The organism is Arthrobacter sp. YD4 (assembly GCF_030410515.1).
GTDB lineage: Bacteria > Actinomycetota > Actinomycetes > Actinomycetales > Micrococcaceae > Arthrobacter.
Genome location: NZ_JAUHHD010000006.1, coordinates 1 through 112338, shown reverse-complemented (window position 1 = coordinate 112338; position 112338 = coordinate 1). Strand labels below are relative to the sequence as shown.

The window sequence follows — 112338 nt, the reverse complement described above, 5'->3', positions numbered from 1 at the left end:
CAGCGCAGACCGCTAGAACGGAGACCAGGAGGGTGGTGATCACGGGCTGGTTCCTCTTTCGGCGTGTCCGCACCTGCCCCCGCTGTGCACTGTCATTGGTCCGGACCTGACGCCGGCGATTTTGCCGGCGGGCCCGAATCAACTATGCTAGTTGCTCGAACCCGCTGGTCCGTACACCCCCCAAGTCCGGACCAGCGGGTTCTTCTATGCCCGGCCCGCTGCGAGCCGGAACATGCCCCCGCAGCCCCGTCCGGGCGGCCGGTGAGAGGATGGATTCATGACGGCAACCCTCGTTGCAAAAGACCTTTCCGGCGGCCACGACCACCGCACTCTTTTCTCCAAACTCTCCCTCACGGTGGCGCCCGGGGACGTGGTCGGCGTCGTCGGCGCGAACGGTGCGGGCAAGTCCACTCTCCTCCGGCTGCTGGCCGGCGTCGACGAACCCCAGGAGGGGACGGTCAGCCTAGCCCCGGCGGACGCTTTCGTTGGCTGGCTGCCCCAGGAACACGAACGGATCCCCGGCGAAACCGTCGCGGGCTACATTGCCCGGCGGACCGGCTGCGCCCAGGCCACGGTGGAGATGGAGTCCACCGCCGAGGCCCTCGGCTCCGGTGCGCCCGGCTCCGACGACGCCTACGCGGCCGCCTTCGACCGCTGGATGGCCTCCGGCGCCGCCGACCTGGATGACCGCATCCCAGCCGTACTCGCGGACCTGGGCCTGGAGGTAGGCGAGGATGCGGCCATGACCGGGCTCTCCGGCGGCCAGGCGGCGCGGGTGGCGCTCGCGGCCCTGTTGCTCAGCCGCTTCGACATCGTGCTGCTGGACGAGCCCACCAACGACCTCGACCTGAATGGCCTGGCCCGGCTGGAGGCCTTCGTCCAGGGCCTGCGCGGCGGCGTCGTGCTGGTCTCCCACGACCGCGAGTTCCTGGCCCGCTGCGTGACCACCGTGGTGGAACTGGACCTGGCCCAGAACGCCGTCGCGGTCTACGACGGCGGCTACGAGTCCTACCTGGAGGAACGCGCCGTCGCCCGCCGGCACGCCCGCGAACGCTACGAGGAGTTCGCCGCCACCAAGGCGGACCTGGTCTCCCGCGCCCGTACCCAGCGGGAATGGAGCTCCCAGGGCGTCCGGAACGCGATGAAGAAGAGCCCGGACAACGACAAGATCCGCCGCGCCGCGAACACCGAGTCCTCGGAGAAGCAAGGCCAGAAGGTCCGGCAGATGGAGTCACGGATCGCCCGGCTGGAAGAGGTGGAGGAACCGCGCAAGGAGTGGCAGCTGCAGTTCAGCATCGGCGCCGCCCCTCGCTCCAGCTCCGTCGTCGCCACCCTGCGCGACGCCGTCGTCCGCCAGGGGGACTTCACCCTGGGCCCGGTGAACCTGCAGCTCAACGCCGGCGAGCGGATCGGCATCACCGGCCCCAACGGGGCGGGCAAGTCCACCCTGCTGCGCCTGCTGCTGGGCGTCCAGCGGCCCGACTCCGGGGACGCCTCGATGGGCGCCTCCGTGGCCGTCGGGGAGATTGACCAGGCCCGCGGGCTGCTGGCCGGACACCTAAAACTGGGTGACGCCGTCGAGGCTGTCCTGACCGACCAGACGCCGGCCGAGGTCCGGACCCTGCTGGCCAAGTTCGGGCTCAAGGCGGACCACACCTCCCGGACCGTCGACTCCCTCTCGCCCGGGGAACGGACCCGCGCGGCGCTGGCGCTGCTGCAGGCCCGCGGCGTGAACCTGCTGGTCCTGGACGAACCCACCAACCACCTCGACCTGCCAGCGATCGAACAGCTGGAGGAGGCGCTGGAGAGCTACGACGGCGCCCTGCTGCTGGTCACGCACGACCGCCGGCTGCTGGAAAACGTCCGCCTCGACGTCCGCTGGAACGTCGTGGACGGCACCGTCACCGAACTGCTGGGCGCGAGCGCCCCGAAAGGCACCAACACATGAGCATGGACCGGGTCGCCTGGAGCTCCCTCTACAACATCACCCGCGGCGCCGACGGCTCCAGGACTTTCTCCAAGGCCCTGGTCAAGCGCGTCTTCGGTTTCGCCCGGCCGCACCGCAACCGGCTGATCGCCTTCGTGCTGCTCTCCATCGTGATGGCTGTCCTGGCCGTCGCGACGCCGGTGCTCGCCGGCCAGGTCGTCGACGCGATCATCGCCAAGACGGACGCCGGCACGGTCATCTGGCTGGCTGTCCTGATCGCGATCGTGGCCGTGGCCGAGGCCGGCCTGGGGCTGGTGACGCGGTGGCTGTCCTCGACCATTGGCGAGGGCGTGATCCTGGACCTGCGCACCCGGGTCTTCGACCACGTCCAGAAGATGCCTATCGCATTCTTTACCCGCACCCGCACCGGCGCCCTGGTGAGCCGGCTGAACAATGACGTCATCGGCGCCCAGTCCGCGTTTGCCGGCACCCTCTCCGGCGTGGTCAGCAACGTGGTGGCCCTGGTCCTGACGCTGGCCGTGATGCTGAACAAGTCGTGGCTGGTGACGGTGCTGGCCATGATCCTGCTGCCGATCTTCCTGATCCCGGCCCGGCGGATGGGTTCCCGGCTGGCCGAGCTGCGGCGTGAGGCGGCCGAACACAACGCCACCATGGGCACGCAGATGACCGAGCGCTTCTCGGCGCCCGGCGCCACCCTGGTGAAGCTCTTCGGCCGTCCGGACGAGGAATCCCATGAATTCGCCGTACGTGCCGGCCGGGTGCGGGACATCGGCGTCCGCACCGCGATGCTGCAGTTCACGTTCGTCACCGCCCTGACCCTGGTCTCCGCGCTGGCGCTGGCGCTGGTCTACGGCCTGGGCGGCTGGCTGGCGCTCGGCGGCCAGCTCGCCGCGGGCGACGTCGTCGTGCTGGCGCTGCTGCTCACCCGCCTCTACGCCCCGCTCACCGCGCTCTCCAGCGCCCGGGTGGAGATCATGAGCGCCCTGGTCAGCTTCGAGCGGGTCTTCGAGATCCTGGACCTCAAGCCGCTGATCCAGCAGAAGCCGGACGCCGTGGCATCCCCGCGCGGACCGCTGTCCGTGGAATTCGACAACGTCCGGTTCTCCTACCCCTCGGCCGACAAGGTGTCCCTGGCCTCCCTCGAGGACGTTTCCACCCTGGACACCAGGGGCGGCGAGGAAGTGCTGCACGGCATCAGCTTCCGGGTCGAACCCGGCCAGACGGTGGCCCTGGTGGGGTCCTCCGGTGCCGGTAAGTCCACCATCGCCCAGCTGCTGTCCCGCCTGTACGACGTCGATTCCGGCGCGGTCCGCTTCGGCGGCAGCGAACCGGGCACCGGCGTCGACGTCCGCGACCTGACCTTCGATTCGATGCGCGAGACCCTGGGCATGGTGACCCAGGACGGCCACCTGTTCCACGAAAGCATCGCCTCCAACCTGCGCCTGGCGCGCCCGGACGCGACCGAGGAGCTGATGTGGGATGTTCTGCGGCAGGCCCGCCTCGAGGACATGATCCGCTCGCTGCCGGACGGCCTGGACACCATCGTGGGGGAGCGCGGCTACCGGCTCTCCGGCGGCGAACGCCAGCGCCTCACCATCGCCCGGCTGCTCATCGCCCAGCCGCGGGTGGTCATCCTCGATGAGGCCACCGCCGCGCTGGACTCGACCAACGAGGCCGCGGTCCAGGACGCGCTCGGTGCCGCGCTGGAAGGCCGCACCGCCGTCGTGATCGCCCACCGGCTCTCCACCATCCGCGCCGCGGACGCGATCCTGGTGATCGAGGGCGGCGTGGTTGTCGAACGGGGGACGCACAGCGAGCTGCTGGCCGCCGAGGGCCGCTACGCGGAGCTGTACCGGACGCAGTTCGCCGAGGCCACCGCGGTGGCTGCCGACGCGCTGCCGGACGCATAGGGCGGACGCAGGGACCCGGCCCGTAGGGGGCCCGGCCCGACGGGAAGCCGGGGCTGGGTCCCGCCTGCGCCGGCCCCGCCTAGGCCCCGGCGTCGCGTGCCGCCGCGAGCAGCGGCAGGACGTGGTCGGTCAGGAGCGGGGCCAGGTCGCCCGGAAGCTCGCCGGCCAGGTCAAGCCAGCGGATCTCCGCGATCTCGGCCGACGGCGCCGCGGTCCAGATCCCGGGCGCGGTGAAGACCGTCGCGTCGATCCGGGTGGCAAACTCGTTGGCGGCGTCGGCCAGCCACCGGCCCAGCGGCTGCAGGGCCTCGGGCGGCAGCACGATGCCGACCTCCTCGGCCAGTTCGCGGGCCGCTGCCTGCGCCGCTGATTCCCCGGCTTCGGGCTTGCCCCCGGGGTGCATGAACTTGTCCGTCCCGCGCTTGCGGACGGTGAGCAGCCGGCCGTGGGCGTCGTACACACAGACGGCGGAGACCACGATGTCCGGGTTGGTGCCGGGCGGCGGCGCGGAGACGGAAACGGGGCCCCGGCGCAGTTCCGACTCCAGCAGCAGGTCCTTGGCAGGGCCGGTGACATCCCAGGTGTAGCGGAAGGCGTCCGGGCCGAGTCGGGTGTAGCGGACCCGGTACGTGTCCGGATCGCACCAGTGGCTGTCGCTGGCGGTGTCAGGCCCGAAACCCATCCGGTGGAAGGGGCGGCCGTCGGCGAAGTGCATGTCCATGACGCCGGGGGCGGCGGTGGGGCGGAGCAGGTACTCGCGGCTCGCGGGCCCGGTGAAGGGCAGGGCGCCGGCCGGGTTCCAGGTCACCGTGCCCTCTTCGCGGAAGCGGAGGCCGCCGTCGTCCGTCGCGGTGAAGCGCACGACGCCGGCAAAGGAGCCGCGGGTGCCCGTAGCGCGGTCCAGCATGGTGCGGGCCACGGTCCAGGTGCCCGCGAGGTAGGAGTGCATGTCCTCGACCGCCCCGTGATGACCGGTGGCGTGGCTGCCGGCAGAAGTGCCGGGGCTCTGGAAATCCACGTGCCCTCGATTGGAATCGAACCAACGACACCGGCTTTAGGAGAGCCGTGCTCTATCCACTGAGCTACGAGGGCGGGCGTCCGTCGCGGCCGGCCACAGCCGACCCGTCCGAACACGGATACCAGCATACAAGGTGGGGGCGCGTACTACGCTCAAGGCATGACCGCCCCCGCACGCGCAGCAAACCGAGAGCTCCTCTACCTTCCGGATGTGGCGTCCACGCGGTTCTACGCCGGGGCGCTGGCCAAACTGAGTGTCCTCCAATATTTCGTGGCCGAGACCGCGGTGATCGGCGCCTGGGCCGGCAGGGAGGCCTACAGCCGCCGCACGGGCTACATCAGCGACCTCGGGGCCCTGCACTGCGGCACCTACTCGGGCCGCGACGTCTGCTCCCCGGCCCACCTGCTGATGAACGCCTCCTTCATCGTTCAGGGCATCGGCATGATGGTGGGGGCCATGCTGGTCACCTCCGCGGTGATCGGCGTGGCGGCCCGTGCCGGCGAACGGCTGCCCCGCACCAGGGGCCGGCGCCCGGCGTCCGTGCCGGCGTTCATCGCCCGGGCCCTCACCACCATCGCCGGTGCCGGGACCGTGGTGGTGGGGCTGGTGCCCGAGGACGCCGGCTCCCCGTGGCATTACATTGGCGCCGTGGCGTACTTCTCGGCCGGCGGCCTGGCCCTGGGGTTGATCGGCTGGCTCTGGCGGCGCCGGACGCCGCTGGGCTGGTTCATCCTGGCCTGCGGCGCGGTGGGACTCGCCGCCCTGGTCACCGGCGGCATCACAGGGATGGCCGTTCCCGAACCCGGAACCCTCGAACGGCTGATGGGCTACCCGATCACCATCGGCACCGCGGCGGTGGGTCTGGTCGTGGCCCAGCGGGTGCGGAAGGAACGGACGACGCGCAAGGCGCAGACCCTGCGTTCCCGAGGGTAAGCGGCCGGCGGGGCGCTGGCCGGCTGGAGACCGGGCGGCCGGGCCGTCCCGGCGACGGGGTGTCGTACATCTCATTCGGCCGCTGGCGTGCACTATCATGGGGTCATTCGCCGGAACGCCGGGAGTCTTGTGCCGGGTTCCATCCGGCGCATGCGAAATCAACGACTGAGCAGTGCTGGGGACGAATGTCTGAACCAAGGGTTGTGCCGGTCACGGCAGCGACGGCCTTTGGCGACCCCGCCCCCGCCTGCGGGCGCGTATTTGTTGCGCCGGAGGGACGCCCATGACGGCAGCACCCCCGGTGGCCCCGCCGCTGGATATGTCTCCCGAAAGGACGACGTCGGAGATCACCGTCACGCTGGTCACTCCGTCGCTCGTTGAACTGGAAATGCCGCGCGACGTCGAAATCGGCGGCTCCGAGGCGCGGCGGGCTGCCGCCGCCGTCCAGACGATCGCTGGCCGCAACCGCGTCGGCGTCATGCTCAACATCTCCGGTGTCATCGGCGTCAGCCCCGAGGCCCGGCACGCCTACTCCGAGTCGATCGCCGCCCGCGCCGTCGCCATCGTGGGGGAGGGTCCCGTGGACCGGGTGATCGCGCACTACCTGCTGCGCTCCCGCAGCGAGAGCATCCCGGCGCAATTCTTTCTTTCCCGTCCAGCGGCCCTCGAATGGTTAAGGCAGTACACCGAGTGAAAAGTGAACCGGATCCCAGGCTCCATAACCTGGTCGAGGGCATTGTCCGGATCGCCAGCGGCGATCTGAGCACCCGCATTCCCCACTCGGGTGCGCGGGACGACGTCGCCGCCGTCATCGCCGGCATCAACCTGATGGCCGATGACCTGCAGACCATTTACCAGGAGCTTGAGGAGCGGGTCGACAGCCGGACCGCCATGCTCCGCGAAGCCCAAGTGGAACTCGAGCGGATGGCCCTGACGGACCCGCTCACCCAGCTGGCGAACCGCACCGCGTTGAACTCCGTCCTGAGCCACGCCCTGGCCGAGACCTCCCGCGGCGAGGCCCCGCCCGCGTTGCTGATCCTTGACCTGGACTCCTTCAAAGGCATCAACGACACGCTGGGCCACAGCGCCGGCGACGACGTCCTGCGTGTCATCGCCCGACGCCTCCAGGATGCCGTGCGCGTCACGGACACCGTCGCCCGGCTGGGCGGCGACGAGTTCGCCGTCATGCTGCCCAAATCGAACCTGGTCCGCGCCCGCCGGGTCGCGAACCGGATCCTGAAGGCATTGAACGAAAGCCTGGAGATCGGCGACCTGCGGATTACCTGCGGCACCAGCATCGGCGTGCGGGTGGCCGAACCCGGCCAGTCCGTGGACGACCTGGTGATGGAGGCGGACACCGCGATGTACGCGGCCAAGGCCCAGCCGCACAGCGGGATCAAGGTCTTCGAACCGGCCCTGCTCTACGCCCGCCGGCTGCAGAGCCTGATGGTGACCGAGATGCGCGCGGCCATCCTCGAGGACCAGCTGGTGCTGCACTACCAGCCCGTCGTGGAGCTCGCGACCGGCCGAATGGAGGGCGTCGAGGCGCTCGTGCGGTGGAACCACCCCGAGCGCGGACTGCTGATGCCCGACCAGTTCATCCCGCTGGCCGAAGAAACCGGGATGATCGTGGATCTGGGCCACTGGGTGCTGAAGACCGCGGTGCGGCAGCTGCGGACCTGGCAGGAGGAGCTCCCGTTGGATGAGGACTTCTCCATGCGGGTCAACATCTCCACCACCGAGCTGCAGAACCTGGAGCTGATTGAGCACGTCCAGGACATTCTCCGCGAGACCGGCGTGGATGCCGCCAACCTCATCATCGAGCTGACCGAATCCATGGCGGTGACCGGCGGCGACGTGGACAAGTACTCGCTCAGCGGCCTGCGTCAGCTGGGTGTCCAGCTCGAAATCGACGACTTCGGCACCGGCTACTCCTCCATCAGCTACCTGCGGCGGCTGCCGGTGAACGTCGTCAAGATTGATCGGAGCCTCATCGATGGGCTGGGTACCGACGAGGAGCAGGGTCGGTTTGTCGAGGCCGTGCTGCACCTGATCCACGCCTGCGGGCTGCGGGCCGTGGCGGAGGGAATCGAGACCGCGGAGCAGGCCGAGGAACTGGTGCGGCTGGGCTGCTCCAGCGGACAGGGTTACTACTTCAGCAGGCCAGCGCCGGCCGAGACTGTCGCGGGGAGCATTCTTTCCTGGAGTGCGGCCGCGGAGTAATGCGATCTTTTCATCTTCTGAACCGCAGAACAGAAGCGCAAAGCAAAGGGCGGGTGCTGGATCGGAATCCGGCACCCGCCCCCGGCGGCTAACCCCAGTGTTAGTTCTTCGGGGTGGAGTTAGGCCAGTAGTAGACGGCCTCTACAGAGCCCTGGTTGCCATTGGCCGAAACAGCGGATGCAGCGGAGACGCCCGCAGCAGCCAGGGCGCCGGCGACGAGGAGTGTTGCGATGGTTTTCTTCATGGAGGGCTCCTGTTACGTAAGTGGCTGAAGTGACTCAAGTAATGCAGGTTTAGTATATGGGTAGTGGACACGCCGTACAGCAAGAATTCGCGGATCTTTTAAAAAACTGTGCTAATCGTGTGCTGGCGTGGTCACGAGACGGCATAGATTGCGCGCGGCGTTCACTTTTTCTTCAAATGCACTCGATACTTGTCTCATGCACTCCGTATCGCCGCTGTATGCCGCCGCCGAGCTCAAGGCGCACGAGCAGCGGAGCCACCACGCGTTCGCCGAAGCGGCCGGGAGTGCGGAACAAGCCGCCGAAATCGCCCTAGGGGCGGGCGATGCGGCTGCCTGGTGGAACATGAGCTTCCTCCGGGCCGAGAACCTTCTGGACGCTGAAGAGTTCGATGCCTGCGTGGAGCTGGGCACAGCGCTGCTCCGGGAATCCCCAACACCCGTGAGTGAGCGGGATCAGGCCCGAACTCACATCCTCATCGCCAAGGCTCGCCAAGGGGCCGGACTCCTCGACAAGGCGGCCGATTGCGCCCGGCGCGCGGCGGACTTAACCCCCGGCGATTCCGACCAAGAAATTAATGTGCAGGCCAGGCAGGCTCTTATCGCCGCGCTCGCCGATGGCGGCCAGTTCGACGAGGCATGGGCGGAGAGTAAGAAGCTTGCTCAGGCCGTTTCGGATGAGCTTGATGACCAGTTGGCAGGCAAAGCCTTCTGGGTAGTGGGCAATGTCGCATTCCTCTGCGGCAGAATTCAAGACGGATTGCACTACCACGAACTCGCGGCTGCGACTTTTTCCCCGACCAAAAACCTGGACGTCTGGGCCAAATTCAATAAGGCGTCCGCCGCCATGCGCTTAGCGGCAGACGTTGCGGATGCTGACACTCTCCGGTGCATCGAGCGGGCCGAACTGGCAACCGACATCATTGGCGGCACACAAAGTGACATCCTGCTTCTCCGACGCAACCGGGCTCATTGGAATTTCCTGGCCGGCGACGCTGCTGGTGCGGCCGAGATCCTGGAAGACATCTGCACAGAGGCGGTTGCCCCCCAACTCCTTGGCGACGCGTGGTTCCTTCTCGGAAGATCGTATCTGGCCATGGGTAACGAGTCCGCTGCCCGGACAGCCCTGACAGAGGCCGTCATGCACTTCGAAAACGCAGGGGCTCCTCACCGCGCCGAGCAGACTCGGGAGTTCATCGCCGTCGAACTGGGCCCCGTGTCCCTGTGGTCACGGCTTTGGCGAGCGGCCGGCTTCGGCCGGCACTAGTCGGCGGCAGCTCCGCGCGCCGGGGCCGACTTCCGGTTCAGGAACACGGCCGCGCCGCCGGCGAGCAAGTTGAGCAGCAACAGGACCCACCCGGCCACCGTGAGTGCCGAAGCCAGCGCCACCTGGCCGCCGTCGAGGGTGCCGGCCGACATCATGCCGTCGATCGCGGCATTCCCCCAGAGCCGCACCACGGCAAACAGCAGCGGCAGTGCCCAGAACGCCCAACGCAGCGGCTTCCTAGCCACGTTCATCCCGACCAGCAGCAGCCAGGTGAACCCGAAGATCAGAGGGAAGAGCGTCCCGGCGGTCTTATGCACATAGTTCAACTGTCCGCGGGCGTCGTTATCCATGGCCGTGCGAAGTTGGTCAACGAACCCCTGGTCAAAGCCGCCGATCAGGGAATCGGGCATCGGCAGTCCGCCGCTGAGCTGAGTCAGCTGGTTCAGGGTCAGCAGATGCAGGTACCAAAACAGGAAAAGGCTCGCCACCACCCCGGCGATCAGGATCAGGTTGCCGTTGCTCTGCGCCTTCTGCGGCGTCCGGGAGGTGCTGGGGTTGATCACCGGAGGCAGCTGATGCTGGGGGAGGGCAGCGTTGGCGCCATGTTTTTTGAGCCGCTGGGCGGGTGTTTTGGCCATGGACCCATTATCGCCCCTGCACCCCGCCCCTATGCCCGGCGCCGGTAGGCTGAACGAATGAGCGAAACAGGCAGCAACGACTTCGGCCACAGCGACCTCGGCAGGCATCGGCTCGGACGGCACAGCGCCGCGGACCTCAGCCCAGACCTCGACGACGCCGAGTTAGCCGCGGCCCTGGTCCGGGAGGCCGGAAACCTGGCCCTGCTGATGCGCCACGCCGGGCTGGAAGGCCACCAGAAGACCTCCGTGTCCGACGTCGTCACCGCCGCCGACCACGCCGCGGAAGCCTACGTCCTCGAACAGCTCCAGCGGTGCCGGCCCGAGGACGGCATCCTCGGCGAGGAGGGCGCCGCCAAGACCGGCACCAGCGGACGGACCTGGGTGATCGACCCGGTGGACGGCACCTACAACTTCCTGCACGGCTCCAGCTACTGGTGCTCCGCCCTGGCGCTCAAGGACGCAACCGGGCCGATCCTCGGTGCCATCTTCCAGCCCGAGGCGGACAAGCTCTGGCTCGGCGGCACCGACCACCCCGCCACCCTGAACGGGGAACGGCTGACCGGCTTCGCCCCCGAGGGAGTAGCTCCGGCGCGGGACGAGGCGCCCCTCGCGGAGCAGGGCGCAGCCACCTACATCCACCCCACCTGGCTCGCGGACCCGATGTGCGCCATGCCCTGGCACGCGGCCGCCGTCTCCGCGGCATCGCTGCGGATGTTCGGATCCGGCTCCTGCGACCTGGCCCGCGTGGCCGACGGCGAACTCGACTGCTGGTTCCAGCACAGCTGCCCGGAATGGGACTGGCTGCCGGGCCAGGCGATCGTGCGTGCGGCCGGCGGCAGCACCGACGTCGTCCGAGTCAACGGCCTCGAGTGGTTCATCGCCGGGGGAGCGACGGCGGTACGGGAGCTCCGCGCCGCGCTCCAGCGGGGGTCCGTGCAGTAGCCCCGAACCTCACCGTCGGTGGCACCACCTAGACTTGTTAACACCATGGATATGTTGTTTGACCCCTATGCCGACGGACCCTTCCAAGCAGCTGCGACCCCGGGCTCGCCCGCGAAAGCGGCGGCTCACGCAGACGCCGGCACCGGGATGCCCGCCCTGGCGCACGGCCACGGGGGCGACGGCGGACAGGGCCACGCCGACGGCGAACGGCACCGGCTGCCCAGTGCCGAGGACCTCCTCCAGGGCCTGAACCCGCAGCAGGAAGAGGCCGTCAAGCACGCCGGCGGCGCCCTGCTGATCGTGGCCGGAGCGGGGTCCGGAAAGACCCGGGTGCTCAGCCACCGCATCGCCTACCTGATCGCCACCCGGCGTGCGCACCACGGCGAGATCCTGGCCATCACCTTCACCAACAAGGCCGCCGCCGAGATGCGCGAGCGGATCGAGGCACTCGTCGGCGGCCGGGCAAAAACCATGTGGATTTCCACGTTCCACTCCTCCTGCGTCCGCATCCTGCGCCGCGAGGCCGCCAACGTAGGCCTGAACTCCAACTTCTCCATCTACGACTCGGCCGACTCGCTCCGCCTGATCACCCTGGTGGCCAAGAACCTGGACCTGGACCCCAAGAAGTTCGCGCCCAAGGCCATCCAGCACAAGATCTCCGCGCTCAAGAACGAACTGATCGACGCGGACAGCTACTCCTCCAGCGCCAACCACAACGACCCGTTCGAACAGGCCGTGGCGGAGGTTTTCAAGGGCTACACCCAGCGCCTGCGCCAGGCCAACGCCATGGACTTCGACGACCTGATCGCCGAGACCGTCTACATGTTCCGGGCCTTCCCGGCGCTCGCGGATTCCTACCGGCGCCGCTTCCGGCACGTGCTGGTGGACGAGTACCAGGACACCAACCACGCCCAGTACGCCCTGGTCCGCGAGATCGTCGGCGAGGGCGACGGCGCGGCGGAACTGACGGTGGTGGGCGACTCGGACCAGTCCATCTACGCCTTCCGCGGGGCGGACATCCGCAACATTGTGGAGTTCGAAAAGGACTACCCGGACGCGCGCACCATCAAGCTGGAGCAGAACTACCGCTCCACCCAGACCATCCTCAGCGCCGCCAACGCGGTCATCTCCCGCAACCCCAACCGGCCGGAGAAGCGGCTCTGGACGGCCGAGGGCGACGGCGAGAAGATCGTCGGCTACGTGGGTGAGAACGAGCACGATGAGGCCCAGTTCATCGCCAAGGAGATCGACCGGCTGCAGGACGAGGGCAACCTCCGCCCCGGCGACGTCGCGATCTTCTACCGCACCAACGCCCAGTCCCGGTCCATCGAGGACGTCCTGGTCCGCGTCGGCCTGCCCTACAAGGTGGTCGGCGGCACCCGCTTCTACGAGCGCAAGGAAATCAAGGACGCCCTGGCCTACCTGCGCGTCCTGGTGAACCCCGACGACGACGTCAACCTGCGCCGCATCCTCAACGAGCCCAAGCGCGGCATCGGCGACCGGGCCGAGGGTGCCATCGCCTCGCTGGCCCAGCGCGACCGCACCTCCTTCATGGCCGCCGCCCGCCGGGCCGACGAGGCGCCCGGCATGGCCACCCGCTCCGTGAATGCGGTCCTCGGCTTCGTGAAGATGCTCGATGACCTGGCAGAGGTGGCCGCCGGCTCCGGTGCGGCCGCGGCGCTCGAGGCGGTGCTGGAACAGACCGGTTACCTCGCCACCCTGCGCTCCAGCACGGACCCACAGGACGAATCCCGGGTCGAAAACCTCGCCGAACTGGTCGCCGTCGTCCGTGAATACGAACGCGACAACCCGGAAGGTTCGCTCGGTGCGTTCCTGGAGCAGGTCTCTTTGGTGGCGGACGCCGACCAGATCCCGGACGCCCCCGGGGCGGACATTGACGCCGCGGTCGCCGAGGCCAAGCGGCTCGGCGTCGTCACCCTGATGACGCTGCACACCGCCAAGGGCCTGGAATTCCCGGTGGTGTTCCTGACCGGCATGGAGCACGGACTCTTCCCGCACCAGCGTTCGGCCACGGACCCCAAGGAACTGGCGGAGGAACGCCGGCTCGCCTACGTGGGCCTGACCCGGGCCCGGAAGCGGCTCTACCTCACCCGCTCCGAGGTCCGGAACATGTGGGGGCAGAGCCAGTACAACCCCGCCAGCCAGTTCATCGAGGAGATCCCGGCCGAGCTGGTCGAGTGGAAACGCGAGGGCACCAGCCGCCAGGCGGCCAGCTGGGGCGGCGGGTCCATCGGCTCCAGCCGCTACAGCGGATCCTTCTGGGGCGCGGGCACAGCCCGCGGTACCGGGGCCGACTCCGCTGCCGGTTTTAATGCGGATGTCCCGGCGGCGATCGCCCGGAACCGGGTCCAGCCGCAGAAGGAGATCGTGGCCGTCAGCGTGGGGGACCGGGTCAATCACACGAGTTTCGGCGACGGCACCGTGCTGGCCGTCGAGGGCGCCGGGGACAAGACCGTCGCGAAGGTGACCTTCGCGGTGGGGGAGAAGCGCCTCCTGCTCCGCTACGCGCCGCTGACCAAGATCACGGCCTGACCGGCGCCACCGTCCGGCGGGGCTCCGCCCGGCGCCGGCTCCCGTGATTGGCATAACGAAGCCCATGCGTCGAACCAAGCAGGCCGCCCTCGCCGCCCTGGTGCTGCTCGCGGCCAGTGGCTGCAGCGTCACCCGGCAGGACCCGGACTACGTCCCGCCGGCGCCGTTGCCGGTCCTCGAGCAGCTCCGCCAGGCGCCGCTGACGGACCCGGCCACACTCGGGGCGGGCACGGACGCCGTCAGCTTCGTGACCGCGGACCACACGGTCGCCTGCAGCCTCACCTCGGCCCGGGGCACCAGCATCAACCTCCCCTACGAGCCCAACAGCTTCACCGCGCCGGCCAACGCCAAGCTGGCCACCGTCCCCGTCGCGCACTGCGAACTCTCCGCCTACCCCCGCCCCGCCGCCCAGGACATCACCGATGACTGCGCCGGCACCGGGCTGGGCTACCTCGGCGGCACGGCGCTGCTCATCCCGGACAAGGCCGTCTACGGTGAATGCCGCTCCGGCGTCTCCGCCCAGGAAGCCGAATACGGGCCAAAGGGGAGCGCCACCGGGCCGATCTCCCAGCTGGCGGTCCTGCCGGAGGGCGGCAACGTGGAGCGGAACGGCCTGCGCTGCTCCGCCTACGACGGAGGCGTGGCCTGCGGAAACGTCTCCGCGCAGGTCGCTTTCTTCGTCTCCCGCGACCGTTACGAGCTCATTAAGGGACCCGGCGCGACGCCCTCCGCGGCGGCTCCGAAGGCCTCAAAATCCCCGTAATGTAGGGGTTTTTCTACGCTCAATAGAATAGTGTCGTTACTCACATAACCTGTACTGTGGGTCGGGCTGCCCGCTCCAAAGGACTAGAGTTCCACAAGGAGCATTGCGTCGTGCGGCTCGTCTCCGGACCTGTCGCAGGGTGCCTTTAATCCGCAGCCCGGTCACCGCGAATCCGCGGCGAGCGGCTGTACAGAAACTACTTCGACGTAGAAGGACACTAAACCGTGGACCTGTTTGAATATCAGGCGCGCGATATGTTCGAGGCGCACGGTGTACCCGTGCTTGCTGGCATCGTGGCGCACACCCCTGAAGAAGCAAAGGCAGCTGCCGAGAAGATCGGCGGCGTTACTGTCGTCAAGGCACAGGTTAAGGTCGGTGGCCGCGGAAAGGCCGGCGGCGTTAAGGTCGCCAAGACCGCCGACGAGGCTCTGGAACACGCCACCAACATCCTCGGCATGGACATCAAGGGCCACACCGTCAACACGGTGATGATCGCCCAGGGTGCCGACATCGCCGAGGAATTCTACTTCTCCGTCCTGCTGGACCGAGCCAACCGCAACTACCTGGCCATGTGCTCGGTTGAGGGCGGCATGGAAATCGAGCAGCTCGCCGTCGAACGCCCGGAAGCGCTGGCCAAGGTTGCCATCGACCCGGCCGTCGGCATCGACCAGGCCAAGGCCGACGAAATCGTCAACGCCGCCGGCTTCGCCGAGGAACTGCGCGGCAAGGTCGCCGCCGTGATCCTCAAGCTTTGGGACGTCTTCAAGAAGGAAGACGCCACCCTGGTCGAGGTCAACCCGCTGGTCAAGACCGGCGCCGGCGACATCGTCGCCCTGGACGGCAAGGTTTCGCTGGACGAGAACGCCGACTTCCGCCACCCGAAGCACTCCGCCCTGGAGGACAAGGACGCAGCGGACCCGCTGGAAGCCAAGGCCAAGGCGCAGGACCTGAACTACGTCAAGCTCGACGGCGAGGTGGGCATCATCGGTAACGGTGCCGGCCTGGTCATGTCGACCCTCGACGTCGTCGCCTACGCCGGCGAGAAGCACGGCAACGTCAAGCCCGCCAACTTCCTGGACATCGGCGGTGGAGCCTCCGCCGAGGTCATGGCCGCCGGCCTGGACGTCATCCTCGGTGACGAGCAGGTCAAGGCCGTGTTCGTAAACGTCTTCGGCGGCATCACCGCCTGCGACGCCGTCGCCAAGGGCATCGTCGGCGCTCTCGCCGAACTGGGCTCCTCCGCGAACAAGCCGCTGGTCGTCCGCCTCGACGGCAACAACGTCGAGGAAGGCCGCCGCATCCTGGCCGAGGCCAACCACCCGCTGGTTACCCTGGCCGCCACCATGGACGAGGGCGCCGACAAGGCCGCCGAGCTCGCCAACGCAGCGAAGTAAGGGACGCGACATGTCTATCTACCTCAACAAGGACTCCAAGGTCATCGTCCAGGGCATCACCGGCGGCGAAGGCACCAAGCACACCGCCCTGATGCTCAAGGCCGGCACCAACGTCGTCGGCGGCGTCAACGCCCGCAAGGCCGGCACCACCGTCGTCCACGGCGACAAGGAAATCAACGTCTACGGCACCGTCAAGGAAGCCATGGCGGAGACCGGCGCCGACGTTTCCATCGTCTTCGTACCGCCGGCCTTCACCAAGGACGCCGTCGTCGAAGCCATCGAGGCCGGCATCGGCCTGGTTGTCGTCATCACCGAGGGCGTTCCGGTTCAGGACTCCGCCGAATTCTGGGCCCTGGCCCAGTCCAAGGTGGACGCCAACGGCAAGCAGGTCACCCGCATCATCGGACCGAACTGCCCCGGCATCATCACCCCGGGTGAGGCCCTGGTCGGCATCACCCCGGCCAACATCACCGGCAAGGGCCCGATCGGCCTGGTCTCCAAGTCCGGCACCCTGACCTACCAGATGATGTACGAACTGCGTGACCTGGGCTTCTCCACCGCCATCGGCATCGGCGGCGACCCGGTCATCGGCACCACCCACATCGACGCCCTCGAGGCTTTCGAGGCCGACCCCGAGACAAAGGCGATCGTCATGATCGGCGAAATCGGCGGCGACGCCGAGGAGCGTGCGGCCGACTACATCAAGGCCCACGTCACCAAGCCAGTTGTCGGCTACGTGGCCGGCTTCACCGCCCCCGAGGGCAAGACCATGGGCCACGCAGGCGCCATCGTCTCCGGCTCCGCGGGTACGGCGCAGGCCAAGAAGGAAGCCCTCGAGGCTGCCGGCGTGAAGGTCGGCAAGACGCCGTCCGAGACCGCCAAGCTGCTGCGCGAAGTGTTCGCCGCGCTCTAGGCCACAGCACCACAACGCGGGGCCACCACGCCCGTCCGGTTTCGCCGGGCGGGCCGGGGTGGCCTCGCGTTTGTGGTTTAAGCGGCGGGTCCTAAATCCGGGGCGGGTTCGTCCGGCCCGTCAGACCGTGGCGCCGGCCAGCAGTTCCTCGAGCCGCTCGTAGCCCTCGCTGACGCCGCCTTCCATCCCGGACTGGGCCATGCCGTCCCGGGCCTCCATGCTGGGGTACACCGCATGGGCGCTCAGCCGGGTGCGGCCGCCGCCGAGGTCCGTGAAGGTCATGAACTCGATGCTGACCACATCCGGGTAACCGTCGAATTCGAAGGTCTGGATGGCGAAGTCGTTCTCCCGCACCGTGTGGAAGACGCCGCTGAAAACGTGCGGGACGCCGTCGTGCCCGGTGTGGGTGTAGCTGTAGCTGCCGCCGGTGTGGAAGTCGTAGTGGTCCACCTCCATGCTCATCCTGCGCGGGCCAAGCCACTGCACGATCAGGGCGGGGTCTTTGTGGGCGCGGAACACGTCCGCCACGGGGAAGTCGAAGTCCCGTTCGAAGTCGATGAAGGGCAACCCTTCCGGGACGCTGAGTTTCAGGGCGTTGCTCATGATGAGTCCTTTGACTGGGTGCCGCGTGCTGCGGCCTGAGTGTGGAGCGCGGCGTCGAGGCTGCGGAACTGCTCCTCGCGGACCAGCCGGTACTGGTCGATCCATGCGGTGAGTGCCTCCAGCCGCGCGGGGTCCAGGTGGACGGGCCGGCGCTGGGCGTCGCGTGTGCGCGTGACGAGCCCCGCCTGTTCGAGGACCTGGATGTGCTTCGAGACCGCCTGCTTGGTGATCGCGAAGGGTTCCGCCAGTTCGTTCACCGTGGCCGGCCCCCGGCTGAGCCGGGCGATGATCCTGCGGCGGACGGGATCGGCCAGCGCCAGGAAGGCGGAGTCGAGCTGGTCGTCGTCGTGGACCATGAAGTGCCCCCTCAAAGACGGAGGTGCAGCCGCGGTGCGTGGCATGCCATCGAGTGGTCACCGAGGAGTAATCAACTCAACGCTTGATCAAAAAGATGGTTGTTTAACGGTACCGCTGCAAGGGCGCATGCGCCAGACTCGTAGTGGCGGATGCCTTGCGCGGGACCGGCTCTCCGAGCCGTATAAATCCCCGGCCTCAGGCGACGGCATGCAGCCGGGGGAGGGCGTCCACCAGCGGGGCGAGTTCCGGGATGTCCTGCGCCGCCGCCAGGGCGCGCTCCAGTGTGCCGTCGTGGACGGGCCGGGCCTGCTCCAGGAGCGCGATGCCGCTGGCTGTGAGTTCGGTGTAGATGCCTCGGCGGTCGTCGTCGCAGAGGATCCGGGTCAGCAGGGCCCGGTCCTCGAGCCGGTTTACCAGCCGGGTGGTGGCGCTCGCGCTCAGTGCGGTCGCGCGGGCGAGCTGCTGCATCCGCATGTGCCAGCCGTCCTGGCGGCTGAGTGCGTCCAGAACTGTGTACTCGACGACCGAGAGTTTTGCCTCGGCCTGCAGGGCCCGTTCCAGCTCCGTCTCGATCAGTCCATGCAGGGCCGCGAGGGTGCGCCAGCCTTGTGCGCGGACCTCCACGGCGTCGTCCTTGATGCCCATTCGTGTGCTTCCTTTCCCAATCGGGCCGCCCGCGGCGCCATCCCGTGCCCGGCCGACCCAAAGTAGTTGCTTGCGCGCTATAGTTGCGTGTGCAACAATAAATAACGCGTCTGCAACTAATAGCTTACGCGTCCCCCCACTTTCAGTACAGTTTTCGAAGGAGTCATCCATGCCTATCGGCCTGATAGCACTCGCCCTCGGCGGGTTCGGAATCGGACTCACCGAGTTCGTCATCATGGGCCTGCTGCCGCAAGTCTCAGCGGATTTCCACGTCACCGAGGCGGTCGCCGGCTGGCTCATCTCCGGGTACGCGCTCGCCGTCGTCGTGGGGGCGCTGGCCCTGACCGCCGCCGTGACCCGGTTCGAGCGCAAGCCCGTGCTGGCCGCCCTGATGGTCTTGTTCATCGCCGGCAACCTCATCTCCGCCCTCGCCCCCGGCTACACCGTCATGATGGTGGGCCGGATCATCGCCGCACTCGCGCACGGTGCCTTCTTCGGCATCGGCGCGGTGGTCGCCGCCAGCATGGTCGCGCCTACCAAGAAGGCCGGCGCCATCGCCATCATGTTCACCGGCCTGACCGCCGCGAACGTCCTGGGCGTCCCCTTCGGCACCATGCTGGGCCAGGCGGCGGGGTGGCGCTCCACCTTCTGGGCCATCACCGTCATCGGTGTCCTGGCACTGGCCGGCATCCTGGCCCTGGTCCCGCGGACCGGCGCCGGCGACACCGGCGCTGGTTCTACCGCAGGCGGTTTGCGCGGAGAGCTCCGTGCCTTCCGGTCCGGGCAGGTCTGGCTGTCCATCCTGGTCACCATCCTGGGTTACGGCGGCATGTTCGGCGCCTTCACCTACATCGCCTTCACGCTGACCGAGGTCACCGGCTTCTCCGCCGCGACCGTCCCGTGGCTGCTGATCCTCTTCGGCGTGGGACTGTTCATCGGCAACACCATCGGCGGCAAGGCCGCCGACCGGAACGTGGACCGCACCCTGCTGGTGGTGCTCGCTGCCCTCGTCGTGGTGCTCGTGGTCTTCGCTCTCACTGCCGCCAACCCGCCGATGACCATCGCCTCCATGGTGCTGCTGGGCGGCTTCGGCTTCGCCACTGTCCCCGGCCTGCAGATGCGCGTCATGAAGTACGCGGACAGCGCCCCCACGCTGGCCTCGGGCGCCAACATCGGCGCGTTCAACGTCGGCAACGCCCTGGGCGCCTGGCTGGGCGGCTTCACCATCACCGCCGGCCTGGGTTACACCTCCCCGATCTGGGCGGGCGCGGCCACCACGCTGGCCGGGCTCGTGGTGATGGCCGTCGCCGCCGCCGGCGCCGCGAAGCGGGCACGGAACGCCACCGCGGGGACCGCGGGTACTAACGCCGGGGACACTAACGACGGGGCCATGAACGACGACGCCGGCGCCGCCGCCCCCGCGGAAACCGCCGAAGCCGTGGCCGCGGGCCGGGCCTAGGCTCCCGCCCGGTCTGCCGGCACCCGCTGCCGGCACACCGCCACGAACGCCGCGAACGGCGCCAGCCGCTCGCCCTCGGGAAGTTCTGCGGCTTCGGGGTGCCACTGCACCGAGGCCACCCAGCGCGCCGGATCCTCCAGCGCCTCCACAGTCCCGTCATCGGCGAGAGCCGTGACCACCAGGCCGTTGCCCACCCGGGCGACGGCCTGATGGTGTCCGGAGGCGATCCTGACCCGCTCCGGATTCCAACCGGCGTACAGGGCGGCGACCTTCGATCCGGCCACGATGTCCACGTCGTGCCAGGCCCACGGTCCGGCGTCGTGAACCGGATCGTCGGACGGGACGGCCTCCCGATGCGGCACCGCGCCCGGGTCCATGTCCTGGACCAGGGTGCCGCCGTAGAGCACGTTCAGCAGCTGGTGCCCCCGGCAGATGCCCAGCACCGGAACGCCGCCGTCCATCGCCTCCCGCGCCACCGCGAGGTCCAGCTCGTCCTGGGCCGCGTTCACGTCGTAGCAGGTGCCGCCGTCGGTCTCCCCGTAGAGCGCCGGGTCCAGGTCTCCGCCGCCGGGCAGGATGACGCCGTCGAGCCCGCGAACGCCCGTCGCATCCGTTAGGAGCACCGGCTCTCCGCCGGCCCCGCGCAGGAGCGCCACGATGTAGTCGAAGAGGTCGTTCGCCTCGCCCACCCTGGGGTCCGGGTCGGAGGAACTGCTGAGCCGGACGGGCACCCCGATGCGGGGTCCTCCGGCGGATGAGGTCGGAATCTGCATGCCTCATTCTGCACCACGTTCCCGGCCCCGCCGCGGCGCCCCTCCCGCCGCGCGCCGGAGGCTACGATGGCCGGATGAACAACCGCTACATGGTCTCCCGCAGCCGTTTCATCGCAGCCTCCCCGGACGAGATCTTCGAGGTGCTGGCCACTCCCGCCCTGCACAGCGAGATCGACGGCTCCGGCACCGTGAAGGGCGCCCAGCCGCGTGGACCGGAACGGCTGGGACCCGGCGCCCGGTTCGGCATGGAGATGAAGATCGGGGTGGACTACAAGATCCTCAATACCGTCTGTGAGTTTGAGGAGGGCCGGCGCATCGCCTGGCGGCACTTCTACGGCCACATCTGGCGGTACCTGCTGGAACCGGCCACCGAGTCCGGGGTCGCGGGCACCCTGGTCACCGAACAGTGGGACGCCCGCGCGGTCCGGGGACGGTTCCTGCTGCGCCTGGCCGGCTACCTGCGCCGACACCCCGCCAACCTGGAGCAGACCCTGGCCCGGCTGGACCGGTACCTGTCCGAGCGGCGCGCCCAGGACGTACCCGCCCCGGACGCCCGGGCGTAGTGCCGGATGAGCGCCGCCCGCAGCCTGCACCCCAGCCCCCGCACCCTCGAGGTCGAGAGCCTGGAGAGCTTTGACCGGCTGGTGTCCGGCGGCGCCCGATCCCTCCACGGCTGGCACCTGCAGTCCCTGGACCTCCGCGGCCGGCGCGCGGCGCTGGAAGCCGCCGACGTCCAGGGCGCCGTCTTCCTGGGCTGCACCTTCGACGACGGGGTCGAGGCCATGCTCCGGGCCGGCGGCGCGCTGATCTTCCCCAGGCTGGAAAAGGTGCCGTTCAACCCTTACCGCGGAACGCTGTACACCCCGGAGGAGCTCTACGCCGGCATCGCGGAGACCCGCTACGAGGACACCCCGGACGCCCGGATCTACCACTGGAGCATCCACTCCGGGCAGCGCCGCCGGCTCGATGCCACCCTCGCCGCCGCCCTCCACGACCACGCGATCGGGGACGCCCTGGAGGAATTCACCCGCTCGGACGCGGCCCGGGGCAAGACCCTGGTTGGGGTGATGGGCGGCCACGCCGCCACCCGGGGATCGGCCGGCTTCACGGAGGCCGCGCTGCTCGGGCGGCTTCTCGCCGGGGCGGGGCGGCTGGTGGCCACCGGCGGCGGCCCGGGCGCCATGGAGGCCGCCAACCTGGGCGCCTACCTCAGCGGGGCGGCCGAACCCGACTTCCGGCAGGCGCTGGCGGACCTGGCCGCGGTGCCGGGTTTCCGGCCCTCCGTGTCGGCCTGGGCCCGGGCGGCCGCCGCCGTCGTCGAACGCCACCCGGACGGGACGCCGTCGCTGGGCATTCCCACCTGGTTCTACGGGCACGAACCGCCCAACTACTTCGCCACCCACATCGCCAAGTACTTCGCGAACTCCATCCGCGAGGCGGTCCTGCTGGAGCTGTGCAACGGCGGGATCGTGTTCCTGCCCGGTTCCGGCGGCACCATCCAGGAGATCTTCCAGGACGCCTGCGAAAACTACTACGGGGCGCCGGAAACCATCACGCCCATGGTCTTGGTGGGGCGGGAGCACTGGCTGCGCCGCTACCCGGCATGGCCGTTGCTGCAGAGCATCGCCTCGGGCCGGCAGATGGAACGGCGGATTTTCCTGGTGGACTCGGTCGAAGAGGCGCTGGCCGTCCTGGCCTCCTGAGCCCTAGAGGTCCTTGCGGCAGGGGACGCGGCCGAGTTCGTACAGGCCGTTCAGGTCGCCGGCGGCGAGCCCGTCCGGGGCGCCGATCTCCGGATACATCAGCTGGTCCGGGTCGGTCACGTGCTCCAGGCCCATGACGTGGCCCAGTTCGTGCAGGATGACGGCGGTGGCGTAGGAGGACCCGTCGCCGCGCTGCAGTTCCTCGGTGATCTGCGGGGCGTCCAGTTCCAGGCTGCCGGTGACGTAGGTCTTGGGGCCGCCCCCAAAACTGAAGTGCGTGCTGCCGCCGGTGCCGATCACGGGGCCCTCCAGCTGGGGCGCCTGCTCCGGCGTCGTCCAGGTGATCAGCAGGGGCGCCCAGCGGTCGCCGTAAGCGTCGTTCTGGTAGGGGGCTCGGGTCTGGGACGGCAGTTCGGTGGTGGAGCCGTCGCTGACGAACCTGATCCCGGTCGCGGCGGCGACGGCGGCGATGGCATCCTCCACCAAACGTTCCGCCCCGGCCGGGGCCAGGGCGGCGTTGACCACGTAATGCAGGGGACGGCAGGGCGAGTAGCCCACCGGTCCGCCGTCCGGGTTGGTGGCCAGGAACTTGAAGGAGCTGCTGGCCGCCGCGGGTTTGCGGGCCTGCCCGAGGGGCTGGTCCTGTTCCTCGTAGCCGGGCGGCGGAACCGCCATGGCGGTGCCGTCGGCCGGGATCCCGGCCTGCCGGGCGGCGCCGCTGGCCGTGGCGTGTCCGACGGCGCCGGGCCCGGTGCCCAGCCCGGTCCCCGGCACGCGGCGGGCGGTGGAGTCGTGGGGGAGCCCCAGCAGCTCGGTCAGCCGGGGATCGTTGTAGACCAGCCCGGCGGTAGCGAAAGCGGCCACCGCGATGAACGCGACGGCCGCCAGGTTCCGGGCCGCCCGGAAGCCGCCGGCGGCACGGCTGTGCCGCGGCGGCCGGTTCCGGGGGCCCGGGTCTTCCACTAGCCGACCACCGCGCCGAAGACCAGGCCCAGCAGGTAGGTGACGGCGGCGGCGCCCAGGCCGATCGCCAGCTGGCGCAGGCCGCGGGTGACCGGGGAGGTGCCGGAGAGCAGGCCCACGACGCCGCCGGTCAGCAGCAGCGCGATGCCGACCAGGCCGGCGGAGACCACCAGGGCGCCGATGCCGGTCATGCCCAGGACGAACGGGATGATCGGGATGATCGCGCCGGAGGCGAAGAAGCAGAAGCTCGAGGCCGCCGCGCCCCAGGCCGTGCCGACGGCCTCGTGCTGGTCCTCGGCCTCGGGCAGTTCCGGCTGGAGCGAGAGGCTCGGATCGCAGTCGCAGTCCAGCAGGCCCATCCGCTCGGCGACGCGGTGCTCGGCGGCCTCCCGGGACATGCCGCGGGCCAGGTAGACGAGGACGAGTTCGTTGTGCTCGATGTCCAGGGATGGCGCAGCGGCGAGGGTGATCTGGGTGGGCCGGGTGGCGGCCAGCAGCTCACGCTGGGAGCGGACGGAAATGAACTCGCCGGCGCCCATGGACAGCGCACCGGCCAGGAGGCCCGCGACGCCGCTGAGCAGCACCACGGAGCTGCCGACGCCGGACGCCGCCATGCCCATGACCAGGGAGAGATTGCTAACCAGTCCGTCGTTGGCGCCGAACACGGCGGCGCGGAAGCTGCCGGCGAGCCGGTTGCGGCCGCGGGTTGCCAGGCCCCGGACCACCTCCTCGTGGATCTGTTCGTCCGCGACCATGGCCGGGGTGGCGGACGGGTCGTTGGCGTAGGGGGAGCGGCTCTCGGCCCGCTGTGCCAGGGCCAGGACGAACACCGAGCCGAAGTGCCGGGCCAGGAAGCCCAGCAGCTGGCTGCGCAGCGACGCCGGACGCGGCCGGCCGGCGTGCTCGCCGAGCAGCTGCAGCCAGTGCGCCTCGTGCCGGCCCTCGGCCTCGGCCAGGGCCAGCAGGATGGCGCGTTCCTCGCCGCTGCGGTTCTGGGCCAGTTCCCGGTAGACGCGGGCCTCGGCGCGTTCGTCGGCCAAGTACTGGCGCCAGCGCCGTATATCGGCGGGCTTGTGCTCCGTCATCGACGCTGCCGGGGTGTGGCCGGAGCCGGCCGGCCGGGCGTCGCCGTGGGCGTGGTTTTGGTTGGATGGTGCGTGCTGGGACACGGAAAAACTCCTGGCTGGATGTGGCCTCGCCGGGCCCGGATCAGCTCCCAGCGTACCCCGGTATTCCGCGGATTTTCGGCCGGTATTCCTCACCGAAAAGTTTAGGGCCGCCGTAAAATTTGCGGGCTCCGGCGGCCCCTCCGGCGGCCTCAGTAGCTGGCCGTCCCGCCGCCCGCCGCGGCGCCGTCGTCCGCCACCGTGTGTTCTCCAGAAGGGCCGTCCACGCAGAACCGGGCGGCGAGCGCCTCGGAACCCCGGGCCAGGAGCGCGACGTCGGCGCCCACCAGGATGAAGGCAGCTCCGGCCGCCCGGTAGCGGTCCGCCGTCGCCGGGTTGAAGGCGTTGACGCCCGCGGGTTTCCCGGCCTCCCGCGCCGCGGCGAGGCAGCGTTCGACGGCGGCGACGACGTCGGGGTGCTCCTGCTGTCCCAGCAGCCCCATCGAGGCGGCGAGGTCCGAGGGGCCCAGGAAGATGGCGTCCACGCCGTCGACGGCGAGGATGTCCGCCACCGCATCCACGGCGGCCGTGGACTCGATCTGGACCGTGACGCTGATGGTCTCCCCGGCCCGGGCGAGGTAGTCCGGGACCCGGTTCCAGCGCGCGGCGCGGGCAAGGGCGGAGCCCACCCCGCGGACTCCCTGCGGCGGGTAGCGCGTGGCGGCCACCGCGGCTTCGGCCTCCGCCGCGGAGTTGACCATGGGAATCAGCAGGTTCTGCACGCCCAGGTCCAGGTACTGCTTGATCAGGACGGTGTCGTTGACCGGCGGCCGGACCATGGTGTGGACCGGGTAGCCGTGGACGGCCTGGAGCTGGGCCAGGATGGATTCCAGCCCGTTGGGGCTGTGCTCGGCGTCCACCAGCAGCCAGTCCAGGCCGGAGCCGGCGCAGAGTTCGGCGATCAGCGGGCTGCCGGAGCAGACCCACATGCCCGCCAGGGGCCGGACCCCTTCGGCCCGGCGGTGGAGGGCGTCGCGGAAGGTTTCTTCTAGTCGAAACGGCATGTCACGGCTCCCAGCGGTCCGTAGTCGGCGTGGACGGTGTCGCCCCGGTAGACCCAGAGCGGGCGAGTGAAGGATCCGGCCAGGATGATGTCCCCGGCTTCCAGGGCGTCCCCGTGGGCGGCGATCTTGTTCGCCAGCCAGTGCACCCCGTTGGCCGGGTGGTCCAGGACGCCGGCGGCGACGCCGGTTTCCTCGACGGTCTGGTTCTTGTAGAGGATGGCGGAGACCCAACGGAGGTCGACGTCGCCCGGCTTTACCGGGTTGCCGCCCACCACCATGGCGCCCATCGCGGCGTTGTCCGCGATGGTGTCCACGATGGTCCGTCCCTCCATCTCGATCCGTGAGTCCAGGATCTCCAGTGCCGGCACCACGTATTCGGTGGCCCGCAGCACGTCGAAGAGCGTCACGCCGGGGCCCTTGAGCCCGTCCTTGAGCACGAACGCGAGCTCCACCTCCACCCGCGGGTGGGTGTACCGGTCCCACGGCACGGAGCAGCCGGTCTCCAGCACCATGTCATCGAAGATCGCACCGTAGTCCGGTTCGGTGATGCCTGTGGCCGCCTGCATCGCCTTGGAGGTCAGGCCGATCTTCCGGCCCACCAGGGTCCTGCCGGCGTCCTCGTTGCGGCGCCGCCAGAGCCGCTGCACGGCGTAGGAGTCCTCCACCGTCATCTCCGGGTACCGCGCCGTCAGCCGGGGCACCGGGGTGCGGGTCCGGCCCGCGTCGACCAGTTCGTCTGCGATCGCCTCGATCGCCGCCTGCTCCATCATGGTCAGAGCTGCGCGCCGAGCTTGAACCCGGTCCGGTCGCCCTCGGGGGAGCCGTCCTTGCGGGTGTAGGAGAAGCCATCGGCGCCGACCGTGACGGCCATTTCCGAGGCGTCGGTGCGCTCGATGACCGGCTGCGGGTTGCCGTCCAGGTCCAGGACCAGGGACGCCTCGGTGTACCAGGACGGGACCACCGGGTTGCCCCACCAGTCGCGGCGCTGGTTGTCGTGCACATCCCAGGTGATGGTGGGGTTGTCCGGGTCGCCGGTGTAGTAGTCCTGGGTGTAGATCTCGATCCGGTGCCCGTCCGGGTCCAGGATGTAGAGGTAGAAGGCGTTGGAGACGCCGTGCCGGCCCGGGCCGCGCTCGATCCGGTCGCTGATCCGCAGGGCGCCCATCTTGTCGCAGATCTGGATGATGTTGTGCTTCTCGTGCGTGGCGAACGCGACGTGGTGCATGCGCGGGCCGTTGCCGCCGGTCAGGGCGGTGTCGTGCACGGTCTGCTTGCGGTGCATCCAGGCGGCGTAGGTGACGCCGTCGGAGTCCTTGATGTCCTCGGAGACCCGGAAGCCCAGGTCCTCCAGGTACTTGCGGCCGCGGGGGACGTCCGGGGTGACCTGGTTGAAGTGGTCCAGGCGCACCAGTTCGCCGGCGGAGTACAGGTCGTAGCGCTGGGTGAGGCGCTCGACGTGCTCCACCTCGTAGAAGAACTCGTAGGGGAAGCCCAGCGGGTCCTCGACCCGGACGGCGTCGCCGATGCCCTTGGTGAAGCCCTCCTTGCGGCGCTCCACCCTGCAGCCGAGCTCTCGGTAGTAGGCCTCGGCGGCGTCCACCTCGGCGGGGGACTTCACCCGGTAGGCGAAGGCGGCGACGGCGGCCACCGGTCCCTTGCGCAGCACCAGGTTGTGGTGGATGAACTCCTCGAGGGAGCGCAGGTAGATGGCGTTCTCGTCCTCCTCGGTCACGTGCAGGCCGAGCAGATCCACGTAGAACGCGCGGGATGCCGCGAGGTCGGTGACGACGATTTCCATGTAGGCGCAGCGGACGATGTCCGGCGCCGGGACGGTGGGGGTGGGGATGAAATCGGTCATGGGGGTCTCTCTTCGTTGAAAGGGGGGCAGGTGAGCGCTGGCTGGAAGACTCAGGCGCCGAACTTGGGCGTGTGGACCTTGCCGAGGGTGATGTGGACGGCCTGCTGGTCGGTGTAGAAGTCGATCGAGCGGTAGCCGCCCTCGTGGCCCAGACCGGAGGCCTTGACGCCGCCGAACGGGGTGCGCAGGTCGCGGACGTTGTGGCTGTTGAGCCACACCATGCCGGCCTCGACGTTCTGTGAGAAGGTGTGCGCGCGGGTCAGGTTCTGGGTCCAGATGTAGGCGGCGAGCCCGTACTTGGTGTTGTTGGCCAGAGCGAGGGCCTCCTCGTCCGTGTCGAACGGGGTGATGGCGACGACGGGGCCGAAGATCTCCTCCTGGAAGATCCGCGCGTTGGGGGCGACGTCGGCGAAGACGGTCGGGGCGATGTAGTTGCTGTTGTCCAGGCCCTCGGGAAGGTTCTCCGGGCGGCCGCCGCCGGCCAGCAGCCGGCCCTCGGTCTTGCCGATCTCGACATAGGAGGCCACCTTCGCGTAGTGCTCGGGGTGGACCAGCGCGCCGACCTCGGTCCGGGGGTCCTGCGGGTCGCCGACGACGATGTTCTTCGCCCGGGCGGCGTACTTCTCGCAGAACTCCTCGTAGATGGGGCGTTCGACCAGGATCCGGGACCCGGCGGTGCAGCGCTCGCCGTTGAGCGAGAAGACACCGAACAGGGCCGAGTCGATGGCGGCGTCCAGGTCGGCGTCGGCGAAGACGACGCAGGGGGACTTGCCGCCGAGCTCCATCGAGAGGCCCTTGAGGTTCTCCGCCGCGTTCCGGAAGATCGTCTGGCCGGTGGTGGTCTCTCCGGTGAAGGAGATCAGCGGGACGTCCGGGTGCTTGACCAGCGCGTCGCCGGCCTCCTCGCCCAGGCCGTTGACCAGGTTGAAGACGCCGTCCGGGAGGCCTGCGTCCTTGAAGATCGTTGCCCACAGGGAGGCCGAGAGCGGGGTGAACTCGGCCGGCTTGAGCACCACCGTGTTGCCGGTGGCCAGGGCCGGGGCGAGCTTCCAGGACTCGAGCATGAACGGGGTGTTCCACGGGGTGATCAGGCCCGCGACGCCGATCGGCTTGCGGTTGACGTAGTTGATCTGGGCGCCGGGGACCTTCATGGCGTCGTCGAACTGGGCCACGATCAGGTCCGCGAAGAAGCGGAAGTTCTCGGCGGCGCGGAGGGCCTGGCCCTTGGCCTGGGTGATCGGCAGGCCGGTGTCGAAGGTTTCCAGCTCGGCGAGCCGGGCCTCCTGGGCCTCGACCGCGTCGGCGATCCTGTTCAGTACCCGGGCGCGCTCGCGGGGCTTCATCGTCGGCCAGGGGCCGTTGGTGAAGGCCTCGCGGGCGGCGGCGACGGCGAGGTCGATGTCCTCCTTCTGGCCGGCGGCCGCGGTGGCGTAGGTCTGGTTGGAGGCCGGGTCCAGGACGTCGAACGTCTTCCCGGAGACGGAGTCCACGAACCGGCCGTTGATGTAGTGCTGGATGGTGGTGGGAAGGTCTGCCGGCACGTGCCGGGTGACGGTGGTTTCTGCAGGAGTCGTCATCGTTGAAGTCCTATCTGGTGATCGGTGGTCAGTCAGTCAGTGGTTGGTCTGGGCGAGGTAGGCGTCCAGGGTGGCGCTGCGGTGCCGTCGGGCAGCCTGCTCGATCTCGTCGGCGTCGGCACCGTCCTCGATCAGCCGCAGCAGCGCCTCGTGCTCCTCGACCGATTCGCTGGCCCGGCCCGGGACGAAGCGGAACGTGGAGGACCGCAGGGCGGCGAGCCGGTTCCAGCCCCGGTGCACCAGGTCCAGGATGTGCGGGTTGGGGCAGTGTTCGAACAGGACGCTGTGGAAGTCCTGGTTCAGCCGGGTGAACCGGACGGGGTCGAAGTGCTCCAGGCACTCGCGCATCTCAGCGTTGACCGCCCGGGCCCGGGCCACGTCCGCGGCGCCGATCAGGGGAGCGGACAGTGCGGTCGCGGCACCCTCGACGATGCTGAGGGTCTGCATCGTGTAGAGGTACTCGGTGGGGTCGATCCCGGCGACGGTGGCGCCAATGTTCCGCTCGAACGTCACCAGTCCCTCGGCCTCGAGGCGGCGGATCGCCTCCCTGACCGGGACCACGCTGACGCCCAGGTCCTTGGCAATGGCGCCGAGCACCAGCCGGTAGCCGGGGGAGTAGCTGCCGTCCACGATCCTGGCCTTGACCGCCTCGTAGGCAAGCTGGGACTTGCTGGCGGCGCCGGTTGATGCGGTGCCTGGCGTGGCGGTCTCAGTCACGGGGCTGCTCCGCGTCCCAGGCTTCGTACTTCCCGCGCCAGGCGGCGTCGAGCGGGTAGAGGCCGTCCACGCTGTGCCCCTGGGCCACCATCTCGGCGATGAAGGCCTCCTCGCGTTCCTGGGCGATGGAATCCTCCGCCAGTTCCGCGGCGAGGGCCGGCGGGATCACCAGGATGCCGTCGGCGTCGGCGACGATGATGTCCCCGGGCTGGACGGTGGTGCCGCCGCACGCGATGGTGATGTCCGTGTCCCAGGGGACGTGCCGGCGGCCCAGGACGGCCGGGTGCGGGTTGGCGAAGTAGGTTGGCATCTCCAGGGCGGCGACGGCGGACAGGTCGCGGACGCCGCCGTCGGTGATGATGGCGGCCGCGCCGCGGACCTGGGCGCGGAGGGCCAGAATATCCCCGACCGTGCCGGTGCCCTTCTCGCCCCGGGCCTCCATGACCAGGATTTCGCCGTCGTTGACCGTGTCGATGGCGCGCTTCTGGGCGTTGAAGCCGCCGCCGTGGGTCTTGAAGAGGTCCTCCCGGTTGGGCACGTAGCGCAGGGTCCGGGCCAGGCCCACGATCCGCTTTCCGGGGCGGGTGGACTGGAGCCCGTCGATGCTGACGTTGTTCAGGCCGCGCTTGCGCAGCTGCGAGGACAGGGTGGCGGTGCAGACGCTCTCGAGTTTCGCCTTAAGCTCCGGCGGCAGGGCAGGTGCGGTGTTTTCGGCGGTACCGGACTCGGGGAGGCCGGCCGCCGCGCGGGAGCCGTACGCCTCCTCGCGCTGGGTGTCGTCGGCCTTGGGCCCGGCGCCGAAGTCGGCGAACGGCGTCGTTCCCTCGGTCACTGTGGTGCGCAGCCGGCCGGTGCTGTGCGCGCCGCCGCTGACTTCGACCTCGACGACGTCGCCGGGCCGGGCCACGGAGGCTCCGGCCGGGGTGCCGGTGAGGATGATGTCACCCTCCTGCAGCGTGAGCAGCTGGGAGAGGTCCGCGACCAGCCGGGCGAAGGGGAAGAGCAGGTCCGCGGTGGTGTCGTCCTGGACCAGCTCGCCGTTGTGCCAGGTGCGGATCCGCAGCCCGGCGGGGTCGATGGCGTCGGCCGGGATCAGGGCCGGGCCCACCGGGGTGAACCCGTCGCCGCCCTTGGAACGGACGTTGGAGCCCTTGTCCGCGTAGCGCAGGTCGTAGACGCCGAGGTCGTTGCTGGCGGTCACCGCGGCGACGTAGCTCCAGGCGTCCCCGACGCCCACGCGGCGGGCGTCCTTGCCGATGACCAGGGCCACCTCGCCCTCGAAGCCGAGCAGTTCGCAGCCGGCCGGACGTTCGACGCTTGAGCCGGAGAGGGCCAGGGAGGACGATGGCTTCAGGAAATACGAGGGCTGCTCCGGCGTGCGGCCGCGCTGGGCGGCCCGGCTGGGGTAATTGAGGTGGACCGCAATGACCTTCCGTGCCGCGGCCAGGGTGTGGTCGGTGACCTGTTCCAAGAGCTACTCCTCATCGAGTACGAAATCGTATACGATCACTGTCCCCCTGGGGGCGGGGCCCTGTCAACCCCGTCACCGCGGGATATTTCGAGCCACTTGTAAGCTGTGTCATACCTGCCGTACAGTCAATGAGCAGACAGAAGCGTTCTATTATCGAACGCAAAATTCTATTATCGAACACCCTGGGTGTGGAGCCGTAGCCGGCGCCCGAAGCCCAACGCCACACAACGAAGTGAGGACAGCCCGTGCATTTCCACCACCACGGATACGTTTCCGGTGACCCGCGGGTCCAGCCCGCCGCCGGCGTCGGCCTCGACCGCCCCGACGAGCTGCCCGACCGGATGGACGTGCTGATCGTCGGTACCGGCCCCGCCGGCATGCTGGCCGCCGCGCAGCTTGCCCAGTTCCCCGGCGTCAGTACCCGCATCATCGAACGCCGTCCGGGCCGCCTCGCCATCGGCCAGGCCGACGGCATCCAGGCCCGCAGCGTCGAGACGTTCCAGGCCTTCGGCTTCGCCGAGCGGATCATCGCCGAGGCGTACCGGATCACCGAGATGGCGTTCTGGAAGCCGGACCCGGCCGACGCCACCCGGATCGTCCGCTCCGCCCGCGCCCTGGACGACCCCGCCGGCATCAGCGAATTCCCGCACCTGATCGTCAACCAGGCCCGCGTCCTGGACTACTTCGCCGAGTTCATGGCTAACTCCCCGGCCCGGATGCGGCCCGACTACGGCTGGGATTTCGTCCGCCTCGAGGTGGGGGAGGGCGACTACCCCGTCACCGTCACCCTCACCCGCACCGCCGGGCCCGACGCCGGCACCGAGCGCACCGTCCGGGCCAAATACGTCGTCGGTGCCGACGGCGCCCGCAGCCGCGTCCGCGACTCGATCGGCTGCACCATGGCCGGGGACAAGGCCAACCACGCCTGGGGCGTCATGGACGTGCTGGCCAACACCGACTTTCCGGACATCCGCACCAAGTGCGCCATCACCTCCGGCTCCGGCGGCAGCATCCTGTTGATTCCGCGCGAGGGAGGACACCTGTTCCGCATGTATGTGGACCTGGGTGTGGTCCCCGAGGGCGACGCCGGCGCCGTCCGGCAGACCAGCATCGAGCAGATCATCGCCCAGGCCAACGCCATCATCCACCCCTACACGCTGGACGTCCGCAACGTCGCCTGGCACAGCGTCTACGAGGTGGGCCACCGGCTCACCGACCGGTTCGACGACGTCGTCCCCGCGGACCGCGGGACCCGCACCCCGCGGGTGTTCATCACCGGCGACGCCTGCCACACCCACAGCGCCAAGGCCGGCCAGGGCATGAATGTCTCCATGCAGGACGGCTTCAACATCGGCTGGAAGCTGGGCCACGTGCTCGAGGGACGCAGCCCGGAGGAGCTGCTGGCGACCTACTCGGCCGAGCGCCAGGTGGTGGCCAAGAACCTCATCGACTTCGATAAGGAATGGTCCACCCTGATGGCCAAGAAGCCGGAGGAGTTCAACAGCCCCTCCGAGCTGGAGGACTTCTACGTCAGCACCGCCGAATTCCCGGCCGGCTTCATGACCCAGTACGCCCCCTCCATCCTGATCGGTGAGCCGGCGCATCAGGACCTCGCCGCCGGGTTCCCGATCGGCAAGCGCTTCAAGTCCGCGCCCGTGGTCCGGGTCTGCGACACCAACCCCCTGCACCTGGGCCACCAGGCCACGGCGGACGGCCGCTGGCGGATCTACGTCTTCGCAGATCCCGCTGTGGCCGGCGCACCCTCGCCCACCACCGACCTGGCGGCCTGGCTGGCGGAGGCCCCGGATTCGCCGCTCGCCGCGACGCCCGAAGGCCTGGACCGGGATGCCTGGTTCGACGTCAAGGTCATCTACCAGCAGCCCCACACGGAGGTGGACATCACCGCCGTCCCGGACGTATTCAAGCCACAGGTGGGCCCCTTCGCGCTGACCTATTTGGAGAAGGTCTACGGCACGGACCCGTCCGCGGACATCTTCGACCTGCGCGGCATCAGCCGGGACGGCGCCGTCGTCGTGGTCCGGCCGGACCAATACGTCGCCACGGTGCTGCCGCTCACGGCGACGGCGGAACTCGCTGCCTTCTTCGCCCCGCTCCTTCCCCGGCAGTCGGCCGTCCCGGTCTCCTGAGGGCGGCGCCAGCCGCGCAGTCCCGCGAACCGCCGTCGGCGCCCCTACGGCACCGGCGGCGTTTCCTTGACCGGAAGCGCGGCCGGTGTTCGAATGAAAACGCCAGGCGGGATTCCCGGCAGGCCCGCCAGCCGCTCCCGGAAACGTGAGCGGAGCAACCGCACACCGCTGCCAGCCCGAGCGCACGGAGGTCGCACCATGGACAACACCGGATCACAGGCCGCCCGGCCGTCGAGGGACTCCGTTGAGTCCGACCCCGACTACGACTTCGCCGACGACGAACCGGTCGAGGACTCGGAGACCGTCGAGGAGGAGCTGCTGGAGGAGGCCGACCAGCGCCTCCCGCTGGACACGGAGGACTTCCTGGGTGAGGACCAGCCCGTCGGGTCGCCGGACGCGGACGAGTTCCGCGGCCCCGAGGATGGCGGGTAGCCCCGGCCCCACACAGCGCGACGGCGGCGCCCCCCCCCACGGGAGGCGCCGCCGTCGTTCTTCATCCGTCGTTTTAATGCACGCGGATCCTTAGTGCGTGAGAACCGGGACCTCGTCCGACTCCTCCGCCGAACCGCCGGCGACCCGCTGCTGCCACGAGCGCATCACGGCGGCGTCGGTCGGCTTGGTCAGCAGCGAGACCGCCACGTAGACCAGCGCCGAGGCGATCAGGCCGTAGTAGATCGGTTCGTTGGCGTAGATGCCGTCCAGCGGGACCTCTGCGTTGATCTCGAGGATGATCATGGTGCCAAGGGTGATGACCGATCCCACGGCCATGGACGCGGCGGCGGCGATCCCGGTGCCACGCTTCCAGACCAGGCCGCCCAGGATTGCCACCAGCAGGCCGCCGACCAGGATGTCGTAGGCGATGGTGAGGGCGGCGACGACGTCCTTGGTGATGATCGCGATGACGATCGCCACGACGCCCAGGCCCAGGACCCAGACGCGGTTGGCCTTGACGTCGTGCTCCGGGTTGTCCGTGTCGTCGGTGTTGACGGTCTTGCCGAACCAGCCGGCGACGAAGGGCACGACGTCGGCGCGGGCCACCGTGGCCGCGGCGATCAGGGCGCCGGAAGCGGTGGACATCATGGCGGCGACGGCGGCGGCGAGCACCAGGCCGCCGATGCCGATCGGCAGCAGGTTGGTGGCGACCTCCGCGTAGACCACGTCCTTGCCGAGGGCCTTCACGTCGATGGCGGGGAGGGCCACGCGGGCGCCCAGGCCAATCAGGGCGCCGGCGGCACCGTAGAGGATGCAGTAGAGGCCCGCCGTCGAACCGCCCCAGCGGGCGACGGAGGGGGTCTTGGCGGTGAACACGCGCTGCCAGATGTCCTGGCCGATCAGCAGTCCCAGGGTGTAGACGACGAAGTAGGTGATGATCGTCTGGGCGCCGATGCCGTCGATCTGGAAGAAGCTGGCATCCACGCGGCTACGGATGCCGTCCAGGCCGCCCGCGGCGTTCAGGGTGAACGGGAGCATGAGCAGGAAGATGCCGACCGTCTTGATCACGAACTGGACCTGGTCCGCCAGGGTGATGGACCACATGCCGCCGATCGTGGAGTAGACCAGCACGATCGCGCCGCCGACGGCGATCGCGAGCGCCCGGTCCCAGCCGAAGAGCACCACGAAGATGGTGGCGTAGGCGCCGGTGGAGGTGGCGCAGAGCATCAGCGTGTAGGCCAGCATGACGATGCCGGAGGCCTGAGTGGCGCGGCTGCCGTAGCGCAGGGTCAGCATCTGGGAGACGGTGTAGATCTTCAGCTTCTGGATGGTCCCGGCGAAGAGGAGGCTCAGCAGCAGGACGCCGGCGCCGATCGCCACCACCAGCCACATGCCGGAGATGCCGAACTTGTAGCCCAGGCCGACGCCGCCGACGGTGGAGGCGCCGCCCAGGACGACGGCGGCCATGGTGCCGGTGTAGAGGAAGGGTCCGAGCCGGCGGCCGGCCACGAGGAAGTCGCTGTTGTTCTTGGTGCGGGACTTGCCCCACCAGCCGAACGCCAGCATGGCGATCAGGTACACCACCACGATGGCGATGTTGAGGAATTGTGCATCCATAAAGGCTCCTTGGAGCGGTTGTGGCAGCCCGCGGGCCGGCCGCGGCACTGCGAAGCGGCCGCCGGATCTGCTGGACGGGAGAACATGCGGAGGGTGCGAGGTGTAACGTTCATTGCCAAATAGGCAACACCTGTTGCCAAACGCTAGATTGTGATGGTGCTTACAGTCAACCTGTGAACGCCGTGTGTCCCAGCGGGGAACGGCCTCGGGGCAACGGCTAGGATTGGCACCAATGCTGGGGCCGCGCGGCCGGCCGTGAAAGGTTCCCATATGAAGGCTCTCCCTGTTGAACCGAGCAACGTTCCGGTTGCCATCGGCTCCAGAATCCGCGCCGCGCGGCAGTCCCAGCGGCTCACGATCGAACAGGTTGCCGATGCCACCGGCCTGACCAAGGGCTTCCTAAGCCGGGTGGAGCGGGACCTGACCTCCCCGTCGGTGAGCTCCCTCGTGACCCTTTGCCAGGTCCTCTCCATCTCCATCGGTGACCTCTTCGCGGCCCCGGAGACGCACCTGACCCGCCGCGGCGACGGTCCGCGGATCTCCCTCGGCGGCGAGGGAATCGTTGAGCGGCTGCTCACCGCCCGCTCCGAGCGGCGGCTGCAGATCATCCAGGCCGTGATCGAACCGCGCGGCCGCGGAGAGTCCGAGTTGTACGCCGTGGACTGCGACGTCGACGTCCTGCACGTGGTCAAGGGCAGTATCCGGCTGGTCCTGACCAATGAGTCCTTCGACCTGGCGGCCGGCGACACCGTCACCTTCCCGGGCCGTGAACCGCACACCTGGATCAACCCCACCGACGAGCCCGTCGAGGTGCTCTGGGTGCTGGTCCCTGCCGCCAGCCAATAGTTCCTTTCCGCGTACGTTCCTGCCCGGTTACCTCCGCCCGGCCGAGTTCGGGGTTGGGCGGCGGTCACGGCTGGGGCCGCGGGTCCGCGGGTGGTCTCTGGCGCGGGAGCGGGTAACCGGGCGGGAGCGTACGCCGCCCTAACGTCCGCCCCGACGGTTCACTGCCAGGGCGGCGCGCATCTCGGCCACGACCCGCTCCGGCTCGAACCACAGGTGTTCGGGCATGTAGCGCAGCACGGCGAACCCGTTCAGCGTCGAGGCGTTGTTCCGGCCCAGGTCGCGCCGCATCGCCTCCCGCCCCGAGTGGAACGCGAAGCCGTCCACCTCGACAATCAGGAATCCCGCCAGAAGGAAGTCCACCCGGCCGATCCCCGCCAGGAAGACCTGCGCCTCGTAGGAGATGCCGTTAGTGCGGAACAGATGGATGGCGTCCACCTCCACGATCGACTCGGCCCGCAGGTCCAGTTCCCGCAGCACCGTCCGCGCCGTGCCGGAGCGGTCGGCCCGTAGCTGGTCTGCCAGCAACTCCCGCGGCACGCCGAGCAGCCGCATGGCGGAGGTGGCAATCGCGGTGGAGGCCGGCCGGGCGAGGCATCTTAGGGCGTGCAGGACCACATCCTCGACGGCGGCCACCGGCGGTCCCGCAGGTGCCCCGAAGCGGATGGTCCGGTGCCGGATAAAGCCCCCGCCGTGGCCGTGGTTGCAGGCCAGATGGTGGCTGTCCGGGGCGCCGCGGAGCCAGAGCCCGTAGTGGGTGGCGGCGCTCGCGCAGGTCACCCGGGCGTCGTTGAGGACCGCGGCGAGGAACTCGGGGCGGCAGTCGGGGAGGGTAAAGATGTCCCGCCGCGGCTGCCGGACGAGTGCGGCCAGCCGCGCGATATCCCGCCGGGAGTAGCCCGCGGCCAGCAGTTGACCGGTCCGGGCTACGCCGCCGAGCTGTGAGAGGTGCATGAGTGGATCCATGGGACCCAGTCCAGGCCCGGACGGGGCCGCCCGGAACGGGGGAGCGGGCGTATCTGGACAACTCCGGACGGATTCCGCCCGGTCCGGCGTGCAATCCTCCCCGGTTACCTCCGCGGCCACCCGACCCCGTCCGGTCCGAACCGCGCAATGACGGGCATTCGACCGGCCGAACCGGCGTGCGGGCCGGAGTAACTGGGGAGGAACGCACGGGCCGCCCGGACCAGCCGCTAGAAGTAAACAACAGGTGCGCAGCAGGCAACTTCGAGTGTATGATGACAGTCACATCCACCCCCGTATCCAGAAGGAGACGCCCGCTTGGAAGAGTTGCGCATCGAGGCCAACGGAAACCTTGGCCCCATCGATTCCGCCCGCATCCCCCGGTACGCCGGCGCGGCCACCTTTGCCCGCCTGCCCCGCCTCGACCAGGTGGCCAAGGCGGACGTCACGGTGGTGGGCGTGCCCTTCGACTCCGGGGTGTCCTACCGGCCCGGCGCCCGCTTCGGCGCCAACCACGTCCGCGAGGCCAGCCGCCTGCTGCGGCCCTACAACCCGGCCTGGGACGTCAGCCCGTTCGAGAACCTCCAGGTGGCCGATGCCGGCGACATGGCCGTCAACCCGTTCAACATCAACGAGGCCATCGAGTCCATCCAGCAGAACGCGCTGGACCTGACCGCCGCCGGCAGCAAGCTGTTGACCCTCGGCGGGGACCACACCATCGCCCTGCCGCTGCTGCGCGCCGCCGCCGAACGCGCCGGCCAGCCCGTGGCCATGCTGCACTTCGACGCCCATCTGGACACCTGGGACACCTACTTCGGCGCCGAGTACACCCACGGCACCCCCTTCCGCCGCGCCGTCGAAGAGGGCATCCTCGACACCGAGGCGATCAGCCACATCGGCACCCGCGGCCCGCTCTACGGCAAGAAGGACCTTGACGACGACCACCGCTTCGGCTTCGGCATCGTCACCTCCGCCGACGTCTACTACCAGGGCGTGCTGGAAACCGTCGCCAAGGTCCGCGACCGGATCGGCAACCGCCCGCTCTACATCTCCGTCGACATCGATGTCCTCGATCCGGCCCACGCCCCCGGCACCGGCACCCCGGAGGCCGGCGGCCTCACCAGCCGCGAACTGATCGAGATCATCCGCGGCTTCCGCGGCATGAACCTCGTGGGCGCCGACGTCGTCGAGGTCGCCCCGGCCTACGACCACGCGGACATCACCGGCGTCGCCGGCAGCCACGTCGCCTACGAACTGGTGACCCTGATGGCGGACAACGCGGCCGACGGCGGTCCGACGTCGGGCAACGGCTACGCGGCGCAGGCGCTGGGCCGCGAAAACCGCCGCCCGGCCGGCTTTGCTGCCGCTCCCGCCCAGGCCCCGGCCGCATCGGCGGAGGCGGCCCGATGAGCGGCGTCCGCAACGGCGGCGACCTCGTCGTCGAAACCCTGGAAGCGCTCGGCGCCAAGACCGTCTTCGGCATCCCCGGCCAGCACGCCCTGGGCCTGTTCGACGCCATGGGCCGCGGCAACCTCCAGTTCGTCTCCTCCCGGGTGGAAAACAACTCCGCCTTCGCCGCGGACGGCTACTCCCGCGCCACCGGTGAGGTCGGCGTGCTCTTCCTCTCCACCGGTCCCGGCGCTCTGACCTCCCTGGCCGGCCTGCAGGAGGCCTACGCCACCGGTGTGCCGATGGTCGTGGTGGCCAGCCAGATCCCGCTCGAGGGACTCGGTGCCCGGCGCAAGGGCATGCTGCACCAGCTCGATGACCAGAAGGCCTCCGCCGCCAACGTCACCAAGAGCCAGCGGCTGATCCAGCACGCCTCCGGCATTCCTTCCGCCATCCAGGACGCCTGGACCGAGGCCATCTCCTCCCCGCAGGGCCCGGTTTGGATCGAAATCCCGCAGAACGTGCTGCTGGACCCGATCATGGTGCCCCCGGTGGAGGACGCCCTCGCCGAGGCCGCCGATAACCCGCCCCGGGTGGAGTTGGTCCGCGAGGCCGTGAAGTGGCTCGAGGACGCCAAGCGCCCGGCCATCATCGCCGGCGGCGGCACCCGCCGCGGCCACGCGGAGAAGTCCCTGCTGTCGCTGGCCGAGAAGCTCCGCGCGCCGGTGATCTGCACCCCCGGCGGCAACGGCGCTTTCCCCTGGACCCATGAACTCTCGCTGCAGTCCTGGATCGAAGACCAGCACATGACCGAGCTGCTCGAGGACGCCGACGTGCTGATCGTCATCGGCTCCTCGCTGGGCGAGGTCACCTCCAACTACTTCACCTTCGAGCCGCGTGGCCGGATCATCCAGATCGACGCCGAACCCCGCGTGCTCGAGTCGAACCGGCCGGGCCTGGGCATCCGGGCCGACGCCGGGCAGGCCCTCGCCGCCCTGGACGAGGCGCTGACCGAACCGCACGGGGAACGCGCCGACTGGCACGGAACCCCGCCGGAAACCCTGGTCAAGGACACCCTCGCCAAGGTCCGTGCCCGGCTGGAGTCCCAGGACCTCGGCAAGGAACTGAAATTCATGGCGGAAATCCGCGAGGCGGTCCCCGCCACGATGCAGACCTTCTGGGACATGACCATCTCCGCCTACTGGGCCTGGAGCTGCTGGGACGCCCGCGAGGGCCAGTTCCACTCCGCGCAGGGCGCCGGCGGCCTGGGCTTCGGCTTCCCCGCCGCGATCGGCGGGGCGGTGGGCCTCGAGACGACAGGGCGGTCCGGCGCCTCGGCAAGGGTCCTGGCGGTCTCCGGCGACGGCTCGGCAATGTACTCCATCTCCGAGCTCGCCACGGCCAAGCAGCACAACGTCCCGGTCACCTGGCTGATCGTCGACGACGGCGGGTATGGCATCCTGCGCGAGTACATGGTGGGCGCCTTCGGCAAGGCCACCGCCACCGAACTCGCGCGGCCGGACTTCGTCAAGCTCGCCGAGGCGTTCGGCGTTCCCGCGGTGCGGGTGGCCCCCGAGAACGTGGGGGAGGCGCTCAAGGCCGGCTTCGCCGCGGACGGCCCCAACGTCGTCGTCGTCGAGACCCTGCTCAAGATGTTCGCCCCTACCCACTTGGACGTCTAAAACCAGCAGAACGAAAGGCCCCGATCCACCCGGATCGGGGCCTTTCGCCGTCTCCGGAGGACCCTCATGGCAGCCCCATGGCAGGTCCGCGAAGCCCATCACGAACGCCCTTAGTTTCCCAAAGCAATCATTTTCATGTATTGTTGCTTCGGGCAAGCAAATAAGGGGGCATCCTCATATGTCAGTCGCATCGACCACTGCAGCCAAGTTGGTCCACCACATTTTTGATCTTCAGCGCGCCGTCCGGTGCGTTGCCGCCGCGAGCCTGCGCGGCGACGATACCGGCGTCGCGCTTCAGGGCGTCCTCCGCTTCGTGGGGGAGGGCGAGACCCGCGCCACCCACCTGGCGGAACGGCTCGGCGTCAGCGCCCCGGTCCTCAGCCGGCACCTCTCGGAGCTGGTCGACCACGGCTACGTCGTGCGCCGGCCCGATCCCGAGGACGGCCGCGCCCAGCTCGTGGCGCTGTCCCCGGCGGGCGTGGAGAAGCTCCGTGTCATCGAGGAACACCGGGCGGCCAGCCTGCAGTCCCTGTTGCAGGACTGGAGCGAGGACGACGTCGAGGAGACCGCCCGCTCACTGAAAAAACTTGCCGAGTCCCTTCGGAACTCGGCCCGGGCAAAGACGGCCGGATCCACCGATACCACCACCTTTGTTGAGGAGTAAAGATATGGCCAGTCACGCAGCGGCCGCCGGGCCATCCCCGACAGCCACGCAGAATCCCCAGCCCGCACCCCAGGTGGTGATGTCGCACCGCCAGATCATGGAGGCCCTCACCGGCCTGCTGGCCGCGTTCTTCACCGCGATCATCAGCAGCACCATCGTCGCTAACGCCCTGCCGACCATCATGTCGGAGCTCAAGGGCACCCAGACCGACTTCGCCTGGGTGATCACGGCCGCGCTGTTGGCCAACGCGGCCACCACCCCCATCTGGGGCAAGCTCGCGGACCTCTTCGACAAGAAGTTCCTGGTCCAGCTGAGCATCGTTGTCTTCGTCGCCGGCTCCGTGATGGCGGGTTTCTCCCAGACCATCCCGTTCCTGCTCACGGCCCGCGTCATCCAGGGCATCGCCATGGGTGGCCTGACCGCGCTCGCCCAGGCCATCATCGGCTCGATGATCCCGCCGCGTGACCGCGGCAAATACTCCGGCTACATGGGCGCCGTCATGGCCGTCGGCACCGCGGGCGGCCCGCTCCTGGGCGGCTTCATCGTGGACAGCCCGCTGGGCTGGCGCTGGACCTTCTTCGTCTGCGTCCCGCTCGCCATCATCGCCCTGATCCTGCTGCAGATCACGCTGAAGCTCCCGCACGTCAAGCGTCCCGCCAAGATCGACTGGCTGGGCTCGATCCTGCTCACCTCCGGCGTCAGCCTGCTGCTGATCTGGGTCTCCTTCGCCGGCAACCCGGACTACTACGACTGGTGGTCCTGGCAGACGGTCGCCATGGTCGGCGGCGGCATCGCCCTCCTGGCCCTGCTGGTCTTCGTCGAAGGCCGCGTCGCGCAGCCGGTCATCCCGCTCAAGATCATCTCCGAGCGCACCACGGCCCTGGCCATCCTGGCCTCCGTCGCCGTCGGCGTCGCGATGTTCGGTTCCTCCGCGTTCCTGGGCCAGTACTACCAGGTGGCCCGCGGCGCCAGCCCCACCGAGGCCGGCCTGCTGACCCTGCCGATGATCGCCGGCAACCTGATCGGCTCGGTCCTCTCCGGCCAGCTGATCAGCCGCACCGGCAAGTGGAAGCGCTACCTGATCGCCGGTTCCATCCTGCTGATCGGCGGCCTGGGCCTCGCCGGCACCATCGACCACACCACCGAACTCTGGATCACCGGCCTCTACACCGCGGTCCTCGGCCTGGGCCTCGGCCTGCTGATGCAGAACCTTGTCCTCGCCGTCCAGAACACCGTCCGGGCCACGGACATCGGCACCGCCAGCGCCTCGGTCGCGTTCTTCCGCTCCGTCGGCGGCGCGATCGGCGTCTCCGTCCTCGGCGCCGTCCTGGGCAACCGGGTCAAGGAACTCGCCACCCAGGGCCTGGCCGCGGCCGGCATCCCCGTTCAGGGCGGCTCCTCCGGTGGCAGCCTGGACCTCAAGGACCTGCCCCCGCAGATCCGCGACATCATGCGCGCCGCCTACGGTGACGCCACGGCGGAAATCTTCATGATCTCGGCGATCGTGGGCATCCTGGCGCTGGTTTCGGTCCTGTTCATCAAGGAGAAGCCGCTGCGCCGCACCGTGGACGTACAGCCCGAGCCCGCCGCCCAGACCGCGGCGTCCGGAGCCATCACCGGATCCGGTGCGGACATCGACGCCGGGGCTGCCGCTCACGCCGTCGCCGCGCACGGTCCTGCCGGCGAGGGTTCCGCCCAGGGTCCCGGCGAGCCGTCCACGGACACCACCCCCACCGGAATCGTGGACCTGGACCGCGAGTTCATCGAGGTCCTGAGCCGGCAGCGGAACGGCGGAACCCGGTTCCCCGCCGCGGCCCGCGAGCAGGGCCCGGCCGACGACGCCGACGCCCGCGCCGAGCGTGAGGGTGCCCGTCTCCGGTCCCGGACCATGGTGGCGGACGCCAAGGCCGACGACGCCGACGTGCTCCAGCTGCTCATGCAGACCCAGCGGCTGTTGGCCGAGCAGCAGGTCCAGCTCGCGGATGCCCTCCGCGCGGTGCATGACCAGGCTGCCGAGCAGCGCGCCATCGCCGCGGAACAGGCCCGCGTCGCCGAGCAGCTCACCACGCTCCGCCGCCAGCTGGCCAAGGAACGGAAGCTGCAGCGCGCCGCCGCGGACTACATCGCCACGCACGGCCGGCACCGCGGCGAATAGCCCCGCGCACCCCAGGCGTCGCAGCCAGGATCCGGCGGCCCCGTACCTTCCCGCGAGGGGAGGTGCGGGGCCGTTGGTTTCCCTTTCCGGACGCTGTTCCGCCGGCGCCCAAGACCTCGTAGAGTTGGACGGCTAAGGCTGTCGGCCCCTGCTGCTTTACTTTCGTAATGTATTTGGATTAACCGCTTCTTCCAGAAGGACCAGTGGGCATGCTTCTCACCCTCATCCGGCGCTACTCGAGGCCGTACCTGCCGTTCATCGCGGCCGTCGTCGTCTTCCAGTTGGCCTCCACCATCGCCGCGCTGTACCTGCCCAGCCTCAACGCCCAGATCATCGACGAGGGCGTCTCCCGTGGGGACACCGACTACATCTGGCGCACCGGCGCCCTGATGCTCGGCGTAGCCCTGGTCCAGGTGGTCACGGCTATCGCCGGCGTTTACTTCGGTTCCCGTGCCGCGATGGCCTTCGGCCGCGACCTGCGCCGCGGGGTCTTCCGCAAGGTCAGCAGCTTCTCCGCCCGCGACGTCAACGTCTTCGGGGCGCCGTCGCTGATCACCCGCGGCACCAATGACGTGCAGCAGGTGCAGATGCTGATGCTGATGGCGCTCAACTTCATGGTGGCCACGCCCATCATGTGTATCGGCGGCATCGTGATGGCCCTCCGCGAGGACCTGAACCTCTCCTGGCTGGTGTGGGTTTCCGTGCCGCTGCTGGTGGTGGTGGTCGGCTACCTGGTGGTCCGGCTGATGCCCCTGTTCCGCTCCATGCAGGCCAAGATCGACCGGCTCAACGCCGTCCTGCGCGAGCAGATCATCGGCATCCGCGTGGTCCGCGCCTTCGTCCGTGAACCGCACGAGGAGCAGCGCTTCGGCGCGGCCAACCAGGACCTGACCAACGTCTCGCTCAAGATCGGCTCGCTCTTCGTCCTGATGTTCCCGGCGATCGGCATGATCCTGCACATCTCCACCGCGGCCGTGCTCTGGTTCGGCGGCCAGCGGGTGGATGCGGGGGAGATGCAGGTCGGGTCGCTGACCGCGTTCCTGCAGTACCTGCTCCAGATCCTGATGGCGGTCATGATGGGCACCTTCATGGCCATGATGATCCCGCGCGCCTCCGTCTGCGCGGACCGCATCGGGGAGGTGCTCGACGTCGAACCCTCCATCCACGAACCCGGAACCCCCGTGGCTCCCGCCGCCCGGGCCGGCCGGGTGGAATTCCGGAACGTCTCCTTCGCCTACCCCGGTGCCGAGGCCCCCGTGCTCAGCGACATCAGCTTCACCGCCGAACCCGGCCAGACCGTTGCGATCATTGGGTCCACCGGCGCGGGCAAGAGCACGCTGCTGGCCCTGCTGCCGCGCCTCTTCGACGCCGCCTCCGGCGAGATCCTGCTGGACGGCGTCCCCGTCACCAACCTCGACCGGGCCGAGATCACTAGCCGCGTCGCCATGGTCCCGCAGCGGCCCTACCTGTTCTCCGGAACTATCGGGCACAACCTGCGGTTCGGCAAGTCCGAGGCGACCGACGCCGAGCTCTGGGACGCCCTCACCGTTGCGCAGGCAGCCGACTTCGTCCGCGAGAAGAAGAACGGCCTCGACGCCCGGATCGCCCAGGGCGGCACCAACGTCTCCGGCGGCCAGCGCCAGCGGCTCTGCATCGCCCGGGCCCTGGTCACCGAACCCAAGGTCTTCCTCTTCGACGACTCGTTCTCCGCGCTCGACGTCGCCACCGACGCCCGGCTGCGCAAGGCCCTCAAGGCCAAGACCGCTGACGCCACAGTCATCATCGTCGGTCAGCGGGTCTCTACCATCGCCGACGCGGATCAGATCCTGGTGCTGGACAAGGGCCGGATCGTGGACCGCGGCACCCACGAGGAGCTCCTCCAGAGCTCCAGCACCTACCAGGAAATTGTCGAATCCCAGCTGACCGCGGAGGCCATCGCGTGAGCACCAACGAAAAGCTCGGCCGCAACGCGCCGGACGAAACGGCCGGCGCCGTGACCGGCCCGCAGGACGCACCGGACACCGCCGACGAGGACTTTGTCGAGGAGGAGTTCACTCCCGGCGAGGCCGACGGCGGCATGTTCGGCGCGGTCCCGGCAAAGAAGGCCCAGCACTTCTGGCCCTCGGCGAAGCGTCTGATGGGCCTGCTGAAACCCGAACGCGCCGGCATCATCGCCGTCCTGGCGATGGTGACCGTGGCCGTCGTCCTCAACGTCGTCGCGCCCCGCATCCTCGGCCAGGCCATGGACGTGATCTTCGGCGGGGTCGTCGGCAAGCAGCTCCCTGCCGGGGCCACCAAGGACCAGTTCATCGCCGGGCTCCGCGCCCAGGGCCAGGACAACTTCGCGGACATGCTCTCCCGCATGGACGTGATCCCCGGCGTCGGCATCGACTTCCAGAAGCTTGCGTTCCTCATCAGCGTGGTGCTGGTGATGTACTTCGTCGCCAACATCTTCCTCTGGCTGCAGGGCTACGTCCTCAACGTCCTGGTCATGCGGGTGGTGCGCCGGCTGCGGGATGACACCGAGAAGAAACTCAACGCGCTGCCGCTGAACTACTTCGACACCCGCCAGCGCGGCGACGTCCTCTCCCGCGTCACCAACGACGTCGACAACATCCAGCAGGCCCTGCAGCAGGCGTTCGCGCAGCTGGTGAACTCGGCGCTGACCGTGATCGGCATCGTCATCATGATGTTCATCGTGTCCTGGCAGCTGGCCCTGATCGCCCTCATCGCGCTGCCGCTCTCCGGGGTGGCCGCCGGCGTCATCGGCGCGCGCAGCCAGAAGCTCTTTGCCGCGCAGTGGAAGAACACCGGCGAACTCAACGGCCAGATCGAGGAGTCCTTCTCCGGGCACGACCTGGTCCGGGTCTTCGGCCGCGACGCGGACATGCTGGCCCGCTTCGACGAACGGAACGAGGAACTCTACAAGGCCAGCTTCGGCGCCCAGTTCGTCTCCGGCATGATCATGCCGGTCATGCAGTTCGTCTCCTACCTCAGCTACGTGGGCATCGCCGTCGTCGGCGGCCTGCGCGTGGCCTCCGGCGGGATGAGCCTGGGCGACGCCACCGCGTTCATCCAGTACTCCCGCGAGTTCACCCAGCCGCTGGGACAGATGGCCGGCATGGCCAACATGCTGCAGTCCGGCGTCGCCTCCGCCGAGCGCGTGTTCGAGTTCCTCGACGCCGACGAGCAGGATCCGGAGACCGCCACGGACCAGCTGCCGGCCAGGACCGACGGTCACGTGGAGTTCAACCACGTCACCTTCAGCTACACGCCGGACAAGCCGTTGATTGAGGACCTGTCCTTCACCGCCGAACCCGGCCACACCGTCGCGATCGTCGGACCCACCGGCGCCGGCAAGACCACGCTGGTGAACCTGGTGATGCGCTTCTACGAGCTCAACGCCGGCACCATCACCCTGGACGGCGTGGACATCACCCGGCTCAGCCGCGCCGAGCTCCGCTCCAAGGTGGGCATGGTGCTGCAGGACGCCTGGCTGTTCGGCGGCACCATCTACGACAACATCCGCTACGGCAAGCTGGACGCCACCGAGGACCAGATCATGGCCGCCGCGAAGGCCACCTTCGTGGACCGCTTCGTCCGGGCCCTGCCGGACGGGTACGACACGGTCATCGACGAGGAAGGCAACAACGTCAGCGCCGGCGAGAAGCAGCTGATCACCATCGCCCGCGCCTTCGTGGCCGATCCGTCGCTGCTGATCCTGGACGAGGCCACCAGCTCGGTGGACACCCGAACCGAGGCCCTGGTCCAGAAGGCCATGGCCGCGCTGCGGACCGAACGGACCAGCTTCGTGATCGCGCACCGGCTCTCCACCATCCGGGACGCGGACACCATCCTGGTGATGGAGGCAGGCCGGATCGTGGAGCAGGGCCGGCACGCCGAGCTGCTCGAGAGCCAGGGCGCCTACTACCGGCTGTACATGTCCCAGTTCGCCGGTGAGGACGCGGAGGCGGCCCTTGCCGACGCCGCGGGCGGCCCGACGCCGGTGCGCAGCTGAGCGCCGCGACGGCCGGGGGAGCGGAGCCGCGCCGGCTGGAGGTGCGGGTGCCGATGCGCTGGGGCGACATGGACGCTTACGGCCATATCAACAACGTCCAGCTGGTCCGGATCCTGGAGGAGGCGCGCATCGCCGCCTTCGGGCCGCCCGGCGGCACCGGGCTGCCCGGCCTGGAGCCGGTGGTCCCGCTCTTCAGCGAGGTCCCCGCCGGCATCCTGGCGCTGGTGGTCGAACACCGCATCCGCTACGTCCGGACCCTGGAGTACCGCAACATCCCCGCCCTCGTGCAGCTCTGGATCGGCGCGGTCAAGGGTGCCAGCTTCGACATCCATTACCTGGTCCAGGACCCCGTCACCGGCGAGGACTGCGTTAAGGCCAGCAGTCACCTGGCCTTCGTGGACGAGGCCACCGGACGGGTGGTGCGGCTGACCCCGGAGCAGAAGGCCACGCTGGAGCAGTTCACCGCCCACTGACCGCGCGGACCCCCAACTGACTCGCACATCAGGCCGTTTTGAGACCCCAGAACGGCCCCAGCTGCGAGTCAGTTGACCAAGAGGGATGGGGCGGGAGGCCCTTACCGCGGCCGCCCGCCCCGCCCTAGACTGGACGCGCCCCACGGGCATCGGCACAGAACCGACCAGAGCGAGGAGCAGGACCATGGCCAAGCGCAGCAAGGCGGCGGGCAAAAAGAAGACGTGGAAGGAACTCTCGCCGATGGCGAAGTTCGGCACCGTCACGGCGGCCCTCGTGCAGCTTTCCCTTTTGGTCGCGGCGCAGCGGGACATCTCCCGCCGGCCGGCGGAGGAAATCCGCGGCAGCAAGGCGCTCTGGCGGGTAGCCACGCTGGTGAACTTCGTCGGACCCGGCAGCTATTTCACCTTCGGCGTGAAGCGCAGGGCCGGCGGCAAGTAGCCCGCCCGGGCGCCTGGAGAACGCCCCGGACGGCCCGGCGACGGGCCGGCCCGTGATGCGGGCGTTCAGCTTAAGCCTGTAAATTGGAGGGCATGACCCCCCACAAAAAGCCTGCCATGCACCGCGCCCTCGGCATCTCCAAGGAAATCGAAGACGCGGCGTGGTTTGTGCTCGGCCCGGGTCTGCTCGGCAAGGCCTCCCCGCTGGACGGCCGCACCCGGACCTGGTCCGTGGCCGCCGCCTCGGAGCTGCTGGAGCGGCTGGAACGGGGCATCCCGGACCCCAAGGCACCCATGATGACCAACCTGCGGGAAAACCTTGAGGGGGCCACCCGCGGCGCGAAGCAGCTCGCCGTCGAACTGCTCTTCCTGCAGTCCCTCCCGCTGGCCCACGAGGTGAAGTCCCTCAAGGTCAAGCGTGCCCGCGTGGCCGAGGCCGCGTCCTGGCTCGAGCCTCCGCTGGACCTGCCGGAGGAGCTCTACGCCGGCATGACGGACCACGGCGTGATCCGGGACCGCACCGCCGAGTTCAACTGGACCATCTGGGACCACCTGAAATGGCTCTGCCGCTTCGTCCGCCACGTCGCGCAGCGTCCCGCCGGCGTCGTGCAGGCCGCCATCAAGGACCCGCTGGCGTTCCACGAGCTGACCATGGGCACCCCGGATGACCAGCCGGCGATCCGCCGCAGCATCGAATTCCTGGTCTGGCCGGCCTACTTCGAACCGATCGTGGCCGACGTCGAACGCCAGGAGATCCGCGACGCGTTCGCCTCCCTGGTCGGCGGCGCGAAGGGCGATTCGGATGAGGAGATCTCCGCCGACATCCACCGGATCCGCCTGCACCTGGACGAACAGGCCGGCCAGCGGATCGACTGGTACTCCCGGCAGCTGGTCAGCCAGTGGCGCAAGGTGGGGGACCCCGGCCGCCGCGCCTGGCTGCTGCGCAGCCACCACGACAACGCCGAGCTGCTCGCCGCGTGGCAGGACGAGGAAGCGGTGACGCTCGACGTCGAACACCTCCGCCAGCTCGACCCGGGCGTCACCGCGGGCCTGGTCCAGCACGCCGTCGACGAGGACTACAAGCACCTGAGCTACGTCGAGCGCGAGGACACCAAGACCGCCGTCTTCGCCTTCCTGACCGTCATGAAGCCGGGCGACCTCACCCTCTACCAGAGCGCCGGCGCCGTGCGCGTGGGCGTGGTGCTGGGCGAACCCGAACAGAACGAGGACAACCGAAGGCTGCGCCGCAAGGTCCGCTGGTTCGACGGCGACCACCAGCTCGCCGAGTTGCCCCGGCACGTGCAGCGGCAGCTGGCCAGCTCCGGCGTCGTCGTGGACGTCACCCGCGTGATCCAGGCGCTCGAGGCGCTGCTCCCGGCCGAGGCGGAGGGAGATGCCGCAGACGGCGACGAGCCGGCTGCCGTCGTCGAACCCCCGTGCGAGGGCTTCCGGCCCCTGACCCCGGAGTTCGCCGCGACCCTGCACATGGACCTGGAGCCGCTGCAGGAAATCGCCGAAATGCTGGAGGAGAATCGGCAGCTGGTGCTGTACGGCCCGCCCGGCACCGGCAAGACCTACCTGGCCAAGCACCTCGCCGCCGAACTCGCCGGCGACACCGGGGACGAGCGGGTCAAGCTGGTGCAGTTCCACCCTTCCTACGCCTACGAGGACTTCTTCGAGGGCTACCGGCCGGATAAGACCGACGAGGGCCAGGTGTCCTTCAAGCTGGTGGCCGGGCCGCTGCGCCGGCTGGCCGAGGAAGCCGCGAAGCCGGGCAACGAGAAGAAGCCCTACTTCCTGATCATCGATGAGATGAACCGCGCCAACCTGGCGAAGGTCTTCGGCGAGCTGTACTTCCTGCTGGAGTACCGCGACGACCGGATCTACCTGCAGTACAGCCCCACCGAGCCGTTCTCGCTGCCGGACAACCTCTACATCATCGGCACCATGAACACGGCAGACCGCTCCATCGCCATGATGGACGCCGCGATCCGGCGCCGGTTCTCCTTCATCGAGCTGCACCCCAGCACCGAACCGGTCAAGGGGACGCTGCTGCGGTTCCTGCAGGCCCGCGGCCTCGACACGACGCCGGCGCTGCTGCTCGATGAGCTGAACAACGCGATCGACGAGTGGGACCGGGACCTGATGATCGGACCGTCCTACTTCATGAAGAAGGCTGCCCAGACCCCCGCCGGGCTGCGGCGGATCTGGAAGTACGAACTGATGCCGCTGCTCGAGGAGCACTACCACGGTCAGCTGAACCGCGCCCAGCTGCAGGAGCGGTTCGGGCTCGAGCAGTTGATGGGTCGCCTTGCCCGCGTCTAGCGCCCTCCGGGACGGGTACGCCCAGCCGCCGGGCGCCGGGCAGGCCGCCGGGCAGCCGGCCGTCCGGCAGATCGCCATGGACGAGCTGTCCCAGGGCGTGGTGGAGCGCCTCGATCCCGGCAGCGCCGCGTACATCAACGGCAGCGGCCTGGCCAAGGCGTCGCCGCTGGGCATGGGCCTGTTCCGGATCGAACCGGTCGGGAACGTCGGCTCGGTCCGCACCCCCACCGTCCAGCTGGAGGTCCGGCCCAAGGAGCGCCTCGGCCTGGCCCGGCTGCTGTTCCTGCTCGGCTACACCGAGAACCAGGGCTTCCGCGATGACGCCGTCGCCGCCGTGGAGGACGCCGAACTCTGGAGCGCCCTGGCCGAGTCCCTGGCCCAGCTCGCCGACCGGGCGTTGAGCCGAGGCGTCTTGCAGGGGTACCTGAACGTGGATGAATCGCTGCGGACGGTCAAGGGCAGGATCCGGATCTCGGACCAGATTTCCCGCCGGCCCGGTATGCTGGTGCCCCTGGAGGTCTCCTACGATGAATTCACCGAGGACATCCCGGAAAACCGGATCCTGCGCGCGGCCTTGGAGCGGATGTCGCAGGTGCCGGGGGTCCGGGCGGACGTATTGAGCCGGCTGCGGCGGTTGAAGGGCAAGCTCGACGCGGTCACCCGGCTGCAGTCCGGGGCGCCGCTGCCGCCGTGGCGGGCCAGCCGGATGAATGTCCGTTACCACCCGGCGCTGCGCCTGGCCGAACTGATCCTGCGCAACGCCTCGGCCGAGGCCGGCGACGGCAAGCAGCAGGCGGCGTCGTTCGTCGTCGACATGTCCAAGGTGTTTTCCGACTTCGTGGGCGTCGCCCTGCGCGAGGCGATGGGTGCATTTCCGGGGGAGATGCGGCTGCGGTACAACGCCATGTTGAACGAGGCGGTGGACGACGCGGACCGGATCATGGTCCAGCCGGGCGCCGTGCACCTGCTCGGCGGCCGCCCCGTGATGGTGTACGACGCCAAGTACCAGGCCGCGTCCGACGTCGGCGCGTCCCTCTCGGGGGACCACTACCGGATGCTGGCCTACTGCACGTCCCTGCGGGTGCCCACCGCGTGGCTGATCTACCCCGGGTCGGGGGAGATCAAGCTGCGCCGGATACTGAACACGGACATCGACGTGGTGGAGTTCCCGCTTGACCTGTCCCAGCCGCCCGCGCAGATTCTCGCCTCGGTGGCGGACCTTGCCCAGCAGTCCTGGGGCGAAGTCGTACGTCAGGCAACCATCAACCGCTAGGCCGGTGGCCTGTGGTTAGGCCGTGCCGTCCTGCACGGTGGTGGAAACCGAGAGCAGGTGGTTCAGCAGGGCCTTCTCGGGCTGGCCCGGATTGTCCGCCACGTGCTGGCGGAGACGTTCGCGGACGAGTGCCTCGTCGGGGTTCTCGTCGGAAAGAATGGCGTCGATGATGTCGGTCACCTGCCTGCGGAGGGGATCGAGCTCCGACGCGGCCTCCGGACTGCGAACCGCGTGCAGCGGGCGGGCCTCGGTGGACAACAATAGGTGTGGCATCGTGCTTCTCCTGAGGAGTGAGTAGTACCCCCACGTACTGACCGATAGAGTCCTAGTTCCCCGAATGCCGAGTTTAGCCCAGGTGCGCAAGACTGTCTCTGGGCATAGTCCAGATATTTCCGTCGCGAGCATACCGGCACAGATCAGTTCCCCCGAAATCGTCACAAATCCACGACGGCGGGTTGCAGCAAACCGGCGCTGGGGCAGTGCCGGCGAAGCCGAGATTACCGGCCGGTAGGGCCTAGGACGCGGAGGCGGTCCTCGAAGGGTTCGGCGGCGTGTCGTGCGTCACGTCGGCGCCGGGGGCGCGGTGCTTTGTGGTGCCGGCCGTTTCCGGGCCGAGGAAGGATTCCAGCTCGGCTTCCAGCGCGGGGAGATCTTTGATGCGGCACTCCCAGAGGGTGAGGACCTCCCAGCCCAGGTCTTCGAGCCGCTGGCGCTGTTCGGCGTCGCGGGCCTTCGTGCGGCTGCGTTTGGTGTCCCAGAATTCGGCGTTGCTCTTGGGTGCGTGCTGGCCCACGCGGCAGTCGTGGAAATGCCAGAAGCAGCCGTTGACGAAGACGACCTTGCGCCGGCCGGCGAATACGAGGTCCGGGTTGCCCGGGAGCTTGCCGCCCCGGGCGGTGCCGTGGAGGCGGTAGCGGTAGCCCTTGGCGTGCAGCAGCCTTCGGACCAGGAGCTCTGGTTTGGTGTTCTTGCCCCGGATGCGGGACATGTTCCAGCTGCGCCGCTCCGGGGTCAGACTGTCCGCCATGCGTTAAGTCTAGGCAGGGCTGCCGGCTGCGGCCGGCCCTGCCTCTGGTGGTTGGTTCTTCCTGCGGCTCGGCCTTAGATGTCCCGTTCCGGATGTTCGCCGAACTGGAAGTGGCGTCCACTGACGGCGGTGGGGGCGATCTCGACGTAGAAGTCCTTGAGGGTGGGGACCCAGGGCTTGAGCTTTAAGGCCTCTGCGGCGGCGATCTCGGCGGAGTGTTCCAGGGTGCGGGCCGTGCCGCGCACCACCACCGACCACGCTTCTTCGGAGAGGATGCCGTCTGTTTCGAAGAGGACCTTGGCGTTGATGGTCAGCTCGGCAAGTTTATTGCCGGGGGCGGTGCGGAGATAAAGCTTTCGGTCTGCGACGGCGTAATTCACCGGGAAGATGTCCGGCTCGCCGCCGACGGTGACCACCAGACGCCCGTGCTTGGTGCCCTCGACGAGTTTCCAACATTGATCCTCGGTCAGAGTCAGGATCGGTTGACCTTCAGCGTGTTCGAACATCATGGGCCCATTCTTCTATCCGGCGTAGAGGGACGCCAGAGGCCGAAAGGAACTGTTTGGCCGGGATGTGGGCGGTCCGAATGATCTGTGGATAACTCTTACCGGGGGCCTGCGGTTCAGTTACCCTTAGGCATTGTTTGGATTTCAGGCGTCATGATTTTCTATTGGGGGATCAGCTGAACATGCCATTTCATAGTCCAATGCCCCGCCGGCTCAGCGCCGCAGCCGCCCTCTTTCTTGCCGCCCTGGTCGGTACGACGGCCTGCTCGGGCGGACAGTCCCCGCCGGCGCCGACGACGGCGGCCCCCGTGGAGTCGACCGCGTCCGCATCGCCGGGAACGACGTCGGCCACGCCCACTGCCGCTCCCGCCTACAAACCGGCCGATGCCTCCGGCCGCGCCCAGAATGTCCCCGTCCCGGTCTTACCCGAGGCCGCCAAAGCCGAGACCAAGGAAGGACTCGAGGCCTTCGCGAAGTACTGGTTCGAGGTGCTCAGCTACGGCTACGAGACCGGAGATGTGAGCCGGCTGGATGCGATGACCAGTGTCGATTGTCGATCATGCGAGAAAGCTAAAGCCGTCATCTCCGGTTGGCATGCCGAGGGGCGGTGGCTAGCCGGCGGGCGGACTCAGACTCCGTCCGTTAGTACGACGTTCAGGGTTGCGCCGGACGGAAACTACCAAGTGGCAATCCAGGTTTCGCAGTCGGCAATTTCTTATTACAACGCTGACGGAAGTCTGTTTCGCTCCGATCCCAAGCCCGACGACTCTGGAAACTTGATGCTGGCGGTGTTTCGACAAGGGGCGTGGTTCGTCAACAACATTCAACGCATTGTTGGCTAAGCCGTGGCAAATTTATTGGCCTCTGCACTAAGACTTGTCATATGTGCTGTGGCGCTACATTGGACGCCCTTTAGCCCGATCTCAGAAGCACCAACTCCGCCAATAACTGGTGACTGGGGCGACGACACAGTCGATGTTGGCGGCTGGATGGTCGATCCAGAAACAGGGAACTTCCTTTGGGCTCAGCCCGGTGCATTGGCAAACGACCCCTACCAATACAAATACGAACTCCAATGTCATCTTGGCGGTGGAGAGTTCGATACCGTCTGCCTTGGCGACCTGGTCGACTGCAAATCCGGGCCCGACGGCAAACCGGGAATTCCCGTGGTGTGGCTCAAAGCGCCGGCGGGCGTGCCCAATCCGGTGTGGAGCTTCCACTCCGGGCCAACTTGTCTCTTCGATCCAAAACCGGCGGATCTGCTGCCGCGCATCGCCGCGATGATCCAGACCGAGTTCCAGAAGTTGGCGATCAATCCCGGGCAGGCCACCGCACAACCCAGCCCGCATACGCTCCGCGGAGCCGAAACCAATTTCTTCGCCCAGTCGGCGGCGCAGCAGTTCGACATCACCATTCTGAATCAGGCCGTCCATGTCACCGCGACACCCGTCCAGTACACCTGGACGTACGGCGACGGCACCTCGCTGGGACCCACCCCGGCGGCCGGCGGCCCGCTGCCGCAGGAACGCTGGGGAGAGAAGACCTCCACCAGTCACGCCTACGCCGAGACCGGTGACTTCGGCGTCGTTCTCACCACCCACTTCCAGGGAACGTACTCGGTCAACGGCGGGCCGCCGCTGCCCATCCCCGGGCAGGGGCAGTTCAGCGGTCCCTCGCAGACTGTCAGCGTGTGGCGGTCCATCACCCGGAACTTTGCCGACGACTGCCTCCGCAACCCGCAAGGCCAGGGCTGTCCCGCCGGAGCCCCGCCGTCCCCCTGACAGGCCGCCGTCGCCCTGATCGCCCTCTGACCCCGGCCGGAAAGTGATTCGAGTCTCAGCCGGAATAGTTGCATGCGCCTCCTTGCTGTTCTACGTGGACATCATCCACAGCGAAAGGAACCGCGCATGCTGTTTTCCACTTTGACCGTTGGCCAAATGGAGCTCCCGAACCGACTCGTCATGGCGCCGCTGACTCGCCTGCGCTCCGGCAAGGAAGGCGTCCCGGGCCCGCTGGTGGCTGAGCACTACCGGCAGCGCGCATCGCTCGGCCTGATCGTCAGCGAGGGCACGTACCCCAGCGAAGCCGGCCGTGGATTCCCGGGCCAGCCCGGCCTGGTCACCGAGGAACAGCTCAAGGGCTGGGCCGACGTCACCGCCGCCGTTCACGCTGAGGGCGGCCGCATTTTCGCCCAGGTCATGCACGCCGGCCGTGTCACCCACGAGGCCACCACCGGCGGCCACGAGGTCGTCGCCCCCAGCGCCATCGCGATCGACGGCGTCACTCGCACCTACGAAGGCAAGCAGTCCTTCCCGGTACCGCGCGCCCTCACCACCGACGAACTGCCGTCTATCCGCGACGAATTCGTCCGCGCATCCCGCAACGCCATCGAGGCGGGCTTCGACGGCGTCGAGCTGCACTCGGCAAACGGCTACCTGCTGCACGAATTCCTGACCCCCGCCGCCAACCAGCGCGATGACATCTACGGTGGTTCCCCCGAGAACCGCGCACGCTTCGTCATCGAGGTGGCCCAGGCCGTCGTCGACGCCGTGGGCGCGGACCGCGTGGGCATCCGCATCTCCCCGGAGCACAACGTCCAGGGTGCCACCGAGACCGATGCAGTTGACGTCCGCGAAACGTACGGCATCCTGGTGGACGCCCTTTCGCCGCTGAAGCTGGCTTACCTGAGCGTCCTGCACAAGGACGCCGACAGTGAGCTGGTCAAGGACCTGCGCGCCCGCTTCGACGGCCCGTTCCTGCTGAACACGGGCTTCGGCGTCATCACCACCCGTGACGAGGCCGTCTCGCTGGTCGCCGACGGCCACGCCGACGCCGTCGTCGTGGGCCGCCCGGCCATCGCGAACCCGGACCTGGCCCGCCGCTGGCGTGAAGGGCTGCCGGTCAACGAGCCGGACCAGTCCACGTTCTACGCCGACGGCGCCGAGGGTTACACGGATTACCCGTTCTACCAGAACTAAATCCCGGCGGCCCCGAATGCAACGGGGCGCCAGCAGGCGGCGGAGAGGAAGTGCCTTCCTCCCCGCCGCCTGGCGTTTAACCGCAGGTACCGGTCCCCACCGAGCGCTGACACAGGGCAATGAAGCTTCCCAGTTGCTCCAGCGACGCCGGCTGCGGCGGCAGATAGTGGGTCAGTTCCGGCGACCGGACGATCACGGCGCGCCACTGCCCCCGGGACACGGCCACGTTGATCCGGTTGCGGGAAAGCAGGAATTCCATGCCGCGCGGTGCGTCGGCCACGGCCGAGCAGGCCATCGACACCAGCACCACCGCCGCCTCCTGGCCCTGGAACTTGTCCACCGTGCCCACCCGGACCCCGCCCAGGCCGGCACGGCTCAGCGCCTCGCGGATGAGGTTGACCTGCGCGTTGTAGGCGGCCACCACCAGGATGTCCGCTGTCCCCAACGGCCGGCTCTCTTCCGGGGTGTGCCACATCAGGCCGAGGTGCCGCCGGAACTGGCGGACGACCTCCGCCGCTTCCTCCGCGGACGAGGTGGTGTTGCCGGCGTGCGGGACCATGACCGTCTCGATTCCGGCCGGGACCCCGTCGAGGTGGCGCTGGTCGGCTGCCGGCGCCGACCGCAGGCGGCCGTCGTAGGCGAGCTCCGAGACGGCCCGGCAGAGCGCCGAGTTCATCCGCCAGGAGTCGGCCAGGAAGTAGCCGAGCTCCGGCGGGAGTGTCGCGTGCCCCGCTGAGATCCAGCCGAGCGCCGATTCGTCCACGGGCTCCGGGTGCTGGCCCTGGCTGACCTGCGGCAGTTGCTGCGGGTCGCCGAGCAGCAAGAGTCTGCTGCTGGCCTGGGCCACCGCCAGGGTGTTGGCCAACGAGAACTGCCCGGCCTCGTCGATCACCAGCAGGTCCAGGGCTCCAGCCGGGACAGTGGCGCCGGTTAGGGTCCAGGCGGTGCCGCCGATCAGAGCCCCACCCCGCGAGGCGAGTAGCGCGGACACGTCCTTGGCGCTCCGGGCCTCCCAGGGGAGCGGCTCGGAGTGCTTCACGTCCTTGGCCACGAGGGCGGGGCTCACGCCGGCCGAAATGGCGGTGCCGAGGAGGTGCTCCACCACGGAGTGGGATTGTCCGACGACGCCGATCTTCCAGCCGCGCTCGACCAGCCGGGCGATGACGCGGGCACCCACGTAGGTCTTTCCCGTCCCGGGAGGGCCCTGCACGGCAAGGTAGGAGCGGTCCAGACCCAGCACGGCGCCGGTGATGGCGTCGATAAACCGGTCCGGCCCCTCTCCGGGCTGCGGCAACGGTGAGCCTCCAGCCAGCCGGGGCGGCAGCCTGCGGACGAGATCGAGGGCCGGGTGCCGCGGTAGGGTTCCCGACTCCAGCCCCGCGGCGACGTCGGCGGCCAACGTTTCCAGCGCCTGCTCCAGGCTCTTGGTGGCGATCGGCTGGTCCTCGGTGAGCGCGATCGGCAGGTCAGCGTAAGGCTCGATGTTTCGGTGCAGCCGGTCCCGGATGATGACCGTGTCCTTGCCGTCCTCGTCGCCCAGTTCCAGGACTTCGGTGCCGAACCAGCCGTTGCGGCCGGTCCCGCTCTTGCCGGTGCTTTCAAGTCCGGCGGGCAGCGGGCGGCCGTACATCCGGAACCACTTGCTGCCCTCGCGCAGGTCCGATCCCGGGCTGATGGTGCCGGTCAACTTCACCCGGCGCTCCGGCAGTTTCCGGCCTTCCTGATGCCAGTCGTCCAGGATCTCCGCGGTTTCGACCAGGAAGACGTTCCGGTCTTCACCATGGGTCTCCGGTCCCAGTTCGCACCGGTCGAAATGAGCCCACCAGAACGATTTCCGTTCCCTCCGGTGGTAACTGACGGCGGCGGCCAGCATGGCGACGGCCTTGCGGTCGTCCTCTGCCAGGCCCGAGTCGGGTGCGGCGAAACGGAGGAGTGTAGCTTCGGCCGGGCCCACCGGCTCCGCGGCACCCGTCTCATCTCCGCCGGCGTCGGCAGCTACCGCTCCAGCGGAGCCGGACCCCGCAGCCGAGCCGTCGCCAGCCGTCGCCGGACCGTCCGTACCGTCCGCCGCGGGGGAGATGCCGCGTTCGGCCGCCCGCCGCAGCAGCCAGTCCCGCAGCTCCAAGGTCGAGAGGCAGTCGTACTCGTTGTAGTCCGAGATCCCGGCCAGGATCGCCGCCGCCTCCTCGTCCCGTCCGGCGTCGCGAGCCTCGCAGTACTGGGCGTAGGCCACCACGGAGGCGCCCGCGTCCTTGACGTCCCCGGTGCGGAGGTTGCTGCCCATGTAGAGCGGCTCGAGCCGCTTGATGCTGTAGGAGTTCTCCGAGATCCGAATGCTGTTGCGGACCGTCTGGTACAGGTCCACCAGCAGTCCGTCGCGCAGCCACTGGTCCACGGTGTCCTCGCCGGCGACGTGCTGCACCGAGAGCTTCCGCAGCGCCGTTTTCTCGTACGGCGCGTAGTGGTAGACGTGCATGTCGGGAAACTCGCTGCGGCGCTTCTCGACGTAGTCCAGGAAGTCCAGGAACGCCTGCTTCTCCGCCTCCCGGCTGTGTGCCCAGAACGGACGGAAGACCCCCGGTACGCCGGGCGAGACGGGCGCCTCGATGACGCCGAAGAGGTATTCCAGCCCCCATATCCCGGTGGCCGCGTCCTGCCAGAGCGGGTCGCCCTCGAAGTCGAAGAAGATGTCCCCGGGGCTGGGCGGCGGCAGTTCCGCCAGCGTGTTCTGACCCAGCACGGCGTAGCGCAGCGTGTGCTCCTCGCCGTCCTTGCGGTAAGTGACCTCCCCGTCTACCGGGCCGCGCCCGCTCTGGATCCGGGCCTGTTCCTGCAGCCGCAGCAGCGTGGAGGAGGCGCCGGTCAGGTTGGCCTCCGCGAGCTGCGCCACCGTGAAAATGCCCAGTGCGTGCAGGTTTTTCCGCTGCACCGCGTTCATCCGCGCCACGAGCAGCAGGTCGTCCGTGGCGGCCACCTGCTCCCGGCAGTAGTCGCAGCGTCCGCAGGCGCTGATCCCCTCCGCGCCCCAGGCGACGGGCCCGGGCCGGGCCGCGTGCGCCCCGGTCAGGGTAAGGAACCGTTCGCGCCGTTCCCGGAAAACCGGCAGTATCTCCGCCAGCTTGTGGTGGCTGCGGACGTAGTCGAAGCCGCCGCCGGGCAACGGCACGGTGGCGCCGAGGACCAGGGTGACGTTCGGGGCGACGTCGATCCCGGCCTTGAGCAGCTGGTCACCGTAGGCGGCCAGCTGCAGCAGGGCGGTCACCTTGGCGTGGCGGGCCAGCTTGGTGTCGAACACCGCGTAGGCACCGTCGTCCTGACGGACCAGGAAATCGGAGCGGCCGTGGAACTGCCCGTCGAAGAAGGCGGCCTGGAAGACGACGCCGGCGCCGGCCCGCAGCGCTGCGATCGACTCCTCGTGCTTGGCCACCAGGGTGGCGCGCTCCATGCCCTCGGCGGGAACGACGTCGTACACCCCGGCCCCGCAGGCAGCATCCCAGGGGCCGAACTCCGCGACGAAGGTGTCCAGCACCTTGTGTTCGTGCACGTCGCCCAGCGCAGCCGCGTGCCGGAGCATCTCGTCCGGGCCGAAGTCGGCCTTCGCCGCCCGGCCGAGCTTCTCGTCCAGCTTGCGCAGCAGCTGATACTCGCACTCTGCGGCCACCACCAGGTCGCTCGCGGAGTAGACCAGGTCCGGGGCCGCGCCGGGTACTTCCGGTTCAAGGAAAAACACTGTGTCCCCGCCTCGTCTCTGTCCGCCGTGCCTCTTTTGCCAAGCTACCAAAGCCCACCGACAACAAAGCCGCCGGGCCCCTGGCACGCGGCCAGGTCTGGCCGCGCCGCGAGGACCGGCGTAGGGTCGGATTACCATGACCGAACAGCAGCCCTTTGACCTGGTGCGGAGCTATCCGCACTTCGAACTCCGCCGCTACCCCGCCCATGTTGTCGCCGAGGTGCAGGTCAACGCCCGGTTCGACCGGGCCGGAAACGCGGCCTTCCGCTACCTCTTCAATTACATCAGCGGCGCCAACACCGCCGGGCAGAAGGTGGCCATGACCGCCCCGGTACTGCAGGCTTCCGGATCCGGGCAGAAAATCGCCATGACCGCACCCGTGCTGCAGCAGGGTCCGCTGCCCGGCAGCGACGGCCCGGCGGACTTCGCCGTGGCGTTCGTGCTCCCGGCCGGTATGACGGCGGAGACGGCGCCGGTGCCCACCAGCCCCGAGGTGCACATCCGTTCCGTGCCCGGGTCCCTGGCCGCGGCCGTCCGGTTCTCCGGCGCCGGAACCGAGGACGCGTTCCGGCGCCGCCTCGAGGGCCTGCACGCGGCGCTGGGCCTCGCCGGCCTCACCCCCGTGGGACCGCCGCGGTTCGCCCGGTTCGACCCGCCGTTCAAGCCCTGGTTCCTGCGCCATAACGAGGTGGTCCAGGACGTGCGGGAGCCCGGATAGGGCAAAATGGCTGGGTGAACTCCAGCTCCCAGCACCGTCCAGCCACCGCCATCGACACCCTGATTGCCGAGGAGCTGGGCGTCAAGGCCTGGCAGGTAGCGGCGGCGGTGGCCCTGCTCGACGGCGGCTCCACGGTGCCCTTCATCGCCCGGTACCGCAAGGAAGCCACCGGCACCCTGGATGATACGCAGCTGCGCACCCTGGAGGAGCGCCTCCGCTACCTGCGCGAACTCGAGGACCGCCGCCGGACCATCCTCGAGGCGATCGCCGCCCAGGGCGCGTTGACCTCGGAGCTGGAGGCAGCCGTCGTCGGGGCCGAGACCAAGTCCCGGCTCGAAGACATCTACCTGCCGTTCAAATCCAAGCGCCGCACCAAGGCCCAGGCCGCCCGCGAGGCCGGGTTGGAGCCGCTCGCGGACACGCTGCTCCGGCACCCGGACCGCGACCCGGAGCGGGAGGCGGCCCGCTACCTCAACCCCGAGCACGCCGTTGGGGACGCCGCCGCCGCACTCGCCGGCGCCCGGTCCATCCTGGTCGAACGCGTCGCCCAGGACGCCGACCTGGCCGAGACGCTGCGGGAGCGGCTCTGGACCCAGGGCCGGATGGTTTCCCGCGTGAAGAAGGGCAAGGAGGCGGAGGGCCAGAAGTTCAAGGACTACTTCGAGTTCGCCCAGGCTCCGGCCGGCATGCCCTCCCACCGGGTCCTCGCGCTGCTGCGCGGTGAGAAGGACGGCGTGCTGGAGCTGGACCTGAGCGAGGCGGCTCCGGACGACGACGCCGCCCTGGCCGCCGCCCGCGCCCGCTACGAGGCCGCCATGGCCAGGTTCCTCGGCGTCGCCGACCGCGGCCGCCCCGCCGACGCCTGGCTGCTGCAGACCGCGCAGCAGGCGTGGCGCTCCCGGGTCCTGACCCGGCTGAGCGGTGACCTGCGGAGCCGGATGTTCGCCGCCGCGGAGGACGAGGCCGTGCGGGTCTTCGCCGCGAACCTCCGCGACGTGCTGCTCGCCGCCCCGGCCGGGAACAAGGCCACCCTGGGCCTGGACCCGGGACTGCGGACCGGTGTGAAGGTCGCCGTCGTGGACGGCACCGGCAAGGTCGTCGCCACTGACACGGTCTACCCGCACGCACCGGCCCGGAAATGGGACGAGGCGCTCCGCACCCTCACCGCCCTGGCCCGCAAACACGAGGTAGAGCTGGTCGCGATCGGCAACGGCACCGCCTCACGGGAGACGGACAAGCTCGCGGCCGAATTGATCAAGCAGCTCGGTGCCGGAGGCACCTCCCCGCAGAAGCTCGTCGTCTCCGAGGCCGGTGCGTCCGTCTACTCCGCCTCGGCGCTCGCCGCAGCGGAGCTGCCCGGAATGGACGTTTCCCTGCGCGGCGCCGTCTCGATCGCCCGGCGGCTGCAGGACCCGCTCGCGGAGCTGGTGAAGATCGAACCCAAGTCGATCGGCGTCGGCCAGTACCAGCACGACGTGACGGCGTCGAAGCTGGACCGCAGCCTGGACGCCGTCGTCGAAGACTGCGTGAACGCGGTCGGCGTGGACGTCAACACCGCCTCCCCGGCGCTGCTCAGCCGGGTGGCCGGCGTCGGGCCGCTGCTGAGCGAGAACATCGTGGCGTACCGGAACGAGCATGGGCCCTTCGCCAAGCGCAGCGAGCTGAAGAAGGTCCCCCGGCTGGGTGCCAAGGCCTTCGAACAGTGCGCCGGGTTCCTGCGGATCAGCGGGGGAGCGGAGCCGCTGGATGCCTCCAGCGTCCACCCGGAGTCCTACCCGCTGGCGCGCCGGATCAAGGCCGCCGCCGGTGCAGGCAGCGTCGCGGTGCTGAACCCGCAGGACTTCGTGGACGGCAGCTTTGGCCTGCCCACGGTGCGGGACATCATCGCCGAACTGGACAAGCCCGGCCGTGACCCGCGGCCCGAGTTTGCCGCGGCGAGCTTCCGCGAGGGCGTGGAGAAGATCTCGGACCTGGTGCCGGGCATGGTGCTGGAGGGGACCGTCACCAACGTGGCGGCGTTCGGCGCGTTCGTCGACGTCGGGGTGCACCAGGACGGGCTGGTCCACGTCTCCGCGCTGGCCAACCGGTTCGTCGCCGACCCGCATGAGGTGGTCAAATCCGGCCAGGTGGTCCGGGTCAAGGTGCTCGAGGCCGACCCCGAGCGCAAGCGCATCTCCCTAACGTTGCGGATCGACGACGAACCCGGCGGCGGTGCACCGCGCCAGGGCGGCGGGAGTGAGCGCGGGGGCCAGGCCGGCGGTGCACCGCGCCAGGGCGGCGGCGACCGGCAGGGCGGGGCCGGCGGCGAGCGTCGGGGCCAGCGCGGGCCACGGCCGGCGTCGGCTCCGAAGGCGCCTGCCGCCCCGGCGCCGGGGAACACGGCGATGGCCGAAGCCCTTCGGCGGGCGGGACTAGGGGAGTAGCGCCTACCGTTCGTCGCGAAAATGCTACCGCTCATCGTGAAACCGCCCGTCGTGACTTCGGAACCTCGACGCCGACGTGTGATCTGCACCATGATTGCCGAAGGCAACGGCCCAAGTGAGGCCTTTCGCCTCTGTGCCCCGGGGAGGCGCAGATCAATCTGCGGGGACGGCGTCGTCTCCGACTGAGCAAGGGGAGCACCAATGGGCTGGCTGGACCGTGACCGCACAATCGCCCCTCCGGGGTTCAACCGCTGGCTGGTTCCGCCCGCCGCGCTCGCCGTGCACCTGTGCATCGGCCAGGCTTACGCCACCAGCGTGTACAAGACCGCCCTGGTCAAACACTTTGGCGCCAGCCTGACCGAGATCGGCATCATCTTCTCCATCGCCATCGTGATGCTGGGCCTCTCCGCCGCCATCATGGGCACCTGGGTGGACAAGAACGGCCCGCGCAAGGCCATGTTCACCTCGGCCATGTTCTGGGCCAGCGGCTTCCTGATCGGCTCCCTCGGCATCTTCACCCGCCAGCTGTGGCTGGTCTACCTGGGCTACGGCGTGGTGGGCGGTATAGGCCTGGGCATCGGCTACATCTCGCCGGTGTCCACCCTGATCAAATGGTTCCCGGACCGGCCGGGCCTGGCCACCGGCATGGCAATCATGGGCTTCGGCGGCGGCGCGCTGATCGCCAGCCCCGTCTCCACCGCCCTGCTGAAGGCCTACGACCCCAACTCCGGCGCCCAGGGCTGGGTGGCCAGCGGCGACGCCGTCGGCAAACTCTTCCTGACCCTCGCCGTCGTCTACCTCGCCTATATGCTCTTCGGCGCGTTCACCATCAAGGTCCCCGCGGACGGCTGGAAGCCCGCCGGCTTCGACCCGTCCAAGGTCAAGGCCGCGAAGCTGGTCACCACGGACAATGTCTCGGCCAAGAACGCGGTGAAGACCCCGCAGTTCTGGCTGGTTTGGGTGGCGCTGTTCTGCAACGTCACCGCTGGCATCGGCATCCTGGAGCAGGCCGCTCCGATGATCCAGGACTTCTTCCGCCAGCCCGGCGGCACCTCACTGGTCAGCGCCGCCGTCGCCGCCGGTTTCGTGGGGCTGCTGTCCATCGGCAACATGGCCGGCCGCTTCGCCTGGTCCGCCACCTCCGACGTCACCGGCCGCAAGCGCATCTACATGGTGTACCTGGGCGTCGGCGCCGTGCTGTACGTGCTGCTGGCGCTGGCCGGGTCCTCCACCACCATCCTCTACGTGGCGCTGGCGTTCCTGATCATCTCCTTCTACGGCGGCGGCTTCGCGACCGCCCCGGCCTACCTGCGGGACCTCTTCGGGACCTTCCAGGTGGGCGCGATCCACGGCCGGCTGCTGACCGCCTGGTCCGCCGCCGGCGTCGCCGGGCCGCTGATCGTCAACGCGTTCCTCGACGCCCAGGGCACCCCGGGCAAGCTCAATGCCGCTTCCTACCAGCCGGCGCTGCTGACCATGGTGGCCCTGCTGGTGGTGGGCTTCGTGGCCAACCTGATGGTCAAGCCCGTCGCTGCCCGTTTCCACGAACCCCGTCCCGAGAGCAACCGCTCCACCGAACCCGCTATGGAGGCCTGAGATGAGCACCCAGCACCCGCACGGAGCCGACACCCCCGTTAACGCGTCCCCCGCCCGGCTGACCATCGCGTGGGCCTTGGTGGGCCTGCCGCTGGCTTACGGCGTTTACGAGACGCTGACCAAAGTGACGGCGCTGTTCGGCTGAGCATGACGTTTACCGCTCCGGACCAGTTCACCACCCGGCCCACCCTGCAGGGCACCTTCGGCATGAGTGCCTCAACGCACTGGCTGGCGACGGCGGCCGCGCAGGCGGTGCTGGAACGCGGCGGCAACGCGATCGACGGCGCCGTCGCCGCAGCCTTCGTCCTGCACGTCGTCGAGCCCCACCTCAACGGTCCCGGCGGGGACATGACCGGCGTCTTCGTCACCGCTGCGGACCCGGACACCCCGGTGGTGCTCATGGGCCAGGGCCCGGCGCCCGCCGCCGCCACCGCGGAGCATTACCGCAGCGAGGGCCTGGACCTGGTTCCCGGGTCCGGGGCCCTCGCCGCGGCCGTGCCCGCCGCCGTCGACGCCTGGCTCCTCCTGCTGCGCGACCACGGCACCTGGGAACTGGACGCGGTGCTGGAGTTCGCGATCGGCTACGCTCGCGACGGCCACCCGCTGCTGGGCCGGGTCGGCGCCACGATCGCGACCGTGGCCGAGCTGTTCCGCGAGCACTGGCCTAGCTCCGCCGAGCTGTGGATGCCCGGCGGCACCATCCCCGCCGAGGGGGAACTGTTCCGCAACCCCGCGTACGCCCGCACCCTGGAACGCCTGGTCGCGGCGGGCGTTGCGAAGTCAGGCTTCCGCGAGGACCGGATCGACGCGGCAAGGCGCGAATGGAGCGAGGGATTCGTGGCCAGCGCCATCGTCGCCTCCGTCCAGCTCCCGCACCGGCACTCCTCCGGCACGGACCACGCCGGCGTGCTGGCGGCCGGGGACCTGGGCGGATTCCGCGCCGGGTACGAGCCCGCCGCCACCGTCGAGTTCCGTGGCCACACCATCGCCAAGACCGGACCCTGGGGACAGGGCCCTGCGTTGCTGCAGACACTCGCGATCCTGGACGGGTTTGAGGACCGGTACCTGGACCCGTCCACCGAGCTCGGGGCCCACACCATCCTGGAGGCGCAGAAACTGGCGTTGGCGGACCGCGAGGCCTACTACGGCGACACCGACGTGCCGCTGGACTACCTGCTCTCACCGGAATACTGCGCCGAACGGCGGGCTCTAATCACCGAGCGGGCCTCCCACGAGTTCCGCCCCGGCACGGTACCGGGCCGGGAACCCTACCTGCCGCCGCTGCGGACCGAGTACACACCGCCCGCGTTGGTCCACGACGGCGCCGGGCCGGGCCCCGCGGGGCTGGGCGCCGGGGAACCGACCGTCGCCCGCACCGGGGAAACCCGCGGCGACACCTGCCACGTGGACGTCGTCGACCGCTGGGGCAACATGATCTCCGCCACCCCCTCCGGCGGCTGGCTGCAGTCCTCCCCGGCCATCCCGGAGCTGGGATTCTGCCTGGGCACCCGGCTGCAGATGACCTGGCTCGAGGAGGACACACCCTCCACCCTGACGCCGGGGAAGCGGCCCCGCACCACGCTGACGCCCACCCTGGTGCTCCGCGACGGGCAGGCCGTCACCGCCCTCGGCTCACCCGGCGGCGACCAGCAGGACCAGTGGCAGCTGCCCTACCTGCTGCGCACCATCGTGGGCGGGTACACGCCGCAACAGGCCGTTGACGCGCCCACCTTGCACACGACGTCGATGCCGGGCTCCTTCTGGCCCCGCACCTGGGAACCCGGCGGCGCGGTGGTCGAGGAACGGCTGGGCGACGAGGTCATCGCCGGGCTGAAGCGCCGCGGCCACGTGGTGACGACGGCGCCGGGCTGGAGCCTGGGCCGGATCTCAGCCGTCGCGCGCGACCCGGAAACCGGCGTGCTGCAGGCGGCCGCGAACCCGCGGGGCGCGCAAGGGTACGCCGCGGGACGATAACCCGGACGCGGCGGCGGGACGGTCAAAGACCGGCTTGGCTACCGTGGTCCGCCGTGCTCCAGGCAGACCGTCGTCGTGAACTGCTCGATAGTGTCCGGTGTTCCGGGCGCGTTGGTGAAGAGCGAACCTGCCGCTGAGGCCTCTCCGGAAGCGAAGCGGCCGCCTGTGGCCGGCAACGTGAGCGTGACGGTTTCGGTTTCGCCCGTGCAGGGGCGCTGGCCCGTACCGGCGCCACCGACGACGTCGGGCCCGGACGGTGTTGCCTGGCTGAGGACGAATCCGACGCCGGCGCTCCGGCCCTCATCGCACCGGTAGCTGAGCCTGACCCTCACGTCCGCGCCGTGGCTGCGGAGGGCCGCCGCCTCGATGCTGACCGGAGCGCCGTCGTCGGCCCGGGCGGGATCCGCGGCCGCGAACAATGATCCGCACAGGACGGCTGCTCCCATCAGGGCGACCATGCGGCGTCTACGCGGTGGGGAGATGTGCTCCATGATGTGCCTGCCTTGGCTCCCGGGGGTGGAGACCGGACCCCATCCACTACACGCCTCCCCGGGCGCGACGGACAGGGAAGAAAGACCCTTGAAGCCCGTCAGGACGGATCGGGGGGAGCGCCTCAGCCGCGGCCGGAGCCCGCCCGGCCGGAACCCGTCAGTGCCCGGGGCCGGCCGAACTGGGTCCGGACCCCGGGGGAGTACAGCACCGACTCCGGCGGCCCGTCCACCGCGATCCCGGCCGCGGCCACCAGCCCGTCCTCCAGCCGCGCGATCCGCGCCGGGTACAGCGGCCAGGGGGTGTGCGTGTTGGGGATGTAGAGGGTCCGGCCGCGGAACCGGGAGTGCAGCCCGAACCGCGCCGTCAGGTGCACGGACAGCGGGTCTTCGGCGTCGGCGTCGTAGTCCGGAAACACGGCGAAGTCGCTGGCCGCGCCGCCCCGGAACCGCCGCACCGTGTACCCGGTGGCCGGGTCCTCCGGGGTCGGCGGGCGGTAGCCGTCCCGGGACCAGACGTAGGGGATGCCCGCGGCCCGCGCCGCGACGACCACCGCCAGCCGGGAAGCGTCCAGGGACAGGAACACCACGCCCCGGGTGCCGTCCGGTTCCCGCGAATAGAGCCGGACGTTGATCTCGGTGAAGCTGCCGAAATACGGGATGGCCTGGCCGGTGCCGATGCCAGCGCCCTGCATCCGGAAGCCGATCAGGCCCACCCAGGCGGACCCGTCGAACTCGTCCGGCTCCACCCCCGCGGGCATGAAACGCGCGGCGGTGGCCCGGGGGATGCGCCAGTGCAGGAACACGGCGTCGCTCCAGCGCTGGTCCATGATGACCGGGCGGGGCAGCTCCGGCGCCGCGGGCCAGGGATCCATCAGTTCAGCGGCCGGGTGCCGTCGGGCAGGGCGCCGCCGGCGAGGAGCTGGGCGGCGGTGTCGGCCAGGGCGGTCAGCGCCACCCGCTGGGTCCACGGGCCGTAGGAGATCCGGGCGACGCCGAGTTCCTGCAGCCGGGCCGGGGCCAGGGAGCCGGGGACGTTGATGACGGAGACCTTATTCCAGCCGATCCCGTCCACCAGCGCCGCGACGGTCTCCTCGTCCAGCAGCCCCGGCACGAACACGGTGGTGGCGCCGACGTCCAGGAAGGCGCGGCCGCGTTCGATCGCGTCGGTCAGGACCTCGCGCCGGTCCCGGTCCTTGCCCTTGAGGAACGCGTCCGTGCGGGCGTTGAGGACGAAGTCGATGCCCTCGTCCGCGGCGGCCTCGCTGACCGAGCGCATCTGGGCGACCGCGTCCGCGAGGGGACGCATCTGGTCCTCGACGTTCGCGCCGACGACGCCGACGCCGATCGCCTTCCGCACGGCCTCGCCGGGGGTGCCGTAGCCGGATTCGAGGTCGGCGCTGACCGGCAGCTCAGTGGCCGCCGTGATCCGCCCGATCGCGGCGATCATCTCATCGAGCGGGATGTTCTCGCCGTCCTCGTAGCCCAGCGAGGCGGCGATGGAGTGGCTGGCGGTGGCGAGGGCCCGGGTGCCGGGCACGTCGCCGATGACCTTGGCGCTGATGGCGTCCCAGACGTTGACGACCTGGAGGATCTCAGGGGCCTGGTGCAGGCGGACGAGTTCGGTGGCTTTGGAGGCTGTGGTTTCCGTCATTTCGCGAGCCTAACCGGGTGCGGCTGGCCGGAGAAGGGGTTTTGCTCAGGGAGGAACGGTCAGGCCGCGCCGGTCTCGGCCCGGCTGCCGGCGGACGGCTTCTGCCAGGGCCAGCGGCCGGTGATTTCCAGTTCCAGCGAGAAGCTCAGGAACGTCCGGATCAGCACGATGATGGCGAGGACGGCGACGCTCTCAAAGGTGGGTGTGATGGCCACGGTGCGGATGATGTCCGCCGCGACCAACAGTTCCAGGCCCAGCAGGATCGAGCGGCCCAGCAGCTGCCGGTAGGAACGGTACTTCGAGAGCGGCTCCGAATCCGCGGGCAGGCCACGTGGCTGGACGCCCCGCAGCGCCATCGGCAGCGACACCAGGGCGCCCACCACCATCACCGCCACCCCGGCGAAGTCCATGAAGCCGCCGACGGCCTCGATGATGCTCCTGAAGTCCATGCTGCTCCTTGGGGCTGGTGGGTGGTGTGGTTCTGCTGCTGTCCGAGTTAGGGGTGGCGGACGCCGACGCCGGCCAGCACGGCGCGGTAGCCCTCACGGTAGCTAGGGTAGGTGAACTCCAGGCCGGTGCCGCGCAGCAGGGCGTTGCTGACCTTCTTGTTGCCGCCGCGGGACGGTTCGCCGGAGGAACGGCCCGAGGTGGGGCGGTCGCTGCCGGTGCGGCCGCCGCCGTCGGGATCCTCGGGCTGCGGGGCGGGCAGGCCCAGCTCCGCGGCGAGGAAGGTGAGGACGTCCGCCATCTCGGCCGGTTCGTTGTCGACGCCCAGGTAGAGCGGTGCTGGTTCGGCCTCCATGGTGCAGAGGCGCACGATCGCGGCGGCGGCGTCGTCGCGGTGGATGCGGTTGGTGAGCTTGGAACCGGCCGGCAGTGTGGCCTTGCCGCCGCGGACCATGTCGATCAGGCGGGTCCGGCCGGGGCCGTAGATCCCGCCGAGCCGCAGCACCACCGGGGCGATCCCCGTACCTTTGAGCCGCTCGGCCAGCAGCTGCTCAGCCTCGAGGATGATGCGGCCGGAGAAGCCGCCGGGGTTCGGTGCGGTGGTCTCGTCCACCCAGTCGCCGTCGGCGTCGCCGTAGACCGCCGTGGAGGAGACGAACAACACCCGCCGCACGGGAGCCCCGGAGGCGAGGACGGCGTCGAGCACGCGCGCCAGGCCGTCGACGTAGGCGGCGCGGTAGGCCTCCTCGGTGGGGGAGTCGGCGGCGACGGCCACGACGACGGCGGTGGTGTCCGCCGGGACCGGCGGCAGCACGCCGCGGGTCAGGTCGGCCGCGAAACCCTCGATCCCGGCAGGCAGCTTCTCCGGCGAGCGGCGCCAGCCCACCACGCGGTGTCCGGCGGCGGCGAACCGCAGCCCGGCCTCAGTCCCCAGGTCGCCGCATCCGGCAAGCAGAACAGTCATACCGGCAAGTCTGCCAGCAAATCGGAGCGGCCTTGGTTTCGGGGCGTCGCCGGGCTGGTTAGGTCCGCGCGAGCCGCCCCGCCCGCCTAGCGCGCGGGGATCGGGAAGAAGAGCCGGGGATCCTGGAGCAGGGCCGGGTAGTCGAACTCCTCGCGTGCGATGACCTCGTCCACCTCGAAGTTGCGGGCGAACCGGCCCTCCACCTCGATCGGACGGCCCACGACCTTGCCGACGGCGAAGGTGCGGCCGGCGTCGAACGGGACAGCCACCACGGACTTGCCCGGGAGCGTGGTGAACGCCTCCTCCTGGGCCAGACGCTTGCGGGTGGGCTTCTTCGGCTGCGCCTTCGCGGGCCGCTTCTTGGCGTTCTTCTCCGGCCGGCGGGAGGTGGGCTCGGCGTAGACGAACTGGTACTCGCCGTCGTCCGGGGCCGCGCCCTTGCCGCGCACGGGCGGCAGGCTCACCGTCAACAGGTCCGAGGGATCGGTGCCCTCGACGGGCAGCCGCAGGATCCACATCTTCTCGCCCTCGGGGTCCTCCGGCAGCAGCTCGAGCTTGGGCTCCGGCCAGAGGTACTCTAGGTCCGGGTCCGTGCCGGGGAACACGTCGGCGTAGAACGAGGGCTCCTTGGCCAGCAGGCGGGAGCGGTGGGCGAGGTGGAACCCGGGGTCGCCCAGCCAGTATGGCATCTGGATCCGGTCCGCGTAGTCCGGGTGGCCGGCCTGCGGCGCGAACTCCAGGATCCGGCCGCGGGTGGTGTCTTCCCCGCCGCGGGCCACCCATTCATCCACCATCGCCAGACCGTACATAGTCAGCGCGGGGACGTGGCCCATCCACATCCGGACGGCCGGGTGGGTCTGCCAGCCGTACTGGGGGATGACCAGGGCGCGGAGCACCTGGAGGGCCTCGACGCGCTGCTTGCCCAGCCGGGCACGGTCCAGGGCCGCGGCGCTTTGCCGGAAATCGGAGTAGGGCAGGAAAGTTTGCATCTCTCCAGTTTGAGGCCGCGGCCCCGCATCACCAATTGCGGGCCGCCCGGGGTGAGCGTGTTCACATGCCGGGCGCCTACAGACAGCTCCCAGCCGGGAGTTCTATCATGGATCGGAACCACCCCGCTTCACGGAAGATCCGCCATGACCCCTGAATCGACGGCGCCTTTTGCGCCCAAATACGGACAAATGCTCAGCCCGGAAGCCAACGGCATTCTGGTGCTCGAGGAATTCACTCTGGATCCGGCCGCGGCCCGCAAGGAACAGCACGGCTTCCGCGCGGCCCTGGCGTCGGTGGCGCTGACGATGCGCCGGATCTTGGCGTTCCGGATGCTGATCGCCCTGGTCGCCATCGCCAACCTGCCGCTGTTCCTGCTCTCCAGCGGCTGGGAAATCTACGTGGTGTCCGTGGCCCTGGTGGTGGCCGTTCACGCCGCGGTGACCTGGCTGAACCGGCACGAGCCGCGGCTGAAGCAGCGCCGGATGCTTGAACTGCACCTGCACCGGGAGCGCAGCGACAATTACCGCAAGGTCCGCGACGCCGTGAAGTACGTCATCGACACCCCCGCCCGGATGAACGAGCAGCTCTACCTTGAGCTCCTCGCCGCCAAGCGCGTGGCCCTGAACCTGGCCCACGGCACGGTGGCGCTGCTGGACACCAGCGACGACGCCGCGTGGAAGGTCCGCATTATCCGCGAACTGCCCCGCGCCGCCTGAGCAGCTGCAGAGACAACAAACGACGACGCCGGAGCGGCCCCCCAAGGCCGCCCCGGCGTCGTCGTTGTGTCATGCCTGAAAGTTAGGCCGGAAGCTGCAGGACCTGCCCGGCGAGGACCAGGTTCGGGTCGCTGATGGTGTCCGTGTTGGCGTCGGCCAGGGCCTGCCAGCCGCCCTTGATGTTCAGGTGCTCGGCGATGGTGCTGAGGCTGTCGCCGCTCTGCACGGTGTAGGTCTCGCCGCTGAGGGCCACCGGGGCCGCGTGCCGGGCGGGAACGGGTGCCTGGACCGGCGACTGGACCGGGGCAGACCGCGGCGCGGCCTGAACCGGGGCACTCCGGACAGGGGCGGACTGCACGGGGACGCTCGCCCCGCCGCCTCCGCTGAGGCCCAGCTGTGCGGCGCAGGACGGCCACGCGCCCCAGCCCTGGCTGGCCTGGACGTTCTGGGCGACGGCGATCTGCTGCTCGCGGGTGGCGTTCGCCGGGGAACCCTTGCCGCCGTTGGCCGCCCAGGTGCTCTGGGTGAACTGCAGGCCGCCGGAGAATCCGTTGCCGGTATTGGTGCTCCAGTTGCCGCCGCTCTCGCACTGGGCCAGCGCGTCCCAGGTGGAGGTGGACGTGGCGGCGGGGGTCGCGGCGCTGGCGGCGGTAGCGGAGAGTGCGACGCCGGCGGCGGAGATGGCGGCCAGGGCGGCGCCGCGGCGCGCGGCAGTGGTGAGGGTTGAAGTCTTCATGTGGTTCAGCTGCTCCTGAGGGCCACCTGCGCTCGGCCCGTCCCCGGGCGTTGTCGCGCCACTGCCCGCCCCTGACAATAGAGGTCATCTGCGGTGTCTGCCGGTCGGGCAGTTCTGGTGGAGGCAGCACCGGGCATGCGATCGCCCGATTCCGGGCATCCGCCCACGCTAGGGCAGACCGCCGCAGGTTTCAACCCCGCCGCCGGCCCTAGCGCTTCCCTTAGTGCCGGGCGCGGCTTCCGAGGGCGGACTTCAGGTACGGCGCGGTGCGGCTCTTGGCGGAGCGGGCGACGGCGGCCGGTTCGCCCGCGGCGATGATCCTGCCGCCGGCGTCCCCGCCGGCCGGGCCGAGGTCGATCACCCAGTCGGCGGCGGCCACCACGTCCATCTCGTGCTCGACCACCACCACCGTGTTTCCCGCGTCGACCAGGCGGTGCAACTGGGCCATCAACAGCTCGACGTCGGCCGGGTGCAGCCCGGTGGTGGGCTCGTCCAGCAGGTAGAGCGAGTGCCCGCGCTGGGCGCGCTGAAGTTCGGTGGCGAGCTTGATCCGCTGCGCCTCGCCGCCGGAGAGTTCGGTGGCGGGTTGGCCCAGCCGGAGGTAGCCCAGGCCCACCTCGCGGAGGGTCTGCAGGGCGCGGGCCGCGGCCGGCACGGGGGCAAGAAATTCGGCGGCGGCGTCCACCGTCATGCCCAAAACCTCCGCGATGTTTTTGCTCCGGTAGGTGACCTCCAGAGTTTCCGGGTTGTAGCGGGAACCGTGGCATTCGGGGCACGGGCCGTAGCTGCCGGGCAGGAAGAGCAGTTCGACGGCGACGAAGCCTTCGCCCTGGCAGGTCTCGCAGCGGCCGCCGGCGACGTTGAAGGAGAACCGGCCGGCGCCGTAGCCGCGGGCCTTGGCCTCGTCCGTCGTCGCGAAGACCTTCCGGACCGCGTCGAACAGGCCAGTATAGGTGGCCAGGTTGGAGCGCGGCGTCCGGCCGATCGGCTTCTGGTCCACCTTGACGAGCCGGTCGATCAGTTCCAGGCCGGTCACGGGCCCGACGGTCAGTGGTTCGGCGAGCTCCGCGGCGTCCTCGGCGACTTCCGGGCCGGCGGCGGAACCGACGGGGGTGCCGGCAGCTCCGCCGGACGTGCCGTCGCCGTCAGCGCCGTCGTTGTCCCCGTGTAGCCAGCGGCCGGTCACCTCGGCCAGGACCTGGCTGACCAGTGTGGATTTGCCGGACCCGGAGACGCCGGTCACGGCGGTCAGGACGCCCAGCGGGAAGTCGGCGTCGAGGTGCTGCAGGTTGTGGCGGCTGATGTCGCGCAGCTGGAGCCACCCGGACGGTTCCCGGGTACCGCCGTCGTCGCCGCGCGAACCCGCACCGCCGTCGTTGCGCGCCCGGGAAACCGAAGCGGCCTCGGGGAACAGGTACGGCCGCGTCACCGAGGCGTCCACCCCGGCGAGGCCGTCCACCGGGCCGCTGTAGAGCACCTCGCCGCCACCCTCGCCGGCCCGCGGACCCACGTCCACCAGCCAGTCCGCCCGGCGCACCACGTCCATGTTGTGTTCCACCACGAACACCGAGTTGCCTGCGGATTTCAGCTGGTCCAGCACGGCCAGCAGCGGCTCGGCGTCGGCGGGGTGCAGGCCGGCGGAGGGCTCGTCCAGGACGTAGATGACGCCGAACAACCCGGACCGCAGCTGGGTGGCGATCCGCAGCCGCTGCATCTCGCCCGGGGAGAGGGTGGGGGTGGAGCGGCCCAGCGCCAAGTAGCCCAGGCCCAGGTCCAGCAGCACGGTGACCCGCTGCAGCAGGTCACGGGTGATCGCAACCGCCACCTCGTTGGTTTCCCCGGAGGACTGTTTCCGTGACGCCGTCCCGGCGCCGGTCAGCTCGGTGGTGGGTCGGATGATGTCGGCGAGTTCGCTCATCGGGACCGCGTTCAGCTCGGCGATGGTGCGGCCCGCGAAGGTCACGGCGAGGGCCTCGGGCCGCAGGCCGCTGCCGCCGCAGCGCGGGCACGGCCCGGTTTCCATGAACTTCAGGACCTTCTCGCGCATGGTGGAACTCTTCGAGTCGGCCAGGGTGTGCAGCACGTAGCTGCGGGCGCTCCAGAACCGGCCCTTGTACGGCTTGGCGACGCGGTCCCGCTGCGGCGTCACCTCCACCACGGGCTGCTCCTCGGTGAAGAGGATCCAGTCGCGGTCCTTTTTGCGCAGCTTCTGCCAAGGGGTGTCGATGTCGTAGCCGAGGTGGCTGAGGATGTCGCGGAGGTTCTTGCCCTGCCAAGCGCCCGGCCACGCGGCGATCGCGCCGTCCCGGATACTCAGCGTGGCGTCCGGGACCAGCGAGGACTCCGTCACGGTGTGGGCGATGCCCAGGCCGTGGCATTCCGGGCAGGCGCCGGCGGCGGTATTGGGCGAGAACGCGTCCGAATCCAGCGGGGCGGCGCCGGCCGGGTACGTGCCGGCGCGGGAGAAGAGCATCCGCACCGAGTTGGACAGCGTGGTCACCGTGCCCACGGTGGAGCGGGAGCTGGGCGTGCCGCGGCGCTGCTGGAGCGCGACGGCGGGCGGCAGCCCGGTAATCAGCTCCACCTTGGGGTTGTGGCCCTGCTGGATCAACCGCCGGGCGTAGGGCGCCACCGACTCGAAGTAGCGGCGCTGGGCCTCGGCGTAGATGGTGCCGAAGGCCAGCGAGGACTTGCCGGAGCCGGACACCCCCGTGAACGCGACGATCGCGTCGCGGGGGACGTCGACGTCGACGTTGCGCAGGTTGTTCTCACGCGCGCCGCGGACCCGGACGAACCCGTCCGTGGGCGCCTCGGGCGCGAGGCCGGGGAAATCGGAAGCCTGCTGATCATTCTGCATTGTATTGACTCTATCCGGCCCGGCCCGCGGCGGGCATATCCTTACCGAATGGAAAGTTACGACGGCGGCGCTGGGGCGCCGCAGGCAGTTAATGGGGCGCCGCAGGCAGTTAATGGGGCGCCGCAGGCGGAGGAGCCAACGGCACAGGCAGCGGAGAACCCAGCAGAGGCCCGGCCCGAGGGGGTCCCCGACTTCGCGGAGGTCCCGGAGGAGGTCCACGGCCCGCTGCCGGTGGCAGAACTGCACCTGCACATCGAGGGAACGCTGCAGCCGGAGTTGATCTTCGCGCTCGCGGAGCGGAACAACATCACCCTGCCGTACGCGGACCTGGACGAACTGCGCGCCCGCTACGAGTTCACGGACCTGCAGTCGTTCCTGGACCTCTACTACGCCAACATGGCCGTGCTGCAGACCGAGCAGGACTTCGCGGACATGACCCGGGCCTACCTGTCCCGCGCCGCCACCGCCGGGGTGCGGCACGCGGAGATCATGCTGGACCCGCAGGCGCACCTCTCCCGCGGAGTCGCCCTGGAAACCTGCGTCAACGGCGTCGCCTCCGTGCTGGCCACCTCGCAGGAGGAGTTCGGCATCTCCACGCTGCTGATCGCGGCGTTCCTGCGCGACCTGTCCGAGGAGTCCGCGCTGGAGGTGCTGGAGCAGCTGCTGGCGATGGATGCCCCGATCGCCGGGATCGGCCTGGACTCCGCGGAGGTGGGCAACCCGCCGTCGAAGTTCGAGCGGCTCTTCGCCCGGGCCAAGGACGCCGGGCTGCACCGGATCGCGCACGCCGGCGAGGAGGGGCCGCCGTCGTACATCGTCGAGGCATTGGATGTCCTGGACGTTGAGCGGATCGATCACGGCATCCGCTGCATGGAGGACCCGGACCTGGTGGAGCGCCTGGTTCAGGAGCTGATGCCGTTGACCGTGTGCCCGCTCTCCAACGTCCGGCTTCGCGCGGTGGACACCCTGGCCGAGCACCCGCTGCCGGGCATGCTGGCCGCGGGCCTGAACGTCAGCGTGAACTCGGACGATCCGGCGTACTTCGGCGGGTACGTGGACGACAACTTCACCCAGCTCCGGAGCGTGATCGGCCTCTCTGAGTTCGACTGTGTCCGGCTCGCGGCGAACTCCATCCGGTCCTCGTTCGCCAGCGAGGAGCGCAAGACCGAGCTGCTGGCCGAACTCGCCGCCTCCGGCCGCTAAGCCGGAGGCGGGGCCGGGAGAGCCTAGGCGTCGATGCTGCCCATGTCCGGGTAGCGTCCGCCGGCGGCCACCCCTGCCGGTGCCAGCTCCTCCAGCCGGGCCAGGTCCTCGGCGGTGAGTTCGACGTCGACGGCTCCGAGATTCTCCTGCAGCCGGTCGCGCTTCTTGGTGCCGGGGATCGGGACGATGTGCTCGCCCTGGGCCAGCAACCACGCCAGCGCCAGCTGCGCCGGGGTGCAACCCTTGGCGGTGGCCAGCTCGGTCACCCGGTCCACCAGCTCCAGGTTGCGGGTGAAGTTCTCGCCCTGGAATCGCGGGGAGTGGCGGCGGAAGTCGTCGGGCGCGAAGTCGTCCTCACTGCGCAGCTGCCCGGTGAGGAAGCCGCGGCCCAGCGGGCTGTAGGGGACGAAGCCGATGCCCAGCTCGGCCAGGACCGGGAACACCTTGGTCTCCGGCTCCCGCTCCCACAGCGAGTACTCGGTCTGCAGCGCGGTGATCGGGTGCACGGAGTGGGCCCGGCGGATGGTGTCCGCGCTGGCCTCCGAGAGCCCCAGGTACTTGACCTTGCCGGCCTGGACCAGTTCGGCCATGGCGCCGACGGTCTCCTCGATCGGCACGGTCTTGTCCACCCGGTGCTGGTAGTACAGGTCGATGTGGTCCACGCCGAGGCGCTGCAGGCTCGCGTCACACGCGGCCCGGACGTACTCGGGCTTGCCGTTGATGCCCACCCAGGAGCCGTCCTCGCGGCGTTCGTTGCCGAACTTGGTGGCCAGCACCACGTCGTCGCGGCGCCCCTTGATCGCGCCGCCCACCAGCTTCTCGTTGGTGAAGGGCCCGTACATGTCGGCGGTGTCCAGCAGGGTGCCGCCGGCGTCGAGGAAAGCGTGGATGGTGGCGACGGATTCCTGCTCATCGCCCTTGCCGTAGAACTCGCTCATGCCCATGCAGCCGAGGCCCAGGGCGGAGACGGTAAGCGAACCAAGCGTGCGGTGTTCCATGGGGGTTCTCCTGACACAGTGGGAGGGCCGCGGATCGGCCCCCTGGGGAGCGGGGGTGGCGGCGATCAGGCCACTGTAGCCAGCCTGATTGCCCGGAGCAACGGTCGTTCAGTCCCCGGGAGTCACGGCGCCGGCGCGGTGTCGGTGCAGCCGCAGGATCAGGGCCACCAGCGGGCTGACGGCGGCGCACACGGCGGCGCCCCAGGCGATGTCCGTGACGGCGACGACGGCGGGGAAGTCCTTGAGCACGGCGAACGCCGTGAGCGCCCACGTGGCGTAGGTGAAGAAGCCGAAGAGCGCCCCGGACCCGGCCCGGCTCCGGAGGCTGGCGCGGCTGTCCGTCGGGCGGACGCCGTAGTGGACGATCCCGGCGACAAAGACCAGGTAGAACAGCACGGCGCCGGCGGCGTTGAAGCTGGCCGGGAGCAGGTGGCCGATCTGGCTGCGGTACTGCGGGGTGGCCACGGTGAGGATCCAGATGGCGTCGACGGCGGCGAAAATCACGGCGGTCACCGCGTAAGCCAGCAGCCATTTCCTGAGCGGACGGGTCATGAGGGGCTCCTTCTAGGGGTGATGCGTGTTCAGCGGTGGGGCGTGGCCGGGGGAGCCGGAACTTTCCCCAATACTAGTTCGTAGGCTTAGTAGTCAGTGCCGGCACCGGGACCCGGGCCGCCTAGGGAAGGAACGTCCATGAAAGAGTCCGAACGCAAGGCCCTCGCCGCCATTCCGGTGGTGGTGCTGCTCGGAGCCGGGCTCGCCTGGGCCGGAAGCCAGAACGGGGCGGCGGCCGGCGGCATCCCGGTGTTCACCCTGGCCGTGGCGGCCGCCTTCATCATCCAATGGCTGGCGTTCATTCCGGCCTACCTTCGCCAGACGGAGCGCTTCTACGACCTGACCGGGTCGCTGACCTACATCGCCGTCACCGTGATGCTGATGCTGCTCACCCCCGGAATCGACGCCCGAGGCTTCTTGCTGGCGGCCCTGGTGCTCGTGTGGGCCGCCCGGCTGGGGTCCTTCCTGTTCCGCCGAATCAGCAAGGCCGGCAAGGACGACCGCTTCGATGAGATCAAGCCCTCGTTCGTCCGCTTCCTCAGCACATGGACCATGCAGGGAATCTGGGTGGCCTTCACCGCCGCCGCGGCCTGGGTGGCCATGACCTCGGCCAACCGCGTGGGGCTGGACTGGTTCGCCCTGATCGGCGTGCTGATCTGGGTCGCCGGGTTCGGCATCGAGGCGACGGCGGACCGGCAGAAGGGCAAATTCAGCGCGGACCCGGCCAACAAGGGCAAGTTCATTCACACCGGGCTCTGGGCGAAGTCCCGGCACCCCAACTACTTCGGCGAGATCCTGCTCTGGGTGGGCGTCGCCATCATCGCCCTGCCCGTGCTGCAGGGCTGGCAGTGGGTGGCCCTGATCTCCCCGGTGTTCGTCGCCCTTCTGATCACCAAGGTCAGCGGCGTCCCGCACCTGGAGAAGAAGGCGGACAGGAAGTGGGGCGGCCAGGCCGACTACGAGGAGTACAAAAAGAACACCCCGGTGCTCATTCCCAAGCTCTGACCCACGTCTCTTCCACGTCACTACGCCGCGTCATATCCGGTCACGACACCCGCACAATCGACGCGCCCGGTCGCGGATGCCGGGGAACCTTGGCAAAATGCAGGTGGATCAATTGCTGCTAGAGGAGACCCATGGGCGCGAACGCTGCGGAAAACACTAACCTTCGCCTGAAAGCTGTGCTGGACGTCCTGACCGAGGGGGTGTGGTCCGGGGAGAAGCTGAACGCCGGCGTCGTCCTCGGCGAGGCGATCGCACGGGTCCCGCTGAATGACAAGGAGCGGGAACTGCTCAGCGGCGGCATTCCCCGCGGCCACAAGGCGCTCACCACCGCGTCCGCGAAACTGGTGAAGGCCGGCTGGCTGATCAAGGGCCGCTCCGGCTGGACCATTACCGAGGACGGCCAGCGCGCCACGGTCGCCTTCGCGGACCCGGCCGCCTTCACCGCCGCGCTCGACGCCGGCACCCCCGTCCCGGCCGACACCCCGCTTCCCGCGGCACCGGCCGGCCACAGCGCACCGAAGGCCGCCGCGCACGGCGCGGAGAAGGCCGTGAAGGCGGTCGAAAAGGTCGCCGAGAAGGTGGCGGACACGGCCGCGAAGCTGGTCGAGGAGGCCGTGGCCCCGGTGGCGAAGGCCGTTCGCAAGCGCAAGGCCGCGGACAAGGCGGCCCCGGCTGAGGCGCCCCCCGCTGAACCCGCCGTTGAGCAGCCCGCCGAGGTCGCCGTCGCCGGTGACTTCAACGTCCTGCTCGGCGCCCCGGCCAACTGGGCCCCGCAGTACGACGAGTCCCAGATGCAGCTGGACGAGGTGGACCAGCTGTGGAAGCTCGCCGCGCACCTGCCGGCAGGCGCCTACAGCTTCAAGATCGCCATCAACCGCTCCTGGGACGAAAATTACGGCCGGTTCGGCGCCTTCGACGGCGCCAACCACGAGGTGCACCACCGCGGCGGACCCCTGGTGATCCGCTACGACCACCGCACCCGCGACATAGTCACCGAGTAACGCGCAAGAACCATGAACCGGCCGGGGCCCCGCACAGGGCCCCGGCCTGTTCTTTATGGCCTAGAACCGGGTGGGGTCAGGCCCCGGCGGAATGGGCGACGGCGGCGGGACCGGCCCCGGGTCGGGGATCGGCAGCGGCCCCGGCGGCGTCGGTCCCGGCTCCGGGGCGGGCCCGGGAGCCGGACTCGGCGTCGGCTGGGGGATTGGCGGCGGCGTGGGACCGGGCTCGGGCGGGAACGGGTCCCCGGGTTGAGGTTCCGGCGAGGTGGGGCCGGGTTCCGGCGGGAACGGATCGGGTCCGGGCGGCGGGGGGATGGTCATGCCCCCGATTATCTGCCCGCATCCCCGCGCTGGGAAGAGCCCCTAGTTTTGCGAGGCGGCGGACTTGTCCCGGTCCTCGAACACGTCCTCGCCCGGGCCGGAGAAGGCCTTGGAGCGCTCCACCGCCTCCAGGGATCCGGTGAACAGCTGGGAATCATGGGGGTCGGTCGGGGTCCGGTGATCCGGTGCCACTATCCCGGCAGGGAGCGACTCGACCCGGAAGTGCGGCAGCGCCGTCGGGTGCTTCTCCTGGAGGAAGAGCACCAGCTCCTCCCGGATCAGGCAGCGCAGGTCGAACAGCGCGGCGCTGTCCGCGGCGCTGACCAGGATCCGGACCCGGACGTAGCCGGCGGTCGCGTCGGTGATCTGCAGGATCCCCACCCGCTGGTCCCAGAGTTCCGTGCCCGCCAGGACCCGCTTCAGCTCGGCCCGCATGGCGGAGACGGGCGCGCGCCAGTCCAGGTCGAACTCCACCGTGCCCATCACCTCGGACTGCCGCCGGGTCCAGTTCTCGAACGGGGTGGTGGTGAAGTAGGTCGAGGGCAGGATCAGCCGCCGGTCGTCCCAGATGTGCACCACGATGTAGGTGAGGGTGATCTCCTCGATCCGGCCCCACTCCTTCTGCACCACCACCACGTCATCCACCCGGATGGCGTCGGTGAAGGCCAGCTGGATCCCGGCGAAGACGTTGACCAGGGAGGTCTGCGCCGCCAGGCCGGCCACGATCGAGATCAGGCCCGCGGAGGCCAGCAGCCCGGCGCCCAGGGCCTGGACCGCGGGGAAGGTCAGCAGGATGATGCCCAGCGCCACGATGGCGATCAGGGCGGCGCCTATCCGCCGGGCCAGGATCACCTGGGTGCGCAGCCGCCGGGCCCGCCGGTTGTCCGCCACGTCCACCCGGTAGCGGGTGGTGACCAGGGTTTCGATGATCAGCAGCACGGCGATCGCCAGCCACGCGACGGAGGCGACCAGGGCGATCACGAGGCCGTGGTCCAACGTGCGGCGCCAGTCGGCGTCGTTCGTGGTGGCGGCGAGGGCAATCCGCACCCCGATCAGGCAGAGCGCGAAGCGCAGCGGCAGCCGGGCCACGCGGGAGGTTTCCCGGAGCGCCTCCTGCTTGCGGTTGAGCCGCAGGACGATGCGTCGCACCAGCCAAGAGGCGGCCAGCCCGGCGACGATGGCCAGGGCCACGGCCAGGAAGGGCATTGCGGAGGAGAGGAACTCTTGCATCTTCCAAGGTGTAGCAAGGATTCCCGCCCCGGCTGAAATCGCGGCCCTGTCAACGTGGGTCCGCTCACGGTTTACACGGCGGGCAGGTGCCTCCGGAGGTGGTGGTGCCCGGCCCGGGCGGCCTGGCTGCTCTTGGTCCACGTGGTGCCGCCCCAGGGGGTGGCGTGCGATTCGCGGATCAGGCCGGTCCCGGCGCATTCGCGGACGGCCATGATGCCGTCAGCCGCCGAGCGCTTGTCCTCGAAGGGTTTGGAGACAGCGAGCACTGTGCCGTCCGCCCCCAACAGCCGGAACCGGACGTTCGAATCTGTGTCGGTGAAGATCTCGAATTGTCCTGCCATTGTCTTGTTCCTTTCAGGCGATCCGGCGGGTGCGCGGGACGTCGGATGGTGTCCCCGGGACCCCGCCGGAGGGTCTCCTTCCACCCTCCGCAATGCCGTGCGGGGGCTGAAAGGGGCGAAGGTCCCGGATACCGGACACTCCGGTGCGGGGCTAGATTGGGTCCATGGCGGAGAAAACTGGGGAGCGGTCCGGGCCCGACGGCGGCGCCGGCGTGCGGCTCACGGCCCGGGTCACGGGCATGGTCCAGGCGGTCGGCTTCCGGTACTGGACGGTGCGGAAGGCCGCGAAGCTGGGGCTCACCGGCACGGTCCGAAACGACGACGACGGCTCGGTGCGGCTCGTGGCGGAGGGACCGCAGGCGGTGGTGCTGGAGCTCCGGGCCTGGTTGCGGTCCCCGGACGCGCCCGGCCGGGTCGACCACGTTGAGGAATCCCTCACCCCGGCCACCGGCGAGTTCACCGACTTCGACGTCACGTACTGAGGCCGGTGGTGCACATGCCGTTTTAGGCACGCTTTAGCAGGCCCCGCTCCAGGACGGCTCGATGGGAGAGGGTCTTGTAGCCCTCGGAATCGAAGAGCACGGTGAGGACGTCGCCGTCGCGCTGGATTACCTGGCCCGGGCCCCACTCGGCGTGGACCACAGCGGATCCCACGGGGAAGCCGCCCCCGGAATCCCCGCCGTCGTCCGCGGCCCCACTCGGAGCAGCCTCCCCGGCCAGGCAGGTGTCGCAGTTGCCGCAGGGGCCGGCCAGCTCTTCGCCGAAGTAGCCCAGCAGGAACTGCCGCCGGCAGTGGTGGGTCTCGGCGTAGCCGCGGATCATCTCCACCCGGGACCGGTCCACCCGTCCCCGCGTCTCGGCGAGGTCGACGGCCAGCGCCAGCGCCGCCTCCGGGTCTCCGGTGAGCCGCACGCCGTCGTCGTCACTGTGGAGGAGTCCGGTGTCCTGCAGCTGGTTCAGCAGGGCGGTGATCCGCCGGGACGGGAAGCGGGTCCGGGACGCGAGCTCGTCGCGGGCGAGCGGGGTGTCCTTGGCGGCCAGGACCGCCAGCAGCACCCGCAGGGAGGGCTGGTCCGGCGTGTGCGTGGTGAAGAAGCGGCGCAGGCCCAGGTCCTCGGACCGGTAGTGCAGCACCGCCCGGGCCGGCTGCCCGTCCCGTCCGGCCCGGCCGAACTGCTGGTAGTAACTGTCCAGGGATTCCGGGATGTCCGCGTGCAGCACGAAGCGGACATCCGGCTTGTCGATGCCCATGCCGAACGCGGTGGTCGCCGCCACCACGTCCAGCGTTCCGGCCTGGAAGGCCTCGTGCACCACGGTGCGCTCGGGGGCGGGCATGCCGGCGTGGTACGCGGCGGCCCGGAGCCCGGTCCGGGTCAGCTTCGCCGCGTACTTTTCGGTGTCCTTGCGTTTGGCGGCGTAGATCAGGCCCGGGCCGCGCAGCTCCGCAACGAATGCCGTGGCCTGCGCGATGACGGCCCGGCGCTTCGCCTTGTCCTCGTGGTGCCGGGTCACGGCCAGGTGGATGTTCGGCCGGTCGAAGCCGCGGACCAGCACCAGCGGCCGGTCCAGGTGCAGGCGACGCTGGATCTCCTCGCGGACCGGGGCGGCGGCTGTGGCGGTGAGGGCCGCCGTCGTCGGGTTGCCCAGGCGCTCGCGGACCTCGCCCAGGCGCAGGTAGTCGGGCCGGAAGTCGTGCCCCCAAGAGGTGACGCAGTGCGCTTCGTCCACCACAAGCAGCGGGATTCCGAGGGCGGCGAGCCGATCCACGGTGCTGTCCTTGGCCAGCTGTTCGGGGGCCAGGAAGAGGAAGACCGCGGTGCCGTCTTCGGCGGCGGCCCAGGCCTGGTCCTGTTCCGCGGAGGTGTGGGCGGAGTTGATGGCGACGGCGGTGCCGGGCCCGACGGCGTCGTTGATTCCGTCCACCTGGTCCTCCTGCAGCGAGATCAGCGGCGAGACCACCAGGGTGGGTCCGGTGCGGGTACCGGAGTGGTGGAGAAGCAGGCCAGGGACCTGATAAATCAGGGACTTGCCGTAACTGGTGGGCATCACGGCCAGCAGGTCGCGGCCGGCGGCCAGCGCGGCCATGCCCTCGAGCTGCCCGGCGCGCAGGGTGCCGATGCCGAAGGTCTCCGCCGCGATCCGGCGCAGGGCGGCCTCGCGGGGTCCCGGCGTGCCGGGGCTGGCTTGAGCTGCGGGCGTGCCGGTCACAGCGGGCTCGACGACGTGGGCGCCGGGCACGTCGGCGGGCGGGTCTGCGGTGGCCTGGGTCATGGATGCTCCACGCTGAACGGTTCCGGCGGCCGGCTGCTGCAGCCGCACTCCCAGCCTAACGCCGCCCGCAAGGCCCACCCAGGGACCGAGCCGCCGCAACGGGGACGGCCCGCGGCAAGCCGAACCCGCCCCGTGGACACCGTTTCGAATCACCTTTCCGCATGGGACAGACTGTTGCCGTGAGCAACTCTCCCCGGACCGGTCTGGCTATCGCAGGGCTCAGCCTTGGCACCGCGCTGAACCCGCTAAACTCCTCGATGATCGCCGTCGCCCTGGTGGTGCTGCAGGCCGACTTCCGGCTCGACGTCGCCACCGTCACCTGGGTGGTGACCTCGTTCTACCTGACGTCCGCCGCCGGGCAGCCGCTGATGGGCAAGCTGGCGGACCGGTTCGGCCCGCGCCGGCTGTTCCTGCTGGGCATGGTCCTGGTGGCGGCCACCTGCGCGTTCGCCCCGTTCGCGCCGAACTTCGCGCTGCTCTGCGTGGCCCGGGCCTTCATGGCGCTCGGCACCGCGAGCGCCTATCCCAGCGCCGTCGTCATGGTCGCCGCGCTGGCCAAGCAGGCCAACGTGCCCTCCACCCGGCCGCTGGGCCGGATCCAGATGGCCAACACCTCCGCCGCGGCAGTCGGCCCGGTGGTGGGCGGGTTGCTGGTGAGCCTGGTGGGCTGGGAGGCGCTGTTCCTGATCAACGTGCCGCTGGCCCTGGCCTCCATCCTGATCGTCCGCCGCTTCGCCCCCGCGGACGGCGAGCGGGAACGCGGCAAGGTGGCGGACCTGGTGCGGGACTCGGACCTGCCCGGCATCGGGGCGTTCATCGGCGCCCTGACGCTGGTGATGATGGCGCTGCTGAACGTGCTGCCCGGCTACCGCTGGTGGCTGCTGGGCGCCGGGGTGGTGCTGGCGGTGCTGTTTGCCGTGCGGGAACTGCGGTTCAGTCCGCCGTTCCTGGACCTGCGGCTGCTCGGCCGGAACCGGCCGCTGCTGCTGGTGTACCTGGGCTTCGTGCTGTTCAGCGGCGTTTACTACTTCGCGTTCTTCGGCCTGCCGCAGTTGCTGCAGACCGCCGGCGGGTACGATCCGGGCGTCGTCGGGCTGCTGATGCTGCCGCTGGCGGCCATTTCCGTGGTGGGCACCCCTGCCGCCGTCAAGGGCATCGACCGGTTCGGCGTGCGGCGGGTGCTGATCGCCGGCGTCGTGCTGCTGCTCGTGGCGTCCGGGGCCATGTGGCTGCTGACCGCGTCCCTGGCCGTCCCGCTGGTCCTCGCCATGACCGCGCTGCTGGGCGTGCCGTACTGCGTGGTCAGCATCGCCTCCAGCCAGGGCATGTATTCGTCCACCCGGCTGGAGGAGCGCGGCGTCGCGGCCGGGATCTACCAGACCTGCCGGTACCTGGGTGCGATCACCGCCACCGTGCTGATCGGCATCTTTTACGGCACCGGCGTGAACCAAGCCAACTGGGGGCTGATGGTGTTCGTGATGCTGGGCCTGGGAGCGGTGGTGCTGTTGGTCTCGCTCGCCTGGCGGGAGCCGCGGACGCGCTAAAAAGACGGACGCGCTAAGCCCGCCGTCCGGGAACGGTCAGCGCGCGGCGGGCTCCAGCTCGGCGTCGTGGACGGCGCGTTCCCGGGCGATCTCCCCGGTGAGCGCCACCAGCAGTGTCAGCGCCGCCGTCGCCATCACGCCCAGGCCCGGGTGGATGTGCAGCAGCCCCGCGCCCACGGTGGCGCCGGCCAGGATGAGCACGACGGCGCCCAGCCGGCGGCCGGTGTGCGCGCCGGTGCCGCCACCCAGGCGGGAGTCGGCGGCAAGGCCGGTCAGGGTGGAGGTGACCACCACGGTGGTGACGTCCTTGACCGCCAGGTGACGGGCGGTGGCGGCCTGCATGCCCATTGCCACGGCCAGCGCGCCGGTGATGGTCAGGGTCACCGGGTCCCCGGCGTGCGGGGCATGGACGGTGAGAACGACGGCGATCGCGCTCATGGTGAGCCCGACGGCGGCCAGCAGCACGGTGGTGCGGCGGCTCCAGCCCGCGGCCTCGGGACGAAGCGTCCGGCCCGCGATCATAGCGCCTATCATGAAGCACGCCAGCGCGATCGAGGGGCCCACCACGGGCAGGTTGTCCGCCCCGATTAGCGCCATCCCCAGGATCACCACGTTGCCGGTCATGTTGCCGGTGAACACCCGGTCCAGGCCCAGGTAGCCCACGGCGTCGATGATGCCGGTGGAGAAGGTCAAGACCAGCATCAGGGTCAGGTTCAGCCGATCCGGTTCGGTGGATTTCAGTCGCTTGAGCATGGTGTTGTCTTTCGGTGCGGTGGCCGGTCGGGCGGCGTGCGGGCGGCGGGCTCAGCGGGGGCCGAGCCGGCGGGCCAGGCGCAGCAGGTCCAGGTCACGGTGTACGGGTCCCACAATACTCACGCCGCAGGGCAGCCCGCCGGGTGTGACGAGCGGCAGGGAGAGAGCCGGCAGCCCGGCGATGCCCGCGACGCAGGTCAGCTGCATGGTGGCTTGCCGGACCGCGTCGATGGTGGTCCCGCCCAGCGCAGAGGCCTGCGCCACCTCGGTAAGGAGCGGTGCCACGGACGACGCCGACGGCAGCACCAGCAGGCCGCCGCCCACGAAGTCGCGGATGCGCTGCCGGGCGGACCGCAGCACGTCCCGCGCCGCTTCCGCCTGGCCGGCGGTGATCAGCGACGCCGTCGCGAACCGCCCGGCGACGTCGGCGCCCAGGGAGTCTGGGTGCGCCTGGATCCAGTCACCGTGCTGCTGCCAGGCCTCGAAGCCCTGGACGGTCTGGAACGCGGCGAGCCAGCCGGGCAGCTCCTTCACCGGGAAGGGGGCGGTGTCCGCCGGCGGGAGCTCCGCCGCCGCGGCAAAGGGGCGGATGGCCTCGGCGATCCCCGGCTCGGCCAGTGCCAGCAGTTCCGGCGGCACGGACATGCCGGTGAACGGGGCCGCCGAAGCACCGGGTGTCTCGGGCAGCAGCACCTCACCGACGGCGGCGAGGGTGGCGGCGTCGCGGGTCAGCCACCCGACGGTGTCGAACGACGGCGCAAGCGGCAGCAGCCCCTCGACCGTGACCGCGCCGTGGCTGGTGCGGATCCCGTAGAGGCCCTGGTATGCGGCCGGGACCCGGATGGAGCCGCCGGTGTCCGTGCCGAGCCCCACGTCGGCCTGGCCGAGAGATACGGCGCTCGCCGAGCCGGAGGAGGATCCGCCGCTGATCCGGCCCGGCGCCCGCGGGTTGGGCGGGGTGCCGTAGTGGGCGTTGGTGCCGGCCAGGCTGTAGGCGAACTCGTCGGTCCGGGCGATGCCGGCCACGGACGCGCCGGCGGCCAGCAGCGCCGCGGGGGCGGCCGCCGTCGTCGTCTCCGGATCGGCCCCGGCGAGCCGCGCCGGGTTCCCCGCACCCACGGCGAACCCCTCCAGCGCGAACAGGTCCTTGACCGCCACGCTCAGCCCGTCCAGGGGACCGGTGCCGGTGGGCGGGACCAGCGGGGCGCCGAGGACGCGCCACACGGTGGGATCGGGAACAGCAACGGCAGGACCGGCACCAGGCACAGACGTCACGGGCGGAAGTCCTCCACCCGAATCCGGGCGTGCACGCCCTTCACCAAGTCCACCACCTGCGAGATGTTGAAGTCCGTGGCGGCACTCAGGTACGCGTAGGCCAGGCTGGGGTCCATGCCGTAGCGGGCCTGCAGCAGGGCGACGGCGGCACGGACGCAGTTCTGCACCGCGGTGTCCAGGTCCTCGTCCATTCCGGTCGGGACCAGGAACTCGGGGGTCTGCGCGAGCGGGCCGGTGAGGGTGCCGAAGTTCCGCACGGCCTCGTCCTGGGCGACGACGTCGAAGCGGAGCCGGACCCGGAGGGAGGCCTCCATGGCGGTGAGGGAGACCTCGCCGTCGCCCTGGGCGAAGTGCGGGTCGCCCACGTAGGCGAGGGCGTCGGCCACCTGGACCGGGAGGTAGAGCGAGCTGCCGGCGGTGAGCAGGTTGATGTCGATGTTGCCGCCGTGCGCTCCGGGCGGGACCGAGTGCGGGCGGCGCTCGCCGTCGACGGCCACGCCCATGATGCCGAGGAACGGGTTGAGCGGGAAGTGCACGGTCGGTTCGGCGCCGGGCCGCAGCGGCAGCCAGCCCGACGGCGTCCCCTCCGCGTCGTCCCGGACCGTGGCGAAGGCGCTGTAGTTCCCGGCGCCGAGGGGATATTCGCCGTTCAGGGCGCCGCGGCCGTGCCGGCTGGAGATCACGCCGTAGGGCACTCGCGGGGTGGTTTCCAGCACGGTGATCTTCAGCAGGTCCCCGGGCCTGGCGCCGCGGACCGCGATGGGCCCGGTGACCACGTGCGGGCCCAGATTGGCGGAGAGCCGCTGGATATCCGAGCCGGCCAGGCTGATGGCGTCCTCGAGGATCTGGTGTTCCGGGACCCCGTGCGAGCCAAAGTAGGCCAGCGGGTCCCGGCCCTGGTCCTCCAGGATGCCCTCGTGGCTGATGGTGTCGATGGTGACGTCGGTGCTCGGGTCGATGCTGAGGACGGGCCGGTCCGCGGCGCAGGGGAGCGCGCCCCAGAGGACGTTCTCCCGCGACGAGGGCAGGTAGGTGGTGCCGTCGGCGATGCCGTCCCAGGACTGCAGGATGCGGGCGGCGGTTTCGGTTCGGGCGGCGGTGCCGGGCTGGATCAGTGAGGTGCTCACGGTAAGTCTCCGATGGGTTGAGGTGTCAGGGCTGGTGGTCACGGATGAGGACGGCGACGTCGGCCAGATGGTCGCGCATGGCGATCCCGGCCCCGGTGGCGTCCCGGGCCAGGACGGCGGCCAGGATCCGGCGGTGGCCCTCGATCGAGCAGCGCCGGCCCGCCGCGGTGGCGTGCGAGCGCAGCCGCACCTCGGAGGTCCAGGAGCTGGTGAGGGTCAGGACGGTGGCCATCAGCTGGTTGCGGCCGGCCTGGGCCAGCAGGGTGTGGAACTGGACGTCCAGCCGCAGCGCCTCCACCGGTGAGAGGTGTTCGCTGGCCGCGGCCAGGGCGTCCTGCAGCTGGATCAGGTCCGCGGCACTGGACCGGGCGGCGGCGAGCTCGGCCACCAGGGGTTCCAGCGATCCGCGCAGCTCGGCCACGTCCTCCTGCGCCTGCCCGGCGCCGGCCAGCCGGGCGTACAGCTCGCTCACCGGCGCCGGCGGCTCCGCAACAATGGTTCCCCGGCCGCGGGTCCGTTCCACCAGGTGCTTGGACTCCAGCTCCTGCAGGGCGGTGCGGACCGTGGCGCGGGAGACGGAGAGCTGCTCCGCCAGTTCCCGCTCGGTGGGGAGCTTGTCCCCGGGGGTGAGGCCGCGCGAGGCGATCTCCCGTTCCAGGTAGGCGGCCACCTCCGCGCTCATAGAGGCGGCCCGGCGCAGCGTGGGCCCGGGGGCGGTGCGCTGCGGAAGTGTCTGGTTCACGGCGGGTCCTTTCAGGCGGCGGGCTGGGGGACGGGTTCGACGGCGGCGGCTGGCTGGGCGGCGACTCGTGCCGGCGTCGTGAAGCAGAACGCTACCGCGCCCACCAGCAGCAGCACAGCGGACAGGTAGAACCCGGCCTCCAGCGCTCCGGTGGCATCGGCCAGGGCACCGGTGATGTACGGGGCGAAGATCGAGGAGAGCATGCCCGCGAAGTTGAAGTAGCCGTAAGCGGTGGAGTACATGGAGCGCGGGGTGTTCTCGGCCAGGAAAGCGATCAGGATGGGGTCCAGGGCCAGCTTGCCGACCAGCCCGTAGACCACCAAACCGGCGATCATCAGGGAGTAGTTGCCGGTCATCGGGACCAGGATCTGGCAGAGGCCGCCCAGGACGGAGAGCACCACGATCAGCGGGCGGGTGTTCTTCAGTCGGCGGGCCCACATGCTCAGCAGGATCGCGCCGGGGATGGAGGCCCAGGGAACCAGGGAGGCGATGATGCCGGTCTGGGCGGGGGCCACGCCGCGGGCCTGCTGCAGGTAGGTGGGCAGCCAGGTCAGCATCGAGAAGAAGCCGTACAGGGAGCAGAAGATCAGCACGTAGGTGAGGATGTGGTTGCGGGTGAAGAGGGCCTTGTTGGAGACCTTGGCGGCCGGGGCGCCGCCGTCGTCCGTGGCCTTGGAAGCCAAAGCCTTGTGTTCGGCGTCGATCGGGGAGAGGTAGTAGTTGATCAGGAACGCGACGATCAGGGTGGCGGCGCCGAAGATCAGGAACGAGGCGTGCCACGGCAGGCCCAGGGTGAAGGTGAAGTAGCCGGAGCCGATGAAGCCCAGCGAGATGCCTACGGCCATGCCGCTGTTGATCAGGGCGGCGGAAACCCCGCGCCACTTGTCGGAGATGTAGCTGGAGGAGATGCCGTAGACCGGGCTATAGAAGGTCCCCTCGCCGATTCCGGTGAAGGCGCGCATCAGCAGGAACACCATGAAGCCGGGGGCGAAGCCGCTGAGGATGGTGCCGATGCCGAACACCACGTAGCCGGCCACCACCACCTTGACCCGGCCGATCCGGTCCGCGAGGTAGCCGGTGGGGATCTGCATGAGGGCGTAGGTGATGAAAAAGACCGTGGACATGAGGCCCAGCTGGCCCTTGTTGAGTCCCCACTGGTCCTGGATGACGCTCATGACGGGGGAGAGGATGTTCCGGTCCGCGTACATGAACACCCAGCCCAGGGAGAAGAGCAGGGTGACGGCCACAGGGCCGGGGCGCTTGCCGCTGACGGGCAGCAGACGACGGCGGCCCGTGGTGTTGGTTGTGGGCGCGGTGGTGGACTCTGCGGGGGAGGGGGCGGCGGAATCGGCGGCGGGGCCGGCCGCACCGGCCGTGCCCGGCGGCACGGTGCCGGCGGCCGGCTTCTCGGCGGTGGAAACGTTCACGGGGTGCTCCTCGGGGGCTTGAGACGACTTGGTTCATTGGTCGAACCAAGGTCCAAGCTAGGACCCGAGAAGGGCGGAAAACCCTTGAAATGGCGGGGGTGAGGAGAGCTTTACGGGCCGGAAACCGGGTTTAACCTGCCGGTTACACGGCTGGTTTTTGGCCGACTCATAGGACCAGTTATGCGTCGTTCATGTTGCCGCCGCCGCGAGTGTGACGCGGTGGTTTAGACGATGGCGCTGAGGCGCTCGCCGTTGAAGTATTCGAGCTTCCAGCCGTCTTCCGGGTGATGGTGGGCCAGGTTGAGGGCGGCGTTCTCCACGCTGTCCAGGTGGCGTCCGGCGGCCCGGCTGAGGCTGACCCGCAGCAGGGATCCGTGCGCCACCACCAGGACGTGGCCGCCGCGGTACTCCTCGGCCAGGGCCTCCAGCGCGGCGAGCCCGCGCTCGGCGGCGTCCTCCTCACTTTCGGCGCCGCGGAAGCCGTTGGGGATGCGCAGCGCATCCAGCTCGGGGCCGTCGGTCATGCCCTCGGCGGGGCCGTAGGCGCGTTCGGTGAGCTCCGGGACGCGGCGGGCCACGCTGAGGCCCAGCCCGGCGGCGATCAGGTCCGCGGTCTCGGCGGCGCGGCTCAGGGGCGAGGAGACGATCGCGTCCCACCGGTACGGTGCGAGGGCGGCGACGGCGTCGCGCGCCTGGGCGCGGCCGACGTCGTTGAGCGGGATGTCGGTGGACCCCTGCAGCCTGCGCTCTGCGTTCCAGTCGGTCTGGCCGTGGCGGATGAGTGCGAAGGTTGTGAGGGTCATGGTTCCATTCTGCCGCCCCGCCGCTGGGCCGGGAAAATGGCCGGTAGAACCGTTTAGTGAAAACCGGCCAGCCCCGGTCGGGGCGGGAAGAGGGACCTACCGCAGACCCTCCCGCTGCAGCGCCTTGTCGTGCTCGGCGTGGGCGCGGCGCAGCAGGTCCTTGAACTCGGTCTCGTGGTGGACCAGGGACTTGTACTTCTCGGGCAAGGCCTGGAGCTGCTGTTCCTCGGCCACCATCTTGGCGAAGATTCGTTCGCGCTCGGTGATGTCGGTTTCGTAGGTGAGGTCCAGGTATTCGACGGCGTGCCGCTTGGCACCGGAGACGGCGTTCTTGGCCTTGCCCTTGGGGCTGAAAATGGAGGCCAGGACCGTGATGGTGAGGACGCCCAGGATCACCAGCAGGGACGCGCCGGTGCTGACCTCGATCACGTTGACGTGTTCGCCGTCGTTGATGAACGGCAGGTTGTTCTCGTGCAGGGCGTGCAGCACCAGCTTGACGCCGATGAAGCCCAGCACCGCGGCCAGGCCGTAGGAAAGGTAGATGAGCCGGTCCAGCAGCCCGTCGATCAGGAAGTAAAGCTGCCGCAGGCCCATCAGGGAGAAGGCGGTGGCGGTGAAGACCACGAAGACGTTCTGGGTCAGGCCGAAGATAGCCGGGATGGAGTCGAGGGCGAAGAGGATGTCCGTGCCGCCGATCGCCACCATCACCAGGAGCATGGGGGTGAGGACGCGTTTGCCGTTCTCCACCGTGAAGAGCTTGTCGCCGTCGTAGTTGGACGATGCCGGGAGGAACTTCTTGGTGAGCCGGACGATCAGACCGTCCTTCTCGTCGTCCTCGTGGGAGTCGGGCTTGAGCAGGTTGCCGGCGGTGAGCAGCAGGATCAGGCCGAAGATGTAGAACACCCAGGAGAAGCTGCTGATCAGGGCCGCGCCCAGGAAGATGAACGCGGTGCGGGCTATCAGGGAGAAGACGATGCCGAACAGCAGCGCCTTCTGCTGGTCCGCCCGCGGCACCCGGAAGCTGGACATGATGATGAGGAAGACGAAGAGGTTGTCCACGGAGAGGGCCTTCTCCGTGACGTAGCCGGCGAAGTATTCGGTGCCCATGTCCACGCCGCCGAAGATCAGCACGCCAACGCCGAACAGCAGCGCCAGGCCCACGTAGATGGAAGACCAGATGGTCGCTTCCTTCAGGCTGGGGGTGTGGGCCTTGCGGACGTGGAAGAAGAAATCGAAGGCCAGCAGGCCCACAATTCCGATGATGGTCAGTATCCAGACGGTGATGGGAACCTGCATGTTGCCTCGTTAGGTGTCGGCCGGGGTGGTCGGCGGGGGCGTGGTACCTAGGCCAACGAACGCGGTTCCCAGTCAGTGCCGGGTTTTTCTCCCGTTTTTCATCAGACTTGTTTGCTAAGCGTCTGGCTCCGTGTGCGTGCCGCGGGCGCCGCGTTCGACGGCGTCCAGGTCGCGGAGGGCGTAGCGCAGGTGGTCCCACTCCTCGTTGAGGATGGTGTGTAGGCAGGAGCGGACGGTGACCGAGTGGTCCCGCGCCCACGGGTTGCGGCGCTCCGCGTCCAGGTCTTCGGGGGTGACGGCGGCGAGGAAGTCGCGGACCATGTTTTGCCTGTCTTGTCGTGCGTCCAGGACCTCTTGGTACCGCGGCGGTTCGGTGGCGAAGACGGAGAGGTCGTAGCCGTCGGTTTCGAATTCAACGTTCGGCTGCCCGAGCGGGTGGTACGGCTGCCCGATCTCCAGGATGGCCTTGCGGAGCCAGGTGTCCGTGGCCATCACCAGGTGGCGGAGGGTTTGGGCGAAGGACCATTCCCCGTCCACTTGGACCTCGACGGCTCGGTCCGGGAGCCTTCTTGCGCGCTCTAGTGCCTGCTGCCAGGCTTCCTCGAGCCGGGCCCAGGCGTGCCGGAGCCCGTCCGGGTCCGTGGCCCGGCGCTCGGCCCGGCCGGGGAAGCGGCGGTTCAGTTCGGCCTCCACCAGTGGCACGACGTCCACGCCGTTGACCAGCAGCGTGCTCCCGTCCTCGGCCAGCCACGGCGCGTCAATGTCCGCGCCGGCCAGGTCCACGCCCCGCATCACCGCCCCGGACAGGTCCGCCCGGACGAATCTCGCGCCGCGAAGGTTGGTGGCGGTGAGGGTGGCGCCCTGGAGGTTGTCCGTGTGGCCGAAGGTTTCCATGGCGGTTACTGTGGCACGGCGGGCGTTGGTGGGGAAGGGGCTTCGCTGCACGTCGGTCAACTGACGGACGGGTCTTTGAAGACCGAACCCAGCAGGATTGCCGTGCCGCGCCTTTGGGGCAGCGACACATGCGGGGTGGAGTAGCTGTCTGCCACTCCGCCGCCGAATGCTAATTCTCGCAGGCTGCGCCATCTCCATCGCGGTCCAGTGCCCTGCTGTAGCCAGGCTGGCCGGCATATATATGAGCCCAGCCCCCGCAGCCTTCACTTCCTTGCAGTTCGCGAAGTAGACAGCAACCGGTTCCGGGGCCACGTAGACAGGTGCTGGGGGAACGCTCGGGGCGGGTGCGAGGGCGAATCGGTTTCGGCCCCAGCCGCGCAGCGCCCAGGGCCACTGGACCGGAAGAAGAGGACGGCAACGCACATCCGCCAAGCTCCACGAATCGGGTTGCCTCCCGACCCTGGTCAGACCGACAGGCCCCTTGCCACGGTAGGCCGGTTCGCAATCTTGAGCACATGCGGTGTCATGATTCTGGCAATCTCGCTCATGACCGGTGTTACGACGCTGTTCCCGAACTGCTTGTACGCTTGCGTGTCGCTTACGGGGATTCGGAATGTGTCCTCATATCCCATGAGGCGCGCGCATTCTCGCGGCGTCAGCCGACGTGGCCGGGCACCGTCCTGATCGACGAGGATCTCAGAACCGTCCTTGTAGTACCTTGCCGACAAAGTCCGGGTGGTCCCTGAAGGTCGGACCAGGCCGTACCCGAAGCCATTGCCGGCGGCCTTGTGTTTGGCTGCGTAGGCTTGCAGGTAGGCCCAGAGGTTCGGGGTCAGGGTGAACTTGGACTGCACTTCTGCGTTTTCATGATCGAAATACCGATCGCCGTCCCAGTCAAGAACGGGCTCGGTGCCGTCAGTCCGGTGCAAAATTGTGTTGAGCCTTGGGCCAACCGGAGGAACCTCTAGGTCTTCCCAAGTGAAATCTGTGGGTTCCCTGAAGCCTACGATGATGATTCGCTCACGATGCTGGGGCGTGAAATTGATGGCGTCGAGGACCTTGGCGTGCACCTCGTAGCCGAGTTCATTCTGGAGGGTGTCCATGATGATCGCGAAGGTCCGGCCCTTGTCGTGGGAACGCAGGTTCTTGACGTTTTCAAGCATGAACGCCGCCGGACGTTTTTCATTTATTATCCGGGCAACGTCAAAGAACAGAGTCCCTTGCGTTGCGTCTTCGAAGCCGTGGAGGCGGCCCATTGAGTTCTTTTTGCTCACCCCGGCGATGGAAAACGGCTGGCAGGGGAAACCACCGAGCAAGATGTCATGGTCGGGCACCTCGGTGGCCGGGTAAGTCTGGATGTCCCCCACAAACGTGTGAGACGCCTCGTCGTCATCCGGGAAATTCGCCAGGTACGTCTTTTCGGCATATTTGTTCCACTCGCTGGTAAAAACGCAGCGACCGCCGTGGGCCTCGAATCCTTTCCGGATCCCGCCTATCCCGGCGAACAGGTCAATAAACCTAAAATCTTCAGGGCCGGATGCTGGGCGCAACCCCAGCAGCTCTTTCAAGGCCGGAGCGAGCATTGTGGGACATGTCGTCTCCCCGCTCTCCCAGCGCATGACAGTCCGGTCTGAGACGTTGAGTTGATCAGCGAGTTGACGCTGGGTGTAGCGGGCACGTGCTTGGCTGAGAAGGGTAGTAGCGTTGTCCATCATGTCCTATCTGGGTAGTTCCCACGACATTTTGTCGTATAAATGACCCAGAGGGGCACTGCCACGCCGCTAGACATCCGGGATTTGGACAGCAGGGCAACTCGTCGCTAGACGACCGCGATCCGGGGCGAGACCTCGAATGCCGAACGGAACGCTAGGGCGCGACGCCGTGTCGCCCGTCTTTTCTTCAACGGCATCGAACTTCGTCACGAGTTGGGATGACGGCTTGCCTGAAGTTCCGTCGGTGTGTACGGAGGCCATCGACGGTGAGCCATCCGATGACAATTTGCACACAAGGGGACCAGATCCGTTCGAGGATCCACAACCTTGGGCACGTCCATCGAACTAACCGGTACCAGATGGTGGATCTCCACGTAACCGCCGGCCAGCGTGCCATAGCAATCGTCAAAATTGAATCCACAGACAGCGCACGTTCGTCCGTGGAGTTCTATTGCCAGCGCTCTATTGGCTTGGCTCCTTTCGTACCTTCGGGACCACCCATAGCTGACCTCGCCTTCCACGTCGTACACCTCGGGAGACATCGACCCTGGTACATCTGGGCTTTCAGAATTGTCCAGCAGCTGGACGATCGGAAGGAGAATAGAGAGTGCTGACAGGCGTTCGGCATCCCAAACCGAGGCTTGGGAATCCAATTGCAGCCTGCTCGAGATCTGTATCCCCTCCGGGGGACCAGCGGGACCTCCACTTTTGGGCACGCTCCGATATTCCACGCCGCACGATGTCAGCGTCGCCACGGACGTCTCGAACTGTTGGGCCTGGCGAGAATAGGACTCCATCAAATGGTTTTTCAGGTGGGAAGACAGCCTGTCAAACTGCAGGCTCGCCTCCAACCACGAGAACCGCCGCTGCACATCCACGCTGAATCCATGAGGCCGATCGATGCCCTTTACTCGGAGAGAAAAACGCGTACCGGGCGCAGCCGCTTCGATTTCGATAGCGGTATTCAGCAAATCTGAGAGTGCAGATTCAAGAGGACTGCTCACGCCTGCCTATTCCTCCAGATCGGGTGACGGGAGGTCCTCGACAAGCTTCCGAAGAGTTCTCGAAACGTCGTAACGAATATCCTCGAAGACGGCGAGAGTAGCGTCATCTGAAACCTTAAACTCGGCGGCGGCAAGGGCCCACAGCAGGGAATCTAGCGCTTGGATCGTGGCTCCCGATTGGCGGTTGGGGAGATAAACTTTCTCGTAGAAGGCATGTGTCTTGCTTATCTGAACGCCGGGGTTCTGGCCGATGTACGCTGGTCGGTAGAGCAGCCCTTCGTCAAGGGTGTTCACGGTTTCGAGGAATACCCTGTTGTCCGTGGAAGGAACGTACTCCACCAGGACTCTCCCTTTCGCATTTAGTATCTCGGCTTTCCCTGTCTCCGGATCAGTAGACTGCAGAGTCGCCTTACTCATCGTCCTTGACTTGTCCTCAATGGTTGCGTTGGACGGCGCGTGAATCGACTTGTCATCAACTGCCTGCAGTTTCGTACGTTCACCGTCCCTATATCGAATGCCGGCTTCTCGACGCGGTGCCGCGAGCGCTTTCGCAAGGTAGTCGGTAATCGAAGTGTCGAGTGATATCCGCGATTTTTTCAGGTCAATCTGAAATGCTTCATCCAGTTTATGATCGAAAGAAAGCTCGACCCTCGCCAAGGTGTAGTGTGGCTCTTGGATAAATAACCCCAACCAGTCTGGACCGTGGATCAGGCGATTTTCGCGATACACGTAGATCCCTTGGTACGTATTGAAAAGACGCGCCTCAATATGCGCCTCTTCACCGAGGACCGCTTGCATTTCGGCTTTCCTCGGCAAAACGTAAGCCCGCAGGAGTATTTTTGAGTCGCCTAACTCAGTTTCGACAACGGACTCATCATCGAGAAGGCACTCCGCCCCGAAAGCGAAGGGGTTCCAAGCCTCCAACTTGGCACCGTTAAGTCGTATTTCGACGGATGGAACACGGTCATCGCCGGCGTCCAAGAACCGCTGGAACACCATACTCAAGTGATCTGACAATGACTTGACAGCTTTGTCCAGTGCAGTTCTCGCTCGGCTTCCTCGCGGGTCCTTGTACTCTTTTATTACCCGGTCGACAGACTCCCAGCGAACCACAGTACCGGCTCCGCCGCCGGAAACTTCGTCCAAAGTCTTGCGATCGAAGGGGAGGACGGTCTCAGTGACCTCAACGTTCCAGCCGATTTCGGCCACGCGGTCAAGATCCCAGATCCCGACAACCGGTTCACCAGGACCCGTGCGTGACGTCAGCCGGATACGTCGGGCGAACGCAGTCGACGCGGTCTTAAGGCCAAGGCCGAACTTCCCAAGGCTCGCGGGGTCGTCGCGATGATCCGAGCCATAGCGGAGCGCGTTGACTAAGCCCTCTGTGTCCATCCCCTCTCCGTTGTCTGTAATGCTGAAGCGAACTCTTCCGGTCGGGTCTTGAACAAGCTCCACATCAATGCGCGTGGCGTTGGCCGAGATGGAGTTGTCCACGACGTCGGCCACGGCCGTATTAAGCACATAACCCGTATCACGCAGCGACTCAGTAATGCGGACTGGATCGGGGGTTGCTTCATAAAGGGAGGTAGTCACTCTCGAGTCCTTCGGTAGGTCGACCAGTTGCCGCTCAGCTTAATTCGAACAGGCGAATCATCAGCAGCATCTTGTGTCTCTTGTATTGTTTGTGCAATTACGGCAATTCCGAGCAGCCCGTGTTCAATTTTCGAAAAGCGAATCTCATCACCGACATGGGCGTCGTGCAACTTGAAAAACTGGGTTAGTCCCGTGATCCTATATTCGTTCCGGGTGTTGGTGCCGTGAACTTTGCCGTTGTAGTAGATGTAGTTCAGTGGAATCCGTGACCCAAGGACTTCATCAAAGGCATCCAATGAAAGTCGCGGATTGGCATACTCCGGAGGAAGGTTGGGAAAGAATGAAAGCATGGGTCCAGATTTGGGCACAGTTATCCCAGCCTGATGACTTCCCGTTAATCCGAGATCATTGTTCGAAAGAGTCTTGGAAATTGAGATGATTTCAAAGGGAGGCTGGGGCATGGGTCACTCCGTTGGGTGAAAGTGCAAGAATGCGCGAAACTTCTTGATTCGATGGACCGTCCGAAAGTGGCGAAAGTCCGTCTTCCTGGAGCTTCCGCTTGTACTCAAGCCGATTTATCATTACTTCTTCAATCGTGTCTTCGTAATATAGGTTGTATATGAACACTGTCTGAAGCTGTCCGCGCCTATGCGCACGTGCTGAGGCTTGGTCGACGATCGCCGGATTCCATTCCGGTGTAAAGTGGACGACGTAATTGGCGGCTTGAATATTTAGTCCAACGCCGGCTGCTCGTGGATTGAGGATTAGGACACCCGGACCGTCATGGGCGGAAAAACCGTCAATTATTCCTTGGCGTTCTTGGATCGGCGTTCGGCCGTCAAGTGTACCAATGAAAAGACCCGTGCCGTGCATTTTGAAGGTTTCGGCCAGCGAATCAATGACTGCGCTAAAAGATGCAAATACCAGAACTTTTTTGTTGTTAGAGAAAGCTTCGGACGTCAATTCATGTAGAAACTGATGCTTCGTGCTTTTGGTATCTGTGTCGATCGCAGCGGCACATACTCTAAGAGCGCTTATTTTGGGAAGTGCGGCCTGGGCCGATGAAAGTATCGAATCGTAGGACGAAGCCTGTTCTGCCCCCATCGCAATTGGCACCATCGTGTTTATGCGCTCCGGCAGAGATTCTGCTACGTCCGCGAGGCGCCGTCTGATTACGATTGGGAAGACTTTGCCCGCCAAAGATTTCGCAGCAGCGGAAACGTCAGGATACTTGACCAAAAAATCCTCGAGCTGGGGCAAGTAATTTGGTACGACCAAATCCACAATTGACCACATGTCGCGGAGTGAGTTTTCGATCGGTGTTCCGGTAATGGCGACCTTCGCCTTCGCTCGCAGGAGATGTGCGCTTCTGGTCCTATCAGCGGTTGGATTCTTGATAAATTGGGCTTCGTCGAATGCTACGACCTCCCAGGGGGCGGCCTTAAGGAAATGTACGTCCTGGGCCATGGTCTCGTAAGACGTAAGTACGACGTCAAATGGTCGTAGCTGACTAGTGCCACCGAAACGGCGAGGACCCTGATGGATGTGAACGTCAAGATGCGGGGCGAAGACGGAAAGTTCTCGTTTCCAGTTAGCTAGTGTTGATGCAGGGCACACAACCAAGGACGGTCCGGATCTCACTGCGTGCGCGAGCAACCCGATGATCTGCAGAGTTTTTCCTAGCCCCATTTCGTCGGCAAGGAGACACCCGATGCCGGCTTCGTACAGGTCGAGTAGCCGTTCTATTCCCACAGTCTGGTAGGGGTACAGTTGCCCCTTCACCAGGGACTGCGGGGCGACCCTGTAGTCCGCGGCAAATTGGACAGGCTCGTTCAGCGCGAATCCGTTGGGGACCGACCATGTCCAAGTCAATTCCATAACTTGAGCAGCAGTCAGCGGCACTCCCAAGGGTACTGGGAGTTCGGAAATTCGGTCCCGGAGTTCGCTCACTGCGATGGGATCGAGGCAATACCATGTCCCGTTACAGATAATTTGCCCGGATGTTGGCAAGCTTGTAAGCCCGGGTCCTGGTTGCCCCGAAAGCTGGAGGCACAGTATTGGTTCCCCGGTGGTCGCCGCCACGATTCGCAGACCTAGGTCTCCGGCTTCGGGAGCAAAATTCAATCCGAGTCCACTGGCACTCGGTGGACCTACCGAGAGGCCGTCAACCTCCCCAAGAAGCTCGAATTCGGCGCGCCATATATGAATTGCAGGAACTTCCCGGAGTTCTTCCAAATCGTCTAGGATTCGCAGCGTTTTCGTCGATCCGTCGACAATCCATCGTGCTTGCGCCAAGCTCCCCAACCTCGCCGTCTTCGCCGCATGCTTCCTTGCGAACTACATGGGTGACATCCTAACAAGATGGTTGTCGATGAGTGTGGGATGCGGCAAGCAATTTCTGATCTGTCGCGAGCTGGGGGCCTACTTGATCCCGACAACATTGTCGAAAGTAGCGGCGACCGGATGAGTTACTGCGTGGGGACAAATCTGCGGCCGCAGCTCCTGGTCGAAGCAAACCTAACGCGGCGGCGGCGTAGACGAACCGTTCTTCGACGGCAGCATTGCAGCGAATTAAGGCTCTGGACGCCCTGAGTGCGGACTTGCTGGTGCCGTTCCACCACTTCGGAGTCTCAGGCGATATCGGCGTGAGCCAGTTGGAATGGACGCGAGGTAGCGACGACACATTCTGAAATACCGTCCTCCGTCAGCCAATGTGTGTTGGGCTCGGTGAGGGACGAGTTCCACGGGTCACGGCCAGCAGCCTCTGCGTGAAGAATCGCGACGGCGGTGCTGGCCGCCTTCTCTCAGTCAGGATACAGGTCGTGCGAGCGGTGGTTGAGTAAGGCGAAACGGGACTGTCTCGCGGGTCCTGCGGTCTGGTTTTATTCCGCCCAGTACAGTGCCCGCCCGAGCTCACTGATCGGCGCTACGTTCAGCCGGCCGTTGCGTACGAAACCCGGCAGACCGGCCGTGGAATCCAGCAGCCGCTGCACGCTGGGCGTCACCCCGTCGCCGGGCTTGCTCCTAGGACGAGCCGACGGCGACGCCCCACGCGCCAGGTTGTGCAGGTGCTCGCGTTCGGCTTAGTCCAGCTGGAGTGCCCTGCCGAGCGACTCGAACACGCTCTCAGAGACTTCGCCGAGCGACACGCGTTCGAGCTCGGTGTAGCACTCCACCGAGGCTCCGGCCAGCAGCGCGACTTCTTCCCGGCGGCGCGCGGGGACTTGCCGGGTGCCCCCAAACTTGGCAGCCTCGCCTAGTCCGGGGTGAGCTTCGCCCGCCGGGTGGCGAGGAACTCTCGGACCTCTTGGCGGTTGTCCATGCCAACCTCGCTACTTTGCACATCCGGTCCCCGGGGAGTCTCTTGCTGTGCCATTACCGGCAGAAAATCCCGTGCTCGCGGGAAACGGGCATTGACCTGTGTCAATAGACCTCACCGAAAGTAAATCCATGACCGCCATGGTGCCGGAGGCGCTAAGTGAGCTGGTGGTCAGCAGCGGCCCGGCCATCGGGATGAACGCGGTGAGCAGCGCCGTCGAGGACGCGAAGGCCGAGCCGACGCCGATCACATAGCAGAGCACCACAGCAATAAGCAGCGGCGCTCCCAGTGCCAGGGCCATCTCGGCGAGGGTGTCGATGACGCCCACGTTCTGGAGCAGCGAGACGTAGGTGATCATGCCGGCCACCAGCAGCAGAGTGGACTAGGACACGCCTCGGATGAACGTCTTGTGTTCCTTGATGTTGACGAACGCCAGCAGCAGACCGGCGGGGAGGGCCACGAAGCCGATCGGCATGTGGAAGCCCACGGTGCAGACCAGGACCGCGGCGATCAGCACCAGGGTGAAGAGTTGCTGTCCGCCCGGGCGGCTGATGCGGGGCGTCTCTAGCCCGGCGTATTCGTTGGAGTGCTTGTGGCGCAGTTTGCCAGCGGACGAACAGCGCAAGGGGGCAGGGCCGAAAGAATGGAGTTCAGGGCGAACCTCGCCATGGACAGTGCGCCCTGCGAGATGGGGAAGCCGTTCTTCAGAGCGATGTCATGCACCAGCACCCCAGCGACGGACAGCGGCGAGAAGCCGCTGGCGTCGGCGCCGTTGATCACGAAGGCGGCCATCCGGACCGGGTGGATCCGCGACTCGTACGCCAGGCCCATGGCAGCCTGGGCCAGCAGTGCCACCGCACAATACAGAGAGGCGACCAGGCAAGCGCGCGTAGAACGAATCTTGAATTACTTCTTTCGCGCCTTTTTGATGAGGTCCCCCGCCTGACGGTAGAACTCCATTGCTTTTGGGCTCGTTACTACTTCATAGATTTTCTTACCGTCTTCAGCAGCCTTTTTTGCTTTAGCTTGAACTTCGGGATCCGTGGCGAGAGCATGGAGCTTGCTACCCGCGGCCTTTGCCCTGGCTCCGCCGTTTCTCAATATGGCGGCAGCTCTGTCCGCGTTTCCAGGCATAGTTCCCTCCGTCGGCTGAGTAGTTCGTCAAGTGAGGCTAGCACCGTATCGCAACATCATCGGTGCGCCGCCGCTACAAGCGGCCGGCTGACCCGGATTACCGTATTAGGGCCTCAGAGAAGGCCCGCCGAGCTCGGCTAGGCCGCGACCGCAGGGAAAACTACAAGCGACCCATCCCTGCCACGTTCGATCTCTATCGCAACGTCAGCCTGAGGAGATCCCATAGGCGGCTGATCCGCCAAGGAACGGAGTCGATATGCCGCTGCAAGCAATTGATCGACCTCCCCGGGGGTGAACGCGGGAAGTCTGAAGCCTCCATCCCGCTTCAGTTCACGAGCCGACAATTGAAGTAGTACAGAGGTGATCGCAGCTTCCAGTTCGTCGGTGCCGCGTTCGTCATCGCGCAAAGATCCTATGAAGCTCTTGAATGGATTACCCGCGTCCTGTTGAGCGTGTTCCACGGCTTGGAGTACGAGCACCCGGCGTTTGAGGGCTATGGCGAGTCGAGCGATCTCCAGATGCGCGCGGAATACGCCGCCTTCCTCATTGAAACCAGGGAATGATTTCGCCAGCGCGCCTACTTCGACTGGTCCTAGGGGTAGCGCATCCAGCGCTGCTTGCCACTTCTTGAGCCGCCTCCGAGTGGCTGCGATTGCCGTGCTGATGGCGTGCGATGCGGAATCGAGTCCGAGTGATAACCCGATCCGGCCTTGGTCGAGTAGGACGGAGGTCGCCTTGTCGATCGCTTCAGAACAAGCGTCAAGATCGTTGCGCTCGCGGTCGAGAGCATCGTCGTGCAACTGCTCCAGGAGGTCGGTAATTCTCTCGATCGCTTGCTGGCGCTGGTGATCGGCGTAGGCGCTAGCGCTGACCGCGAGGGCCATGAGTACGAGGGGCGCCGCGACCGTAAGGGCCCCAGCGCTCGCGGCCGCCACACCAGCGGTTGCGGCCGAGCCGGTTGCAGCACCTGCAGCACCTGCAGCAGCGGCACCACCAGCAACAGGAACAAATGAAGCTTGCGCTACCGTGGTCCCGGCAGAGTTGACTAACGCGCCACGAATACCACCGGCCGCCGCTTTGGAAACCATGGGGTTTACAAGCCCCTTACCGACCTGGGCAGCGACCTTTGCAGGAACCACCATTCGGTAGAGTACGTCACCAGTTTCTGCGACGTTTGTCGGCGAGGGTGTGATCTTTGCAGTATTGGTGACGAGCTCTGCTAGCTGCTTAGCGAGCGGGCTGGCTGCATTGAGCGCAATCCCGGCGTTCCGATCTCGCTTCGTGGAGATTGGATGTGCTTCCAGAGTGACGATGGGGGACTCCGAAAGTGCGGCCAGGGCGGTTCTCAGCTCGGCGAGCCGTTGCGGTGTCATGCCGCCATGGTCGAGCACGTTCGACGTGCTCACTGCCTCGGTAGCGAGTGCCCATACCGGCACGAGACATTTCGTCTCTGTGGTCACTTTTTGTCCCCTCCCCAAACTGATGTATGTCATCAGCCGTAATAGCGCCCTTCATAGTATCTGCGCTGCGCGGCCCTAGTTGGGCGCGAACTGCCCGGTGCTTCGACGTGCGATCCTATGTCGCCTCGCAGGTGCGGCGCCGCGAGCTTCATCGACAGGCGCCAGAGAATCTAGATGACGGCGCTGGGGTCTGACTTGCGGGAGGCGCCGTCCCGTAGTCCCGTGGCTACATGTGAGCCAATTCACGTCGTGGGGCGCCGGGGAATGCGAGAGCGTAAGTGAGGATGAGGTCATGAAGAAGCTAATCGCACCCGTAGTTTTTGTTTCCGCCCTAGCCCTGACAGGATGTGGCGCCTCCAGCAGTAGCGCGGAGAACACGACTCCCTCGCCCGCGGCCGCGACCGAGACAAAAACTCCGGCGGAGACGCCGAAAGTCACCGATCTGACCGGCTCTTGGAAGCAGAGCAACCCAAACAGCGAGAAGTCGTACCAGCAAGCCACGATCACCGCAGACGCGATCACCGTCAACTGGGTCACTGACGGAGGCAATACGACTTCCACCTACTGGGTTGGCACCTACAAGGCGCCTGCAGGCTCAAATGGTTCGTACTCGTGGACCTCTCAGAGAGACGTTGAGGCGACGAAGTCGGCGCTTCTGGCATCCTCCGACGCCACTAAGGAGTTCACCTACGACGGTGACGTCATCAGCTATAAGGTCTCCGCGATGGGAACCACCACGACGGTGAAGCTGAAGAAGCAATAGCCAGACGCGAGGCCCCGACCCTGGCCTTCGTCGCATGAGGCGTTGGTCCTGCGCTGAGAGGGAACGGCTACTTTTTCGAATTTCTAGGGGCTTTGGCCGCCTTCGGCGGCAGCCCGGCCACGTGCTCGAACGCCTTCTCCACCCAGCCCTTGGCGCGCGCCTCATCGCCGGCACCCTCGCCGTTCCAGATCTCCGGCAAGCCGGTCCAGCCGCCCATGGGGCGCTCGGCCGGCCCGAACGGAACTGTCCGTTCGGTACTTTCGAGCGCCGCCTTGTCCGCCGCGGAGAGCTTCACGCCGACGGTGGGACCAAACAGCCCGGCGAACATGTTGCCGTTCACGAACGCCCCCAGGTTGCCGAACATCGGCTTGATGACGACCTCCGGAAGGTCCGGCACCAGCGACCGGAAGCGCTTCTTGTCGGCCTCGGATGCTTTCGGCATTTCCATGGGTACCTCCGGGACGCTGCGGGCCACGAGCGGGCTTTCCTGCAGGATATGCCCGCTGCTGTGCGGGGGATAGGCTCCCCGCTGGGCTAGCCCCTCCCAGCCACGGGGGCGTCCATAGAGAAGCGCCGGGACGGCGCCGGACAGGCTCGCAACGACGAACGCGCCCACCGGAAACCGGTGGACGCGTTCGTTGGAGTTCTGATTTCTCGTTAGGCGCGGGCCTTCGCGCGGCCCTTGGTGAGGATGACGGCCAGTACGATCATGCCGGCGCCGAGCACCAGGTGCAGGACGTTGTCCAGGCTGTTCAGCGGCACGAAGTCGCCGGCCGAATCTTCCGGGACCACCAGGCCGTACACGAACAGGACCAGGTAGACGACGCCGCCGTAGAGCAGGAAGGACCGCGCGCCGGTGGCACTGCGGGCCAGCAGCAGGCCGGCGGCGCCGAAGAGCAGGTGGACGATGTTGTGCAGGGCCGAGACCTGGAACAGGCCCAGCAGCATGGCCTCGGAGTGGTGGCCGGCGAACTGCAGCGAGTCGTAGTTGCTGGTGATGCCCGGGACGAAGCCCAGGATGCCGACCAGGAGGAATACGGAGCCGACGGCGAGGCTGGCCTTCTGGACGGTGGTGCGGGCAGTGGTGCGGGAGTGGGTTGCGGTTGCCATGCGGGGCTCCTTGGGTTCGGGCTTGCGGTGACAGGCCGGCCGGTGTGTGGCCGACCCGTTGCTTGTGCCAACTATTCGGAGAACACCTGAGCGTGGATTGCTCGGGGCGCCCTGGCTTTCTGCCGACGGTGTGGTGTTCGGCGGCGGCCGGCGGAGACAATCGCAAGCGTCTGCAAGGATGGAGCCATGACTCAGAACCCCCGCCAGCACCAGGAATCCGTCACGGTCAACGCCTCCGCCGAGGCGCTCTACGACCTCGTCTCCGACGTCACCCGCACCGGTGAATGGAGTCCTGTCTGCAAAACCTGCTGGTGGGACGACGAAGCTAGCGCCGCCCAGGAGGGCATCTGGTTCACCGGCCGCAACGAGGTTCCGGGCCGAACCTGGGAGACCCGCTCGCAGGTGGTGGCCGCCGAACGCGGCCGGGAATTCGCTTGGGTGGTGGGCGGCAAATACGTCCGGTGGGGCTTCACCATGGCGCCGGCCGAATCCGGCACCATCCTGACCGAGCGGTGGGAATTCCTGCCGGAGGGGATCGCCATGTTCAAGGAGAAATTCGGGGACAAGGCAGATGCCCAGATCGCCGACCGCACTCAGCAGGCGCTGGACGGCATCCCGAAAACCCTCGCCGCGATCAAGCAGATCGCCGAAAGCGTCCCCGCCGCCCAAATGTAACGGACTGGTAACATGGATCGATGCCAAATCAGCATGGATCCACCCGAGTCACGCAACTGGACAGCCTCCGCGGGCTGGCCGCCCTGGTGGTGGTCGCCTGCCACGCGCTCTCCACGCTCCCATGGGTCGGCCGGGTCGTCTCGAACGACCGCTCCACCCGGCTCACCAGCCCCGAGATGTGGGCGGTGTTCTCACCACTGCACGTTTTCTGGAACGGCACCCCCGCAGTCCATGTCTTCTTTGTGCTCTCCGGCTTCGTCCTGATCCTGCCGTTTACCAAGTCCCTTCCGGGCAGGAGCTGGGCGCCCTACTACGCCAAGCGGCTCCTGCGGCTCTACCTGCCGGCGTGGGCGGCGCTGGCGCTCGCCGTCGTCCTCATGGTGCTGATCCCGCGCACCCCGTCGCCGCTGCAGAGCCCGTGGGCGGACATGTACGTCACCACCCCGGACCCGGGCCAGGTCTTCCGCGACGCCCTGCTGATGCTCAACGCCAGCACCATCAACACCCCGCTCTGGACCCTCCGCTGGGAGGTCGCGTTCTCGCTGCTGCTGCCGCTCTACGTCTTCCTCGCCCTGCGCTGGCGCCGGTTCTGGCACCTCAAGCTGGTCCTCGCCTTGGGCCTGGCGGTCATCGGCGGGGTCTTCCACATCGAGGCGCTGACCTACATGCCGATCTTCGCCATCGGCTCCGTCCTCGGGGCCGAGCGGGAACGGATCCGCGAGCTCACCAGCGCCTGGCCGCGGGTGATCTGGCTGCTGCTGGCCGCCGTCGGACTCTACCTGGCCAACGCCGAATGGATCAGCCCCGAACCGCCCATCCCCGGCGTCGAGGCCGTCATCACGGTGGGCGCCACCCTGATCGTGCTGGTGTTCCTGCTCTCCGGCTCGGCCAAGAAGCTGGGCGACACCGCCCTCGCCCAGTGGCTGGGCCGTGTCTCCTTCAGCCTCTACCTGGTGCACCTGCCGATCATCCTGGCCGCCGCCACGCTGCTGCGTGGCGTCTCGCTCCCGCTGGGGCTCGTCCTGGGCGTGGCGGCGTCCTTCGGCGTCGCCGAGCTGTTCTTCCGGTACGTCGAAGGCCCCGCGCACCGGCTCTCGGTCGCCGCGGGCCGCGCCGTCGAGCGGCGGATCACCAAGGGCAACCGGGCGGCGGCCGTCGCCGCAACAGGGCCCGCCGCCGCGCCGTCGAACCCCGGGCCGGGAACGGCGCTGTCGGCCGCGGACGCCCGGCAGACCCAGCCCCAGTCCTAGCCCCCGGCGTCGGCAGTCCGCGTCATGTGGTAAATGGCGGCCTGTAACTCCTGTAGTGTTGAACCTGTTGTTGTGTTTGCAGTTCGTAGTTCAGGCAGTACGCGCGGTCGAAAGTCCGTGTTCTTCTGAAGCAGCGGTTTTGAGCACCCCACACCGGAAGGCCCGAAAGTCGGGATTTTCCTTCCACCTTCACGAAGGACATAAATAATGGCTACTGGTACCGTCAAATGGTTTAACGCTGAAAAGGGCTTCGGCTTCATTTCCCCCGATGACTCCTCGCAGGACGTTTTCGCGCACTACTCCGCGATCAACTCCTCCGGCTTCCGCTCCCTCGAAGAGAACCAGAAGGTCTCCTTCGACGTCGAGCAGGGCCCCAAGGGCCCGCAGGCAACCAACATCCAGGGCCTCTAATTCCTTAGAGATCCGGGACCGTTAGGTTTCGAGCAGGGCCCGTCTCCGGACGGGCCCTGCTTTTTTGTGCCCTTAGGACGCCACCCGCGCCCCGTTCACGCCGCCGCCACCAGCGGTTCATCCGGACCGGCAACGGTGGAGGCATGACTGAATTCAGCCGCCGCAATGTCCTCAAGGGTGCCCTGGCCGCCGCCGGTGCAGCCGCCGTCGTCCCCGGAACCGCCACCGCCGCCAGCGCGTCCGGCGTCGCCCTGGTCCGCAACCGCCTGACCCTGCCCTCGGGCATCTCCACCGGCGACGTCACCACCGGCTCCGGCGTCCTCTGGTCCCGCGCGTCCGGGGCCGGCACCTTGGTGGCGGAGCTGCTGGCGGTCGACGACGGCGGGTCCCCGCTGCGCGGCGGCCGCGCCTTCCGTCGGGTGCTGCGGGGGAGTGCCGCCACCGAGGCCACCGACTTCACCGCCCGGATCGCCGCGAGCCACCTGCCGGCCGGCACCCGCTTCGCCGTCAGCATGCACTTCGAGGACGCGGACGGCCTCGCCGGCGAGACCGCGCAGGGCTCCTTCAGCACCGCCGCGGAGACCGGGCTGCTGGCCAGCGGCCGCGAGGCCCGCGGCCAGAGCTTCGTCTGGACCGGCGACACCGCCGGCCAGGGCTGGGGCATCAACGAGGAGATCGGCGGGATGCGCGGCTACGCGGCCATGCACGCCACCCGCCCGGACTTCTTCATCCACTCCGGTGACACCATCTACGCCGACGGGCCCATCAGTGCCCAGGTCACCGAACCCGACGGGCAGATCTGGCGCAACCTGGTCGCCGAGGAAGTTTCCAAGGTGGCCGAGACGCTCAACGACTTCCGCGGCCGGCACCGCTACAACCTGATGGACAAGAACATCCGCGCCCTCTACGCCGAGGTCCCCGTCATCGCCCAGTGGGACGACCACGAGACGCACAACAACTGGTACCCAGGCCAGATCCTGACCGACACCCGGTACACCGAACGCCGCGTGGACGTCCTCGCCGCCCGCGGCCGGCAGGCGTGGCAGGAATACCAGCCCATCGCCGGGGTGACCGCCGCAGGCACCGGGTTCGAACCCGAACGGATCTACCGCAGGATCGCCCGCGGCCCGCAGCTGGACATCTTCTGCCTGGACATGCGCAGCTTCAAGGACCCGAACACGGACGGGAAGGAAACGCACCTGACCCACATCCTGGGCCAGGAGCAGACCGACTGGCTGATCCGCGAGGTCAGCCGCTCCAAGGCCACGTGGAAGGTGATCGCCAACGACCTGCCGTTGGGCCTGGTGGTCCCGGACGGGCCGGTGAACGAGGAGTCGCTGTCCAACCACGACGACGGCGCCCCGCTGGGCAAGGAGCTTGAGCTCGCCGCGGTGCTCTCGGCGTTCAAGCGCAACCGGGTTAAAAACGTCGTCTTCTTAACCGCCGACGTGCACTACTGCGCCGCGCACCACTACTCGCCGGACCGGGCCGCGTTCACCGACTTCGACCCGTTCTGGGAGTTCGTGGCCGGGCCGATCAACGCCGGCAGCTTTGGGCCCAATGCCTTGGACGGCACCTTCGGCCCCAAGGTGGAGTTCTTCAAGGCCGGCGCCTACGCCAACCAGTCCCCGCGCAGCGGCACCAGCCAGTTCTTCGGCCACGTGGACCTCGGCGCGGACGACGTCTTCACCGTCAGCCTCCGCGACGCCAACGGCACCGTGGTCTGGAGCAAGTCCCTCCCGCCGCAGCGGTAACCCCGGCAGACGCCTTGGCGCCGCCGTCGTTTGTTGAGCCCGTCCCGCCGTCGTTCAAATGCCAGTGGGCCCCTCCCGGAGACGTCCGGGAGGGGCCCACTGGCGTTTGGCGCTGGGATGTTACGGCGTCGGCATGCCGCCGTTGACGTTCAGCGTGTCGCCGATCACGTAGCTGGACTCGGGGGAGGCCAGGAACACGTAGGCCGGGGCGAGCTCGGCGGGCTGGCCGGCGCGGCCCAGCGGGGTCTCCTTGCCGAACTCCGGCAGGTCCTCGGTGAGCTGGCCGCCGCTGGGCTGCAGCGGGGTCCAGATGGGGCCCGGCGCCACGGCGTTGACGCGGATGCCCTTGGGCGCCAGCTGCTGGGCCAGACCCTTGGTGAAGTTGTTGATCGCGGCCTTGGTGGAGGCGTAATCCACCAGCGTCTCCGAGGGGCTGTACGCCTGGATGGAGGTCGAATTGATGATCGTCGCGCCCGCCGGCAGGTGCGGCAGCGCCTCCTTGGTCAGCCAGAACATCGCGTACACGTTGGTCTTGTACGTGTGGTCGAACTCGACGTCGGTGATGTCGCCTAGGGCCTTCTGCGCCATCTGCTTGCCGGCGTTGTTGACCAGGATGTCCAGGCCGCCGAGCTCGCGGACGGCCGTCTCGACCAGCTCGCGGCACACCGCCGAATCCTTGAGGTCGCCGGGGACCTTGACCGCCTTGCGGCCGGCCTTCTCGATCAGGTTCGCGATCCGGGCGGCGTCCTCTTCCTCCTCCGGGAGGTAGGACATCACGACGTCGGCCCCCTCGCGGGCGAAGGCGATGGCCGTGGCGGCGCCGATCCCCGAGTCCGCGCCGGTGATGAGCGCCTTGCGGCCCTCCAGCCGGCCGGTGCCGCGGTAGGTCTCCTCGCCAAGGTCGGCCTTGGGGGTCATCTTCGCGTCCAGGCCGGGTTCCGGCTGGCTCTGCTCCGGCGGCTCAATCTGGTCATACGCCGTGACGGGGTTCCTGAACGTGTACTGGTCAGTCATAGTTCTCCTCCGATAGGTGCGTGCGGCCCGGCCATGAGGCGGCCCGGGCTCGGGCGGCGGGTGGATCCCACGGCATGCTAAGCATGCTTATCAATCACCCTAGTTGGACGGCGGGGACGGCGCAACGCGGGCGGGGCCAAGGCCTTGGCAACCGCGGTGTGTGGGACAAAGATGGCCCTAGCGGCTGTGGCGCCGGTTGCCGGGGGAGGGGGGTGCGATGAGCGGAGTCGACGATCTCCTGAAGCGCGACGAGAAGCGGTGGGAAGCCGCACGACGCCGGGCCGCCGGCATCGAAGATCGGGGACTCGGGCCCGCGATTCGCCGCTACTACACCCGCTATCTGCCCGCCGGGGCGCTTGTTATTGGGGCGGGGGTTGCCGTGGCGGGACTGCTCGTGTCCTTGGCCGGGCCGGTGGACTGGGAGCTGATAGTGGCGCTGGGTGTCCTTTGCGCCGTCCTGGCCGCCAGCGTCGGCGGCATCATCTACAACCGGAAACGGATTGCGCCGGCGGCCTCGCCAGGCAGGGTGGACGTCATGCTGTCCTTGACCGACGAGGAGCGGAAGTCCGTCCGTCGGCAGATCCGCGGGAAGGAACCGACTGACCCTCGGCGCCTGGACGTGACCCGGGCCGTGGCGGTGCAGCTCCGGCGGGGCTTGGCCACTCAACTGATGTTGTTCCCCGTCCAAGCACTCATCCTTCTGCCCCAGGTGATCCACTGGGGCGGCCTGTTTTCGTGGCTCTTCGCGACGGCCTCGCTGCTGATGGGGGTGGGCTTGGTCTACACCTACTGGGACTTCCGCCGGGCAGGGGAGTTCATGGCGCGGACCCAGGGGAGTGCGCTCGCGGCTTAGGGCGGCCGACCGGCGAAGAGCCCTCGAGACGTGACGCGCTGCACAGAACCGGGTTTCCCGTGTCTGACGGGAATTCGGCCCCTGCGACGTCCGAAATCCCCGCCGCTCCGGGGTTTTTGGGGCGGGGGAGGGTCTTGGGGGTGCGATTTGTGCGCTCCGGTGTTCGTGTGTAAAGTTATTCGAGTCGCCGCCGCTGAAGCGGAAAGATAGCGACCGACCCCCTTGTTGAACGGCCTGAAAA

The 112338-nt window shown here is 68.4% G+C and carries 101 protein-coding genes, 1 tRNA gene and 2 pseudogenes (1 of these 104 only partly in view); 47 read left to right on the top strand and 57 right to left on the bottom strand.

Features of this window, described 5'->3' with window-relative positions; all coding sequences use genetic code 11:
• On the bottom strand, positions 1–43 hold the start of the coding sequence (locus tag QWJ39_RS15100; protein ID WP_290258687.1) for a hypothetical protein. 737 nt of this gene lie to the left of the window's left edge; only the first 43 of its 780 coding nucleotides appear in the window; its start codon is at positions 41–43; its stop codon lies beyond the left edge, outside the window.
• 234 nt (positions 44–277) lie between these two features.
• Between QWJ39_RS15100 and QWJ39_RS15095 the strand changes: the two genes are divergently transcribed.
• Both QWJ39_RS15095 and QWJ39_RS15090 read left to right on the top strand, forming a co-directional pair.
• Positions 278–1948, top strand: coding sequence for an ABC-F family ATP-binding cassette domain-containing protein (locus tag QWJ39_RS15095; protein ID WP_290258686.1), 1671 nt, complete (start codon positions 278–280; stop codon positions 1946–1948).
• Positions 1945–3858, top strand: coding sequence for an ABC transporter ATP-binding protein (locus QWJ39_RS15090; protein WP_290258685.1), 1914 nt, complete (start codon positions 1945–1947; stop codon positions 3856–3858). Before QWJ39_RS15095 ends, QWJ39_RS15090 begins: the two co-directional genes overlap by 4 nt.
• 79 nt (positions 3859–3937) lie before the next feature.
• Here QWJ39_RS15090 and QWJ39_RS15085 read toward each other — a convergent pair whose 3' ends face one another.
• From QWJ39_RS15085 to QWJ39_RS15075, 3 genes and pseudogenes are all read right to left on the bottom strand, one after another.
• On the bottom strand, positions 3938–4336 hold the full coding sequence (locus QWJ39_RS15085; protein ID WP_290258798.1) for an NUDIX domain-containing protein: 399 nt from the start codon (positions 4334–4336) through the stop codon (positions 3938–3940).
• 48 nt (positions 4337–4384) lie between these two features.
• A pseudogene (locus tag QWJ39_RS15080) lies at positions 4385–4807 on the bottom strand (DUF6314 family protein); the annotation flags it as partial.
• Between the two features lie 70 nt (positions 4808–4877).
• Positions 4878–4950, bottom strand: a tRNA-Arg gene (locus QWJ39_RS15075).
• A gap of 85 nt (positions 4951–5035) precedes the next feature.
• On the opposite strand from QWJ39_RS15075, the gene QWJ39_RS15070 reads away from it, so the two are divergent.
• The 3 genes from QWJ39_RS15070 (at position 5036) to QWJ39_RS15060 (ending at position 8032) form a co-directional block, all read left to right on the top strand.
• Entirely contained in the window at positions 5036–5809 is a 774-nt protein-coding gene (locus QWJ39_RS15070) for a DUF998 domain-containing protein (RefSeq protein WP_290258684.1), read from the top strand.
• A gap of 283 nt (positions 5810–6092) precedes the next feature.
• Positions 6093–6503 carry a hypothetical protein gene (locus QWJ39_RS15065; protein WP_290258683.1) on the top strand — a complete coding sequence of 137 codons (411 nt, stop codon included), beginning with the start codon at positions 6093–6095 and terminating at the stop codon, positions 6501–6503.
• Positions 6500–8032, top strand: coding sequence for an EAL domain-containing protein (locus QWJ39_RS15060; protein ID WP_290258681.1), 1533 nt, complete (start codon positions 6500–6502; stop codon positions 8030–8032). Before QWJ39_RS15065 ends, QWJ39_RS15060 begins: the two co-directional genes overlap by 4 nt.
• Positions 8033–8132: 100 nt before the next feature.
• Here the strand turns inward: QWJ39_RS15060 and QWJ39_RS15055 are convergent, their stop codons facing one another.
• Positions 8133–8276, bottom strand: a complete 144-nt coding sequence (locus tag QWJ39_RS15055) for a hypothetical protein (protein WP_290258680.1) — start codon at positions 8274–8276, stop codon at positions 8133–8135.
• A 196-nt stretch (positions 8277–8472) separates the two neighbouring features.
• On the opposite strand from QWJ39_RS15055, the gene QWJ39_RS15050 reads away from it, so the two are divergent.
• Positions 8473–9540: a hypothetical protein gene (locus tag QWJ39_RS15050; RefSeq protein WP_290258679.1), complete on the top strand. Its 1068-nt coding sequence runs from the start codon at positions 8473–8475 to the stop codon at positions 9538–9540.
• Here QWJ39_RS15050 and QWJ39_RS15045 read toward each other — a convergent pair.
• Positions 9537–10178, bottom strand: a complete 642-nt coding sequence (locus tag QWJ39_RS15045; protein WP_290258678.1) for a hypothetical protein — start codon at positions 10176–10178, stop codon at positions 9537–9539. The genes QWJ39_RS15050 and QWJ39_RS15045 overlap by 4 nt on opposite strands.
• A gap of 57 nt (positions 10179–10235) precedes the next feature.
• Here QWJ39_RS15045 and QWJ39_RS15040 point away from each other — a divergent pair, with 57 nt between their 5' ends.
• From QWJ39_RS15040 to sucD, 5 genes are all read left to right on the top strand, one after another.
• A complete protein-coding gene (locus QWJ39_RS15040) occupies positions 10236–11120 on the top strand; it encodes an inositol monophosphatase family protein (RefSeq protein ID WP_290258676.1) in 885 nt (294 codons plus the stop codon).
• A 45-nt stretch (positions 11121–11165) separates the two neighbouring features.
• Positions 11166–13673 carry a DNA helicase PcrA gene (gene pcrA / locus QWJ39_RS15035; protein ID WP_290258675.1) on the top strand — a complete coding sequence of 836 codons (2508 nt, stop codon included), beginning with the start codon at positions 11166–11168 and terminating at the stop codon, positions 13671–13673.
• Between the two features lie 64 nt (positions 13674–13737).
• On the top strand, positions 13738–14436 hold the full coding sequence (locus QWJ39_RS15030) for a hypothetical protein (protein ID WP_290258674.1): 699 nt from the start codon (positions 13738–13740) through the stop codon (positions 14434–14436).
• A gap of 224 nt (positions 14437–14660) precedes the next feature.
• A complete protein-coding gene (gene sucC, locus QWJ39_RS15025; protein ID WP_290258673.1) occupies positions 14661–15830 on the top strand; it encodes an ADP-forming succinate--CoA ligase subunit beta in 1170 nt (389 codons plus the stop codon).
• A 10-nt stretch (positions 15831–15840) separates the two neighbouring features.
• On the top strand, positions 15841–16743 hold the full coding sequence (sucD, locus tag QWJ39_RS15020; RefSeq protein ID WP_290258672.1) for a succinate--CoA ligase subunit alpha: 903 nt from the start codon (positions 15841–15843) through the stop codon (positions 16741–16743).
• Between the two features lie 120 nt (positions 16744–16863).
• On the opposite strand, the gene QWJ39_RS15015 is transcribed toward sucD, so the two are convergent.
• From QWJ39_RS15015 to QWJ39_RS15005, 3 genes are all read right to left on the bottom strand, one after another.
• A complete protein-coding gene (locus tag QWJ39_RS15015; protein WP_290258671.1) occupies positions 16864–17346 on the bottom strand; it encodes an SRPBCC family protein in 483 nt (160 codons plus the stop codon).
• Positions 17343–17702 carry a metalloregulator ArsR/SmtB family transcription factor gene (locus QWJ39_RS15010; protein WP_290258670.1) on the bottom strand — a complete coding sequence of 120 codons (360 nt, stop codon included), beginning with the start codon at positions 17700–17702 and terminating at the stop codon, positions 17343–17345. Before QWJ39_RS15010 ends, QWJ39_RS15015 begins: the two co-directional genes overlap by 4 nt.
• 196 nt (positions 17703–17898) lie before the next feature.
• Positions 17899–18348 carry a MarR family transcriptional regulator gene (locus tag QWJ39_RS15005; protein WP_290258669.1) on the bottom strand — a complete coding sequence of 150 codons (450 nt, stop codon included), beginning with the start codon at positions 18346–18348 and terminating at the stop codon, positions 17899–17901.
• Positions 18349–18517: 169 nt separating this feature from the next.
• Between QWJ39_RS15005 and QWJ39_RS15000 the strand changes: the two genes are divergently transcribed.
• Positions 18518–19807 (top strand): MFS transporter, encoded by a 1290-nt coding sequence (locus QWJ39_RS15000; RefSeq protein WP_290258668.1) that lies wholly within the window; start codon positions 18518–18520, stop codon positions 19805–19807.
• Here QWJ39_RS15000 and QWJ39_RS14995 read toward each other — a convergent pair.
• Positions 19804–20580, bottom strand: a complete 777-nt coding sequence (locus QWJ39_RS14995) for a gamma-glutamyl-gamma-aminobutyrate hydrolase family protein (protein WP_290258667.1) — start codon at positions 20578–20580, stop codon at positions 19804–19806. The two genes, QWJ39_RS15000 and QWJ39_RS14995, sit on opposite strands and share 4 nt — an antisense overlap.
• Positions 20581–20654: 74 nt before the next feature.
• Here QWJ39_RS14995 and QWJ39_RS14990 point away from each other — a divergent pair, with 74 nt between their 5' ends.
• Both QWJ39_RS14990 and QWJ39_RS14985 read left to right on the top strand, forming a co-directional pair.
• The gene (locus QWJ39_RS14990) at positions 20655–21143 is read left to right on the top strand and encodes an SRPBCC family protein (protein WP_290258666.1); all 489 of its coding nucleotides are present in this window, start codon (positions 20655–20657) and stop codon (positions 21141–21143) included.
• 6 nt (positions 21144–21149) lie between these two features.
• Complete coding sequence (locus QWJ39_RS14985; RefSeq protein ID WP_290258665.1) at positions 21150–22283, top strand: Rossmann fold nucleotide-binding protein; 1134 nt, start codon at positions 21150–21152, stop codon at positions 22281–22283.
• A gap of 3 nt (positions 22284–22286) precedes the next feature.
• Here QWJ39_RS14985 and QWJ39_RS14980 read toward each other — a convergent pair whose 3' ends face one another.
• The 8 genes from QWJ39_RS14980 to QWJ39_RS14945 form a co-directional block, all read right to left on the bottom strand.
• A complete protein-coding gene (locus QWJ39_RS14980) occupies positions 22287–23246 on the bottom strand; it encodes a matrixin family metalloprotease (protein WP_290258664.1) in 960 nt (319 codons plus the stop codon).
• Positions 23246–24415, bottom strand: coding sequence for a VIT1/CCC1 transporter family protein (locus QWJ39_RS14975; protein ID WP_290258663.1), 1170 nt, complete (start codon positions 24413–24415; stop codon positions 23246–23248). Before QWJ39_RS14975 ends, QWJ39_RS14980 begins: the two co-directional genes overlap by 1 nt.
• Before the next feature lie 149 nt (positions 24416–24564).
• Positions 24565–25416, bottom strand: a complete 852-nt coding sequence (locus QWJ39_RS14970) for an HpcH/HpaI aldolase/citrate lyase family protein (protein ID WP_290258662.1) — start codon at positions 25414–25416, stop codon at positions 24565–24567.
• Positions 25401–26186 carry a 2-oxo-hept-4-ene-1,7-dioate hydratase gene (gene hpaH, locus QWJ39_RS14965; RefSeq protein ID WP_290258661.1) on the bottom strand — a complete coding sequence of 262 codons (786 nt, stop codon included), beginning with the start codon at positions 26184–26186 and terminating at the stop codon, positions 25401–25403. The genes QWJ39_RS14970 and hpaH overlap by 16 nt, the downstream gene beginning before the upstream one ends.
• A gap of 2 nt (positions 26187–26188) precedes the next feature.
• Positions 26189–27274 carry a 3,4-dihydroxyphenylacetate 2,3-dioxygenase gene (gene hpaD / locus QWJ39_RS14960; protein WP_290258660.1) on the bottom strand — a complete coding sequence of 362 codons (1086 nt, stop codon included), beginning with the start codon at positions 27272–27274 and terminating at the stop codon, positions 26189–26191.
• Positions 27275–27324: 50 nt separating this feature from the next.
• Positions 27325–28851, bottom strand: a complete 1527-nt coding sequence (gene hpaE / locus QWJ39_RS14955; protein WP_290258659.1) for a 5-carboxymethyl-2-hydroxymuconate semialdehyde dehydrogenase — start codon at positions 28849–28851, stop codon at positions 27325–27327.
• Between the two features lie 36 nt (positions 28852–28887).
• The gene (locus QWJ39_RS14950) at positions 28888–29568 is read right to left on the bottom strand and encodes a GntR family transcriptional regulator (RefSeq protein WP_290258658.1); all 681 of its coding nucleotides are present in this window, start codon (positions 29566–29568) and stop codon (positions 28888–28890) included.
• Positions 29561–31039 (bottom strand): fumarylacetoacetate hydrolase family protein, encoded by a 1479-nt coding sequence (locus tag QWJ39_RS14945; protein WP_290258657.1) that lies wholly within the window; start codon positions 31037–31039, stop codon positions 29561–29563. Before QWJ39_RS14945 ends, QWJ39_RS14950 begins: the two co-directional genes overlap by 8 nt.
• Before the next feature lie 245 nt (positions 31040–31284).
• On the opposite strand from QWJ39_RS14945, the gene QWJ39_RS14940 reads away from it, so the two are divergent.
• Together QWJ39_RS14940 and QWJ39_RS14935 are read left to right on the top strand one after the other, a co-directional pair.
• Complete coding sequence (locus QWJ39_RS14940) at positions 31285–33186, top strand: FAD-binding monooxygenase (protein ID WP_290258656.1); 1902 nt, start codon at positions 31285–31287, stop codon at positions 33184–33186.
• A 198-nt stretch (positions 33187–33384) separates the two neighbouring features.
• Positions 33385–33618 (top strand): hypothetical protein, encoded by a 234-nt coding sequence (locus QWJ39_RS14935; protein ID WP_290258655.1) that lies wholly within the window; start codon positions 33385–33387, stop codon positions 33616–33618.
• 90 nt (positions 33619–33708) lie between these two features.
• Here the strand turns inward: QWJ39_RS14935 and QWJ39_RS14930 are convergent, their stop codons facing one another.
• Complete coding sequence (locus tag QWJ39_RS14930; RefSeq protein WP_290258654.1) at positions 33709–35235, bottom strand: sodium:solute symporter; 1527 nt, start codon at positions 35233–35235, stop codon at positions 33709–33711.
• Between the two features lie 270 nt (positions 35236–35505).
• Between QWJ39_RS14930 and QWJ39_RS14925 the strand changes: the two genes are divergently transcribed.
• On the top strand, positions 35506–36081 hold the full coding sequence (locus QWJ39_RS14925) for a cupin domain-containing protein (protein WP_290258653.1): 576 nt from the start codon (positions 35506–35508) through the stop codon (positions 36079–36081).
• 138 nt (positions 36082–36219) lie between these two features.
• On the opposite strand, the gene QWJ39_RS14920 is transcribed toward QWJ39_RS14925, so the two are convergent.
• The gene (locus QWJ39_RS14920; RefSeq protein WP_290258652.1) at positions 36220–37032 is read right to left on the bottom strand and encodes a DUF559 domain-containing protein; all 813 of its coding nucleotides are present in this window, start codon (positions 37030–37032) and stop codon (positions 36220–36222) included.
• Between the two features lie 327 nt (positions 37033–37359).
• Between QWJ39_RS14920 and speB the strand changes: the two genes are divergently transcribed.
• The 10 genes from speB (at position 37360) to QWJ39_RS14870 (ending at position 51458) form a co-directional block, all read left to right on the top strand.
• Positions 37360–38451 carry an agmatinase gene (gene speB, locus QWJ39_RS14915; protein ID WP_290258651.1) on the top strand — a complete coding sequence of 364 codons (1092 nt, stop codon included), beginning with the start codon at positions 37360–37362 and terminating at the stop codon, positions 38449–38451.
• Positions 38448–40112 (top strand): thiamine pyrophosphate-binding protein, encoded by a 1665-nt coding sequence (locus QWJ39_RS14910; RefSeq protein WP_290258650.1) that lies wholly within the window; start codon positions 38448–38450, stop codon positions 40110–40112. The genes speB and QWJ39_RS14910 overlap by 4 nt, the downstream gene beginning before the upstream one ends.
• Before the next feature lie 178 nt (positions 40113–40290).
• A complete protein-coding gene (locus QWJ39_RS14905) occupies positions 40291–40776 on the top strand; it encodes a MarR family transcriptional regulator (protein ID WP_290258649.1) in 486 nt (161 codons plus the stop codon).
• 4 nt (positions 40777–40780) lie between these two features.
• A complete protein-coding gene (locus QWJ39_RS14900; RefSeq protein ID WP_290258648.1) occupies positions 40781–42931 on the top strand; it encodes an MFS transporter in 2151 nt (716 codons plus the stop codon).
• Between the two features lie 209 nt (positions 42932–43140).
• On the top strand, positions 43141–44874 hold the full coding sequence (locus QWJ39_RS14895; RefSeq protein ID WP_290258647.1) for an ABC transporter ATP-binding protein: 1734 nt from the start codon (positions 43141–43143) through the stop codon (positions 44872–44874).
• Between the two features lie 134 nt (positions 44875–45008).
• On the top strand, positions 45009–46949 hold the full coding sequence (locus tag QWJ39_RS14890; RefSeq protein WP_290258797.1) for an ABC transporter ATP-binding protein: 1941 nt from the start codon (positions 45009–45011) through the stop codon (positions 46947–46949).
• Positions 46950–47002: 53 nt separating this feature from the next.
• Positions 47003–47422 carry a thioesterase family protein gene (locus QWJ39_RS14885; protein ID WP_290258796.1) on the top strand — a complete coding sequence of 140 codons (420 nt, stop codon included), beginning with the start codon at positions 47003–47005 and terminating at the stop codon, positions 47420–47422.
• A gap of 184 nt (positions 47423–47606) precedes the next feature.
• On the top strand, positions 47607–47861 hold the full coding sequence (locus tag QWJ39_RS14880) for a hypothetical protein (RefSeq protein ID WP_290258646.1): 255 nt from the start codon (positions 47607–47609) through the stop codon (positions 47859–47861).
• Positions 47862–47953: 92 nt separating this feature from the next.
• Positions 47954–50185, top strand: a complete 2232-nt coding sequence (locus tag QWJ39_RS14875) for an AAA family ATPase (RefSeq protein WP_290258645.1) — start codon at positions 47954–47956, stop codon at positions 50183–50185.
• 76 nt (positions 50186–50261) lie between these two features.
• On the top strand, positions 50262–51458 hold the full coding sequence (locus QWJ39_RS14870) for a restriction endonuclease (RefSeq protein ID WP_290258795.1): 1197 nt from the start codon (positions 50262–50264) through the stop codon (positions 51456–51458).
• Positions 51459–51473: 15 nt separating this feature from the next.
• On the opposite strand, the gene QWJ39_RS14865 is transcribed toward QWJ39_RS14870, so the two are convergent.
• The 3 genes from QWJ39_RS14865 to QWJ39_RS14855 form a co-directional block, all read right to left on the bottom strand.
• The gene (locus QWJ39_RS14865) at positions 51474–51731 is read right to left on the bottom strand and encodes a hypothetical protein (protein WP_290258644.1); all 258 of its coding nucleotides are present in this window, start codon (positions 51729–51731) and stop codon (positions 51474–51476) included.
• A 241-nt stretch (positions 51732–51972) separates the two neighbouring features.
• Positions 51973–52485 carry a very short patch repair endonuclease gene (locus QWJ39_RS14860; protein ID WP_290258643.1) on the bottom strand — a complete coding sequence of 171 codons (513 nt, stop codon included), beginning with the start codon at positions 52483–52485 and terminating at the stop codon, positions 51973–51975.
• A 74-nt stretch (positions 52486–52559) separates the two neighbouring features.
• On the bottom strand, positions 52560–52994 hold the full coding sequence (locus tag QWJ39_RS14855) for a pyridoxamine 5'-phosphate oxidase family protein (protein ID WP_290258642.1): 435 nt from the start codon (positions 52992–52994) through the stop codon (positions 52560–52562).
• 161 nt (positions 52995–53155) lie between these two features.
• On the opposite strand from QWJ39_RS14855, the gene QWJ39_RS14850 reads away from it, so the two are divergent.
• The 3 genes from QWJ39_RS14850 (at position 53156) to QWJ39_RS14840 (ending at position 55969) form a co-directional block, all read left to right on the top strand.
• Positions 53156–53833, top strand: a complete 678-nt coding sequence (locus QWJ39_RS14850; protein ID WP_290258641.1) for a DUF6318 family protein — start codon at positions 53156–53158, stop codon at positions 53831–53833.
• A 147-nt stretch (positions 53834–53980) separates the two neighbouring features.
• Complete coding sequence (locus QWJ39_RS14845) at positions 53981–54772, top strand: hypothetical protein (RefSeq protein WP_290258640.1); 792 nt, start codon at positions 53981–53983, stop codon at positions 54770–54772.
• 126 nt (positions 54773–54898) lie between these two features.
• Positions 54899–55969 carry an alkene reductase gene (locus tag QWJ39_RS14840; protein ID WP_290258639.1) on the top strand — a complete coding sequence of 357 codons (1071 nt, stop codon included), beginning with the start codon at positions 54899–54901 and terminating at the stop codon, positions 55967–55969.
• A gap of 76 nt (positions 55970–56045) precedes the next feature.
• Here QWJ39_RS14840 and QWJ39_RS14835 read toward each other — a convergent pair whose 3' ends face one another.
• Positions 56046–59699, bottom strand: coding sequence for a bifunctional RecB family nuclease/DEAD/DEAH box helicase (locus QWJ39_RS14835; protein WP_290258638.1), 3654 nt, complete (start codon positions 59697–59699; stop codon positions 56046–56048).
• A gap of 136 nt (positions 59700–59835) precedes the next feature.
• On the opposite strand from QWJ39_RS14835, the gene QWJ39_RS14830 reads away from it, so the two are divergent.
• The 5 genes from QWJ39_RS14830 to QWJ39_RS14810 all read left to right on the top strand — a co-directional run bounded on the left by QWJ39_RS14830 (position 59836) and on the right by QWJ39_RS14810 (position 66410).
• Positions 59836–60417 carry a heme-binding protein gene (locus QWJ39_RS14830; RefSeq protein WP_290258636.1) on the top strand — a complete coding sequence of 194 codons (582 nt, stop codon included), beginning with the start codon at positions 59836–59838 and terminating at the stop codon, positions 60415–60417.
• A gap of 14 nt (positions 60418–60431) precedes the next feature.
• Positions 60432–62840 (top strand): Tex family protein, encoded by a 2409-nt coding sequence (locus tag QWJ39_RS14825; RefSeq protein ID WP_290258635.1) that lies wholly within the window; start codon positions 60432–60434, stop codon positions 62838–62840.
• Between the two features lie 201 nt (positions 62841–63041).
• Complete coding sequence (locus QWJ39_RS14820) at positions 63042–64436, top strand: OFA family MFS transporter (RefSeq protein ID WP_290258634.1); 1395 nt, start codon at positions 63042–63044, stop codon at positions 64434–64436.
• A 1-nt stretch (position 64437) separates the two neighbouring features.
• Entirely contained in the window at positions 64438–64581 is a 144-nt protein-coding gene (locus QWJ39_RS14815) for a hypothetical protein (protein WP_290258633.1), read from the top strand.
• A 2-nt stretch (positions 64582–64583) separates the two neighbouring features.
• A complete protein-coding gene (locus QWJ39_RS14810) occupies positions 64584–66410 on the top strand; it encodes a gamma-glutamyltransferase (RefSeq protein WP_290258632.1) in 1827 nt (608 codons plus the stop codon).
• Positions 66411–66448: 38 nt separating this feature from the next.
• On the opposite strand, the gene QWJ39_RS14805 is transcribed toward QWJ39_RS14810, so the two are convergent.
• From QWJ39_RS14805 to QWJ39_RS14780, 6 genes are all read right to left on the bottom strand, one after another.
• Complete coding sequence (locus QWJ39_RS14805; RefSeq protein WP_290258631.1) at positions 66449–66856, bottom strand: hypothetical protein; 408 nt, start codon at positions 66854–66856, stop codon at positions 66449–66451.
• A gap of 167 nt (positions 66857–67023) precedes the next feature.
• Entirely contained in the window at positions 67024–67773 is a 750-nt protein-coding gene (locus QWJ39_RS14800) for a DUF2071 domain-containing protein (RefSeq protein WP_290258630.1), read from the bottom strand.
• Positions 67773–68552 (bottom strand): isocitrate lyase/phosphoenolpyruvate mutase family protein, encoded by a 780-nt coding sequence (locus QWJ39_RS14795; protein ID WP_290258629.1) that lies wholly within the window; start codon positions 68550–68552, stop codon positions 67773–67775. Before QWJ39_RS14795 ends, QWJ39_RS14800 begins: the two co-directional genes overlap by 1 nt.
• 59 nt (positions 68553–68611) lie before the next feature.
• Positions 68612–69001: a DUF1622 domain-containing protein gene (locus tag QWJ39_RS14790; protein ID WP_290258628.1), complete on the bottom strand. Its 390-nt coding sequence runs from the start codon at positions 68999–69001 to the stop codon at positions 68612–68614.
• Positions 69002–69048: 47 nt separating this feature from the next.
• Positions 69049–69963: an SDR family oxidoreductase gene (locus tag QWJ39_RS14785; RefSeq protein WP_290258627.1), complete on the bottom strand. Its 915-nt coding sequence runs from the start codon at positions 69961–69963 to the stop codon at positions 69049–69051.
• 86 nt (positions 69964–70049) lie between these two features.
• Complete coding sequence (locus tag QWJ39_RS14780) at positions 70050–70952, bottom strand: MSMEG_6728 family protein (RefSeq protein WP_290258626.1); 903 nt, start codon at positions 70950–70952, stop codon at positions 70050–70052.
• A 144-nt stretch (positions 70953–71096) separates the two neighbouring features.
• On the opposite strand from QWJ39_RS14780, the gene QWJ39_RS14775 reads away from it, so the two are divergent.
• Entirely contained in the window at positions 71097–71669 is a 573-nt protein-coding gene (locus QWJ39_RS14775) for a hypothetical protein (RefSeq protein ID WP_290258625.1), read from the top strand.
• 82 nt (positions 71670–71751) lie between these two features.
• Here QWJ39_RS14775 and QWJ39_RS14770 read toward each other — a convergent pair whose 3' ends face one another.
• Positions 71752–72405, bottom strand: a complete 654-nt coding sequence (locus QWJ39_RS14770) for a transglycosylase family protein (RefSeq protein ID WP_290258624.1) — start codon at positions 72403–72405, stop codon at positions 71752–71754.
• A 220-nt stretch (positions 72406–72625) separates the two neighbouring features.
• Positions 72626–75262: an excinuclease ABC subunit UvrA gene (locus QWJ39_RS14765; RefSeq protein WP_290258623.1), complete on the bottom strand. Its 2637-nt coding sequence runs from the start codon at positions 75260–75262 to the stop codon at positions 72626–72628.
• Positions 75263–75310: 48 nt separating this feature from the next.
• Between QWJ39_RS14765 and QWJ39_RS14760 the strand changes: the two genes are divergently transcribed.
• Entirely contained in the window at positions 75311–76465 is a 1155-nt protein-coding gene (locus tag QWJ39_RS14760) for an adenosine deaminase (protein ID WP_290258622.1), read from the top strand.
• A gap of 23 nt (positions 76466–76488) precedes the next feature.
• On the opposite strand, the gene QWJ39_RS14755 is transcribed toward QWJ39_RS14760, so the two are convergent.
• Both QWJ39_RS14755 and QWJ39_RS14750 read right to left on the bottom strand, forming a co-directional pair.
• Complete coding sequence (locus QWJ39_RS14755; protein ID WP_290258621.1) at positions 76489–77463, bottom strand: aldo/keto reductase; 975 nt, start codon at positions 77461–77463, stop codon at positions 76489–76491.
• Positions 77464–77571: 108 nt separating this feature from the next.
• Positions 77572–78015, bottom strand: coding sequence for a DUF2177 family protein (locus QWJ39_RS14750; RefSeq protein WP_290258620.1), 444 nt, complete (start codon positions 78013–78015; stop codon positions 77572–77574).
• A gap of 138 nt (positions 78016–78153) precedes the next feature.
• On the opposite strand from QWJ39_RS14750, the gene QWJ39_RS14745 reads away from it, so the two are divergent.
• Positions 78154–79020, top strand: a complete 867-nt coding sequence (locus QWJ39_RS14745; RefSeq protein WP_290258619.1) for a DUF1295 domain-containing protein — start codon at positions 78154–78156, stop codon at positions 79018–79020.
• Positions 79021–79151: 131 nt separating this feature from the next.
• Complete coding sequence (locus tag QWJ39_RS14740; protein WP_290258618.1) at positions 79152–80021, top strand: glycosidase; 870 nt, start codon at positions 79152–79154, stop codon at positions 80019–80021.
• Between the two features lie 363 nt (positions 80022–80384).
• Here the strand turns inward: QWJ39_RS14740 and QWJ39_RS14735 are convergent, their stop codons facing one another.
• The gene (locus QWJ39_RS14735; RefSeq protein WP_290258617.1) at positions 80385–81572 is read right to left on the bottom strand and encodes a mechanosensitive ion channel domain-containing protein; all 1188 of its coding nucleotides are present in this window, start codon (positions 81570–81572) and stop codon (positions 80385–80387) included.
• A 71-nt stretch (positions 81573–81643) separates the two neighbouring features.
• A complete protein-coding gene (locus QWJ39_RS16290) occupies positions 81644–81913 on the bottom strand; it encodes a YegP family protein (RefSeq protein WP_356903580.1) in 270 nt (89 codons plus the stop codon).
• Positions 81914–82077: 164 nt separating this feature from the next.
• Here QWJ39_RS16290 and QWJ39_RS14725 point away from each other — a divergent pair, with 164 nt between their 5' ends.
• The gene (locus tag QWJ39_RS14725) at positions 82078–82395 is read left to right on the top strand and encodes an acylphosphatase (protein ID WP_290258616.1); all 318 of its coding nucleotides are present in this window, start codon (positions 82078–82080) and stop codon (positions 82393–82395) included.
• Between the two features lie 22 nt (positions 82396–82417).
• Here the strand turns inward: QWJ39_RS14725 and QWJ39_RS14720 are convergent, their stop codons facing one another.
• On the bottom strand, positions 82418–84184 hold the full coding sequence (locus QWJ39_RS14720) for a RecQ family ATP-dependent DNA helicase (RefSeq protein ID WP_290258615.1): 1767 nt from the start codon (positions 84182–84184) through the stop codon (positions 82418–82420).
• 179 nt (positions 84185–84363) lie between these two features.
• Between QWJ39_RS14720 and QWJ39_RS14715 the strand changes: the two genes are divergently transcribed.
• Positions 84364–85728, top strand: coding sequence for an MFS transporter (locus QWJ39_RS14715; RefSeq protein WP_290258614.1), 1365 nt, complete (start codon positions 84364–84366; stop codon positions 85726–85728).
• A 36-nt stretch (positions 85729–85764) separates the two neighbouring features.
• On the opposite strand, the gene QWJ39_RS14710 is transcribed toward QWJ39_RS14715, so the two are convergent.
• The 17 genes and pseudogenes from QWJ39_RS14710 to QWJ39_RS14630 form a co-directional block, all read right to left on the bottom strand.
• The gene (locus QWJ39_RS14710; RefSeq protein ID WP_290258613.1) at positions 85765–86481 is read right to left on the bottom strand and encodes a YoaK family protein; all 717 of its coding nucleotides are present in this window, start codon (positions 86479–86481) and stop codon (positions 85765–85767) included.
• A 51-nt stretch (positions 86482–86532) separates the two neighbouring features.
• A complete protein-coding gene (locus tag QWJ39_RS14705) occupies positions 86533–87756 on the bottom strand; it encodes an amidase family protein (protein WP_290258612.1) in 1224 nt (407 codons plus the stop codon).
• Positions 87753–88826 carry an acetamidase/formamidase family protein gene (locus tag QWJ39_RS14700; protein WP_290258794.1) on the bottom strand — a complete coding sequence of 358 codons (1074 nt, stop codon included), beginning with the start codon at positions 88824–88826 and terminating at the stop codon, positions 87753–87755. Before QWJ39_RS14700 ends, QWJ39_RS14705 begins: the two co-directional genes overlap by 4 nt.
• Before the next feature lie 82 nt (positions 88827–88908).
• Positions 88909–89625, bottom strand: a complete 717-nt coding sequence (locus QWJ39_RS14695) for an FCD domain-containing protein (RefSeq protein WP_290258611.1) — start codon at positions 89623–89625, stop codon at positions 88909–88911.
• Between the two features lie 11 nt (positions 89626–89636).
• Entirely contained in the window at positions 89637–91052 is a 1416-nt protein-coding gene (locus QWJ39_RS14690) for an MFS transporter (protein WP_290258610.1), read from the bottom strand.
• A gap of 224 nt (positions 91053–91276) precedes the next feature.
• Complete coding sequence (locus QWJ39_RS14685) at positions 91277–91855, bottom strand: histidine phosphatase family protein (protein WP_290258608.1); 579 nt, start codon at positions 91853–91855, stop codon at positions 91277–91279.
• A 96-nt stretch (positions 91856–91951) separates the two neighbouring features.
• Positions 91952–93151: a TerC family protein gene (locus tag QWJ39_RS14680; RefSeq protein ID WP_290258607.1), complete on the bottom strand. Its 1200-nt coding sequence runs from the start codon at positions 93149–93151 to the stop codon at positions 91952–91954.
• Positions 93152–93265: 114 nt separating this feature from the next.
• A complete protein-coding gene (locus tag QWJ39_RS14675; protein ID WP_290258606.1) occupies positions 93266–94045 on the bottom strand; it encodes a DinB family protein in 780 nt (259 codons plus the stop codon).
• A 169-nt stretch (positions 94046–94214) separates the two neighbouring features.
• Complete coding sequence (locus tag QWJ39_RS14670; RefSeq protein WP_290258605.1) at positions 94215–94562, bottom strand: excalibur calcium-binding domain-containing protein; 348 nt, start codon at positions 94560–94562, stop codon at positions 94215–94217.
• Entirely contained in the window at positions 94510–95760 is a 1251-nt protein-coding gene (gene dcm / locus QWJ39_RS14665) for a DNA (cytosine-5-)-methyltransferase (RefSeq protein ID WP_290258604.1), read from the bottom strand. The genes QWJ39_RS14670 and dcm overlap by 53 nt, the downstream gene beginning before the upstream one ends.
• 203 nt (positions 95761–95963) lie before the next feature.
• Positions 95964–96299, bottom strand: coding sequence for an HNH endonuclease (locus tag QWJ39_RS14660; protein WP_290258793.1), 336 nt, complete (start codon positions 96297–96299; stop codon positions 95964–95966).
• A 468-nt stretch (positions 96300–96767) separates the two neighbouring features.
• Positions 96768–98354 carry an ATP-binding protein gene (locus tag QWJ39_RS14655; protein WP_290258603.1) on the bottom strand — a complete coding sequence of 529 codons (1587 nt, stop codon included), beginning with the start codon at positions 98352–98354 and terminating at the stop codon, positions 96768–96770.
• A complete protein-coding gene (locus QWJ39_RS14650; RefSeq protein WP_290258602.1) occupies positions 98351–98815 on the bottom strand; it encodes an EcoRII N-terminal effector-binding domain-containing protein in 465 nt (154 codons plus the stop codon). Before QWJ39_RS14650 ends, QWJ39_RS14655 begins: the two co-directional genes overlap by 4 nt.
• Positions 98796–100232, bottom strand: coding sequence for a DEAD/DEAH box helicase (locus QWJ39_RS14645; RefSeq protein WP_290258792.1), 1437 nt, complete (start codon positions 100230–100232; stop codon positions 98796–98798). The genes QWJ39_RS14650 and QWJ39_RS14645 overlap by 20 nt, the downstream gene beginning before the upstream one ends.
• Before the next feature lie 1577 nt (positions 100233–101809).
• A pseudogene (locus QWJ39_RS14640) lies at positions 101810–102531 on the bottom strand (SLC13 family permease); the annotation flags it as partial.
• A 48-nt stretch (positions 102532–102579) separates the two neighbouring features.
• Positions 102580–102807, bottom strand: a complete 228-nt coding sequence (locus tag QWJ39_RS14635; RefSeq protein ID WP_290258601.1) for a hypothetical protein — start codon at positions 102805–102807, stop codon at positions 102580–102582.
• A gap of 137 nt (positions 102808–102944) precedes the next feature.
• The gene (locus QWJ39_RS14630; RefSeq protein WP_290258600.1) at positions 102945–104300 is read right to left on the bottom strand and encodes a hypothetical protein; all 1356 of its coding nucleotides are present in this window, start codon (positions 104298–104300) and stop codon (positions 102945–102947) included.
• Positions 104301–104559: 259 nt separating this feature from the next.
• Between QWJ39_RS14630 and QWJ39_RS14625 the strand changes: the two genes are divergently transcribed.
• Positions 104560–105030 carry a hypothetical protein gene (locus QWJ39_RS14625; protein ID WP_290258599.1) on the top strand — a complete coding sequence of 157 codons (471 nt, stop codon included), beginning with the start codon at positions 104560–104562 and terminating at the stop codon, positions 105028–105030.
• A gap of 67 nt (positions 105031–105097) precedes the next feature.
• Here QWJ39_RS14625 and QWJ39_RS14620 read toward each other — a convergent pair whose 3' ends face one another.
• Positions 105098–105478 (bottom strand): TfoX/Sxy family protein, encoded by a 381-nt coding sequence (locus tag QWJ39_RS14620; protein WP_290258598.1) that lies wholly within the window; start codon positions 105476–105478, stop codon positions 105098–105100.
• Between the two features lie 209 nt (positions 105479–105687).
• On the bottom strand, positions 105688–106140 hold the full coding sequence (locus QWJ39_RS14615) for a DUF4383 domain-containing protein (RefSeq protein WP_290258597.1): 453 nt from the start codon (positions 106138–106140) through the stop codon (positions 105688–105690).
• Between the two features lie 186 nt (positions 106141–106326).
• Between QWJ39_RS14615 and QWJ39_RS14610 the strand changes: the two genes are divergently transcribed.
• The 4 genes from QWJ39_RS14610 to QWJ39_RS14595 all read left to right on the top strand — a co-directional run bounded on the left by QWJ39_RS14610 (position 106327) and on the right by QWJ39_RS14595 (position 110230).
• On the top strand, positions 106327–106815 hold the full coding sequence (locus QWJ39_RS14610) for an SRPBCC family protein (protein ID WP_290258595.1): 489 nt from the start codon (positions 106327–106329) through the stop codon (positions 106813–106815).
• 20 nt (positions 106816–106835) lie between these two features.
• The gene (locus QWJ39_RS14605) at positions 106836–108065 is read left to right on the top strand and encodes an acyltransferase (protein WP_290258594.1); all 1230 of its coding nucleotides are present in this window, start codon (positions 106836–106838) and stop codon (positions 108063–108065) included.
• Between the two features lie 207 nt (positions 108066–108272).
• Complete coding sequence (locus QWJ39_RS14600; RefSeq protein WP_208747914.1) at positions 108273–108476, top strand: cold-shock protein; 204 nt, start codon at positions 108273–108275, stop codon at positions 108474–108476.
• A 143-nt stretch (positions 108477–108619) separates the two neighbouring features.
• On the top strand, positions 108620–110230 hold the full coding sequence (locus QWJ39_RS14595; protein WP_290258593.1) for an alkaline phosphatase D family protein: 1611 nt from the start codon (positions 108620–108622) through the stop codon (positions 110228–110230).
• A gap of 120 nt (positions 110231–110350) precedes the next feature.
• Here the strand turns inward: QWJ39_RS14595 and QWJ39_RS14590 are convergent, their stop codons facing one another.
• Entirely contained in the window at positions 110351–111244 is an 894-nt protein-coding gene (locus QWJ39_RS14590; protein WP_290258592.1) for a glucose 1-dehydrogenase, read from the bottom strand.
• A gap of 217 nt (positions 111245–111461) precedes the next feature.
• Between QWJ39_RS14590 and QWJ39_RS14585 the strand changes: the two genes are divergently transcribed.
• Positions 111462–112097 carry a hypothetical protein gene (locus QWJ39_RS14585; RefSeq protein WP_290258591.1) on the top strand — a complete coding sequence of 212 codons (636 nt, stop codon included), beginning with the start codon at positions 111462–111464 and terminating at the stop codon, positions 112095–112097.
• The last annotated feature ends 241 nt before the right edge of the window (positions 112098–112338 follow it).

Excerpts from the sequence above, each read along its gene's own strand:
- QWJ39_RS15010 (WP_290258670.1), bottom strand. The coding sequence starts at position 17,702 with ATGGTCCACGACGACGACCAGCTCGACTCCGCCTTCCTGGCGCTGGCC.
- pcrA (WP_290258675.1), top strand. The coding sequence starts at position 11,166 with ATGGATATGTTGTTTGACCCCTATGCCGACGGACCCTTCCAAGCAGCT.
- QWJ39_RS14620 (WP_290258598.1), bottom strand. The coding sequence starts at position 105,478 with ATGGAAATGCCGAAAGCATCCGAGGCCGACAAGAAGCGCTTCCGGTCG.
- QWJ39_RS14995 (WP_290258667.1), bottom strand. The coding sequence starts at position 20,580 with ATGCAGATTCCGACCTCATCCGCCGGAGGACCCCGCATCGGGGTGCCC.
- QWJ39_RS14685 (WP_290258608.1), bottom strand. The coding sequence starts at position 91,855 with ATGACCCTCACAACCTTCGCACTCATCCGCCACGGCCAGACCGACTGG.
- QWJ39_RS14795 (WP_290258629.1), bottom strand. The coding sequence starts at position 68,552 with ATGACGGAAACCACAGCCTCCAAAGCCACCGAACTCGTCCGCCTGCAC.
- QWJ39_RS14780 (WP_290258626.1), bottom strand. The coding sequence starts at position 70,952 with ATGCAAACTTTCCTGCCCTACTCCGATTTCCGGCAAAGCGCCGCGGCC.
- QWJ39_RS14710 (WP_290258613.1), bottom strand. The coding sequence starts at position 86,481 with ATGCTCAAGCGACTGAAATCCACCGAACCGGATCGGCTGAACCTGACC.
- QWJ39_RS14845 (WP_290258640.1), top strand. The coding sequence starts at position 53,981 with ATGGTCGATCCAGAAACAGGGAACTTCCTTTGGGCTCAGCCCGGTGCA.
- QWJ39_RS14765 (WP_290258623.1), bottom strand. The coding sequence starts at position 75,262 with ATGCAGAATGATCAGCAGGCTTCCGATTTCCCCGGCCTCGCGCCCGAG.
- hpaD (WP_290258660.1), bottom strand. The coding sequence starts at position 27,274 with ATGACCGATTTCATCCCCACCCCCACCGTCCCGGCGCCGGACATCGTC.
- QWJ39_RS14585 (WP_290258591.1), top strand. The coding sequence starts at position 111,462 with ATGAGCGGAGTCGACGATCTCCTGAAGCGCGACGAGAAGCGGTGGGAA.
- QWJ39_RS14805 (WP_290258631.1), bottom strand. The coding sequence starts at position 66,856 with ATGGGAGCAGCCGTCCTGTGCGGATCATTGTTCGCGGCCGCGGATCCC.
- QWJ39_RS14925 (WP_290258653.1), top strand. The coding sequence starts at position 35,506 with ATGAAGGCTCTCCCTGTTGAACCGAGCAACGTTCCGGTTGCCATCGGC.
- QWJ39_RS14735 (WP_290258617.1), bottom strand. The coding sequence starts at position 81,572 with ATGCAAGAGTTCCTCTCCTCCGCAATGCCCTTCCTGGCCGTGGCCCTG.
- hpaH (WP_290258661.1), bottom strand. The coding sequence starts at position 26,186 with ATGATGGAGCAGGCGGCGATCGAGGCGATCGCAGACGAACTGGTCGAC.
- QWJ39_RS15000 (WP_290258668.1), top strand. The coding sequence starts at position 18,518 with ATGCCTATCGGCCTGATAGCACTCGCCCTCGGCGGGTTCGGAATCGGA.
- QWJ39_RS14775 (WP_290258625.1), top strand. The coding sequence starts at position 71,097 with ATGACCCCTGAATCGACGGCGCCTTTTGCGCCCAAATACGGACAAATG.
- QWJ39_RS14615 (WP_290258597.1), bottom strand. The coding sequence starts at position 106,140 with ATGGCAACCGCAACCCACTCCCGCACCACTGCCCGCACCACCGTCCAG.
- dcm (WP_290258604.1), bottom strand. The coding sequence starts at position 95,760 with ATGATGGACAACGCTACTACCCTTCTCAGCCAAGCACGTGCCCGCTAC.
- QWJ39_RS14785 (WP_290258627.1), bottom strand. The coding sequence starts at position 69,963 with ATGACTGTTCTGCTTGCCGGATGCGGCGACCTGGGGACTGAGGCCGGG.
- QWJ39_RS14875 (WP_290258645.1), top strand. The coding sequence starts at position 47,954 with ATGACCCCCCACAAAAAGCCTGCCATGCACCGCGCCCTCGGCATCTCC.
- QWJ39_RS14905 (WP_290258649.1), top strand. The coding sequence starts at position 40,291 with ATGTCAGTCGCATCGACCACTGCAGCCAAGTTGGTCCACCACATTTTT.
- QWJ39_RS14680 (WP_290258607.1), bottom strand. The coding sequence starts at position 93,151 with ATGCAGGTTCCCATCACCGTCTGGATACTGACCATCATCGGAATTGTG.
- QWJ39_RS14855 (WP_290258642.1), bottom strand. The coding sequence starts at position 52,994 with ATGATGTTCGAACACGCTGAAGGTCAACCGATCCTGACTCTGACCGAG.
- QWJ39_RS15065 (WP_290258683.1), top strand. The coding sequence starts at position 6,093 with ATGACGGCAGCACCCCCGGTGGCCCCGCCGCTGGATATGTCTCCCGAA.
- QWJ39_RS14740 (WP_290258618.1), top strand. The coding sequence starts at position 79,152 with ATGGGCGCGAACGCTGCGGAAAACACTAACCTTCGCCTGAAAGCTGTG.
- QWJ39_RS14870 (WP_290258795.1), top strand. The coding sequence starts at position 50,262 with ATGGACGAGCTGTCCCAGGGCGTGGTGGAGCGCCTCGATCCCGGCAGC.
- QWJ39_RS15005 (WP_290258669.1), bottom strand. The coding sequence starts at position 18,348 with ATGGGCATCAAGGACGACGCCGTGGAGGTCCGCGCACAAGGCTGGCGC.
- QWJ39_RS14725 (WP_290258616.1), top strand. The coding sequence starts at position 82,078 with ATGGCGGAGAAAACTGGGGAGCGGTCCGGGCCCGACGGCGGCGCCGGC.
- QWJ39_RS15055 (WP_290258680.1), bottom strand. The coding sequence starts at position 8,276 with ATGAAGAAAACCATCGCAACACTCCTCGTCGCCGGCGCCCTGGCTGCT.
- QWJ39_RS15040 (WP_290258676.1), top strand. The coding sequence starts at position 10,236 with ATGAGCGAAACAGGCAGCAACGACTTCGGCCACAGCGACCTCGGCAGG.
- QWJ39_RS14910 (WP_290258650.1), top strand. The coding sequence starts at position 38,448 with ATGAGCGGCGTCCGCAACGGCGGCGACCTCGTCGTCGAAACCCTGGAA.
- QWJ39_RS14605 (WP_290258594.1), top strand. The coding sequence starts at position 106,836 with ATGCCAAATCAGCATGGATCCACCCGAGTCACGCAACTGGACAGCCTC.
- QWJ39_RS14815 (WP_290258633.1), top strand. The coding sequence starts at position 64,438 with ATGAGCACCCAGCACCCGCACGGAGCCGACACCCCCGTTAACGCGTCC.
- QWJ39_RS14790 (WP_290258628.1), bottom strand. The coding sequence starts at position 69,001 with ATGGACTTCAGGAGCATCATCGAGGCCGTCGGCGGCTTCATGGACTTC.
- QWJ39_RS14895 (WP_290258647.1), top strand. The coding sequence starts at position 43,141 with ATGCTTCTCACCCTCATCCGGCGCTACTCGAGGCCGTACCTGCCGTTC.
- QWJ39_RS14760 (WP_290258622.1), top strand. The coding sequence starts at position 75,311 with ATGGAAAGTTACGACGGCGGCGCTGGGGCGCCGCAGGCAGTTAATGGG.
- QWJ39_RS15095 (WP_290258686.1), top strand. The coding sequence starts at position 278 with ATGACGGCAACCCTCGTTGCAAAAGACCTTTCCGGCGGCCACGACCAC.
- QWJ39_RS14890 (WP_290258797.1), top strand. The coding sequence starts at position 45,009 with ATGTTCGGCGCGGTCCCGGCAAAGAAGGCCCAGCACTTCTGGCCCTCG.
- QWJ39_RS15045 (WP_290258678.1), bottom strand. The coding sequence starts at position 10,178 with ATGGCCAAAACACCCGCCCAGCGGCTCAAAAAACATGGCGCCAACGCT.
- QWJ39_RS14800 (WP_290258630.1), bottom strand. The coding sequence starts at position 67,773 with ATGGATCCCTGGCCCGCGGCGCCGGAGCTGCCCCGCCCGGTCATCATG.
- QWJ39_RS14770 (WP_290258624.1), bottom strand. The coding sequence starts at position 72,405 with ATGAAGACTTCAACCCTCACCACTGCCGCGCGCCGCGGCGCCGCCCTG.
- QWJ39_RS14810 (WP_290258632.1), top strand. The coding sequence starts at position 64,584 with ATGACGTTTACCGCTCCGGACCAGTTCACCACCCGGCCCACCCTGCAG.
- QWJ39_RS14670 (WP_290258605.1), bottom strand. The coding sequence starts at position 94,562 with ATGTGCTCAAGATTGCGAACCGGCCTACCGTGGCAAGGGGCCTGTCGG.
- QWJ39_RS14820 (WP_290258634.1), top strand. The coding sequence starts at position 63,042 with ATGGGCTGGCTGGACCGTGACCGCACAATCGCCCCTCCGGGGTTCAAC.
- QWJ39_RS14590 (WP_290258592.1), bottom strand. The coding sequence starts at position 111,244 with ATGACTGACCAGTACACGTTCAGGAACCCCGTCACGGCGTATGACCAG.
- QWJ39_RS14920 (WP_290258652.1), bottom strand. The coding sequence starts at position 37,032 with ATGCACCTCTCACAGCTCGGCGGCGTAGCCCGGACCGGTCAACTGCTG.
- QWJ39_RS15090 (WP_290258685.1), top strand. The coding sequence starts at position 1,945 with ATGAGCATGGACCGGGTCGCCTGGAGCTCCCTCTACAACATCACCCGC.
- QWJ39_RS14625 (WP_290258599.1), top strand. The coding sequence starts at position 104,560 with ATGAAGAAGCTAATCGCACCCGTAGTTTTTGTTTCCGCCCTAGCCCTG.
- QWJ39_RS14880 (WP_290258646.1), top strand. The coding sequence starts at position 47,607 with ATGGCCAAGCGCAGCAAGGCGGCGGGCAAAAAGAAGACGTGGAAGGAA.
- QWJ39_RS14645 (WP_290258792.1), bottom strand. The coding sequence starts at position 100,232 with ATGGAATTGACTTGGACATGGTCGGTCCCCAACGGATTCGCGCTGAAC.
- QWJ39_RS14860 (WP_290258643.1), bottom strand. The coding sequence starts at position 52,485 with ATGGCGGACAGTCTGACCCCGGAGCGGCGCAGCTGGAACATGTCCCGC.
- QWJ39_RS16290 (WP_356903580.1), bottom strand. The coding sequence starts at position 81,913 with ATGGCAGGACAATTCGAGATCTTCACCGACACAGATTCGAACGTCCGG.
- QWJ39_RS14930 (WP_290258654.1), bottom strand. The coding sequence starts at position 35,235 with ATGGATGCACAATTCCTCAACATCGCCATCGTGGTGGTGTACCTGATC.
- QWJ39_RS14635 (WP_290258601.1), bottom strand. The coding sequence starts at position 102,807 with ATGCCTGGAAACGCGGACAGAGCTGCCGCCATATTGAGAAACGGCGGA.
- QWJ39_RS14840 (WP_290258639.1), top strand. The coding sequence starts at position 54,899 with ATGCTGTTTTCCACTTTGACCGTTGGCCAAATGGAGCTCCCGAACCGA.
- QWJ39_RS14970 (WP_290258662.1), bottom strand. The coding sequence starts at position 25,416 with ATGCCGTTTCGACTAGAAGAAACCTTCCGCGACGCCCTCCACCGCCGG.
- QWJ39_RS14745 (WP_290258619.1), top strand. The coding sequence starts at position 78,154 with ATGAAAGAGTCCGAACGCAAGGCCCTCGCCGCCATTCCGGTGGTGGTG.
- QWJ39_RS15070 (WP_290258684.1), top strand. The coding sequence starts at position 5,036 with ATGACCGCCCCCGCACGCGCAGCAAACCGAGAGCTCCTCTACCTTCCG.
- QWJ39_RS14675 (WP_290258606.1), bottom strand. The coding sequence starts at position 94,045 with ATGGAAACCTTCGGCCACACGGACAACCTCCAGGGCGCCACCCTCACC.
- QWJ39_RS14885 (WP_290258796.1), top strand. The coding sequence starts at position 47,003 with ATGCGCTGGGGCGACATGGACGCTTACGGCCATATCAACAACGTCCAG.
- QWJ39_RS14755 (WP_290258621.1), bottom strand. The coding sequence starts at position 77,463 with ATGGAACACCGCACGCTTGGTTCGCTTACCGTCTCCGCCCTGGGCCTC.
- QWJ39_RS14660 (WP_290258793.1), bottom strand. The coding sequence starts at position 96,299 with ATGTCTCCCGAGGTGTACGACGTGGAAGGCGAGGTCAGCTATGGGTGG.
- QWJ39_RS14720 (WP_290258615.1), bottom strand. The coding sequence starts at position 84,184 with ATGACCCAGGCCACCGCAGACCCGCCCGCCGACGTGCCCGGCGCCCAC.
- QWJ39_RS14830 (WP_290258636.1), top strand. The coding sequence starts at position 59,836 with ATGACCGAACAGCAGCCCTTTGACCTGGTGCGGAGCTATCCGCACTTC.
- QWJ39_RS14610 (WP_290258595.1), top strand. The coding sequence starts at position 106,327 with ATGACTCAGAACCCCCGCCAGCACCAGGAATCCGTCACGGTCAACGCC.
- QWJ39_RS14595 (WP_290258593.1), top strand. The coding sequence starts at position 108,620 with ATGACTGAATTCAGCCGCCGCAATGTCCTCAAGGGTGCCCTGGCCGCC.
- QWJ39_RS14990 (WP_290258666.1), top strand. The coding sequence starts at position 20,655 with ATGAACAACCGCTACATGGTCTCCCGCAGCCGTTTCATCGCAGCCTCC.
- hpaE (WP_290258659.1), bottom strand. The coding sequence starts at position 28,851 with ATGACGACTCCTGCAGAAACCACCGTCACCCGGCACGTGCCGGCAGAC.
- QWJ39_RS14935 (WP_290258655.1), top strand. The coding sequence starts at position 33,385 with ATGGACAACACCGGATCACAGGCCGCCCGGCCGTCGAGGGACTCCGTT.
- QWJ39_RS14600 (WP_208747914.1), top strand. The coding sequence starts at position 108,273 with ATGGCTACTGGTACCGTCAAATGGTTTAACGCTGAAAAGGGCTTCGGC.
- QWJ39_RS14630 (WP_290258600.1), bottom strand. The coding sequence starts at position 104,300 with ATGACATACATCAGTTTGGGGAGGGGACAAAAAGTGACCACAGAGACG.
- QWJ39_RS14985 (WP_290258665.1), top strand. The coding sequence starts at position 21,150 with ATGAGCGCCGCCCGCAGCCTGCACCCCAGCCCCCGCACCCTCGAGGTC.
- QWJ39_RS14865 (WP_290258644.1), bottom strand. The coding sequence starts at position 51,731 with ATGCCACACCTATTGTTGTCCACCGAGGCCCGCCCGCTGCACGCGGTT.
- sucD (WP_290258672.1), top strand. The coding sequence starts at position 15,841 with ATGTCTATCTACCTCAACAAGGACTCCAAGGTCATCGTCCAGGGCATC.
- QWJ39_RS14650 (WP_290258602.1), bottom strand. The coding sequence starts at position 98,815 with ATGCCCCAGCCTCCCTTTGAAATCATCTCAATTTCCAAGACTCTTTCG.
- QWJ39_RS14900 (WP_290258648.1), top strand. The coding sequence starts at position 40,781 with ATGGCCAGTCACGCAGCGGCCGCCGGGCCATCCCCGACAGCCACGCAG.
- QWJ39_RS15050 (WP_290258679.1), top strand. The coding sequence starts at position 8,473 with ATGCACTCCGTATCGCCGCTGTATGCCGCCGCCGAGCTCAAGGCGCAC.
- QWJ39_RS14750 (WP_290258620.1), bottom strand. The coding sequence starts at position 78,015 with ATGACCCGTCCGCTCAGGAAATGGCTGCTGGCTTACGCGGTGACCGCC.
- QWJ39_RS15015 (WP_290258671.1), bottom strand. The coding sequence starts at position 17,346 with ATGAGCAACGCCCTGAAACTCAGCGTCCCGGAAGGGTTGCCCTTCATC.
- QWJ39_RS15030 (WP_290258674.1), top strand. The coding sequence starts at position 13,738 with ATGCGTCGAACCAAGCAGGCCGCCCTCGCCGCCCTGGTGCTGCTCGCG.